Here is a 98,786-nt window from a genome sequence, read left to right on the forward strand (position 1 = left end):
GCGAGAAGCGAGAAGCGAGAAGCGAGAAGCGAGAAGCGAGAAGCGAGAAGCGAGAAGCGAGAAGCGAGAAGCGAGAAGCGAGAAGCGAGAAGCGAGAAGCGAGAAGCGAGAAGCGAGAAGCGAGAAGCGAGAAGCGAGAAGCGAGAAGCGAGAAGCGAGACATTTTTGGTGCTCTGCGCTTTGTGTCAAATTTATATTTTATTTACTCAGTGAAAAACTATGTTTAATTTTGCCAATTTTTACCAACTCATTGCCCAAGATACGCGCCTGCAACCTTGGTTGAATGTTTTGCCACAACAACTGACCGATTGGCAGAATGCCGAACATGGCGACTTTGATCGCTGGTTGCGCGCACTGAATAAAATCCCAGCGGGTACGCCAGACAATATCGATATCACCGAGTCTGTTACGATCTCGGATAACGAGCCAATGCACACTGGCGAGCTGAAAAAACTAGAGAACTTGCTGCGCACATTCCACCCATGGCGTAAAGGCCCGTACCATGTACACGGCATTCACATTGATACTGAATGGCGTAGTGACTGGAAGTGGGATCGCGTATTGCCACACATCAGCCCACTGAAAAATCGTAACGTGCTTGATGTTGGCTGTGGAAACGGTTACCACATGTGGCGCATGCTTGGTGCGGGTGCACGTTTGTGTGTCGGTATCGACCCATCACACCTATTCCTCATTCAGTTCGAAGCGATTCGCAAAATGATGGGCGACGATCAACGCGCTCACCTGCTGCCACTAGGCATTGAACAATTACCAAAGCTGGAAGCGTTTGATACTGTATTTAGTATGGGTGTGCTTTATCACCGCCGTTCACCGCTGGATCATCTGATTCAACTTAAAGACCAATTAGTCTCAGGTGGTGAGTTAGTACTGGAAACCTTGGTGATTGAAGGTGACGAAACGTCTGTTCTTGTTCCTGTTGACCGCTATGCGCAAATGCGCAATGTCTACTTCTTCCCGTCAGCAAAAGCGCTCAAAGTATGGTTAGAGCAAGTAGGCTTTGTTGACGTACGCATTGTCGATGAGAATGTCACTTCGGTGGGTGAACAGCGCACGACAGATTGGATGACGCATAATTCACTGCCAGATTATCTTGATCCAAACGATTCAAGCAAGACGGTTGAAGGTCATCCTGCGCCACGTAGAGCAGTATTGGTCGCAACTAAACCATAGATTTATTAAGCAAAAACGTCGCACACTTATCATTTCTTGACATAGATTTAACTCAGAGTAGATCTCATATCAGTAACCTTAGACAAAACGGTATAAGGATGCATAATGCATCCTTACTTTTTTATACTGCTTTAGGGTTACTTTCTCTCCTTGTGAGAACTTTTTGATCTTCCTCTATGAGGTTTCCCAAACCTTGGGCTAAAATCAAAATGTTAGTTAACTCATATCATTATCAGCAATCGTACTCAGCCAGTTCTGATTGTTGATAACAAACACAATGTACCGTAGGCGTTTTAATGTTCATCCGTATCACTCCAGTTATCGTTGTTGCACTCTTGTCAGGTTGCACACTGACTAAAGGCGAACAGTATCATCAGCAAACTCTTGCTACCCTTCACGACGTTGAAACTAATCTAAGCACGCAGATTGAATCTCTCCATTCACAAGTTTTACTCCAATCTGATCAAATTGCTGGCTTAGAAGAGCAAATTACCCGACTTCATCAGAGTTCGCAGGAATTGCAGCAAGAAACTCTCGCAAAAATCAGCGAAATCTCGGTTCAACAAAGCAAAAGTGTTGATCCCATTGTTGTTCCAACCGCGACCAATCCAACCCACGGTGTCGTGCTTGGTGAAATCGAACGTGTAACGATTGACTCTATCAAGCAAACTTTCGATGCCCGTGTTGATACTGGCGCGGCCACTTCTTCGCTTAACGCCGTCGATATCGAACAATTTGAACGTAACGGTAAGAAATGGGTTCGCTTCCACCTTTCTGATGATAAAACCCCAATGAATGACGAAAACTGGATTGAAGCACCAGTGCTGAAATTCGTTAAAATTCGCCAGTCAACCAACGAAGAAGTTGAGCGTCGTGCAGTTGTTGAGCTATGGGTTAAAGTTGGGAAAATCCATGAAAAAGCGCAGTTTACCTTGGCAGACCGCTCGCAAATGAGCCATCCTGTACTGCTGGGGCGTGAATTTATTAAAGATATCGCCGTCGTGGACGTAAGTAAGAAATACGTTCAGTCTGAAAAAGAATAAACCACAAAGGCCTTTTATGACTTCAAAAGTCCCTTTTTACATTTTCGTCAGCTTGCTGGTTATTGCCGGTATTGCACTAAGTATCTTTAGACACCAAAGCTATGGCGTACCATGGACACCGGGCGAAACACGTCAGGTTTGGGACATAGAAGCACGAGTGCAGTTTGATGCCGAAAACAAACCCGTTAAAGCATCATTAGCCGTGCCTGATACGCAAACGGGCTTTACGCTTGTTAGTGAGTCTTCCTCATCGCCAGGCTATGGTGTTTCTTACGTTAAAACCGATTCTGGCCGTCGCGCAGAATGGTCAATTCGCCAAGCTTCTGGGGCGGAAACTATCTACTATAAAGCACAGTTTTTAGTCGACCCTCAAGCCAAGGTTGCACCGATTGCACCTGACGCAGAAATCACCGCGCCAACTTTTGATGGCCCTACTGAAGCAGCGGCTATCGCGCTTATTGAACGTGCGAATAAACGCTCTGCTGATGATGTAACCTTCACTCGCGAACTGATCAAACAACTGAATGATAATGACAGCCAAAACGCGGCATTAATTCTCAATAAGATGTCGAAGGTAGAAGCGGTCTACAAAATTCTCTCTTTCAGCAAGATTGAAAGCAAAATTGTCGGCGTCATTGAACTGGAAGATGGCCGTCGTCGTCAAACCATTCAACACATGAACCAAGTATGGGACGGAAGCCAATGGCAACTGTTTAACCCTGAAACTGCAAGCCAAACCATCTCCCCCAATATTTTGGTGTGGGATGAATCTAACGTTTCTTTGCTTGATTTAGTCGGCGGTCAGAACAGCCAAGTACACTTCTCGATGATTGCTCAAGAAGTTTCGCCACAGCAGGCGACGGCAGATAAAGTAGAAGCGGACGGCTTACTCAACCTATCGATCCACAGCTTACCGCTAGAAGAGCAAGCGATGTTTAAAACCATCATGCTGATCCCAATTGGTGCGCTAATCGTGGTCTTCCTGCGTGTGATCATTGGTTTGAAAACCTCAGGTACCTTTATGCCTGTGCTGATTGCGGTAGCCTTCGTGCAGACTCAGCTTGTCACCGGCATTGTTGGCTTCCTTTTGATTGTCGGTACGGGTTTGGTGATCCGTAGTTACCTTTCAAGGCTTAACTTGTTGCTCGTCGCTCGGATCTCTGCGGTGATCATCACCGTAATCATGATTATTTCTGTATTTACCGTCGTGGCTTTTAAAGTGGGTCTGACTGAAGGTCTATCGATTACTTTCTTCCCAATGATCATCTTGTCATGGACTATCGAACGTATGTCGATTCTATGGGAAGAGGAAGGGCCGAAAGAAGTAGTACTGCAAGGTGGTGGCTCATTGATGACCGCGGTTCTTGTTTATCTAGCGATGACAAATGCCTATGTTCAGCACCTTACTTTTAACTTTATCGGCCTACAGCTAGTCGTATTGGCTTGTATTCTATTACTCGGTACTTACACAGGTTACCGCCTAACTGAACTGCGTCGCTTTAAGCCATTAGTTGAGGATTAAGCCTATGTTTCTTTCTCGCTTAGCTTCGCGCTTTACTTCGCCGTTCAAGTTGCGACATAAAGGTATTATGGGCATGAACCAACGTAACCACAGTTACATTGGTCGCTACAATGATCGCTCAAAATACCCTTTGGTGGATGATAAGTTAAAAACTAAAATTATCGCCCAAGAAGCTGGGGCGACGGTGCCGAAGCTGATTGGAGTGATCCGCCATCAAGCCGATGTGGGCAAGATTCATAATATGGTCAAGGACTGGCCTGGCTTTGTCATTAAGCCAGCTCAAGGAAGTGGCGGTAAAGGTATTTTGGTGGTTATTTCGCATAAAGATGGTGTTTACACCAAACCGTCTGGTGCAACCATCAACCAAGAAGATGTTGAACGTCACATCAGTAACGCGCTTGCTGGATTGTTCTCGCTTGGCGGTAAAAACGATGTCGCAGTGGTCGAAAACCTTATCAAGTTTGACGACTGCTTCGAGGGCTTCAGTTACGAAGGTGTACCCGACGTGCGTATTATCGTGTTCAAGGGCTATCCCGTAATGGCGATGATGCGCTGTTCAACTTCTGCCTCTGATGGTAAAGCAAACTTACACCAAGGTGCTGTTGGCGTTGGATTAGATATCGCCACTGGCCGCGCTATTCGTGCGGTACAGTTTGACCAACCTATCAGCCTTCATCCCGATACCGATAAAGATCTGATGACACTGCAAGTGCCGCATTGGGAAAAACTTCTCGTGCTTGCTTCAAGTGCATGGGAGATGACCGGACTTGGCTACATGGGGACCGACATGGTTCTCGATAAAGAAGAAGGCCCAATGGTATTGGAGCTCAATGCGCGTCCGGGCTTGGCGATTCAAATCGCCAACGGTGCTGGTTTATTGCCTCGTCTACGTCATATTGAAAACCTTGGCATACCTGCAGACTATCCAAAACCTGAAGAACGCGTTGCCTATGCGGTGAAACACTTCGCTACACCGCTCAAATAATTGGACGTAATTCCCTGATTTTAAAAGCTGCCTTGGGCAGCTTTTTTATTGTCCTCACCCATCACACCATGAAAAAAGGCTACCCGAAGGTAGCCTTTCAATCTCTGTGCTGTCAGTTTACAACTCTTCGATCAACTGCTGTGCATCACTCTTTGGTTGCTCTGTTTGACCAAAGCCGCGTAGACCCACCACGTGTACATGTTCGTGGTCTTTAAACACCTTACGCACCAGTTTGTAGGTTGTACCTTTTTCTGGGCTGATGTTTTCAGGTGCCGCGATAAGAAGCTGCATATCCAAACGGTCACATAATTCAAATAGAGTCGAGATAGACTTGGTATCCAAACGAGCCGCTTCATCAAGGAACAATAAACGACATGGAATAATGTCTTTACTGCGTAGACGACGCGATTCTTCTTCCCAGCTCTGTACTACCATCAATAGAATTGACTGACCAGTACCGATCGCCTCACCAGTTGAAAGTGCACCCGACTCTGCTTGTAACCAACCATCTGCACCACGGCAAACTTCAACGCTTAGCTCTAGGTAGTTACGGTAATCCAACAGTTCTTCACCCAAGACTTGTGGCGAGCGTTGACCCATGTCGATATGTGGGTTAACGCGTTGGAACAGCTTGGCCATCGCTTCTGAGAAGGTAAAGCGTGGGCTTTCAAACAGATCTTTGTGTTGCTCTTGTTGAGTCGCAAGACCTTGGAGTAACACCTCATGGCTTTCGCGCACCTTAACATTCAAACGCACGCCTTTCACTTGTCCAAAACCAATGTTAGATAGGCCTTGGTTCAGCATACGAATGCGATTTTGTTCACGTTGAATGGTCTTCTTAATGATGCTCGCTACCGAGTCAGAGCTAATCGCCAAACGGTTCTCACGCTGAGTTAGCTCTTCTGTTAGACGTGCTAGCTCCACTTCCATCTCTTCAATCGCTTCAACCGGATCATCGGTGCGAATGATATCTTGGCGGATACGCTCACGCAGATGTTGGTAAACCGCGATATAGAACAGCACTTTACGCTCTGGGTAAGCGGTATCTTCAGAAAGACGTAATGAATCACGTAGATCATCATTGTCAGAGACTGCTAAGCGCAATGCACCCAACGATTTATCCGACATTGAGCGTAGCTCAGCCGCAGACATGTAGGCTAATTCACGCTTATGCAAACGACGCTCTACGTCATTCGCACGTGCAAGACGCAGCACTGAACACCAACCTGCTTTCGCTAACACCACAAAAGTGCGCAGCTCAGTGTATTCCTTCTGCACTTTCTTCATACGCTTAGCCAGCGTCTTCATTTCAAGTTCAGTTGATGTAATCGTGCGCTCATGCTCACTCTTACGGCTACGAGAGGTATGTAGACGCTCTTGCAGTTCATCACGACGACGCTGGGCACGTTCTGCCGCGCCTTCGTCTGCGGTTACACCAAACTCTTGTAGCTCTTGCTTAAATTCTTGAACCGTTTCCAACTTCGCATGATGAGAACTCTTTAATGAGGCCAATACTTGGTTGTACTGGTTCATCTGCTCGCGAGTCTGTTTTAGCTCATCTCTGCTGCGAGTACGCATACGCTCAGCTTGTACCAGTTTCGCTTTAAGTTGCTCGCTCAGTTCACTGCTCTTACTGAGTAGCGCCACAGAGTCGGAATAAGCGAAGTAATGACGACGTTCAACCAAATCTGATAGAGCAAAGATTTGTGTCTTTAGAGTCTGCAGTTGCCCATCCGCAGCTTGGTAATCCGCTTCAAGCGCATCAAACTGCTCAGGGTCAACATCCAACGCACTGATCACGCTTTCCAGTTCACTCACCGCTTTCGCATGCAGTGATAAGAAGCCTTTTGCTTGTGAGACTTGCGCCAGTTTTTCTTCCACTTCAGCAAAGCGCGCTTCTAGCGTTTCGTCTTCGATAAAACGCATGATTGGAGCTAACTTATCAAGCAATGAAACCGCTTGTTTGCTCGCCAATAGCTGACTGCGTTGCTGCTGCTCTTTGCTATCAAGATCAGAGAGAATACGGGCTGCTTGGCTACGTTTTTCACGTACCGCCAATAGCGCTTTTTCTGGGTCAGCTTGGAAAGCAACTTGAATATGCTTAGCCACAAAGTTGTTGAAGGCTTGATATAGACGCTGAAGCTTTTGTGAATCGAACGCTGCCTTAGCATGGTGCTCGACTACTTCTTCACGTTCTTCACGTAACAACTCCAAACGTTGTTCACGCGCGGCGCGACCAAACAGTGGGATCTCAGGCAAGCGCGAATAACGTAGTTGTCGCTCATTCAAACGAACACATACCGCGCCTTCAAGCTCTTCCGCATCAAATGAGCTGTCATCGAACGCGTCAATGTCACCTTCGATGATGTACAGGTCTTCTGGACAGTCATCCAGTTCGACCAGTTTTTCTTCGATGCCCGCAAGATCAGAGACCACAATCGCATGACGCGCAGGGCCGTACATCGCACTGAAATAAGGTGCATCACTCAAGGTAATGTCATCGTAAATTTCAGACAGCAGTACACCGCCAAGTGTATCAGCGAGGCCTTTTACGCGCGGATCGTTTGAACCACCCGGAGACGCTAAACGCTCAATTTCACTATCAAGGAAGCTGCGACGCTCTGCCAACTTATCTTTAGCGATCGACTGCTGTTTCTCTTCCTCAAGCACCAATTGCATTTGCGTCATGACCGCTTGGCTATCAAACAGCTCTGCGCCACTTTGCTCTTTTAGGCTCTCAAGGGCGTCATTTGCAGCAATCCAAGCCGGGGCAATCGCTTCAAGTTTGCTGATTTCAGCTTGTGCATCTTGTTCTACGCGACGTTGCTCACTGCGTTGTTCACGCAAATCTTCTTGCGCGTACTCTAGCGATTCAATTTGCGCAGCATGACGCTCACGCTCTTGCTCGAAACTCAGCTCATCAATCAGCTCAACGTTGTGCTGCTTATGGTAATCTTGGCCCAACTCGCGCGCTTGGCGCTGTTGGTTCAAGCTGCCCTCAAGATCGCGATGTTGCGCGCGCCATTGCGCTTCGTTCTCACTGACTTGCTTGGCTTCACGAGCTTGATTAATCACTAGCTTGGCTTGGGCTGCTGCTTGCTCACGAGGCACATCACCTTGAATGCTACGTACTAAACGCAATGCAGTTTCAAACTGCTTAACCGCCGCTGAAGACATATCTAATTTATGTTTCAGTGCTAATAGCGTGGTGGTATTTTCGGTTTCGCGATGTTTTAACTCTGAAACTAACGCTTGTGCCGTCTCGGCCGTTAAAGAGTTATCCGCCAACAATTGTTGTGCTTTACCTAACGCTTCAACCGCTTGTTGATATTGCAATGCACGAGTTTGCTGCATGTCCAACGCTTGCTGGTAATCAGCCAACTGCGTTTTCAGGCTATCGACTTCTTCTTCTGCAACGGTCGCCTGCTCTTCAGACATCAACACGCGTTCTTGCGCTTCTTCCACTACCATCGCTTGCTCTTCAAGACGCTCGCTGAGCTCTTCAAGATCTTCTTGATAACGGGCAATTTTTTCTTGCTGACGCAGAGCGTTTTGTACTAATTGCAGATGGTCTGATGCCGCTTGGTGATCTTGCTCTAGTGCCGCTTCACCTTCAATCAGCAGTTCTAACTCTTCTTGCACGCGATTTAGCAGGTTGTTTTGCTCAATCAAGCTTTGACGCGAACCAAACAATTCACCACGCAATGACATAGTTTGTTCAATTTTGTTACGGCGCTCATTGGCATGGCGCATGTAATCAGCCGCCACGTAATTAGTCGATTCGGTAATCAAATGTTTGAACAAGTCACGATCAGCTTGGGTGGTTTTGATCGCTTCGAGCGTCATGCGGTTTTCACGCAGTGCCGATTCCATATCTTGGAAGGCTTTCTTCACCCCGCCGTTTTGTGGCAGTAAGTAGTCACGCAGTGAACGAGTGATCGCACTTGAGATACCACCGTAAAGAGAGGCTTCAATCAGGCGATAGAATTTTGAACGGTCTGCTGAGTTACGCAGTTTTTTCGGGATAACTCCGTACTCAAACATTTGCGCATGGTAATCAACAATCGATGGGAACGCTTTGAATTGCACACCTTCGTACTGCGCAACGCTCTCTTTCACTTCATTAATTTGACGCACACGAGCTTGTGTTTCAGATACGCTTTCAATCAGTAGGTCGGTTGGTTTTACATGGCTTGGTAAGCCTTGGATCACAAACGGTTTGATATCTACTTTCTTATCACGACCCGCAACTTGCTGTAGCTTCACAGCAAATAATAAACGTTGATTACGAGAGTTAACTACGTCTAGCGCAGCATAACAGGCGCCAGGCTGCAATTTACCGTAAAGACCTTTATCACGAGAAGCTTGGCTACTGCCCGCTTCTGTGGTGTTACGGAAGTGCAATAGTGTTTGGTCAGGAATAAGGGCTGTGATGAATGCCGCCATCGTGGTCGACTTACCTGCGCCGTTACCGCCTGATAGCGTGGTAACGAGACCATCAATATCAAAAGTACGAGCAAAAAAGCCGTTCCAGTTGATCATGGTCAGTGATTGATATTTACCGCGTTGAATCATGCTTCACCCTCTAATTCTTCTTGTTCTTGGTGATCATCGTCATTTAGCAAGCTACCTTGGCTTGGCTCTTGGGTATGAATTACCGCCTCACCATCACGGATCAGACGCAATTGCGCTTCACGCATATCATCACCCACACGAACGTCCGCACCAAAGCGGAACACGGCTTCACTGATGCGGAATTTACCGGTTTCACCGATATTGATGATCATGCCAAGACGACGAAGACGACGCAAAGAGGTACGTACTTTATCAAATAGCTTCTCTTTATCGAGATCGGTTCCTGTTGCACGGTTGGTCACTAACTTCATTAACTTATTTTCATCAGTTAATTGCAGCAGTTCGTCGTACAACTCTTGGTTGGTAAAGATGCCTTCATGAGCCAAACGTTCAGGGCTCAGGTAGAGGAAGCACAGTACTTTGCCCACCAGCATATCAAGCTCAGATAACACACTACGGCTGATCAATGAGGTTGAACGTGGACGCAAGTAGAAGAAGCCTTCTGGTGCTTTTACAAGTTCAGTGTTGTAACGCTGATAAAATAGCGCTAATTCGGTTTCGAAATCTGACAACAAAGCATGGTTATCTAGATCTTCACTTGAAATATGACGCCCGGCACGCAACACGCTATCGAGTGCTGGGAACAGAGGGTTGGAAATCGCTTTTGCCAGTTTTTCTGGCATGTATTCATTAGTATCGGTCGATGACATTTGCTTGTACCTTTGCACCAAATTCGTTGATCGCTTGCCAGTCTGGCTGAACCGCTTGGTAATCCGCTTCGGAATAACCCATTCTGACGGCTTGGTCGACCACTATTCGGGCTAAATCAAAATGATGAGTGCGAGGATGTTGAGCCAAATAATCGCGCAACACCGTACCTAAATCGATTGGCATGCCACGCTCTTTATGCGCTTTAAGCATCTCACCAATGCGCTCAGAAAGCTCATCATTGACTTGTTTAAACTCTTCGTATTCTACTTCTAGTGGCACTTGACCGGTCACTTCATCGTCACGCAGCACAAGGGCTTCATCACGTAAGTCGCTCAGACGCTCAGCGTCGGCATAGGTTAAAAACCAAGGCATATCGAAGTAGTCTTTCATTGATTGGCGCAGACGCGTACTAAAGGCACGGTTTTTATCCATATCGATCGCGGTACGAATAAATTTATGCACGTGACGGTCGTAACCAATCCAGAGGTCGATCGCTTGCTGACCCCAACGTGTGATTCGATCAAGCTTCATCTGGAGGCCAAACAAAGTCTCTTCGACAAACTCAAGCTCTTCATCACCGTAGATGATTTCTTGGATATCTAAAATTTGCGTTTGCAGTTCATCACCCGCCGCCTGCAAGGTATCTTGCAACTCACGCAGAGTGGTTGAGGTTTCAGACAATAAAGCTTCACAGTTGTTGATCGCTTCACGCCAATCTTTATTGAGCAGTTCGGCAATTTGCAGTTTAACCGACTGCTGTTGCTCATCCATCACACGCTGGTTGAGATCAATTTGATCAAAGATTTCGCCTACTGAGTATTTTAGAACCCCATAAACATTCTTCTTCCAGTGACCGGCCGTGCCGCCTTTTTGCGCCGCTTCAATCGCTTTTGCCATCTCATCGGCCACCATCGACAACTGAATCGATAGCTTAAGACGAGAGAATTCACGGTGACGCACATAGTAATCGGTAATACCAATCGCCAAAGGCGACAAGCGATAAATACTGACACCATCATTGATTTCGCTGGTAAAACGGCTAATTAGACGCTGCTTTACCATTTCATTGATGGCATTGTTCGCACGAAACGCAGAGGCTTCGCCCGTATCTTCAAATAATCGAGTGACGATAGTGAACGCATCATGGAGTTCACCTTCACCCAATTCTTCATCAAACCGTTCGTTACTCAATACAGAGATCGCGATAAGAAAAGCCAATCTTTCGCTACTTAGGTTCAATGAGAAATCGTGTTGCTTAACCCAGCCGACCAATTCATCAATCGGCTGCTCAGCAACATTGAGAGTCATCTCACTCATTGTTCTTCCTGTTTATCTTTCTTCTTCGCCCATACATGAATGTATCGACCTAGTGAGAGGTAAGGCTCTTGTCGGCACAATTTTTCTTCTAGCGCCAACACATCTTCATACTGGAACTCGCCCATATTTTGGCGATTACCGATGTAATCACTGAAACAGCGAATGCCAGATTTACCACAGATTTCAAAACCCGCCTCTTCGATCCATTGATAGACCTCTTCAGGAATCAAGCCTTTCTGCGGCTGGAGTTTAAATCGTTTACGGTGTGGCATGCCATCTAGCACGTGCGGAATGTTGCCACATACGACATTTTTATAGACCAAACCATGATGGTTATAAAACATCACCGAAGCGATACCATCGGTTTTGACTTGTTCAAGCAATGTTTGCAACGCTGTTTTTGGATCGACCAACCACTCCATCACGGCGTGGAACATCACCAAATCCACTTGGTTATCCATATGCTGAGCAATCTGCTGCACAGGAGAATGGATCAAGCGGTAGCGGTCGAGTAGACCATTGCGTTCTATTTCTTGTTTTGCTAATTGCAGCATCTCAGAAGATAGATCACACAGCGCCACTTGATGTCCGAGCTTGGCAATCTTTTGCGACATTTGCGCAAGGCCTCCGCCTGCGTCGAGCACTTGCAGGGTTTGAGTCTCGGCGCCCAGTTTGGCGAGCGCTTGCTCAAGATCTTGCCAGACAATGACTTGGCGAATCTCGCCTTTGTCAGAGCCGTATATGTTTTTTGCAAATTTGTGGGCAATATCGTCGAAATTACGGTCTTCAGTCACAGCAGCTTGGGTTATCATGTCTAATCGTCCTGCTATTCTGTCACAAGAAGGGCAGATATAAAGAGGGATTCTCTTAAATTCTCATCAACTGGTGTTTTTTCGGACTATTTAAGTATGTTTGAGCTGAAAAAAGTCGTCTCGTCTTTACTTATGCCTTTACCAGCAATGCTGATCATTGGCTTTATCGGCTTAATGCTGATCATGTTTACAAGAAAGCAGAAAACAGGCTGCCTGATTGTTCTCTTCTCATTTATTGGAATGTTTTTGATCTCATTCCAACCTGTTGCCTCTCGTTTATTGATGCCGATTGAGCGTCAATTTAGCGTTTTTTTACCCGTCGATAAGTCGATCGATTACGTCATGGTGCTAGGCAGTGGTCATGTGGTGGATGATTCCATCCCACCTACCTCTGAATTAAGTCGCACTGGTTTAATGCGTTTGGCCGAAGGCATCCGTATTATGCGTATCTATCCGGGCTCCAAGCTGATTCTATCAGGTTATGCTGGCGGTTCTGATGTCAGTAATGCACGCATGATGGCCAAAGTCGCTTTGGCTTTAGGTGTCGCTAAATCTGATATTATTTTGCTGGAAACAGCGAAGGACACTTGGGAAGAAGCGCGCCAGGCGGCCGCATTTGTCAAACGCAAAGAAGTGGTCTTAGTGACTTCGGCAAGCCACATGCAACGTGCATTGAATGAGTTTCATTCTGCAGGATTAAACCCATACCCTGCGCCAACCAATTATTTGGCTCAAGATGAAATTCATCAGTTCTGGAGTAAGTACACGCCAAAAGCGATTTACTTGGAACAAACTGAGCGTTACTGGCATGAAACGCTTGGTCGTATCTGGCAGAGCTTGCGTGACTGGGCCTCCGATTACGAAGAGCAAAGTATTGAAGCATCACAGAGCAATCTTTAACGTTCACTCAAGTGCTCAAAATGACTGACTGATGCAGTCACCACATAGAAAAAGAAAACCGAAGCCTAGGCTTCGGTTTTTTTATTGTTGGGTTGTTTCAAAGACGATTAATCGCCAGCGAACATATAACCTTCACCGTGAACCGTGACAAAGATTTGCGGGTTCTTAGGGTCGAACTCCATCTTAGCGCGCATACGACGAATCAGTACGTCGATAGTACGGTCGTTAGGCGCATCAACGCGGTGACTGATCATATTAAGAATGCGTTCGCGACTTAGCACTTGGTTAGGGTAAGTTGAAAGCGCAACCAAAAGCTCGTATTCCGCTTTAGTCAGTTTTACTGGCTCGCCGTTACGGCTAAGCGCACGGCGTTGAACGTCAAACATCCACTCACCAAAACGAACTAAATTTGAATCGTTTTTCTGATCAACAACACTACCTGCATTACGCGCTGACGAAATACGCCACAGTAGGTTTTTCACTCGAACTAACAGTTCGCGAAGCTCAAACGGTTTTGTTACATAATCGTCGGCACCCATTTCTAAACCAACGATCTTATCAATGCTATCCGTGCGTCCTGTTACCAGGATAATTCCAATGTCAGACTGACTGCGTAGTTCACGCGTTAACATCAAGCCATCTTCACCAGGAAGATTGATGTCTAGCATGACTAAATCAATCGCATGATTTTGTAGTGTGTCGCGCATCTGCTCGCCGCTTTCTGCTTCACTGACGGTGTAACCTTCATTTTGAAAGTAGCCAACCAGCTTGCTGCGAGTTACTGCGTCATCTTCTACAACTAGTACGTGATAGCTCATCTAAACCACTTAATTTGCATTGGGAATTGTTTACGACCTACATTCTATTCATATATCGTAACATTTCTAGTATTTGTTACATTAAAATCAAGAAAGATGATTTTTTATTGATTCAAAACAAAACTAGCCCAAGCATTAACATTTTGCCATTTTTGCACTTATTTTGACGCATTGTGTGTTATCCCTATTCATTTTTCTTCGCTAGAATAGTAGGAGAATGAAAATAGGAGCATTGTTTGATGCAAGAGTTAAAAGCGTTTAACGAAAAGCGTGCAGAAATTTACTGGTGGTTCTCTAGCTTATTTGCCAAAGAGCTAACTGAAGCGGATCTAGAGCAATATCAAAGCCCTGAGATTCGTAGCTTTTTATCTGGCCTTGGTGAAAACCCAAGCCTAAAACCAGCCATTGATGATGTAGTGGATGCACTTAACCGTCAGCTTGACCGCGAAGATGGCCAACTAGAGTTAGCGGCTGACTTTTGTGACTTGTTTTTAAAGTCTGATAAAGAATCTGCACTGCCTTATGCTTCTATGTACATCGGCACAACAGGTCTACTGCATGATAAACCAGCGAACGAAATGGACGCATTGCTTCAAAAGTACGGTGTTGCGGTTGAACAAGGCTTGAACGAGCCTGCGGATCATATTGCGATTGAACTTGATCTGCTCGGTAACATCATTATTCGTTCAAACGAGCTTGAGCAAGAGCGTCATTTTGAAGAAAGTTTCGTTGAACAAGAAGCCTTTATCCGTCAACACATTCTAAGCTGGGTGGCTAAATTTGCTACCAAATGCAAAGGCTTAGATAAGTTTGGTTTCTACTCTGCCGTTGCGGCGCTGCTGGTTGCATTTTTAGAGCTTGATTGCCAATACTTGACGGGTGAATGACGCTTACTACCTGCCCAATAGGTGTTTGATGCGTTGATGCTGAGTAAATTCGCGAATAACGGCTTTTTCTAGGGTTGGTGTGGTGTAATAAAAGTCACGAGTTACACCTCATCTACACCTTGTTTTAAGTGATTTTTATTCGGCAGATGCCTAATCACTCACCTATCATGGTGGGCATAACAGTATGGGGGGCGGGATTTTTATTTGCCCCCAAACGAGATGCGGTCTAGAATCGACAGCGCAAACGATAAAAAAATAATGAATTAAATACAAACCGCTGTAATCAAGCGGTTTTTGTGTTTTTAATACTTTCTGCCAAATTATTCTGATATGTGAATACCGCCGTGGCAGCTAAAGATAGGACAACCCCTTATGGCCACTATTAAAGACGTTGCTCGCCTTGCTGGCGTATCAACCACTACTGTTTCACACGTGATCAATAAAACTCGCTTTGTCGCAGAGACAACGCAAGAGCGCGTGATGGAAGCAGTGAAAGAGCTAAACTATGCACCAAGTGCCGTTGCTCGTAGCCTAAAATGCAATACGACTCGTACCATTGGTATGCTAGTAACTCAATCTACTAACCTATTCTTCTCTGAAGTAATTGATGGCGTCGAGAGCTACTGTTACCGCCAAGGCTACACACTGATCCTATGTAACACTGGTGGTATCTACGAGAAACAACGCGACTACATTCGCATGCTCGCAGAAAAACGCGTTGATGGTATTTTGGTGATGTGTTCTGACTTAACAGAAGAACTGAGCGAAATGCTCAACAACCACAAAGACATTCCTAAAGTTGTGATGGATTGGGGCCCTGAGACCTCTCAAGCGGACAATATCATCGACAACTCAGAAGAAGGCGGCTACCTAGCAACGAAATTCTTGATCGACCACGGTCACAAAGACATCGCTTGCCTAAGCGGTCACTTTGAAAAAGCGGTTTGCCAAGAGCGTATCCAAGGCTTTAAACGTGCGATGAACCAAGCACAACTAGAAGTTAACGAAGATTGGATTCTTGAAGGTAACTTTGAGTGTGACACGGCCGTATTGGCAGCCGACCAACTCGTTGCGATGGACAAACGCCCGACAGCTGTATTCTGCTTCAATGACACCATGGCATTAGGCCTAATGAGCCGTCTACAACAAAAAGGCATTCGCGTGCCAGAAGACATCTCAGTGATCGGTTACGACAACATCGAATTGGCTGAGTACTTCTCTCCACCACTGACGACGGTTCACCAACCAAAACGTCGTGTTGGTAAAAACGCATTCGAAATTCTGCTAGAGCGCATCAAAGATAAAGAACACGAAAAACGCGTGTTTGAGATGCATCCAGAAATCGTTGAGCGTAGCACCGTTGCAAGAATCGACTAAGTTAATGATTCAATAACGATTAGCCGAGGGGCAATCCTTCGGCTAAAGCCTCATAAATGAAAGTTATTCTTGCATAAAGATCACAATTATCCCATATTAATAGACTACTTCCTGACAGAAGTAATTTAATCTTTAGCAGAGCAAATTAAGTCACGCACAGGGCAAACCAAACTGAAAAGTTGGGACGCAAAGCCACCGGCCTAAACATTGTAATGATGTACGGCAGCGGGGTTACCGATGGTAGAAATGCAACACGTTAACTGATTACTCTCCAGAAATCTGCATTGACTGCTATTCTCTCGGACCTGATTTGGTGGCGTATATACACATACACCGAGAAAGTACTGAATGGATAAACCAATACTTAAAGACTCTATGAGGCTTTTTGAGCCCTTAGGTCGGATTAAATCTCGCTCTATGTTTGGTGGGTTCGGCATTTTTGCAGACGACACAATGTTTGCATTGGTTGTACACGACAAGCTTCATATTCGTGCCGACGATGCCCTTACTGAGCAGTTTAAGCAACAAGGATTAGAACCGTACGTGTATCACAAGCGAGGCTTCCCTGTTGTTACTAAATATTTTGCTTTAAGTGAAGAGTGGTACCAAGACAGTGCAAAAACACTGCAAACGGCTACCGATGCACTCTCTCTCGCTAAGCAAGAAAAGAGCACTCAAGCGAAAACAAAACCAACTCGTATTAAAGATCTACCAAACTTGCGTCTTGCAACTGAACGTATGCTGAAAAAAGCCGGTATCGAATCAGTTGAGAATTTAGAACAAGTGGGTTCAGTTCAAGCATACAAAGCCATTCAAGCCTCACATGATACCCAGGTGAGTTTAGAGTTGCTTTGGGCACTTGAAGGCGCAATTAAAGGCACGCATTGGTCCGTCGTTCCTCAAGCTCGCCGCCAAGAACTGATGTCTAGCCTTGAGCATTGATTTAGAAAATGAATAAATTGAATTAAGCCAGCCATTGTTGCTGGCTTTTTTTTTGAAATTTTTTGCGTGCTTTGAAGTTCCTATATAAAACAACGAGCAAAGAACCGTATTCATGACTGAACGATGCAACAATACGATCGTAAGATGCGTATCTAAGATAGTGAAATTATCGCGCTATAAAATAGATATCTACCAGAGATAAGTGAGAACCAAGATGAATAAAAAACTGATTTTCGGCCTATTGCTGATTGCCATCATAGCGCTACTTATCACCCAATTTGGCGATCAACTCACCCTCGAAAATGCCAAAACACAACAGGCAGAGTTAGCCTTGTATATTGAGCAGAACTTTGTTCTAGCGGCGGCTGTTTACTTTTTGGCTTATCTTGCGATTACTGCCTTTTCGATTCCTGGCGCGGCCGTCGTCACTCTGCTTGGCGCAGCATTATTTGGCTTTTGGGCCAGCTTAATCTTAGTCTCTTTTGCCAGCACGCTTGGCGCGACACTGGCTTTTCTTAGCAGCCGATTCTTGCTACGCGATTGGGTACAAAGCAAATTTGGTGACAAACTCTCCGCCATTAATCTAGGGGTGGAAAAAGATGGCGCGTTTTATCTTTTCTCACTGCGCTTAATTCCGGTCTTCCCATTCTTCTTAATTAACCTACTTATGGGCTTAACCCCGATTTCTACCGCGCGTTTCTATTTGGTGAGTCAAATCGGTATGCTACCGGGCACTGCGGTGTATCTCAATGCGGGGACACAATTAGCACAAATTGATTCACTTTCAGGTATTGTTTCACCTTCGGTATTAGCATCATTTGCATTGCTTGGGCTGTTCCCGATTGTCGCTAAATGGGTCATGGCGAAAATAAAACAGAGCGACAAAACCTCGAGCAAGGCGTCTAACGGAGAGGCTTAGTGAAAATATTTAGCGCAAATAATCCACCACAAGCTCACATTATCTGTGAGCTTTTGCGTACCAATAATATTGATTGTGAAGTTCGTGGCGAAGGGATTTTCGGCCTACAAGGTGAATTGCCCTTTGGTGAAGCAAGTGAACCTTACGTGTGGCTACTCGATAGCAGCCAACAAAAGAAAGCATACGACGTTATTACACAGTTTGAGCAGCCACTATCGGCGCCGCCTTGGCATTGTTCAAATTGTGGTGAAGAAAATGAAGGCCAATTTGCTTTATGTTGGCAATGCGGAACATCCCACAATACCTAGCGTATTTGTCATAAATTTAAATAAGAGTAAACGATAACCGATAAGAGCCAAGTAAAAGGCCCTTATCTGGTGTAACAGATTACTTCGCCACAATTTGCTGACGAATAAACTCAATCGAATGCTGATTAAACTCGTCTGGTCGTTCGATATTACATACATGCCCACAGTTTGCGATTTCACGTAACTGGCTGGAACGGTGCACGGCCACCATCTCTTTGACCGGTTGAATAAACATATAATCACGATCGCCCATCAAATAAAGCGTCGGGATTGGCAACTCTTTCTCTTTAAAGTATCGCATGAGCGGATTGACATCTGCCGCCAAAATAAACCAGCGTTTAAACTCTTTTTGGCACAGCTTCTTTGCTTCACGAATAAATAGATGCCGTGACTGTTTTTGCGTACGCTGTGGCATCACAATATAAGCGAATAAGCGATACAGCCACATGTAAGGCACGATGTGCTTGCAATAGTTGCCTAGCCTTACCAAAAGCTGTGAACGCGTATTCAAGCGTGTTACAGCGCCTCCTAGCACCATCGACTTAACTCGGTCAGAGGCCAGTTCAGCCAAATTGCGCACGATGATGGTGCCAAGTGACATACCAACAAAGTGGGCTGACTGAATTTTCAAATGATCGAGCACTTGTAAGATATCCAAGGTCACCGTCTTAAAGGTGTAGCGATTGGTCATGAGATCTTTGAGCAACTGACTCGACTTACCATGACCGCGAAGATCGACCAATAACAAGTTGAAATGGGCTTTGTAAGCTTTGATTTGTTTAAACCATATCGATGAACTGCCTCCAGCACCATGGATGAAGACCACCCACTCTTTACTCGTTGGGTGAGGATAGGTTTTATGAAACAGCAGAGTATTGCTCATCTATGAGAATTGATTTGGTTTCTATTAGGGATTGGCAGACTACCATAAAGTCATGAAATCTTAATTCAGCTTCGGTCAATTTATGAGGGGTTACGACGAGAAAAGTGTAAAAAAAGGCGTCACTAGACGCCTTTTTAGTCAACCACGTTCAAGCTTTAATGCAAAAGTTAACGAAATGAATCACCCTTCCGTTTAGTTTTACTCAGCTTAACGCCGCGTAATAGAGCGATAGATATTCATCCGCAGCTTGTTTCCAACAAAATTTTTGCTCCATCGCATACAGCTGCACTCGTCTCATCTCTGCTGGGTTTTGCGTGTACAGCAGTAATGAACGTTGCATGATGCTCAGCAATTCCAACGGTTCTGGTTGTTCAAAAACGAAACCCGTCGCTTGATCTGGTGCGCTATCGTAGTCAATCACGCTATCTTTCAAGCCCCCTACTGCACGCACAATCGGCAACGTACCGTAAGCCATGCTGTAGATCTGATTTAATCCGCAAGGTTCAAATTCAGAAGGCATCAAGAAGAAATCGGCCCCAGCTTCAACCCAGTGAGCCAGCTCATTGTCGTACGCTTCAACAAAGGCGAACTTTTCATTGTAGCGTTCTGCAATCGCTTTGAGTTGATAAGCGAGTTTAGGATCGCCCGTACCGACAATCACTACCTGCACGTCAAGTTTCAAAAATCGCTCAAGAATCGGGATCAAATACTGCACCCCTTTCTGATTGGTCAAACGACAAACCATGCCATACATCGCGATGTCATTTTCAGGCAAACCAACACGTTGCTGAAGCGCGTTTTTACTCGCTTTTTTGCCTTTCAACATGCTCTGCTTGTTGGCTTTGAAATTCACCGGCAAATAATGATCCGTCTCCGGACTCCATGCACTGTAATCACAACCATTTAGGATCCCCACCAAGTCGGCAGAACGCGCTTGAAACTCCTTGGCCATACCATGGCTGCCAAGTTCCGTTTGCAGCTCTTGCGCATAGGTCGGACTGACGGCATTGATTTTATCTGCCGTCATCACCCCGGCTTTCAACATCGTAATATGGCTATTACTCACTGCTGCATCAGGAGCGTAATGCACTTGCATCTCAGGTAAAGAATGGACTTCTTCATAACTGAACACACCTTTAAATACCGCATTATGAATTGAAATAATGCTCTTAGTATTGGCAAAGTATGGGCATTCAGCATAACGATGCTTGAGCAAATATGGCACAAAGCCAGTATGCCAGTCATTGGCATGGACGATATCTGGTTGAAAACTGAGCTTGGCCAACATATCCAAACTCGCGGCACTAAAAAAGGCAAATCGCTCACCGTTATCTGGATAGGCTTGGTTGTACTCTGAGTACATTTCATCACGACTAAAATACTGATCGCACTCGATGGCATATACGGGAGTTTCACCAACCGACAACTGGCGCACTTTATAAGGCGTATGAGGCCAATACTCTAACTGCGTTTCCAATAAAATTGGCGCTTGGTCGACATCGGCGATTTTGCGATACGCGGGTATCGCAACTCGAATATCTTGCCCCATTGAACGCAAAGCTTCAGGCAGTGCCTTGGCGACATCCGCCAAGCCACCACTTTTGATCAAACCATCAATTTCTGATGCAACAAAAAGAATCGACAATTGCTTAGTAGCCAACTTTGACTCCTTTCGGGATCACCACAATGCCTTCGTCCGAGACATGAAAGTGCTTACGGTCTTCTTTAAGATTCACGCCCACTTGTGTACCCGGTGCAATATCAACATCTTTATCAATGATCACGCGGCGTAACACACAACCTTCACCGATTTTGACATCGCCAAGTAGAATACTTTCACTGATGTCACACGCAGACGCGATATTGCTGCGGAAACCCAACACGGATTTTTCTATTCTTGAACCACGCACCAAACTGCCATTACAAACCAAACTATCGATAATTTGTACACGGCCGTTATCACAGTCAGTAAATGTGGCAGGTGGTAATGGCGGGTAGTACGTGTGCAGCGGCCATTTACGGTTATACAGCGAGAATGGGGCATCTTTGTGCAACAGGTCCATGTGCGCTTCCCAGTACGCATGGATGGTACCAACATCACGCCAGTAAACTTCTTCTTTTTCACCGGTAATTTGGTTAGTACTGAAATCGTAAACGAATACATCGCCACGCGGGAACATCTTTGGAATGATGTCTTTGCCAAAGTCGTGTGACGAATCAGGATTGTCCGCATCTTCAATCAATTCAGCGAACAGTGTTGATGCTTCAAAGACGTAGTTACCCATCGAAACCAGTGCAAAGCCAGGATCACCAGGAATTGACTTAGGATTTTGCGGTTTTTCTTCAAAACCGACCATGCGCCCTTCTGTATCTACTTCAATCACTCCAAATTGCGAGGCTTGATCGAGTGGCATACGCAGTGCGGAAACCGTTAGTGCTGCCTCTTTCTTTTGGTGGAAATCAAGCATCTGCTTGATGTCCATCTTGTAGATATGATCAGAACCAAAAATACACACTTGATCTGGTTCAGCCAGTTCCATGAAGCGTAAGTTTTGGTAGATAGCATCTGCCGTGCCTTCATACCAACGTTTCCCCGTACGCATTTGCGCAGGGATAGGATCGATAAAACGGTCAGTGATGCCGTTAATATTCCATCCTTTTTTTAAGTGGTGAAACAACGATTGAGATTTGAACTGAGTTAACACATAAATGCGCATAAGATCAGCATTGATAAAATTGTTCAGCGCGAAATCAATAAGGCGGTAACTACCACCGAAAGGAACCGAAGGTTTACTCCGAGACTCAGTTAAAGGACGCAGTCTTGAGCCCTCACCACCAGCAAGGATCATTCCTAATACACCAGCCATTCGTTATTCTCCATATTATTTTTTATCGTTCGATGCCTAATCTTGGCACCTTTATTCCTTAGTTTGAGCAGCTATTAAAATTCGTTCGGTGTTACGCGGTGTCGCTCCCCCTTATTGATGTGCAAGTTATTGGTTATAAATTATCGTATCTGACAAAGATTACAATTTTAAATACGCTATACCGGCAAATGCTCACAGGTTACTTAATCACCACCTGACACAGCTCACACATTTGGTAACATTTATCAGAACAATTAACATCTTGAAAACAAGAATGTGATTTGCCTCGCAGGCTACTGACCAATTTAACAATAACCATCTCGCTTTGGGTTATCTGCCGAACAACCACACTCTTTTCTTACACACGGTTTTAACAAACCAATATAGCCGGCATAAAAAAAGCAGCGATTACTCGCTGCTTTTTCAATTCAATCTAATGATTACTTTTTCTTACGCTTATCGGTAATTTCCCACTTTCCATCAACGAAAAGTGCTGTGTAGCCTGACGGCTTACCATCCACTTCTGAGCGTACATAGTTCTCTTTAGACTTACGGCTAAAACGAACGACCATTGGCAGGCCATCTGGATCTTTCTCTGGTGCGTCCGCTAGGTAGTGGAACTTAGCTGAGATACGATCTTTAAAGCGTTTCAACTCTTCCACCAAAGGCGCACGTGTTTCACGCGATTTAGGGAAAGTGCTCGCCGCTAGGAACAAGCCTGACGCGCCATCACGTAGAACAAAGTAAGCTTCTGAATTTTCACATGGAAGTTCAGGTAGGTGTACTGGGTCTTCTTTTGGCGGTGCCACTTCACCATTTTTCAGGATCTTACGCGTGTTCTTACATGTCTCGCTAGTACAGTCCATGTATTTGCCAAAACGACCGTTCTTAAGCACCATGTCACTGCCACACTTGTCACATTCAACCAGTGGACCTTCATAGCCTTTAACTTTGTATTCACCAAACTCAACAACGTAGCCTTCACAGTTCGGGTTATTACCACAAACATGAAGCTTACGCTTATCATCAATCAGATAAGCGTCCATTGCTGTTTCACAGATTGGACAACGTTTCTTCGCACGCAGTGCTGCCGTTTCAACGTCTTCTTCAAGTACGTTAATAATGCCTTCTTCGTCACCCAAGTTGATGGTGGTCTTGCAACGCTCTTTTGGCGGCAATGCATAACCAGAACAACCCAAGAACACGCCTGTAGACGCAGTACGAATACCCATCTCGCGTGAACAGGTTGGACACTCAATATCGGTGTAAACGATATGGTTAGGCTTCATGCCACCCACATCTTCATCCAGTTCCGCTTTCTCAAGGTCACCGGTAAAATCAGTAAAGAAGTTATCTAGAACTGATTTCCAGTTGGCATCACCGACTGCAACTTGGTCAAGCTTCTGTTCCATTTTTGAGGTGAACTCGTAGTTCATCAACTCATGGAAGCTGCCATCAAGACGGTCGGTTACGATCTCACCCATCTTCTCTGCGTAGAAACGACGTTGTTCCACTTTCACATAGCCGCGATCTTGAATCGTCGAGATGATCGATGCGTACGTTGAAGGACGACCAATACCACGTTTTTCAAGTTCTTTAACCAATGCCGCTTCGGTAAAGCGTGCTGGTGGCTTAGTAAAGTGCTGCTTCGGTTCAAGATCAACCAAGTCAATTTTATCACCCACTTGAACTGCAGGTAGAATTTGGTCTTCGTTCTTGCCCATTGGACGCTGTACACGAGTCCAACCATCAAATTTTAGAATACGACCTTTCGCTTTAAGCGTGTACTCAGCCGCTTTGACGCTCACAGTGGTTGAGTCGTACTGTGCTGGTGTCATTTGACAAGCAACAAACTGGTTCCAAATCAGGCTGTACAGTTTATGTGCATCTGCTTCCATAGACACAAGATCTTCGGTTTTCACCGTTACATCTGATGGACGAATCGCTTCGTGCGCTTCTTGAGCGCCTTCTTTGCTGCCGTAAACCAGTTTACTCGCTGGCAAATAGGCATCGCCATACTCGCTAGCAATGTATTCGCGTAGCGTCTCTACCGCTTCTGAACTCAAGTTAGTTGAGTCAGTACGCATATAAGTGATGTAACCCGCCTCATACAAGCGCTGAGCCAGCATCATGGTCTTTTTAACGCCGTAGCCTAGACGAGTACTTGCTGCTTGCTGTAGCGTTGAAGTAATAAATGGCGCAGACGGCTTACTTGACGTAGGGCGGTCTTCACGTTTACAGACTTCAAACGCTGCATTTTCAAGTACCGAAACCGCTGCCATTGTGTCAGTTTGATTGGTCGGCTTAAATGCCACACCATCTTTTTGAGCCACTTGTAGACGGAAGTCTGTTTTGTTCTGCGTTTTGGTATTAGCGTGGATATCCCAGAACTCTTCAGGGATAAACGCTTTGATTTCGCGCTCACGCTCAACCAATAGTTTCACTGCCACAGACTGAACACGACCTGCAGACAGGCCACGAGCCACTTTTTTCCACAACAGTGGCGAAACCATAAAGCCTACAACGCGATCCATGAAACGGCGCGCTTGTTGGGCATTAACGCCATCCATGCTCAATTCGCCCGGTTTTTCGAACGCTTGCTGGATAGCATTTTTAGTAATTTCGTTAAACACTACACGTTTGTATCGCTCTTCATCGCCACCGATGATCTCACGAAGGTGCCATGCGATAGCTTCTCCTTCGCGGTCCAAATCGGTTGCGAGATAAACGCAATCTGCGTCTTCAGCGAGTTTCTGCAGTTCCGCAACTACTTTCTCTTTACCCGGTAGTATTTGGTAATTCGCTTCCCAGCCATTAAATGGATCTATACCCATTTTTTTGATCAGCGATTTACGATCTTTCTCATGTTTAACACGAGCTTTCTCTTCAGGGCTCAAACCTTTGGTCGATACCGCTGCCGCTTTCTGGCCGGTGCTTTGTCCCGCTGTAGGTAGATCACGTACGTGACCCACACTAGACTTTACGATGAAGTCCTTACCGAGATATTTATTGATGGTTTTAGCCTTAGCAGGCGATTCCACAATAACGAGTGACTTACCCATAACTGACTCTAGTGTCCTTTAGTGACTGATGACGCGAGCTTATCGCACAACATACTTAAAATATTGCTTCTTTTTTTACTATCGAGCGAGATGACCAGAAGATCAATATCTTTTTTTAAAATCACTTTTGACTGCTCGACAAATGCGCGATCTCACTCAAGACGTTAAGTGTGTTTATAAAACCAATTCAATGGCTAGTTCGGTTACGCAATCAATGCCTTACCTTATGAAGTGCCACATACTAAACGTGTGGTTTATATCTCCGCCAACAAAGTAAGCAGATTTATGTAGCCCGTCACAAAACATTTCCACTCAGCACCATGGCTAAAAATGTTATAGGTCATTGGAAAATGCCATTAACTGCACGTACAATCCCTGCCATATCCCGTCAAACCCTCTATTTAAAGGTAATCGTGATGAGCGAAAAGAAAACCATCTCCCAATTTGATCTCCTGCTGATCGCTAACCAAATTATTCAAGCCCACGATGATTACATCGAAGGGATGCGTGCTGATAGCGTAGAAGAAAAAGAAGAAGTTTTGGTCTTTAAAGGCAACTATTTCTTAGATGATAATGGTATCCCAACCGCAAACACGACTGCGGTATTCAACATGTTCAAATACCTTGCACATCATCTATCAAAAGAGTTTACGTTAGAAAAATAGTCAATCGAGAATCGAGAATCGAGAATCGAAAGCGTAACATGCGCTTTTGCTTCGAGTAACAGAAAAGGCTGACACGGTGTCAGCCTTTGTTATTTTGAGATTCCCGACTCGGTCGTGCCTCCCTCTCGAGAATGACAAACTGACCTTTTACCGCTATTTAGCTATGTCATTCCTTAACTAGATCATTCCATAGAGCACGTTAGCACGAGTAGGAAACCTCTCTTTTCTTTATGGTCGAAGCCAAGCTCGAAATCCAGTGTTCTCGCTTAGCTTAGCAGCTCAAACCTGCCAATTTATCGAAATAATCAGGGAAGGTCTTCGAGGTACACTTGGGATCATTAATCGTTACAGGCGTGTCGCTCAGCGCAACTAGCGAGAAACACATCGCCATGCGATGATCATCATAAGTATCAATCGATGCGTGTGTCAGAGCCTCTGGCGGCGTAACAATGATGTAATCCTCACCCTCTTCCACAACAGCCCCCACTTTACGCAGTTCTGTCGCCATCGCAGCCAGACGATCGGTCTCTTTTACGCGCCAGTTGTAGACATTGCGAATGGCTGTCGTACCTTGAGCAAACAGAGCTGTCGTTGCAATGGTCATCGCCGCATCGGGGATGTGGTTAAAGTCCATGTCCACGGCAGTAAGCTTACCGACACGCGAAATCACATAATCCTCACCCCATTCAATCTCAGCGCCCATTTTTTCTAACGCGTCAGCAAATTGAATATCGCCTTGAATGCTGTTTTTACCAATGCCGGTTACTTTGATCGCCCCACCTTTGATCGCCGCTGCTGCGAGGAAATATGACGCAGAAGAAGCATCACCTTCGACTAAAAAGTCACCTGGAGAAACGTATTGTTGACCCGCTTTAATGGCGAATTGTTGATAATTGCGGTTTTCAACTTCAATACCAAACTGAGCCATGATATGCAAGGTAATATCGATATAAGGTTTCGACACCAAATCACCGACAATGTTGATAACAACATCGTCTTTGGCCAGTGGTGCTGACATCAAAAACGCAGTGAGAAACTGGCTTGAAATTGAACCATCAATTTCAACGCTGCCGCCATTTAAACCGCAGCCAACAATCTTGATGGGTGGGTAATTTTCGTTCTCAAGATAGCTAATTTCAGCGCCGGCTTGGCGCAACGCATCGACTAAGTGGCCGATTGGACGCTCTTTCATGCGTGGCTCGCCAGTCAGTACATACTCACCAGAGCCCAAACAAAGGGCGGCCGCGAGTGGACGCATCGCTGTACCGGCATTGCCTAAGAAAAGCTCTAACGCTTGGGTAGCGTTATCCCTTGCTCCTGTAAACGCACCGCCCAGACCATCGACTTCACACACCGTTTTATCGTCGGATAAACGATAGTTAACCCCTAACGAAGTTAACGCATTGAGCATGTGGCGAATATCATCGCTGTCTAGCAAATTCGTTAAACGAGTGGTTCCCTGCGCAAGAGCCGCAAGCAGTAAAGCGCGATTTGAAACACTTTTAGAACCTGGTAAGTTGACCTCACCATCGACTTTATTGATTGGTTGTAATGTAAGGCTTTCCATTTGAGACTACTATTCCTTGCTCACCCAGCATCCTTAGGGTGATGAAAAATTCTTCGTACTGGCAGCCTAACGAAAAACCGCGGTTAAAACCAGAGTAAATCCCGTTTTAACCGCAGGAAAAATCATCCGTTTATGCCGCTCAGGTTCAATTAATTAGAACTCTTTATCCACTCTGACGCCATCATTGAAGTAAAGAATCCTAACTGGATCGTTACGTTGAAAAATCATTGAACTATCGACATCTTGAATCACGTTAATCAGCCGTTTATCGTCGGTCAAAATAAGCAATTCCACCAAACGATATTCGATGCTGTAGCTCTGATTTGCACGGTTACGCGCGACACTTGCCCCAGCGACCGCCCCCACAGCCGTCGCGACTTCTTTGCCTGAACCGCCACCAAATTGGTTACCGACCAACCCGCCGACCACGGCACCTAATAGTGTTTCCCAACCATTACTTTTTGACTCAACAATCTCTTGTTGAGTGATATAGCGGACGGAATCTATTTTACCGAAAACGACCTCATTCACCGGACGAGCCACATTCCTTTGATATGCGGCATTGGCAAACAGAGGAAAAATCAATAATATCCATACCCACTTCTTCATCATACTGAACACCTCTTGATGGCTATTTATCTGACAGAACTCGACCCTAACGACTTGAGCTTCCCGTCGCCATTTGACGCATTGGATGATCCCAACGGCTTATTGGCATTTGGCGGTGATCTGTCGGCCGCTCGCTTATTAACAGCTTACCACAATGGTATCTTTCCATGGTATGGCCCGGATGAGCCGATTTTATGGTGGAGCCCTTCCCCACGAGCGGTGTTCAAGCCTGATATTTTTAAACCCTCGAAAAGTTTAAAAAAATTTCAGCGTAAGCATCAATATCGCGTCAGTATCAATCATGCGACAGAGCAAGTGATAGACCAATGCGCGGCAATGAGAAGCGCTGAAGAGACTTGGCTCAATGAAGATATGCGTCGAGCCTATAAGCAATTAGCACAACAAGGCCGATGCCACTCTGTCGAGGTATGGCAAGAGAACCGTTTGATTGGGGGCTTGTATGGCCTTTCTATTGGCCAGCTATTTTGTGGCGAATCGATGTTTAGCCTCGAGAGCAATGCATCAAAAATCGCCTTGTGGTATTTCTGCTCCCATTTCTACCAACACGGTGGGCAATTAATTGATTGCCAAGTTTTGAACGAGCACACTCAATCTTTGGGCGCATTTGAATTAGAACGCGAAAGCTTTATTCAAAGCCTGCTATCCTTAAGATATCAAGCTCTTGACGAGCATTGCTTTCAACCACAATGGCTTCATTTACCCGCTGAGATATGAGATGAGTTCTGACTTGCAGCAAATTCGTATTGGTCTGACCGATAACCACCCATGTAGCTACTTACCTAATCGACAGGAGCGCGTTGCTGTAGCGCTAGAACCGGCATTGCATAGTTCATCGAACTACGAAGTTTTACTCGCGAATGGATTTCGTCGCAGCGGCGATACCATTTATAAACCGCACTGTGAATTATGCTCAGCCTGCCAACCTATTCGTATCTCAGTACCGAATTTTGAACCATCGCGCAGTCAAAAGCGGTTATTGGCGAAAGCCAAAACCATCACTTATCAATTGAAAGAAGAACTGGACAATGAGTGGTTCGAACTCTACAACCGATACATTGAAGTTCGTCATCGTAACGGCAGTATGTATCCAGCGAATCGTGATAGCTTCGCTCAGTTCTCTCATTGCACTTGGCTGAACACTCAGTATCTACACATCTATGATAATGGTCGGTTGATTGGCATTGCAGTGACCGACATTCTCAGTAACAGCGCCAGCGCGTTCTATACTTTTTTTGACCCACACTGCGAAATTTCACTGGGTACTTTGGGAGTATTATTGCAAATTGATTATTGTCGTAACCAAGGAAAACAGTGGCTTTATCTGGGGTATCAAATCGATGAATGCCCGGCCATGAATTACAAAGTCCGCTTTCAACCTCATCAAAGGCTAGTAAATCAGACTTGGCAGGGGTAGAATACGCCCCAACTTTACTTAATTCATTTTTATCGGTACGACTAAGCCGGTTGAAATTGTCCATTTGAAAAAGAGGAATAAATGGCTAAAGAAGACGTAATTGAGTTGCAAGGTACAGTCCTTGATACTCTTCCAAACACAATGTTCCGTGTTGAGTTAGAAAACGGTCACGTAGTTACTGCTCACATCTCTGGTAAAATGCGTAAGAACTACATCCGTATTCTTACTGGTGACAAAGTAACTGTAGAGATGACTCCATACGACCTATCTAAAGGCCGCATCGTCTTCCGTGCTCGTTAATCTTTAGATTTACGAATACAACAAAAAACGGAGCCAGTGGCTCCGTTTTTTGTTTTTGTGCGAAAAGATCTTACTGACCTAATGCTTCTTTATAGTGCTGACGGCAAACCGAAACATAACGGTCATTACCACCAATCGCCACTTGATCACCTTGAGCAATCGCGTTGCCATGCTCATCTGTACGAATCACCATGTTTGCTTTACGACCACAATGACAAATAGTTTTAAGCTCTACCAGCTTATCTGCCCACGATAGTAGATACTTACTACCTTCAAATAGCTCACCCAAAAAATCAGTACGCAGGCCGTAGCATAAAACAGGAATATGCAGTTTATCGACCACTTCCGTTAGCTGATATACCTGCTCTTTCGATAAGAACTGACATTCATCAATCAAAATACAGTGACGTTTTTCTTCGCTATTAAGCGTTTCAATCGCCTTAAACAAATCCGTTTCTGGTTTGAATAAAAAAGCATCTGACTGCAAACCAATGCGCGAACTCACCTTACCAATACCGTAACGATCATCTAATGCCGCAGTAAAAATCACCGGGTTCATGCCACGCTCTTGGTAATTAAATGAAGATTGAAGAAGCGTCGTAGATTTACCCGCATTCATTGCCGAGTAATAGAAGTACATCTGAGCCACGAAAAATATCCTATAGAATAGACAAATCGGATAGAAAAAAGGGCTGACAGCTCAGCCCCTTAAAATTATTTATACACCCACTCACTAAATTGAAGTGGATATTATTTACGACGCCAGGTTGTGCCCTCTGCGCCATCTTCCAACTCAATACCCATCTCGTTAAGCTTATCACGCGCTAAATCCGCGTTAGCCCAATCTTTCGATGCGCGTGAGTCGTTACGTAGCTTGATCAATGCTTCAATTTCAGCCACTTCATCATCGTTACCCGCATCACCTTTTAGGAAAGCTTCTGCATCTTGATGGAGAATACCAATCACTTCCGCCATTTGGCGCATAACAACGCCTAGAGCGCTTGCTTGCTCAATGTTTTCTGCTTTAAGACGGTTGATTTCACGCGCGATATCAAACAGTACTGAGTAAGCTTCTGGTGTGTTGAAGTCATCGTTCATCGCGTCATTAAAGCGTGCTTGGTACTCATCACCACCCGCCGCTTCAACTGACAAATCGAGACCACGTAATGAGGTGTATAGACGCTCAAGTGAAGCACGTGCTTGATTGAGGTTTTCTTCGCTATAGTTTAGCTGGCTACGGTAGTGACCTGACATCAAGAAGTAACGCACGGTTTCTGCGTCGTAATGACCAAGCACATCACGAATAGTGAAGAAGTTGCCTAGCGATTTAGACATTTTCTCTTTATCAACCATCACCATGCCGCTGTGCATCCAAGTATTCACATACTGGGTGTTATGTGCGCAGCACGATTGAGCGATTTCATTTTCGTGGTGTGGGAACTGTAGATCAGAGCCACCACCGTGAATGTCGAAATGGTTACCTAGAATCGCCGAGTTCATTGCTGAACATTCGATGTGCCAACCCGGACGACCTGCGCCCCATGGTGATTCCCATGTCGGCTCACCAGGCTTAGACATTTTCCATAGCACGAAGTCTAGCGGGCTACGTTTAGCTGATTCGATATCAACACGCGCACCAGCTTGCAGCTGATCAAGATCTTGCTTAGATAGCTTGCCGTACTCATCGAACTTGCTCACTTCAAACATCACGTCGCCGTTACTTGCCACATAAGCAAAACCGCGTTCGATCAGCTTCTCAACCAATGCAATGATTTCTGGAATAAATTCTGTTGCACGCGGCTCAATATCTGGACGCTTCATATTCAGCGCGTCAAAGTCTGCGTGCATTTCACCGATTAAACGCTCAGTCAGTGACTCACAGCTTTCGCCATTTTCATTTGCGCGCTTGATGATCTTGTCATCGATATCCGTGATATTACGAACGAAAGTCAAATCGTAACCAAGGTAACGCAAGTAGCGTGAAACCACGTCAAATGAAACGAACGTGCGGCCATGACCGATATGACAGAGATCGTAAATGGTTACCCCACAGACATACATGCCGATTTTGCCAGCATTGATTGGTTTGAATTCCTCTTTCTGTCTTGTGAGTGTGTTATATATTTTTAACATGATCTCTATGCTTTATCTGGGTGAAACAAAATAGTGGTTCAGTATATCAATTCACACTTGATTAGGTAATCCCTCAAACGGTTAAAAAGCCATCATTAGCGCCTATACTGATGTGTGAACCCCTTCTTTTCACGTATTAATGTCTGAAAAGTTAAGATAGAATCTTCAGCTCAAATCAAAAAACATCGGTTAAGGATACAATCATGATCACCCTTCACACTAATTTTGGTGACATCAAAGTTAAGCTAGACACTGAGAACGCTCCAGAAACAAGCGCAAACTTCCTACAGTACTGCCGTGATGGTTTTTACGACAACACGCTATTCCACCGTGTTATCGATGGTTTCATGATTCAAGGTGGTGGCATGGAGTCTGGCCTACGCGAAAAGGCGACTCGTGCAACAATCAAAAACGAAGCTAACAACGGCCTAAGCAACAAAGTAGGTACGCTAGCGATGGCTCGTACCATGGAACCGCATTCAGCAAGCTCTCAGTTCTTCATCAACGTGAGCAACAACACTTTCCTAGATTTCCGTAGCGAAAGCCTAGACGGTTGGGGTTACTGTGTATTTGCTGAAGTAGTAGAAGGCATGGACGTAGTAGACCAAATCAAAGGTGTGAGCACTGGCTCTTACGGTATGCACCAAGATGTACCACTAGAAGACGTGGTTATCACTGGCACGACTATCGAAGCATAATCGTCAATAAAGGGCGCTTTGGCGCCCTTTTTATTCAGCTCTATAGGTATCATGACTACTCTCTTTATCTCCGATCTACATCTATCGCCAAACACGACCGAGATCAATCACTGTTTTACCCAGTTTATGCGTAACGAAGCCATTCATGCTGATGCGCTGTATGTGTTGGGGGATCTGTTTGATTTTTGGATAGGTGATGATGACTGCAGTGAGTTTGCTCAGCAAATTCGCGCTGAATTCAAACAGCTCACCAATCACGGCGTGCCTTGCTTTTTTGTCAAAGGTAATCGTGACTTTCTTGTCGGTCAGCGCTTTGCCAAGCAAACGGGTGTTACGTTACTGGGTGATGAAACGGTGATCGATCTGTACGGGCGAAAAGCGGTGATTTTGCACGGTGATACGCTCTGTACCGAAGATACCCAATACTTGGCATTTCGTGCCAAAGTGAATCAACCTTGGCTGCAGTGGGTATTCAACCGTCTTCCTATGGCGCTAAAACGTAAAATCGTCGGTAAAATTCAACAAGGCGCACGTGATACCAAGAAGTCAAAATCACTGACTATCATGGATGTCACCCAAAGCGAAGTGGAAGATGTCATGATCGCACATGGTGTCGATTTGATGATTCACGGCCACACCCATCGCCCAAATACGCATCACTTTACGAGCAGCAATAACCAATCGATGACTCGCATTGTACTGGGTGATTGGTACGAACAAGGTTCAATTTTGTGCTGTGACACGGAAAATTTGATATTAGAAACGCGCCCTTTTCTCAATAAAGAGTGTTAGTTTGAACTAGTTCATAGCAAAAACCGCACGACATCCCTAATATTGACGCAAACAGAAATTAGGTTGATGTCTCTCTTGAAGTATTCTTATTTTGCACGCCAACCGATATTAGATAAGGAAAAACAAACCATCGGTTACGAGCTATTGTTCCGAGATGGTCCAAGCAACACTTTCCCTAATATCGATCCCGAACTGGCGACCAGTCGTTTATTGTCTGATCATATGCTGACCACCCATAATGAAACTTTGGGTGACAAACTCGGCTTTATCAATTTTCCCTATGCCAGTTTAATCAAGCAGCTACCTAGCCTGTTCTCCGCCGAGAATATGGTGATTGAAATCCTTGAAGATTGCCAGCCAACACCCGAGTTGTTGGCGGCAGTACGTTCGCTACATCAACAAGGCTATACCCTAGCGTTGGATGATTTTATTCCCAATAAAGAATGGCGCGAGTTTCTGCCTTACATCTCAATAATCAAATTCGATATTCGATCAGTGCCGATTGAAAAAGCCAAGATCTATATTGATAGCTTAAATAAGTACAACATCGAATTTCTCGCTGAAAAAATCGAAACACACCAAGAATACCAACAAGCAGTGCAAGCGGGCTTTGTTTACTTTCAAGGTTACTTTTTTGCCAAGCCTGAAATGGTACAAAAAAAAGCTTTAGAGCCATCGTTTATGACGGTGATTGAACTGATCACTGAAATATCTAAAGATCAGCTGGATTTCAAAGTGTTGGAGCATTTGGTTTCCAAAGACGTCACCTTATCGTACAAATTGCTGCGCTACGTCAACGCGTCGGCCATGGTCAGCAACAAGATCCACTCCTTCAAGCAAGCGCTGATTTACCTCGGTGAAGACCGACTGCGCAAATTTATCTCTCTCGTCGCCCTTTCGGCCACGCAAGAAGGTAAACCGGATCATCTTTATACCTTGTCAATTCAGCGCGCGAAATTTTGTCAACTGTTAAGCCAGCAAATGCGGTTGAGTAAGACACCTAAGAAGAGCCATGCGTTTTTAACCGGCATGTTTTCACTACTCGATTCATTACTCGATCGCCCGTTAGAAGATATTCTTAATGACGTGCCGATCGACGATGCGATCTTTCAAGCACTGATCGAAAAACGCGGCGTGTTAGGCGGGCTATTAATGTTGGTCAGTGCTTACGAAAAAGCGCAATGGGATAAAGCCACCAGCATTAGTTTTAAACTCAAACTCAGTGACCAAGCCGTTGCCAAAGCTTATCAAGAATCAATACGCTGGACAGCAGAACTGGTTGAAGTGCAGTAGCGCTTTACTCTCAGCGAGTGGCTCAATACACTAGCGCCAATTTCAGCTTAACTAATGGTGCTCGTATGAGTCATTGTCCTTGCGGTAACCCAACGAATTACGAACAGTGTTGCCAACCTGTTCACCTTGATCATCACCAAGCTAAAACGCCAGAGCAACTGATGCGCGCTCGTTACAGTGCACACGTAAAAGGTTTGGTTGATTTTGTCGTCGCAACCTATCACCCAAGTTGCGAAGCCGAAGCACAGCGTGACGCCATCGCAGACTCAGTAAACAGCAACTGGCTCTCACTCGATGTACTTGGCAGTGAAGATGGTCAAAATCGCGACGAAGGTTTTGTTACATTCCAAGCTTATTTTGAACAAGAAGACGACGAGTTTTGCCTTGAGGAACGTTCACGCTTTGTACGTGAAAACGATCTTTGGTACTACATTGATGGGGAATATGCCGAACAAGCTGCCGAGCCACAAGATGAAAGATTGTCACAACCAATCAAAAGTCTCAAAGTGGGGCGAAATGATCCATGCATTTGTGGCAGCGGTAAAAAATTTAAGAAGTGCTGCGGATAATTAAACAAAAAAGGTAGATGATTGTGCATCTACCTTTTTATTATCGACAACTTGACGTTATTCACTGTCATTAGGGTTAACACGAACAATATCGGATTGTTGTTTTTGAAATTGCTTTTTCAACTCCGTTTTGGATTTAAAGCTAATTTCCCCCCCCTGAGCAACCGTCATATGCTGAGCTTCTTCATTGTGCTTAGCTTGATAGAGCATGACGGCTTGCATACACGAATCACGTTGTTGTTGAGAAAGTACGGTTCCTTCTGGCCACTTGCCTGTCTCAACGGCAAAAAGTAAGCGTTGGTAAGCATCAGGCGTTATGGCATTGACTAACTGCTCTGCGTCCATGAGTTATCCTTCTTATCATCGTTATGAGCAAAACATAACTGGCTCGCTATATGAGTCAAGACAAGAACCCAGAATAAGCGTATCTGATCACAAGCATTAAAATTATGAATAGACTCAAGTTGGCAACCACCATTGGCTTAGGTTTTCTCCTCAGCGGATGTTTTGAAGGACGAAAAAATACCGAGCAACTTTGTGCAGAAAACCCTGCACTCCGCTGTGAACTACTCAACATGGATGATGGGCAATGTCGTGTACCACGTACTGACTTAGTTTGGCATCGCTTTGAAGTACTTAAAGACCCCTCGGATATCAACAAAATTCGCGAGTATCATATTCTCGCCGAATATGAAAAATGCCTAACCTTAGCGGCACAGATCCAACCGATCGATCAAAACAATCGCAAAGAGAAACGCTTTACTTCGCAGATGCACGTCAATGACGAACAAGCGCGAGTGGTAAGCGAATTGAAGCTATCTACCTCACCTCAAGCGCTCTATTTCCTTTGGAGCCAAGAAGGTGATGAACAGGCACGACGTGGATTCTTACAAATGGAAGGTTCTCAAGCATTAGAAAGTGCCGAGATGCAATATGCTCTAGCAACCTTCTATACCAGCCGCGATGCAGAAAAAACACTGTATTTACTCAATCGTTCTCTTGAACTCGCCGACGGCAAGAAAACCAATATCGACGCGGTGAAATCACTCGCCAGTATTAACTTTCAGCAAAATCGCAAAGAGTTAGCTTATATATGGGCACAAGTCGCTAACCAGTTCGATGTCCAAACCGCATCAGTGAGCAATCGACAGCTTATGTATGGGTTCAGTGCAGAGAAATATGAACAGTTGGATAACATCGCAGAGAGTGTCTACGATGCAATCGGCGATGGCGCATATCGCACCACTCTTATCCCACAATTTTAGTTTCATTAATGGCACTGGATACGATTCGCCATTAATCCTACCTGAAAGATTCAAACAAACCGCGGTGATTTAATCACCGCTTTTTTGTTGATTGTTGAAAATTAACGACACAGAATTAACACAGAAGCGCTCTCCTGTCGTTGGTGGACCATCGGGAAAAACGTGACCTAAATGACTATCGCAACGGGCGCAGCGGATCTCAGAACGAACCATTCCGTGACTCAAGTCTTGTAAATAACGGATCGCTTGGTCGTCAATCGGGGCATCAAAACTTGGCCAACCACATCCTGAGTCGAACTTATTATCCGATTGAAAGAGTGGCGCTTGGCAACACGTGCAGAAATAAACCCCACTTTCTCGGTTGTGTAACAACTTGCCACTAAAAGGGGCTTCAGTCCCCTGCTCTCGACAAACTCGAAACTCCTCATCAGACAAGCGATCGCGCCAGTATTCATCTGGCTTTGAAACCTTTTCAATTTCTCTTTTCATTCGCTTACTCCTTTGTTTAGTAATCTAATTTTACCTAGATTATCGCTAAAAATTTACCTTTACAGACCTTTTGTAGCACATACTTTCTCACCGTGATAGAGTAGTCCAACAGCTGGCTAAGATTTAGTCATGCGACCATTTTATGTCAACTGGCAGCTGAAAAAAGTAAATATCCGTATAAAAGATAACCATTTGCGACTAATTGTGAAAAAAAGCGTCGCTTTTTTTTGACATTAAACAAGTTAAGTCCGATTATCTCTTGCAGACATTTACTGGATTCTGTAATTTTACTACCAGTTATCTTTAATCAGAAATTAAGTTGTGGAGCAGCTATAATGACTATCAAAGTAGGTATTAACGGTTTTGGCCGTATCGGTCGATTCGTATTCCGTGCAGCGCAAGAGCGCAACGACATCGAAGTTGTAGGTATTAACGACCTTATCGACGTAGAATACATGGCATACATGCTGAAATACGACTCAACTCACGGCCGTTTCAACGGTACTGTTGAAGTTGTAGACGGTAACCTAATCGTTAACGGTAAAACTGTACGTGTAACTGCAGAGCGCAACCCTGAAGATCTAAAATGGGATGCAATCGGTGTTGACGTAGTAGCAGAAGCTACTGGTCTATTCCTAGACGACGCAACAGCACGTAAGCACATCACAGCTGGCGCGAAGAAAGTTGTTCTTACTGGTCCATCTAAAGACGCAACTCCAATGTTCGTTATGGGCGTAAACGATTCAACTTACGCAGGCCAAGACATCGTTTCTAACGCTTCTTGTACTACTAACTGTCTAGCGCCTATCGCTAAAGTTCTAAACGACAACTTCGGTATCGTTTCAGGTCTTATGACAACTGTACACGCTACTACAGCAACTCAAAAAACTGTAGACGGTCCTTCAGCTAAAGACTGGCGCGGTGGTCGTGGTGCTTCTCAGAACATCATCCCATCATCAACTGGTGCTGCTAAAGCAGTAGGCGTTGTTCTTCCTGAGCTAAACGGCAAACTAACTGGTATGGCTTTCCGCGTACCAACTGCTAACGTTTCTGTAGTTGACCTAACTGTTAACCTAGAGAAAGGCGCATCTTACGAAACTATCTGTGCAGCAATGAAAGCAGCATCAGAAGGCGAACTAAAAGGCGTTCTAGGCTACACTGAAGACCAAGTTGTTTCTCAAGACTTCATTGGCGAAGTTCAAACTTCAGTATTCGATGCTAAAGCTGGTATCGCTCTAACTGATAACTTCGTTAAAGTTGTATCTTGGTACGACAACGAAATCGGTTACTCAAACAAAGTTCTAGACCTAATTGCACACATCTCTAAGTAATTTCTTAGATAGCAATTAGCGAACTTTTCTTTGAGAAAATCGTGAAAAAAGGCGGCTCTTGAGTCGCCTTTTTAGTATCTAAAAAGTAGTAAATTTCATTTAAAACACTGACTTTTATCGAAATTATGTCCTATTGGCTTTTCATCTCTCATCGCTTTACACCACAATGGCCAACAGAATCTAATTTTCAAATTCGAGGACTCATTTATGAACTTGTCTCAATTGCCTGCAATCGCAGTTCTCTCTGACAACGTCACTATCGTTCAGCATGGCGAAGTAAAAATTGTGCGTGTCATGCATGACAAAGCCGTGGCTGGTATCTCACTACTGGGCGGTCATGTCGTGTCTTATCAACCAATGGGTCAAGAAGATCTTATTTGGATGAGCAAAGCGGCAATTTTTGATGGCGAAAAGGCACTGCGTGGCGGTATTCCAGTCTGCTGGCCTTGGTTTGGTCGTATTGCTAACCCTGCTCATGGTTTTGCGCGTAGCAAAGAGTGGGAATTAGTCGAACACCGTGAGAATGAGCATGGTGTGATTGTTGAGTTGGCGTTATTCCCAAGCGAAGACACTCTCAGCATTTGGCCTCACCTATTCGATTTACGTTTAGTGATGGAAGTAGGCGATGAGCTCAAAGTGACGCTTAAAGTACGTAACATCGACGATCACGCTTGGACCTTCTCAGGTGCGTTACATACTTACCTTAACATCAGCGAAATCACGCAAATGCAAGCGACAGGTATGGGTGCTGAATACATTGATGGCCTACAAGACAACAAAGTGTGCCAAGGTGGCGACACACTCGAGCTGACTGCGGGTATTGACCGCGTTTACACCCAACCTGAAGCCGTCATCAACGTCGAAGATAAGGTGCTTGACCGCACTTTGCATATTACCAATAGCGGTCATAACTCGGCGGTATTATGGAATCCGTGGATTGAAGTGGCGACCGATATGGCAGATATGGAAAACGATGGCTACAAAACTATGTTCTGTGTTGAATCGACTATTCACGCACCGACCATTGACGATGGCATCACACTCCAGCCGAACGAAACACACGAGCTAAGCACCATCATCTCAGCTTAAACGTCTCCCTGCCCTCAGGCAATACAGTGTCATTTTCCAAGAGCCAGCGATCATGCTGGCTCTTTTGTTCTATTGGCAAAAAATCCCGTTGGCCAAAGCTTTTGCCTGCGACGCTTTCTTGCTAGACTCTGCCGCCTAACTTCATCTGTTGAGCTCTATATGTCTTATCAATGTCCTCTCTGCCACCTACCGCTTGCTTTTGCTGAACGAACTTACCGTTGTGCTAACAACCACGGTTTTGATCTTGCCAAAGAAGGTTATGTCAATTTGATGCCCGTGCAGCACAAACGCTCGAAAGATCCAGGCGACAATAAAGAGATGATGCAAGCGCGCCGCCGTTTCTTAGAAAAAGACTATTACCAACCGATGAAGCAAGCTGTTGCACAACTGTGCGCACAGTATCTTGTGGATAGCGAACATCAACTGCTGGATATCGGTTGTGGTGAAGGTTACTACACCGATGAAGTCGCTACGGCACTCAAAACACAATCGAATGATGCTAATGTTTTTGGTTTGGATATTTCAAAAATCGCGATTCGTTTTGCGGCAAAACGCTACCCGAACTGTCAGTTCACTGTCGCTTCAAGTCATCGCCTTCCTTTTGCCGATGAGAGCTTAAATGCGATTTTGCGCATCTATGCGCCATGCAAAGCCGAAGAAATGGCTCGCACTCTAAAAGAAAATGGCGTCGTGATTACGGTAACCCCTGCTGGCCGTCACCTCTACCAGTTACGCGAACACATCTATCAAGAGATCCGTCTGCACAACGAAGAGCCAGAGCAATTGGAAGGCTTCACGCTTGAGCATGAACAAAAGCTCAACTATGTGATGAACTTAGCTCAAGGTGATGGCTTTGATTTGTTGCAAATGACACCGTTTGCGTGGAAAGCCAGCGACGAATTGCGCGAGTTACTGAAAACCGCACCGCACTTTGATTGTGAAGCGGACTTTATGATCCGTGTTTATCGTAAAGCAGTCTCACAATAAGCGGCTCAAAATCATAGAGGGATACGTCTCTTCTAAGCCTTACTTGGGTCTCATATCGGACCTAGTCGGGCTTAGAATTCTCTTAATCAGCTACTCTTAAACATCATTCTCTTATACATAGTTCTCATATACATTGTTCTATTACACATAGTCCTCTTGCCAAAATAGCGTTCCACAGTACATATTGATATCTACAAATGCCTACACCACAGGCACAACTAAGTTGGCGCGTTTTTTGCTCACAAAAAAGTTATCGCTCCGACGAATATTTCCCACAAGTTTTATTCATCTTGGTCGATATAATGATTGAGGACTGTGATAGGAGACATTTATGACACCGGTAGGCATGGAGCCAGCAAAGCTGACACCAACCCAGCAAGTCAAACCTCAAGCGAAAACGGCAGATGTGACCACCAGTTCTGCACCACTAAAAGTAGAACAAAATAAAGTCACGCTTTCCGATGAAGGTAAAGCCCTGTTAGCGGCATTAAAAGAGATTGAAAAAGAGAGTGCTCCAGAGAAAACCGTAGGCGATAAAGTCGAATCTTTTGCCGCTGGTGCTCTTGGTATGGATCACCCAGATACCATCAAAGAAGAAGACGATGACTCCTATTCTGCGGGGCAATTTCTTTCCGCTGCGGCAACAGTAGGTGGTTTACTTCTAATGCTCGCTTAAACAAACTAAAAACAGATATTCACCTAGATTGATATCATTTGGTCGTAACGGTAAAAATTTGTAATTTGTCAGTATGCAACAGTCCCCTCCATAATGGTTTTACTACAGACCTTTATGGACGAAGCATACTGTGAAACCTGACTTTTCTCTTATTGATAAGCCAACCTTCTTCGGCGCTATCACTTTGCTACTCATGATTGTTATTCCTTTGATTTTGTTTCCGGAACAAGGAGCAGATTGGATAGCAATCGCTAAGACCTTTATGACCGATAAACTCGGTTTTCTTTATCTCGCCCTCGGACTCGGGGCATTCTTCTTCATGGTTTACGTTATTTTTAGTGACATGGGGCAGATAAAGCTTGGGGACGCTGACGAAAAACCCGAATTCTCCACCATGTCTTGGGCAGCGATGTTATTTTGTGGTGGTATCGGTGCCAGTATTCTTTACTGGGGCTGTATTGAATGGGCTTATTACTACCAATCTCCCCCTTTCCAACTTGAACCAGGCAGCGAAGAAGCAGTGCGTTGGGCGGCCACTTACGGCATATTCCATTGGGGACCGATTGCATGGGCCATTTATATGATTCCAGCCCTACCTATTGCTTACTTCTTCTATGTGCGCAAGCAACCTGTTCTTAAAGTTTCAAGTGCTCTCATGCCTGTTCTTGGCGAAGAGCGCAGTAAAGGCCCTATGGGTAAAATTGTCGATGTGTTGTTCATCTTCGGTTTGCTTGGAGGAGCTGCGACCAGCTTAGGTCTTGCTGCACCATTGATTGGTGAAGGTCTGCACTATTTGTTCGGCGTTCCCAAAAATACCCTAAGCCAAGTCCTCGTACTGCTGGTGTGTACCGCTATTTTTGCCTACTCATCTTACGCGGGTTTAGAAAAAGGGATTAAATTCCTCAGTAACGTGAATTTTTGGGGAGCGATGGGCCTATTGGCCTTTGTACTCGTTGCTGGCCCAACGATTTTCATGTTGGAAACCGGTCTCGACTCTCTTGGTCGTATGCTATCTAACTTCTTTGTGATGGCGACTTGGGCAGAGCCATTCGGTGGCTACGGCTCGTTTGAAGATACTCATTTCCCGCAAGATTGGACTATCTTCTACTGGGCATGGTGGCTTGTTTTTGCACCAAGTATGGGGCTATTTGTCGCCCGTATTTCGCGAGGACGAACAATCAAAGAAATGGTGTCAGGCGCTATTTTCTTTGGCTCTTTAGGCTGCTTCCTATTCTTTATGATTTTAGGTAACTACGGCTTATCGCTACAACTTTCTGGTGAACTGGATATCGTTGGCATCCTCAATACCGAAGGCGCAACCAAAGCGATCTTCTCCATGCTAGAGATGCTGCCAATGGGTACGTTGGTCATTGCTGTATTCACCTTGTTGTGTATTATTTTTACCGCCACGACTTTTGACTCGATCTCTTACATCTTAGCCTCGGTGGTGCAAAACAATGTCACTGAAGAACCCATGCGTTGGAACCGTATGTTCTGGGCATTTACCCTCTCATTCCTCCCAACGGTACTGATGTTTATGGGTGGTCTAAGCACCTTACAAACAGCCGCGATCGTGGGGGGGTTACCGCTACTAGGTATATCGGTGATGTTGATGGTTTCTGCTGTACGTGCGACTAAACTCGATCTGCGTCATCAAGAAGACTACGTGGAATCCACCATTAATATTGAAGAGCTGCCAGATGTCGATCCATGGTCTTCAGAAGGTATGGCACTAGCTCGTTTCGAAAAGGCGCGTGATACTGCGCAAGAAGCGGCAGAAGCTGAGCGCCTTGCCATGACTCAACTGATGCATGTGCGTAAACGCATTCGCGCCTTTGCTTTAGAGCATAGTCTGGATGAAAACTACGCCGACCATAACTTGCCACAAGAGCTGCAAGATGATCTGCAACACGCATTAGATAATATCGCCAAAGCGAAAGAGTATAAGCAGCAAGCTTCTGAGTTATCACAACAAGCTCGAATCGACTTCAATAACGTCATTCCAAGCGCGTAACGACCCGATTCTCCTTCCCTAATATCAAAGCCCACTCTGTGGGCTTTTTTTATACTCGTGTCATCGATTAAGATTTAAGTCGCCATGATCTTGCTGGTAATCACCTGCATACTGCCGCTAAACATGCTGCATGAAACATTAATGAAGATTTTACTTCAGCCACAAAAGTGCAATATCAGCATGATTAAGTAGCTCGGTCTCAATAAGGGTATTATTTATAAGGAATAAAAATGAAGTACTTACTGACACCGACTGTTACAACTGCGCTCATTGCATCTTCACTTTCTTTTAATACAACTGCCGCAGAAATCAAAAATGTAATTTTAATGATTGGTGATGGCATGGGGCCGCAACAAGTTGGTCTGCTTGAAACCTATGCAACGCAAGCACCGAACTCTATTTATCAAAATAGAACTACTGCACTATTCAAACTTGCTGATGAAGGTGTTATCGGCTCCTCGCTAACCCACCCACAAGATGCGATCGTGGTAGATTCAGCGTGCTCAGCAACGATGCTCGCGACGGGGCAATTCACCGCTTCAGAAGTCATTGGTGTTAATGCACAAGGCAACCATATTGAAACCATTCTCGAAAAAGCGAAAAAACTCGGTAAAGCGACAGGCCTTGTTTCCGACACCCGCCTAACGCACGCGACGCCAGCCGCATTCGCTGCACACCAACCACACCGCTCATTAGAAAATGATATCGCAACGGATATGTTAGCGAATGACGTTGATGTAATGCTTTCAGGCGGACTACGTCATTGGATCCCACAATCGGTCAACGATAAAGGCACCACTTATAATGATTTAATGACACTCACTCAAGGTGATATTCATTTAAAGTCGAAACGTAAGGATGAACGTAATCTAGTGCTCGAAGCTCAGCAATCTGGCTATAACCTCGCCTTTAACCGAAAAATGCTTGAACAAGCACAAGGCAATAAATTACTCGGCCTTTTTGCTTACTCAGGTATGAATGATGGTATCACCTCCAGCCAAAGTAAAAATGATCCTCAACGCAGCCAACCGACGCTAGCAGAAATGACGGAAAAAGCCTTAGATGTACTATCCAAAGAAGACGATGGTTTTTTCTTGATGGTTGAAGGTGGACAAATCGACTGGGCGGGTCATAGCAATGATGCAGGTACAATGCTTCATGAAATGATCAAATTTGATTCCGCCGTTAATGCGGTTTATCAATGGGCCAAAGGCCGCGATGATACACTAATCATCGTCACCGCTGACCATGAGACAGGCTCATTTGGCTTTAGCTACTCATCTGCAAATCTACCAAAACCAGAAAAGCGCAGCGGAAAAGCCTTCGAAAATCGCGATTACGCACCGAACTTCAACTTTGGACAATTTGAAATACTCGATGGGCTTTATCAACAAAAACAAAGCTACTATGGCATGATCAGTGAGTTTCAAGCTCTAGATAAAGCACAACAAACACCACAAAGGCTGGCCGATATCGTCAACGCAAACAGTGCATTCCCTATCACTGCAAAACAAGCAGCAAATGTACTGAAAAGCAAACCCAACCCATATCGCCTAGCCAACCACAAATATCTTGCCGATGAAAAGATCCCAGCGATTAACGATTTTGATGCTTTCTATCCCTACAATGACCGCACCAATTTACTCGCTCGCGAACAAGCTACACTGCAAAACACCGTTTGGGGTACAGGTACTCACACTCATACTCCGGTGAATATTTTCGCTTGGGGACCTGCCGAGGTAATTCTTCCTGTGTCTAAAATCATGCATCATTCTGAATTGGGTGACTATCTAAAGACACAAATCAAATAACGGCTAATATTAATAAGCGCCTCTGATGCCTGATCAGGGCGCTTCTTTTTACCATCAAATAGTCTTTTCGCAAAAGAGCTTTAGCGGCAAGATTTTTCCGTTCAACATATTTACGTGTCTTTTTTCTCAACCATATGCAGATGCACATCTTGTTGTGGGAAAGGAATCGAGAGACCTTCACGATCAAAACGCAGTTTTACTTCTTTAGTCACATCCCAATATACATCCCAATAGTCTTCGGTTTTTACCCAAGGACGAACAATAAAATCGATGGATGAGGTATTAAGGGTATGCACTTTGATCATCGGCTCTGGCGCTCGCAACACCATCGGATGTGAAGTGACGATGTCATTTAATACCGACTCTGCATGCAGTAAGTCATCGCTATAACCAATACCAAACACCATATCGACACGACGGATCCGTTCATGAGTGACGTTTTTAATCACGTCGCCCCAAATCTTACTGTTTGGCACAATGATGATTTGGTTATCAAAGGTACGAATGGTGGTATTAACCAAGCTCATGTGGCTCACCTTACCATCCACGCCACCTGCATAAACAAAATCCCCCACGTCAAATGGGCGATAAATCAACAGCATCATACCAGCAGCGAAGTTAGATAGCGTATCTTGCAAAGCAAAACCAATGATCACACCTGCGATACCAAAACCGGTCAAGATCGGTGCAAGATTAAGCCCAATCTGCGACAAACCGACCATGATACCGATCACCCAGACCGCCTTACCGGACATCGAAACAAAGAAATCCTGCATCAACTGCGACATTTTTAGATTTTTCGATGATACCGTACGAGTCACCAATTTACGCGCAACCCCAGCAAGCCCCTTGGCAATCAACAAAATCAGCGCAAACACCATTAATTGGAAGAGGTGTTGCGGCGCGTTATCGACCAACCAATCAAATGCATTGCTTGACCAGTTAGTAATGATCGCCAAAATTACCTGGGTATTGAGTAAGTCGTGAGTGATGCTACCCGTCACCTCAAACGCCAAACGCTTATATTCAGAAGTTTCAATGCCGAGATGATCACCGATAGTAATCAGATCACGCATACTCGTGGTGGCGATATCTAAGCGTTGCTTGATGATCAATTGACTAAGTTGAATTGAGGACTTTTCGGATTCAGGACTGGTTGCCAACTGTGCGGTAGTAAATTCATGTTGCTGGTTAAAATACTCCACCGATGCTGAGAGCAAACGCAAGCGAGTGCTGGTAGCTTCACGCAGAGACTCTTCCAACTTTGGATCGGGTTTACCAAGTTTTTTCAGCCAAGAAATATTTTGCCAACTCGCCTGATAAACCGAATCTAAGTAATGTTGTAGTTCACGATAGTGGTTGAGCAACGCCAGTTTATCTTCTGGTTTCGCACTATCAATCTGCTCATTAATTAACTTTATCTTGTTATCCAGATAGGCCGTTGCACCTTTGGCATACTGTTTTTGAATATTGACTTGCTTTAAAAGCTCAGCTTCATCAAGGCTTCCACTACTAACAGCCGCGGCCAGCTTGGCTCTTAGCTCTTCATTTTTTTGAAATAGTTGCAGTTGAATAGCGTCACGCTCGTCCCCTGAGGCTGACTCTAAACTATGGGAAAGGTCGACGATATCTTGGTTGATTGATCGAATCGCCAACTCTGTTTTAGAAAATTGGGGCTCTTCGACAGCTTGTTCGGCAAATACCGAGAAAGAGAAGAAACTAATAAACACAGCAAGAAAAATTTTCTTACTCAAATGGAATGACATATATACCTCACTTACGAACGCTAGCCACAAAAGCCTAGCAGAATCCCTTTCTTACCGTATCAATCTACGGTTAAACGTAAGTGTAGTTGGATTGTTAAATCAGAACAGTGACTAAAGAATAAAAACCGCTCTCTTGCGGAAAAAGTCGCCATATCATAGAGACAAAAAAGGCTTACCGAGGTAAGCCTTTTCAAGCAAAAAACAATATTTGTGTTCAAGCCACAATACTTAGTGCTTCATTATACTTTTTTCGCTGCCCAATCCGGCAAGTTTTGAATATGGTTTTGCCAATCAACCACTTCAATCTCATACACCACTTTGTTGCGTACGCTTGCGCCGGCTTTATGCATAGCGGCTTTGGAACCGGTGATCAATGGGTGCCATTCTGGCAACGGTTCATTACGTGCCAATAAACGGTAAGCACACGTGTGCGGTAGCCACTCGAAGTCTTCGATATCTTCACGAGTCAACTTGGTGCAATCTTCATCAGAGCTAAAACGATTCGCGTAATCTTTACATGAACACGTTTTGGTATTTAACCAACTACACGCCACATTGGTGTAGTAGATTTCATCGGTATCTTCATCCATGAGTTTATGTAGACAACACTTGCCGCAACCATCACAAAGCGCTTCCCACTCTTGATCGCTCATTTGCTCTAGTTTTTTTGTTTGCCAAAATTGTTCGCTCATAGACCCATACTTCGATTCAAAACAGGGTGCGATTTATACCGCTCTCATTCGATAAGTGCAAGCCCTCGGCTAAAATAAGCGCTTTACTCAGTCTGTTCTATCCTTAATACGTCATAGACACACGAATTAAGGAGAACTCATGGGTATTATTTCGTGGATCATTCTAGGCTTAATTGCTGGTGCATTGGCAAAATGGTTAATGCCCGGTGACGATGGCGGCGGTTGGATTGCGACCATGGTGCTCGGTATTGCTGGCGCATTTGTCGGTGGCTTCCTTGGCGGACTGCTTGGCTTTGGTGGAGCGGATGGCGTTAATATCGGCAGTATTCTTACCGCAACGCTAGGCGCTTTCGTCTTACTCTTCGTTTATAACCGTTTTATGCGAGGATAACGACGCCGCTTCATCGCTACGCTAAACAGCCCCTTAATCGGGGCTTTTTCGTTGGCCGCGTCTTTCCTTGGCTATCCGCACATTCGAGTAGCGCTGGAAACTCATGCAACGATGGACTAGAATCGCCCCCTATTTTGTCGCCGCTGACAAACTTTTGTGATTTTCTTTGGTATTAAACATGTCTGACAATCTTATCGCCGTTTCTGATTGGTTCCCGTGCGTTTCAGCATCTGGCAAAGGTTGTGGCGCATGCTGTATTGCACCATCAATTAGCTCACCAATTCCAGGCATGCCAGATGGCAAGCCGGCCGGTGTTCGCTGCGTTCAACTCGATGACAACAATCTGTGTAAAATTTTTGGCCACCCCGATAGACCCAAAGTATGCCTTGCCTTTAGTAGTGACGAAGTAATTTGTTACGACGGCGCAGAACAAGCGCTCACGATTTTATTAGATTTAGAAGGGGCCACTAGCTCATTAAGCTAAGCCATTGATGACATGAGTCCCTTGTAAAACGTCTGCGCACGGATACTCAAGATTAATCATCCAGCCCCGAGAGCCGGTTGTCTCGCGACTGGATTTTCAGCATTCATTACGCCAGCAATTATTGTAGTTGCCACTTCGCAACAATCTCTTCTGCACGCTTCAAAAGCTCTACGCTCGAGGCCGATTGTACAAAGGCCGCGTTATCTCGCACTTGCTGCGATGTATGAGCCCCCGCAATCACCGGACCAACCTCATCCTGAGCCACTAACCAATGAATCGCTAGATGAGCGAGAGGAATATTGGCCTCTTTCGCTAATACTTTGAGTTCTTCCACACAGTTAAAGTAGGGTTCAAATGCTTCACCGTTCAATTTTGGGTTATTGCGACGATCATCGTTTTCATCCCAGTTACCGCTGCGCATCAACGTACCGGTTAGCAACCCCTGCATCAGCGGCGAGTAGGGTAAATACTTCATATCGTGTTGTTGGCAAAATGGCAATGCTTCCTCACGAGCACGGTATTGCAGCGGAATATTATGGTAATGGTCGGGGTTTTGCTCCAGTAGGTTATACAAACCTTGGAAAGTTGCGACCTCAACACCCGCCATCATTTCACGGCACATATTAAGTGAATAGTTAGACACACCGACATGACGAATTTTGCCTTGCTGCTTCAATTCCGCCAATGCCTCGGCCGTTTCAAATATTGGCGTATTAGGATCTGGCCAATGCACTTGATAGAGATCGATATAGTCAGTCTGCAGACGCATTAATGAATCATCAATCTCTTTAAAGATGCTCTGTTTTGACAGGTCTTTGCGGGTTTTCTTACGCTCATCTTGTGACCATGGCAAGCCACACTTGGTCGCAATAATGACTGAGTCGCGTTGTTCGCTTTGCAGTGCCCTACCCAGTATGGTTTCGGCGTGGCCTTTGCCATAAACTGGGGCAACATCGAAAAAATTAATACCGGTGTCAATCGCGGTTTTGATGGCGCGGATTGACTCATCATCAGCGACATTATTCCATGTTCCGCCAATCGCCCAGCAGCCAAAGCCGACCGCAGACGCATGCATCTCTTTGATCTGTTTAAACATCATACTAATTGTTTATCTCCGTTATTTCCTTTCACTGCGAGCTTTGCTTTGAGTAAATCGCGAATTTTTAGCGTTAAAATGATACTTGCCAGCATCAATGTCACCGCATTAGCAATAATCACCGGCCAATCCTGTACCGACACGCCATAGACAAACCACAAGAAAACACCCAATACGAAGATGCTGTACATCGCTAAAGAGATTGAGCGTGTATCTTTCGATTTTAGGATATGAAAGACTTGAGGAATAAAAGAGCAAGTGGTGCAAACTGCCGCAATATAGCCGATGACTGTCGCATCAAAGATCATGGTTAACTCCTGAAAAAAATGCCCTGCTAAGCAGGGCATTGGTAACTCAACGAGACTATTTCATTTCCACCCAAAACTCTTTGTTGGCTTCGAGTAGGTCTTCTAGAATATCTTTCGCGACACTGGCGCTTGGAATCGTTGCAGATAGTGTGAGTGCTTGCCATAAGCGTTGTTTCGATTGCTCAACGTGCGCCTTAACCACCAGCTTTTCTACCGATACTTGTTGGCTCATCATCCCTTTTTGGAACTCAGGGATTTCACCAATTTGCAGTGGTTTAGCACCGGTATTGTCAACAATACATGGGATCTCCACCATCGCGGTTGGGTCAAAGTTACTGATTGCACCGTTGTTAGGCACAATCAGCAGCATGCGCTCTTTGGTATTGAAGGCAATCGCCGTAGCAAGGTCAACGATGTACGATGCATGCTCTTCCACTTCGATCGTGGTATCACTGGCAGTACCGTTGGCAATAATACGATGGCACTCAGTAAACACCTCTGCCTCACGGCCTTCCATCACTTCATTAGCACGAGTGAACTCTTTGTTTGAGTGCTCAACCACATAGTCTGGGTACATGTAGTATTTTAGGTATGTATTTGGAATGGTATCTGGGTCCAATGCATACACATCACGTACTTTGATAAAGGTTTCTTTCCATGATTCATCAGTATGCTGAGCACCGCTCAACACGCTTGGTGGCAGGTAACCGTTGTCTTTGATGTACTCTTTAATGCGTGGCATTAGATCTTCACCCGTTTTCGCATCTTTAAACTCTTTCCACCAGCCAAAGTGGTTCAAGCCGTAGTACATGATGTCGAACTGTTTACGATCTTCGTAACCCAAAATTTCAGCGATGCGAGTTTCGATACCAATCGGCATATCACAGATGTTAAGCACTTTTGAGTTTGGACGCATCACACGGCACGCTTCTGCCACAATCGCTGCAGGGTTTGAGTAGTTTAGCATCCATGCATTTGGCGAGTATTTTTCCATGTAATCAATCATTTCAATCACAGCAGGGATAGAACGAAGGCCATAAGCCATACCGCCCGCACCACAAGTTTCTTGACCGACGCAACCATGACGTAGTGGAATTTTCTCATCTTGCTCACGCATTGCGTATAGGCCAGCACGAATATGAGCCATGCAGAAGTCAACGTCAGTAAAGGCTTCTTCAGGATCGGTGGTATACGAGAATTCAATGTGCGGAGCACGCTCTTTAAGTAGGATCTTACATGCTTCTGCAATCGTTTCCTGACGAGAGGCAAAGTTGTCATAAAACTTCAATTTACGGATAGGGAAACGATCTTGGTTTTCAAGCAGCATCATAACGATACCAGGAGTAAAAGTTGAACCGCCGCCAGCAATAACTACTGAGAATTCTGTTTTCATAATAAGCCTCGTTTAATGTGGGCGGTGTTGTTCCGCCCGGATAAATTAGTGTTTGAATCGTGATGTAAATAAAATGTCTGTATCTCTAAATCTCGTTTTAAGCCTTGATGTTTCTATATAGCCATGCGGTCATTGCTAGCTCGCCGTACTGAGTGTTAGCGCTTCTGCATCCGCTTTTTGTTCTTTATAGGCACTAACGATCTGTTCACACTCTTCACGAAGCTGAGGAACACTTAGGCCAATAATCACCTGCACCGCCTTACCGTTTTTCACCAAGTTAACCGCGCCCGTACTCATGAAGTAATCTGCTGACTGGACTTTATCTGGGTTAAAAACAGTGACGCGTAAGCGGGTCGCACAGTTGCTTAAATCTTCTAGGTTTTCGACACCACCAAGCCCTTCAATTGTTTCAACTGCTTGGATGTGTAATGGATTAACACCTTGCTCCCCTTTACCGGTAATGCCGTGCTTTTTATTAAAATCTTCTTTACTGTGCAGCTTCATTTCAGCGTCACCGCGACCAGCAATTGGCACATTAAATTTGACGATGAGGTACTTAAAAGTGACGTAGTAAATCGCCGTAAAACAAAGACCAATTGAAATTTGCGTCACCACCATGCTGGTATGGTTACCCAGCAGAGGAATCCAGTTACCGGTGACAAATTCAATCAGACCACCACCCATATTGCCGACCACACCGAAGTGATACATCACCATTGCCATCGTGCCAGCCAGTACCGCGTGAATCGCAAATAGCCAAGGCGCAATAAATAGGAAGGTAAACTCAAGTGGCTCTGTAATACCGACCAATACCGCGGTAAACGTTGCAGGAATCAGCAAAGCAGCCACTTTCTTACGATTTTCCGGTTTCGCGGTGTGGTACATCGCAAGCGCAATACCAATACAACCAAAGACTTTCGAGTTACCATGTAAAGAGAAGCCACCAGCCGGGAACAGCTCTTTCATGCTTTGACTTGATTGAGTAAACGCTTCTAAGTTAGTGAACCAATCCACAGTAATGCCGTTAGGTGTCACAACATTGCCAAATTGGAACGGGGTATAAATAAAGTGATGCAGACCTGTTGGAATAAGAATGCGCTCAAGGAAAGTGAACAACCACACACCAAATGCACCTGATTCAACAAAAAAGGTTTGTAACCCTAAGATGCCATGCTGAATCGAAGGCCATACATAGAGTGTTAACCACGCCGCTGGCAGCATGGCAAAGAAAGAAATCATCGCAACGTATGAAGCACCTTGGAAAATGCCTAAGTAAGAAGGAAGTTGCTTCTCAAACGTGCGGTTATGAATCCAAGTCACCAGACCTGAAATAATGATCGCGCCGAAAATACCAGTATCAATAGTCTTGATACCTGCAATTTCAGTTAAACCCGACGTTCCGCCAATAGGTTGAGAGAAGTCCACATTAAAGAACCCACCCCAGAAACCACCCATCGCTCCAACAAAATAGTTAAAGGTTAAATAAGAAACCATCACTACCATCACCGCTCGTGCATGCGCGGTTTTCGCTAGGCCGATTGGTAAGCCAACCGCAAATAGAAGCGCCATGTTGCGGAAGATAGTCCAGCCACCCTCTTCAATGACTTGTAACACTTGATAATACAGTCCGTTTTTATCAGCCAAATCGCCAACAAATATCGGGTTTTTAAGAACAATGGTTAAGCCAACTAATATCCCTACAAATGGGAACAGCAAAACTGGGGTAAACATTGCTCCGCCTAATCGTTGTATCGCACTCAACATGGCAGGATCCTTAAATTTGTTATTAATATGTTCCAGAGTGTTCCGTCTTTCGACAAGGTTTAAACTACTACTGAAAATTAAATAGAACAAATAGATGATAAGCAATTCGTGATCAGGTACAAATTAAGGATGTATAATGAGATTTAGCTCACCAAATAGGACATATCGATAACCTTTATTCGTAATAGAAAATATGATTTCGACCAAGATCAACAAAAGGTCATTGATTTGTTCTATTTTGAATGATAATTTTGCGTCATCATCACACTATTCTTGGGCTTGCTTTAAAAAGTAAATTGCAGCGTCTGCTGTGTGATTACGAAAAATGAAGTGAAATGATTGGTATCAGTGGGGCCACTCAATGGTGAACGTACCATTAAACAATAAGAGTGGGCTCAGAGAGGTTAATTATGTTGTATAAGAAAGTTATGCTTGAGCTGAAAAGCCGCATTGATTCAAATGAATTTACTATTGGCGACACGCTACCAACTGAAAAAGAGTTGATGGCACATTACTCCGTTAGCCGCATAACCATTCGCAAAGCCATTGAAGAACTCGTCAAATTAGGCATGGTGGAAAAACGTCAAGGCGCAGGTTCCACCATCATTGGCAAAACCATGGTTGGATCGATGCTCAGTCTAAAAAGTACCAGTGAATATCTCATTGATACCGGAGCAAAGATTGAATACAAAATTTGCGAATTTACCTTGATGGATGCTGACGATGAACTTGCAGAAATTCTTGAAATCACTCCGGGCGAAAAGGTCTACTTTATTCGACGCTTTAAGTTGATCAATGGCGCACCATCGGTTTACGAAGATTCGTACATGCCGATGTCGATGTACCCAAAAATGAATGTCATGTCGATGGAAGGCTCAAAGTACCACTACCTTGAAAATGAACTTGGTTTCGAAATCGACGGCGCATTTCAAGACTTTAACGCGATTCTTCCCGATAAACACATGTGTGAAATTCTCGGCGTCAGCCAAAGAAAACCGCTAATCCAGTTATTATCGGTGGGTAAATTAGTTGATGGGCGTATCTTTGAGTACACCAAAATTGTCTCTAAACCAGAAACCATTACCTACAAACATTACCTCAAACGTTAAGCAGCAAAACCTAATTCTGGGGAGTCTCTTGACTCGGTTTAGACCTTAGACTCCCTTTGAAGCCCCTCCCTTTAGCATCGAGTCCAACAGGTGCAATTAGCATTTTCTGCGCTTAAAACTACGCAAAACCTCAAATTATTAACTATGTTCAGCGGGTACTCTCAATCGAGGATTTTGCCGTTATGAACAAATTACTCGCCGAAGGCTTTGGCACATTTTGGTTAGTATTAGGCGGCTGTGGTAGCGCCGTTTTAGCCGCAGGTTTTCCCCAATTAGGCATTGGATTTGTCGGTGTCGCGCTGGCATTCGGTTTAACCGTGGTCACCATGGCCTATGCCATCGGCCATATTTCCGGTTGTCACTTAAACCCCGCAATCACCATCGGCTTATGGGTTGGTGGCCGGTTTGAAGCAAAATGTGTTTTACCATACATCATCGCTCAAGTGATTGGTGGCATTGTCGCCGGTGGGATTTTGTACATTATCGCCAGCGGTCAAGCCGGCTTTGATCTCGCCGCTTCCGGCTTTGCCGCCAATGGCTATGGTGATCATTCTCCCGGAAAATATTCACTGACTGCTGCACTTGTATGTGAAATTGTCATGACCATGATGTTTTTACTGGTGATCATGGGTTCCACCGATTCACGCGCACCACAAGGCTTCGCTCCCCTCGCGATAGGTCTATGTTTAACCCTGATACACTTAATCTCGATTCCGGTCACTAACACCTCGGTTAATCCCGCACGAAGCACCGGGGTGGCAGTGTACGTTGGTGATTGGGCCATCAGTCAATTATGGCTATTTTGGCTTGCTCCTATTGTAGGCGCGGTGATCGGCGCGCTGCTCTATAAAGTGATTGCCGGACAGAAAGAGAGCGAGAATAGCTGAGATTCGAGAACGAGCTTCGCTCTAAAGAACGCTTCGCTGCTAGATTCGAAAGATTCCCGACTGCGCTCCTTCGTCGCTTTCGGGAATGACGTAATTTAAGCTATCGAACTTTGGGAATACACACATTTAATAATGTCGAACCGAATATCGTCATCCTCAAGAGCGAGGCACGAGCGAGTTGGGGATCTCTCTATTCTCAACTCCCGCATCTCGAAGCGAAGCGTTCTCTAATCGCTTTTCACTTGCTCTGAAAACAAAAAAAGCCGCTAAAGCGGCTTTTCATCATCAAGGAAAACTAGATTTTATGTCGACCCAGCAATGAGTGTGACAGTGTCGTACCATCGACCAACTCAAGCTCTCCACCGACAGGGACACCATGAGCAATGCGGCTTGCATCCACTTGGTGTTCTCGGCATAGCTCAGCAATATAGTGAGCAGTAGCCTCCCCTTCAACCGTTGGGTTAGTGGCAAGAATCACTTCACTCACATCACCACGGCGTAGACGGTAATCCAGTACATCTAAGCCAATATCACTTGGACCAATCCCATCGAGCGGAGAAAGGTGTCCCATTAGGACAAAGTAACGACCAGAAAACTGGCCTGTGGCTTCGACTGCAGCGATATCCGCAGGGCTTTCCACCACACACATTTGACCATTTACCTGACGTTTCGGGTTGGTACAAATATGGCAGACGTCTTCCTCGGTAAAGGTGCGGCATTCATTGCAATGACCAATTTCTGTCATGGCATGGCTAAGCGATTCCGCTAGCTGTAAACCACCTTTTCGATCTCGCTGTAACAAATGAAAGGCCATACGTTGAGCCGACTTGGGGCCAACCCCAGGCAGACAACGTAAGGCCTCCATCAATTGCTCCAGCATATGACTGGTGCGCATTAACTAACCTTGTCGATTAGAATGGCATTTTCATGCCTGGTGGTAGTTGCATACCGCCAGTCACTTGAGCCATTTTTTCTTTTTGAGTTTCTTCAACACGACGAGCTGCATCGTTAAATGCCGCTGCGATTAGATCTTCAAGCATCTCTTTGTCGTCTTGCATCAAGCTTTCGTCAATATCAACACGGCGCACGCTGTGGCTACCGGTGATAGTGATCTTCACTAGGCCAGCACCTGATTCGCCAGTCACTTCCATGATTGCGATTTCTTCTTGAAGCTTTTGCATGCGATCTTGCATTTGCTGGGCTTGCTTCATCAGATTGCCCATACCGCCTTTACCAAACATAGTTATCTCTCTGATTATGTTTACTCATATCCCCTACTCGTAGGGGGTAAAGTATTAGCTTGTGGTTACATTATTAGATGGGGTCAAAAGTAGTAACTTCAACCCTAATCTCGCTCGACATACGTTTAATTCACTTCTCCAAATCATCACATCCAATGGAGGCGATTAAATCGGTCTTACACTGTCTTTATCTAGCACAGCAGCAAAACGCGCTTCAATAAATTGTACATGAGGATCGGTGTCTAAACTGTCAAATGCTTGTTGTAATTTGCCTTGATAGAGCGCTTCACGCAGTTCCAAAGGCGTTTGACCTTTGCTACCAATTTCAACACTCAAATGGCACTCCTCACCTAGCACGCTATTCAATGCAGCCAACAACTCTGCTTGTGCGCGGTCGGAGTTTAAATGTGCTTGTTCTGGACGCAATGTTAACGAGATGGTCGAATCATTCTTCTCATAATATGAGTTGAGCGCGAGCTGCTCAGTTAACTTTGCTGTTTCCAGCTTCGCGATAAGGGCTGACCAAGCATTTTGCTCGATCGACTCATCCGCCAACTTTTGCACCATTTCAGGTGTTTTTTCATGCTCTAACGCCTGCTTAATTTGCGTTGGCGTTAGCTCTTTTTTCTCTTGTTTTATCTGTTGAGGCGACGTCGGCTTCCACCGATAGGCTTCATCCTTTTGTTCCTCTACGGGAACCGAAGGTAAACCATTTTCGAGCGACGACACCTGCGCGGAACCTGCGTGTTTTTGAGCAACACGATCAAGTACCGATTCTTTCTTGGCTGCAGATGTCGCACTAGCCTTTTTTGGCTCACCGCCTGGATTGCTCGCGCTCGAACGCTGAGAGCGCAGTTGATGACGCAACCCCCCTAACGAAGGACGAGTTGCTGGCGCTTCTTGCGATGCTGGTGCTGATGTTGGCTCAGAAGGCACAGGTGCAGAGTTCGGCGCTTGATGTGCCATTGGTGCTGGCGAGGCATCATAACCATCATAATAAGCTTCTGGCGGCGCTATATCGTACTCTGGCGCCATTGGCATCGCTTCTGGCATGCCACTCGCTGACATCGGTGGTGCACTGTACTGCGGAGCCGATTGCGGTTGCACTTGTGGTTCAACAGGAGCTGGCGTTTGCATTGAGGCAACTGGCGCTTGGGACGGCATAGATGCAGCGGCTACTTGCGGCGCCGAGGCTGGCGCGGATTGCACTGAGCGAACCTCTGTCGAGATCATATTCGCGGCAGATTGCACAGGGCGGAAAGCCATCATACGCAACACAACCATTTCAAGCCCAATACGCTCAGAAGGTGAAAATGGCAGATCTTGGCGACCTTTCAATGCGATTTGATAGTAAAGCTGTACATCTTGTGGTGACAACGCACGAGCCAATAACTCAACTTTTTCCGCGTCGGGCTGTGCTTTATCAAGTGTAGACGGCAGTGCTTGGTACAATGCGATACGATGTAACTGCGCAGCAAGCTGATTGAGTAAACCGTCCCATTCAACCCCGTTCTGGGCCAAATTGCTGAGGCTATCCATCGCTTGCTGAGGCTGTTTTGAACTGATCGCATCAAGCAAATGCAAGGCTTGATCAGTATCGAGCGTACCCAGCATGTGACGAACTAACTCCGACTTCACTTGACCATTACCAAGCGCAATCGCTTGATCTGTCAAACTCAGCGCATCACGCATACTGCCATCTGCAGCATGAGCAATCATACCGAGCGCGCGCGGTTCAAACTCCAACTTTTCTTGGCTAAGAACATGCTCTAGCTGCTGATGAATATCATCCACACTGATTGGTTTGAGATGAAATTGCAGACAGCGCGATAAAATCGTGACAGGCAGCTTTTGCGGATCGGTCGTCGCTAAGAGAAATTTCACATACTCTGGTGGCTCTTCCAGCGTTTTAAGTAACGCGTTAAAGCTATGACGAGAGAGCATGTGAACTTCATCGATGAGATAGACTTTAAATCGACCACGTGCCGGTTTGTATTGCACGTTATCGAGCAGTTCACGGGTATCTTCTACCTTGGTGCGCGACGCCGCATCGATTTCAAGCAGATCAACAAAACGCCCTTCATCGATTTCTCGGCAAGTATCACACTCACCACAAGGGGTAGAGGTAATTCCCGTTTCACAGTTTAAACCTTTAGCAAACAAACGACCTATGGTGGTTTTACCCACACCGCGCGTACCGCTAAACAAGTAAGCATGGTGAAGACGATTTTGTGCTAAAGCATTTTCTAAAGCTGTTAATACGTGGGCTTGACCAACCACTTCGTTAAATTTAGTTGGTCGCCATTTTCGCGCTAAGGCAAGATAACTCATGTACCGTTCCGATTAGTGACCGTCAAACTCGCAGATGCTGTAAATATTCAGACCTAGTTTCTCTAGGCGCTTATCACCACCGATCTCTGGTAGGTTGATAACGAATGCTGCGTGCTCAACTTCACCGCCAAGTTGGCGAATTAGCTTAGTGGTTGCTTCAATAGTGCCGCCAGTCGCTAGTAGATCATCAACCACTAACACCTTGTCACCTGCATTGATAGCATCAACGTGAATTTCAAGCGTATCTGTACCGTACTCAAGCTCATAAGTTTGCGCGACAGTTTCACGTGGTAACTTACCCGGTTTACGTACTGGAACAAAACCCAAGCCTAGCTCTAACGCAAGCGGAGCACCAAACAAAAAGCCACGCGCCTCTGTACCCACCACTTTGGTGAAGCCCATGTCTTTGTATTTATCGACAAGAAGCTGGATGGTTGCTTGGTATGCTTGAGCATCTTCTAATAGGCTAGTTACATCGCGAAATAGAATGCCTGGTTTTGGGTAATCAGCGATGCTTTTGATGCTCGCTTTGATCAATGAGATAGTTTCAGTCGTCATAACTCTTTACTTAAAATTGGCTACGCCGTCGTAATCATTTTAGCTTACGGCGGGCGAAAACTGATTATTCCAGCCCTCTATCGAGAAAAAATCGTAGGGGTGAAAAAACAAACGCCCACCAAAAAATGTGGGCACACTTCTCGCCAATCTTAGTGATTTTCTTCTTTATCAGCAAGGTGCTCTATCACAGGTAAGCGAATAAACCAGCTAAGCAAAGCCAACAGCATGATTAGCAGCGCAATCTTTAGCCAATCATGCGGCACGATATAGATCGAAAAGCTAAAACTGGCGAGCATCACCAATGCCCCGCGCCTTTTTACTTTTTGAGAAACCGCCCGATGTTGATGCCAATTGCTAATAATTGGACCGAAAGTGTCATGCTCGCTCAGCCATCGATGAAAACGTGGGCTGCTGCGCATAAAGCATGCACTTGAAAGGAGGATAAATGGTGTCGTAGGAAGAATAGGAAGGAAAATGCCTAAGATACCTAGGCACAGACTTAAGCCACCAATCAGGTTTAAGAAAAAACGACGAATAGCGATGGCTTTACTCCAAATTTAATTGAAAACCGCATAGCCATTAAATACGCGAATCCAAGTCAATGTTGCTGGAAGCGTCGGGATTAAAAGCACTGCGATAAATCCAAAAAAGTAATAAATATTATAAGGTTCTTTAAAATCTTTGTCTGCCATTGCTCACACTCTATTTTGTAAAAGAAAGCCTACCCCTAATCATCGCCACGCAAAACGCTCGGTTGCAAATTGGATACCAGCTCGTTTCATTGTTGTTAAATTAAATTATAGCGTAATGTGTTTGGCACAAACACCGACTAACCTTGTGGGTATTATTGATAGGCCCAAAACGACCAAAGCAGCACTAAGGCTGCTTTGGTCATGGGAGAGTTTTGAGATGTGACGTTATAATTTAGTCGTCACTTTTTTCTCGATAAATCTAACGAGAAGCTACTTGCACCTAAGCGACTCAAACTAATCGAACAACGCTCATCAATATAAAGCTCTGTAGTGGTGAAGTTTTTCACGCATTTATCGCCTAAACGCGCACCCGCTTCAATTTGCTGACTACGAGAACCACTGCGATAACTCGCTTCTAACCCAGCAGGTAATAGGCGAATCGTCCCTTCTGCGACATCAGCGACGCCAAACATCGCTCGGATGGGCATGGTACAATCCGTACACTTAATCCCTTTTTCCAATAAATCAGCCAGATCCTTCAAATCTGCATTAAAGGATTTTAAGTTACGTAGATAATCGTGGAACAACGCGCGCACCAATAACGTGCTCGCTGCGCCACGGCCATACTCACTATCTGAATCAACCAGATAGAAAATAAACTGGCCATTCATTAACCATGCGTAATCGAACACTAATGGCATAATATCGGCTGACTGCAAGAGCCTATAACTGCACTTCCAATCGCCTTGCGAAGTATCTTTTTCTGGTAATAGCGCATGCAATAAATCTTTCGCCGCGCTCGGATTATCTTCTAGGTGGCCTAAATGCCAATGAAGCTCTTGTTCTTCGGGCATGTCACCACTATCAACGCGAAACCATTGGCTAGAGAAGTCACGAGAATCACCGACATGACAATCTGAGTCTTCCAATGTATTTTCAATCGCATCAATTAAATTGCTGGGATCGCTGATTGGTTTGGCAAGAAAATCCTTAATACCAAAGCGCAGCGCTTTCGCCACATCTGACATCTCTTCTGTCGCAGAAACAACGATCATAGGCAAAGAGGGATATTCTAAGCTCACCTCTTCAACAAACTCGATTCCATTGAGTACCGGCATCGCCAGATCACATAAAATCAAATCGGGTTCAAACGAACGAAGTTGTCGCAATCCTTCTAATCCATTCTCCGCTTCCAACACTTGATAGCCTTGGGCGCACAGAATCGACGTCGTAATACGGCGAAAAATAGGGTCGTCATCAACCAATAATACGCGTTTTTTTTGCGCTCCGGCGTGGTCTGACGGCAAGACCTGAGCCTCTGATATCTTATGCATGGAAATGCCTCACACAACTTCTTAAATGTAATAATTATGACTTATTGTTATATTTATAAGTAGAATGATCGAACTTCTTAAAAATAGTCGTGAACCTATATTTATACAAATATGCTGATCTCTCACTTTATTGCATACAAGATGTATGAAATGATAAAGATCGCATTACTTGTTGATGTGTCTCAATCTTTATGCGAGATGTTCAATATAAATTAACCCAATTCGTAAAAAAATGTGTCCAGATGATGAAATTAGACGATCTAAACCTGTTTCGACTGGTAGTCGAAAATGGGAGCTATACTGCAACATCACGAAAAACCATGATTCCGGTTGCAACCATTACGCGACGCATCCAAGCACTCGAAGATGCTTTGAACCTAAGGTTGCTTAATCGCCACGCGCGTAAGCTATCACTTACAGAAGCTGGTGAACGCTTCTACGGTGAATGTTCACCTTTATTACAGCGTTTGTCTTTCGTCACCGAAGAGATTTCCGACGACTGTCGCGGTGCGGCAGGAAAAATTCGAATTTCATCTCCATCAAATCTGACTAAACGCATGATGATGCCGATGTTCAATGCCTTCATGCAGCAATACCCAGACATCAGCATTGAGTTGAACACCAGCAATCATGCCGATCAACTCGACCCAACCGAATGGGATGTTATTTTCCGTGTCGGCCCGCAGCGTGATTCAAGCCTAATCGCACGAAAAATCAGTGCCGTAAAAGATATCCTAGTTGCAAGCCCTGAATATTTACGCGCTCATCACGCCCCTGTTCATGCTGAAGAACTGCATAATCACTCGCTATTAAAAGGCGACCCACTGAAGAAGTGGCAACTTATCAATGAAAGTGGTGAGACTGTTATCAATAATGACAATGGTCGCTTCCAAGCCAATGCGCTCAATGTTGTGCGCAGTGCTTGTTCAGACGGCCTTGGCATTACGCTGATGCCTGATGTGATGATCCGTGAATTTATTGAAGATGGTAGCTTGGTGCAAGTGCTGCAAGATTGGAGTGCTAACCCACGTGATATCTACATGCTTTATAACCACAAAGATCATTTACCAGAGAAAGTGCGTCTATTTATCGATTTTGTGATTGCTTACAACATCCACTAATACTTCCACGTTCGAAGTAAACAAAAAGAGCTTGGCCATGCCAAGCTCTTTTCTATTTAATCCAGCCTCAATATCGACATAACCCGTTCGACTAGAGAAACTCAACAAATTTTGCCAAATCACGCTCTGGTACTTTCATTGGCGTGCAACCCGGCGTGCCAAGGTAGAGAAAACCAACGATCTGATCGTCTCCACTCACACCAAACGCATCGCGTACCACATCATGGAACATCCACTTACCTGAACGCCAAAAACCTTGAAACCCTTGAGCGACCGAGGCCATCTGCATCGCCTGCGCAGCGCACCCTGCCGACAAATGCTGTTCAAATGCAGGCACTTTTTCATGCTCAGTCACTTTGGCGATGACCGTAATCACCATTGGCGCACGAAACGGCGCTTGGCTGACTTTATCCATCACCGCTTGATCGCTGTTTTCTGCCGTTGCAGCACTGATTAATATATCCGCGAGCTTTTGCAGCCCTTCTCCTTGAGCGATGACAAAACGCCAAGGTGTTAAACCGCCATGATCTGGCGCGCGCAAACCAGCACGAATAATATTCTCTAATGCTTTACCTTCTGGTGCCGGCGCTGACAGTCGGGCAATCGAGCGACGGTTAAGCAACAAATCTAGAGCATCCATAGTATCCCTTTATGTGACGGTATTTTCTTTAATCATAACGGTGTTCATGCAGAATCTGCAATTTCTTGTGTCACGAATAACCATAAAAAAGCGAGCTTCACGCTCGCTTTTGACCTTATGATGCACAGACATCGTTCGACTAAATTCTAATCATAAAATGGCGCATTTAAGCTGGCTCTCGTCAGCAGACCATCGCACGGGGCAAAACGTTCACCATATTTCGCCGCATGTTCATTCATGATCTCTACCAGCTTAACGATACCAATCTGATCCATATAGCGGAACGGGCCACCTAAGAATGGTGGGAAGCCAATGCCAAAGATTGCGCCGATATCACCATCTCTCGGTGAGCGGATAATCCCTTCATCCAAACAGCGTACCGCCTCATTAAGCATCGGTAGCAAACAGCGCATCGCCATCTCTTGGCTAGCCATTTTTGACTCAGGAGTAAGATTAAGTAACTTATAGACACTTTTATCTACCTGCTTATCTTTCCCTTTATAGGTGTAAAAGCCTTTGCCGCTTTTACGCCCTTTACGGCCATCCTTGAGTAAGGTGTCAAACACCGCAGGGCCTTGGAAGCGAGGGCCTAGCTCATTGACTAATATCGGCATGATCTTAGCACCAATATCCACCCCCACCTCATCCAATAACGTGATTGGCCCAACAGGGAAACCCGCATCGAGTAGCGCGCCATCAAGTTGTTCAATCGGCTCGCCGGTGAGCAAAATATGCGCCGCTTCATTCATGTAGGGTGCTAATATGCGGTTAACATAAAACCCAGCGCAGTCTTTCACTACAATTGGGGTTTTCCCTTGTTTGCGTGCCAACTCAACTACAGTGGAGATGGTTTGAGCCGAGGTCGTTTGGTGTGGAATGACTTCCACCAGCGGCATCTTTTCTACCGGGCTAAAGTAATGCAAGCCAATCACGTTTTCAGGACGTGCAGCTTGTTCGGCAATCTGATGAATCGGCAGTGAAGAAGTATTGGTCGCAAAGATCGTATCTGGCTTGGCGTTTTGCTCGATATCCGCCACCATCTGTTGCTTAAGGGCTAAATCTTCAAACACGGCTTCTATCACGACATCGGTATGATTAAAGCTGATGAAATCGATACCTCCAGAGAGCTGCTGCATTTTGCTTTGCAATTGTGCCTTGCTCAAGATTCGGCGTTTACGCTGCTTTTCAAACAACTTAAAGTTGTAATTAAGCGCGTTCAATACCCCATCATTACTGACATCTTTGATCCGCACCGGCACCTTAGCTTTCGCTACCGTAACATGACTGATCCCCGCCCCCATAAGACCGCCACCGAGCACAGCAATCCGCTTAACGGAGGATGGCTCTGCGTCGCTACCATGTTCTTTTTTCATCTCAGTGGTCGCAAAAAAGATCGAACGCAGTGCTTTAGATTCATTGCTCATCACCAACTCACCAAAGCGCTCAGCTTCATACGCTAGCCCTTTAGTGAAACCATGTTCTAAGCCGTAGCGAATCACCTCTAAAATGGCCTCGGTGGCTGGATAGTTGCCACGGGTTTTTTGTTGCGTTTTCTTCGCTGCTTGTTCAAAAATCACTTTGCGACCAAAGCCCGTTTGCGCCATTAATTTCTCTTTGGTGCTCACCTTATGTTTGGCTTTGTCTTTGCCTTCAACAAACTGTTTTGCCACTTCCAATAAGATCGTCGGCGCAACGCAGGCATCAACGACACCGAGCTTTTTCGCTTTTTTTGCCCGCAATTGTTTACCGGTTAGAATCAAATCCAACGACGGTAATAGCCCAATCAAGCGTGGCAAGCGTTGAGTACCGCCCGACCCCGGCAACAGACCTAATTGCACTTCAGGTAAACCAAGACGCGTTTTATCATCATCGCTACACACACGGTAATCACACGCCAGTGCCAACTCTAAACCCCCACCGAGACATGGGCCGTGGATCGCCGCAACAACGGGAAAGCTCAGCTTAGAGAGTTTTTCAAACATCTCTTGCCCTTTCGTTGCGAGCGCCTGTGCTTCTTGAGCGCTCTGACAAGCATCCAGCATACGAACATCGGCACCCGCGACAAAATTGTCCGGCTTACCCGAGTGAATGATTAACCCTTTTAGGGCGCTTTTATGCTGTTCAAGTTCAGCGAACACCGACTCCATTTCATCGGCAAAAGCCGCTTGAAGCGTGTTCATTTTTTCATTCGGCACATCGATACACAGCCATGCAATGTTCTGCTCATCGATGGTGAGATTAAAGGCTTTAAGCTCCGTCATTATTCAACCTCCAGAATCATCGCTGCACCCAGACCACCCGCAGCACAAGCGGTGTTTAATGCCAAGCCACCGCCACGTCGTTTTAGCTCGCGCAGAGTTTGCGTCATCATACGAGCCCCCGTAGCGGCAAATGGGTGACCGTAAGCAATCGAACCGCCCAACACGTTAAATTTATCCATATCAATTTCGCCAATCGCTTTGCTTCGCCCCAAATTCTCTTGAGCGAACTTATCGCTAGCGAACATTTTGACGTTAGACAGAGCCTGAGCGGCAAAGGCTTCATGCATATCAATTAAGGTTAGGTCGTTAAGCGTTATCCCTGCCCGATCGAGCGCCATTGGCGTGGCGTACGATGGCCCCATCAACATATCTTGCTCAACACCGATGGCTGAGAACGCATACGAGCGAATGTAGCCTAAAATCTCTAAGCCCAACTCTTTCGCTTTGCCTTCACGCATCAACATCACAGCCGCAGCGCCATCAGTTAATGGCGTACTGTTGGCGGCGGTCACACTGCCATACTGACGGTCAAACGCTGGGCGCAATTTTGCGTAGCTCTCCAGGGTGGAGTCATGGCGAATATTGTTGTCTTCAGCCAACCACTTTTTATAAGGAGCAGGAAAAGCCGTCATCACTTCGCCCGCAATCTTACCCTCCTGCCATGCTAACGAAGCGAGCGTATGCGAACGGTGCGCCAGTGCATCTTGTTCTGCACGGCTAATACCATGACTTTTCGCCATTTGCTCAGCAGTTTGCCCCATTGACAAACCCGTCGAGTATTCAGCGACCGCAGGTGGGACTGGCATCAGATCTTTTAGCGAGAAGGATTTTAGAATATGGAGTTTTTGCGCCATCGTTTTGGTTTTACTCAGCGCAAGCAGGTTGGCTGCCATTTTTTTCGACACCCCAATAGGCAAGACAGAAGACGAATCCGCCCCACCAGCAATACCCACATCAATGGTGCCCGCCATAATACTTTCGGCCACATTTACGGCCGCTTGAAAGCTAGTTGCACAAGCACGTGTGACACTATAAGCGTCGGTATGTATGTTCATCCCTGTGCCGAGCACAATTTCTCGGGCGATATTTGGCGCTTCAGGCATCTGTACCACCTGACCAAACACCACTTGCTCAATCAGTTTGGCATCAATATCGCTACGAGCGAGCATTTCACTCACCACCATCTTGCCTAAATCAATGGCAGGGACTTGGCTAAACTCGGTGCTTTGACGCGCGAACGGCGTTCGTAGCCCGGCAACTATCGCGACTCGCTCGCCGCTGCGAGTGGTTACTTCCTGCTTACCCATTGTTTCTCCTTACAATAAGTGCCAACCAAAACAAGCTTGTTATCTATGACTTATTTTAGTTCATTTAGAGGTCTGACCAGAATTATTGTAATGGGTTTGTTAAATCAATCAAACACCTGTTTAAATAAACGTGATTTACGAAGCGAGAGAATTGCTAACTAAATGAAAAATAAGAGTTGTCGCCAAGTAAAATTTGGCTATATTTAGGGCGATAGGTTTGTGAAGTCGCTAAATTTAGGCAAAAAAAAACCACACAAAACTGTGTGGTCGGAATGTATAAAGCAATTAACTCACGCCAATTGAAATAATCAGTTTCCTGATTAGGAGAAAGTAAAGTCAGCCTTCAAAAGGAAGTGTCATCTTGCTCAACTCGTTAGTGAAACACTAACTAGATGACAAGATGTACTATAACCGCTGGATTGTTATGGTTTTTGAATTAGATCAATTTTTGATGCGATTTTTGACCATATCGTCAGCTAATTGACATTAACTCGCGCAAAATGGCTTGTTTTTCTCAATCCCCTCCTTTGAAGTCATCTCGACCTAACCCCAAACCCCTTTTTGGAGGCTTTTGTGGCAATTTTAGAAATTTTTGGGAAGAAAAAGGCAAAAAGTCCGGTCGACTCTGATATGGACAGACAAAGAAAATACGAAGCGCTGGTACGCGCCTATCACCGTGACTTGTATCGTTACGCCTATTGGTTGTGTAAAGATCCAACCATTGCCGAAGATTTGGTACAGGAAACCTGCCTGCGGGCATGGAAGTCACTCGATAGCTTACAAGATGAAAAAGCAGCTAAATCTTGGCTGATCACCATCTTGCGCCGCGAAAATGCCCGCCGCTTCGAACGTAAACAATTTGATTTGGTTGATATTGACGATCACAGTAATGACGCCAAAGTGAGTGACGATGCGCACCATCAAACAGAATGGATCCATGCGCAAATCATGAAGCTTGAGGTTGATTACCGCGAGCCACTGTTTTTACAAGTGGTTGGGGGTTTTAGTGGCGATGAAATTGGTCAAATCTTAGAGCTAAATAAAAATACCGTGATGACTCGCCTCTTTAGAGCACGTAATCAACTCAAAGAGATGATGGAGTCAGCAGAGAATCATAAAGGAGCGCACAATGGATGAGTTAGAATTCCGCCGTCGAATCATGTCCGATCCTAAACATAGGAGCAGTGACATCGTCGATGCGATGCGAGCCAACGAAAGCCATAGCAAATTTGTTGATGACATCAATGAACTTGACGCACAAATCGCGAAAGCGATGAATGTCGATGTGCCTGATGATCTTGCTGATCGCATTATCTTTCATCAAAGCTCACAACAGCCGACTAACGTCATCAGACCTAACTTTATTAAACGTAGCATGGCAATGGCCGCTTCAGTTGCCTTTGCTTTTGGTTTACTGGTTGGGCAAATTAACTGGGGAAATGTACTGGTCACGCCTGCACAAGCCAGTTTAGCCGACACGGCGATTGAACATGTGATTGCCGAGAAGCCGTTTGTTGATCATTTAGATGAACAGGTCAGTTCAGCGCAAATCAATGCCAAGATGCAGCCATTTGATCAACAATTAGACAAGTCGTTCCCTTATCATGTCTATTACCTTAACCATTGTGGTTTTGGTGATGCCAATGCTCTGCACATGGTGTTTGCCGGTGAACATGGCAAGGTCACGCTCTTTATTACCAACATCTCCAGCACCAGCGTGCAAGACTTCACGCAACAAGGGATGTCGGGGGTCGTTGAACCGGTTGGTGACAGCAGTTTGATTGTGGTGGGCGAAAAAGACGAAGATGTCACCGCGATTGCCAAAAGCATCATGAACATCATCAAACCTATGGCAATTTAAGCCAACTTTGCGACATTAAAGCCTGAATTTCTCATTCAGGCTTTTTTTATGCCCGAATGTGCATGCTATTGAGTAAAATCACCAGTAAAAAATAGAGTACAAACTCTAAAATGACGATTTTCACAGCATTTTCCCGTCTGTTACCCATCATTTCCATAATTTTATCATCATATTAGCCAATGGTCGGATTTCTATATTCTATACTTCAGACTAATATCAGCCCCAACTGAGCATTTGCTCAAAAAACAGCGCCCGTATAAGAGGCGACTAAAAAGGAAAAGCACCATGAACAACTCGCGTCTGTTTAAAAAGACACTGTTAGCAGTGACAATCGCAACAACCTCAATCGCCTCTCAGCAAGCTATGGCTGCTGGTTTCCAACTTAACGCACAATCAGCAACCGGTATCGGCCGCGCATTTGCTGGTGACGCTGTTATTGCCGATAACGCATCTGTAATGGCACGTAACCCAGCAGCAATGGCGCTGTTTGATAAAATGGAACTGTCTCTTGGTTTTGAAACCATCATTACTGATATCGAAGTAAAAGATGCTGAATACAAAAGTGCTGCTGGCACAACAGCAGCTTCAAACTACGATAATGCTGGAGCAACATCTGTAGCACCGAACATTCATTTAATCGTTCCAGTAAACGATCAATTTGCTTGGGGGGCTAACGCCTACTCTAACTTTGGTACTCGTACTGATTTTGATAGTGATTTTGTCGGTGCTGAATACGGTGGCGAGACAGAAATCATGAGCATCAACTTCGGTCTAGCGGGTTCATACCGCCTGAACCAACAGTGGAGTTTTGGTGCAGGTCTAGACCTGATCTATGGCCAAGGTACGTTAAAGCGTAATGTCAGCGATAGCTTTTACAAAGGCCCAACTAACAACCCTCTGGGTGCATTTTTAGCGTCAAAAAATGGTGCCGAAATCCTAAACATCGACAAGGCTGATGGTTGGGGTGTTGGTTTTAATGTTGGTACCGTATTCGAGCTTAACGAAAACAACCGTTTTGGTCTGTCTTACCGCTATAGCCCAGATATCACAGCAAAAGATGGCTCACAAGAAATCACACTGCCACTACCTGACATGGCTGAATTCTCCGGTTACCACAAAATCGAAGACACCAAATTCGCTGTTCACTACTCGATTCAGTACATCGGTTGGGGTGATTTTGACAAGATTGAATTCAAAAATGCCGGTATTACTGAAAAAGAATACGGTTGGCAAGATGGTTGGCACTACGCAATTGGTGGTACTTACTACCTAAACAACGATTGGACACTACGTGCTGGTTACATGTACGACACTAGCGCACAGGATGAGATCACATCAATTTCAGTACCAGACTCTGATCGTCAATGGTTCTCAACCGGTTTCACTTACCAGTTAGATTCTTCATCTAACGTAGACTTTGGTTTCACTTACCTAGTAGGTGAAGACGTAAAAGTCTCTGAAGCTAATGCAGGCGTATCAAGTATCACTGGTACTACCCGCGCTAACGCAATCCTAGTCGGCCTACAATACAGCCGCAGCTTTTAATCGCAGACGCTATCCTCACTATTTGAAGGGCTGGTTATCCAGCCCTTTTTGTTACCTGCCGTATTGCCTATCTCTGATCAATAAATCCCTTCAACATTTTCAGCGTACAACATTGCGAGTTTTTTAAGCGCACACTTGTGCATCAAAACACAAATTTAACAACACAGTCGTTCGCTGAAAAAAGAAGTGGTCGAACCACTTTTCTGGTTTTTTATGCTTTAAAACTTGTGTTTATTTATTTTTTATCCTGAATTTACCGTTTACAGTGTTTTCTATTTTTAAAGCAAAAGCTCTAAAACTACCATCTTGCGACGAATTAACAACATATTCAGCGAACATAACAATGAAAACAAATAAGTCTCTTCTATCACTTGCAGTAGCATGTGGTCTAATGTCAGTAGCAACCACCGCAAACGCCGCAGGTTTCCAGCTAGCAGAATACTCAGCAACAGGTCTTGGCCGTGCATACGCAGGTGAAGCTGCAATGGCTGACAATGCAAGCTCACAATGGCGTAACCCTGCGTTGCTAATGCAACTAGAAGGCACTCAAGTTTCTGTTGGCGCAATCTATGTTGATCCAAATATTGATATCGAAGGTACTTCTACTCACCGTGGCACACCATATTCAGCTCGTTCTGATGACTTTGCTCATGATGCGGTGATTCCAAATTTCTATCTGTCACATAAGTACAACGACAAGTTTGCACTTGGCTTTGCGCTAGGCACCAACTACGGTATGGAAACTGACTTAGGTAAAGACTTTGCAGCAGCGAACCACGGCAACCAAGCCAGTGTTATTACCAAAGAAGCCAACCTAAATGCCGCATACCAACTAACCCCAGCAGTCAGCATCGGTGGTGGTATTCGCTATGTAATCGCAGAAGGTAGCTTTGGTGCAGTTGTTTCTGAACACGGTGGTATTGCTTTTGGTCCTACTGTTATCGTTGCTCCAAACGAAACTTTAAAGTACATGGAAGGCGACGATAAGGCTTGGGGTTGGCAACTAGGTTCGGTATGGCAAGTCAACGATGCGAACCGCATTGGTTTTACCTACAAATCAGAAGTAAATCTGACTCTAACTGGTCATGCAGAAGGCTTAGGTTTTGATAAAGTTGCAGGAGCTGCAAAACAAGCTAAATATTCAGGATCGATGGATCTTGCCTTACCTGCGACGGCTGAAATTGCCACTTTCCACCAAGTAACCGACAAAGTTGCTTTACATACCAGCATCAACTGGACTGATTGGAGCAGCTTCAAAACACTTGAAGCGAATATCCCTGAATTTGGTGCCGAAAGCTCTCAGCTAATCAAACACGAAAACTGGGAAGACAACTACCGCTTTGCGATTGGTTCAACTTACCAATACAACAATAAGCTGCAACTGCGTACTGGTGTGGCGTACGATACATCAGCGGTAAGTGAAGAGCACCGCACAGCGACCATTCCAGAGACTGACCGTCTATGGCTAAGCATTGGTGCGGGTTACCAATGGTCTGAGCAACTATCGCTTGATGCTGGTTTCACTTACATCATGGCTAAAGACGCTAAGATGCATGAAACAGACCCAGGCCTAGGTGCTGACGCATTTGGAGGCAGCTTTGAAGGCGAAGTAACTGGTAGCATCTGGCTAGTTGGTGTGCAAGCGAACTACACGTTCTAGTTTGCCGTAAACGCTTTAGATAGTTAAAAAGAAAGGCTTGGGATTCCCAAGCCTTTTTTGTTGCTGTTCAATTGAGTCACAAAGACAAAGCGAACTACAGATCGTCAAGGTACTCATCGAGGTAAGCTTCTTCATCATGATCGATCTCTTGTTGCTGAGTTTCGATCTCTGCTTTGAAGTCTTGGTGCTGAATATACACTTCACGTGTGAGTGCGTATGGATCCGGTGAATTTTCTAGCATCGATTCTTGTGTGACTAATGATGCGCGAGTCTCCATCCCTTCAAATGCCCATTTACCCAGCCCAGCCCAGAAATTAAGCAGCGACAAAGGTAAGTACGCACTATCAGCAAAACTCGCGGTTTCCCGCACGGTCCACGGGCCATAACCCGGCACCATCACATACGGGCCATTACCTACGCCCCAGTGACCAATCGCGTCACCGAGCGCTTTTTCATTGTGATCGGTAATGCCTGCATCAGAGGCGATATCAATTAAGCCCAACAAACCAAAAGTGCTGTTTATCCAAAATCGGTTAAAGTGATCGAGGGCTTTGCCGCCATTCCCCATCAGCAAGTTGTTGACCATACTCGAAGGCTCATCAAGGTTGCTCAGGAAGTTAGAGATACCAATACGCACTGGGCGCGGCGTGTAATTAACGTAAGTCAGTGAAACTGGGCGCACGATATAAGGGTCTAGATAATCGTAGTTCAATGCCCACATACTGCGGTTGAATCCTTCGATAGGGTCGCTCACATTAGACGCTGCCGCTTCTTGCTCTTCAGGCGCAGTCGCGCACCCCGCAAGCAATGCAACAGAAAGCAACGATGTCCATACCTTAGGCTGAAGGCTCTTCATTGATATTTTTTCCATAAAAAAAGGCCGGTAAGTTACCGGCCTAAGTTTACGCATTAATCGCTATTATTGGTACTGTCGATCCACAATAACTGCTACTGATTCACCCATTTTAGCGGGCTGGCTCTCACCAAACCAATCGCCTTGAGAGGTGGCTACGTTGCCATCTTCATCAATTCGCACGCGAACCATGTAATCTTCAAGTTCAGACAGCTTACGCCCTTGCATCATGCTGTTACTATCATCGAGCACTACTGAGCGAGGGAATGAGCCCAGAGGATAACGTGCTGCTGCCACCGGCATTGGTGCACCATCAGCGGTGTGTACCGATACAATCAGTGATGCATCAGGGTTCGCTTTTACAGTCTCGCCCAACGAGATTGCGACAGAAACCGATGCGCCAACCGCCGCTTTGTCACCCATCTGCTTTTTGGCATTGGCAATGCTGCGATCCAGCATTTGGTAACGCTCATCTTGTGGGCCAATCATCTGCTGCATGATACTCCAGTAGCGAATGGCTGCTGCAAAGTCCTTACGCTCATAAGCATCAAAGGCGAGCAATGAGAACACACGGACATCCATGTAATTCTTCTGCACTAATTTACCTAAGATTGAACGCGCTTTATCTTGATCAACGTCGTCTTGCGACAGCATCAGCGCTTGAGCGTAACCTAACATGACATCAGGGTTATCTGACTCAAGCTTATACGCTTTGTTCATTGCACCAATGGCGGTATCAACATCACGATTCGCCAGACCAATACGCCCAAGTAGCAACCAGCCGGTCGCATCTTTTGGTTTATTGTGTAAACGGGTACGTAATGCGAGGGTTAAATCGCGCATTTCATCTTCGCTTAATGCCGCCCCTTCCGGTGACATCAGCTTTTTCGATAGCGCTGGCAAGTTGTCGTTCACTTGTTGCCATTCCATCACATCATCAGCGGCACCAAACTTAAAGTACAGCCCGTAAGACATAATCACTGTCAGCAACATCGATGGCACAATCACTAACCATGGGTTAATGCTGCTTTCGACCTTAGTTTGCGCTTCGGTGGGAATATCATCCAGCAGCGACTGTTTAAGATCCGCAATCAGCTCTTGCTGATCGTCCATCAAACCTTCTTCCGCTTCAACTTCCAGTTCAGTCAGGCGGTCTTTATACAGTGCTTTATTGAGTTCATCACGCAGCGCTTCGTCGGTATTCTCTTTGCGATTGATAAATGGCAACGCAATCAAAACACCACTCAACGCGACAAGAATGATTGATGCAATCCAAAATAATGTCATTACTGCTTGTCTCCATCATTCTCTTCATCGAGCAGAGCTTTTAACCGTTGCTCTTTGTTCTCGTCCCATTTGTCATCAGCAACCTGAGGTTGCTTTGACTTGCGACTGCGTAGCACGATCACACCAAAGCCAATCACCACTACCGACAGTGGACCTAACCACAAAATCGACGTCGCTAAGGTAAACGGCGGATTGTAGGTAACGAAGTTACCGTAACGAGCGATCATGTAATCGACGATCTCACCTTTTGACTTACCGTCTTTGGTCATTTCATACACTTTATGACGCAAGTCTTGCGCAAGTTCAGCATTAGAATCCGCAATGGTATTGTTCTGACATTTAGGACAACGCAGCGTATTACCAAGGTCCTTGAACTGCTGTTCCTGCTCCAAAGTATCAAATTCGTACACTTCAATCGTCGCATGCGCGACCATTGAAAATGTCAGGGCGACAAATAACGCGATACACCATTTTTTCATTATTTTGCCTCCTCAACCAATTGTTGATACATAGGCTGCAAAGTCTCTTTCCAGTTGCGAGCATTCACATCACCGACATGGCGGTAGCGAATAACGCCGTTGGCATCAATCAGGAAAGTTTCAGGTGCGCCATACACGCCCAGATCAAGCCCCAACATGCCATTGCCATCAAATAGACTGATCAAGTATGGGTTGCCCAAATCATTTAACCAGGTCACCGCTTTATCACGCTGATCTTTGTAGTTCAGACCAATAATCTTTACACCGTCACCCGCTAACTCGTTGAGGTAGTGGTGCTCGGCGTAACACGTTGGGCACCACGTTGCCCATACGTTCAATAGTAAAGGCTCACCTTTAAAGATGCTTTGATCGTATAGCTTCCCCGGCTCAGCCAAGTCTTCTAGGCGGAACTCAGGTACGTGCTTACCAACTAAAACCGATTCTAGTTTGGTTGGGTCATCCCCTTCTGAGTTACGCACTAACTGAGTGGTAAATACGGCCACTAGTGCTAAAAAAGCAAACAGTGGAATAAATAACAGTTTCTTGTTCATTTTATGCCTCCTGCTTTTTTGCTGGCTTGCGGAAACGGTAGCGTCGATCGCTGATTGCGACACAACCACCAAGCGCCATAAAGACAGAGCCTGCCCAAATCCAGTTTACAAATGGTTTGTAGTACAAACGCACTGCCCATGACTTACCGTCATCCAAGCGGTCGCCTAGAGCCACATAAAGATCACGACTTACGCTGCGATCAATCGCCGCTTCTGTCATCATCGAACGTGCGGTTTTATAGAAACGTTTTTCCGCATGCAGCGTATTGATGTACTTACCATCTTGCGTCACTTCGAAGTCTGCGATATAGCCATCGTAGTTCGGGCCGTCATGATCACGAACACCAGAGAAATGGAAGTTGTAGCCTTTCAGCTGGAAGTTATCTCCCGGCGATAGACGTACATCACGTTCAATACTGTGTGTCTGTACCATTGCGATACCAATAATAGTGACCGCAAGACCAATGTGACCCAACATCATCGCCCAATGGCTGCGTTGTAATTTGCGCACACCAACAACAAAGCTATGGCGGTGCGTTGCACGCTGGTGCAATTCAAAACCGTGCAGCAATACAATCCACATCGCCATCAACCAACCAAGGTAGGTCATGAAGACGAAGTAATCAGAGAACATCCAGTTGAACAGTGCAGCTAACAGTACAGCACCGATACCGCTGATGATCATCGGTTTTGCTAGTGAGCTCAGATCGTCACGTTTCCAGCGGATCAGCGGACCGATACCCAATACGAACGAGAATGGGATCATTAGCCATGCAAACAACATATCGAAGAATGGTGCGCCGATCGAGACTGAACCAAGACCAAGCTGTTTATGCACCAACGGTAGAAGTGTACCGACTAACACCACCATCAAAGCGGCCATTAGTAGTACGTTGTTAGCTAACAGTGCATTTTCACGTGAAGCCAGTTCAAAGTTACCACGAACACGAACCGCCGCGCCTTTAACAGCGAACAACAGCAACGAACCGCCAATCACAAACACCAAGAAGCCAAGAATGAACATACCACGTGATGGATCAGAGGCGAATGCATGTACTGATACAAGAATGCCTGAACGTACTAGGAAGGTGCCTAGCAAGCTCAATGAGAACGCTGAAATCGCCAGCAGAACAGTCCATGCCTTAAAGGTACCGCGTTTTTCCGTTACCGCTAAAGAGTGCATTAATGCCGTACCCGCAAGCCATGGCATAAATGACGCGTTTTCGACTGGATCCCAGAACCACCAACCGCCCCAGCCAAGTTCGTAGTATGCCCACCATGAACCTAGTGAGATACCCAACGTGAGGAATAGCCATGCTGCAGTCGTCCAAGGACGAGACCAACGAGCCCATGCCGTATCTAGACGACCAGTCATTAGTGACGCAATTGCAAAAGAGAAAGCAACGGAGAAACCGACATAGCCCATGTACAGCATCGGCGGGTGAATAATCAAACCCGGATCTTGCAGCAATGGGTTAAGGTCGCGACCATCAACAGGGAAGAATGGCAGTGTGCGTAAGAACGGGTTCGAAGTTAGAATGATGAACAGTAAGAAGCCAACGCTAATCATCCCCATCACCGCCAGAACACGAGCCACTGACTCTTGTGGCATGCCACGGCTAAAAGTCGCTACCGCCACAGTCCAACCCGCTTGGATCAATACCCAGAGCAATAGTGAACCTTCGTGTGCGCCCCAAACCGCCGTTAAACGGTAGTACCAAGGCAGCAAGGTATTTGAGTTACTCGCGACATACGTCAGTGTGAAATCATTGCTATAAAAAGCCCACAGCAAAATCGCAAATGAGAGCGATAATAGCAGGAACATTGCCCATGACAATGGACGAGCAGAGTTCATTAATAAGGTGTTATTACGCGATGCACCGACCAATGGTAGGATGCTTAACAGCACTGCCATGGCAAGCGACAAAATCAGCGCAAAATGACCAATTTCAGCAATCATTGACCGCTTCCTTGTTTTTGTGATTCTGTGTATTTAAGCGGTTGGTGGGTTTTTTCCATCGCTTCTGCAACTTCTGGCGGCATGTATTCTTCATCATGCTTCGCCAACACTTCATGCGCTTCAATTGTCGTGGCATCGACTAACACGCCTTGCGCCACGATGCCCTGACCTTCGCGAAATAGATCCGGCAAGATACCGTCATACACAACCGTAACCATTGGACCAACATCATGCAAATCGAACGACACTCGTAGTGAGTCCGGATCGCGTTTCACCGAACCAACAGCAACCATGCCGCCAATGCGTAAGCGCTGACCAACAGTGGGTTTGCTACCGTCTGGTTTACCTTGTACCAATTCCGTTGGGGTATAAAACAGATCCATATTCTGATTTAAAGCATAAAGCATTAGGCCCACGGTTGAACCAATGCCAAGAACGATGGCTAGAACAATAGCGAGCCGCTTTTTACGTCTTGGGTTCATAGAGTGTTCTCCAAATTCTTAGCTGCATCAATACGAGCTTGTCGCTCGATTTTTGCCTGAACTTCATTAAGTAGGTTTGTGTGTCGACGAGCACTGCTGATCAGCAGAATGATCATCGACGCGAATGTGATACCAAACGCGCTCCATACGTAGCCGGCATAGCCACCCATGGCAAGAAAATCACTAAAAGAGTCAAAATGCATGATTAGTTTCCTTGCTTGTCTGCGTGAGAAGATAAACGTGAGGACAATGCAACAACCCAAGGACGATGGCTCTCTTTACTGATGATCTCATTACGTAAACGGATCATAGTGACGGTGCCAAAGAAGAAAGCAAAGCCGGCAATATTGAGCAACAGTGGCCAAAGCATATCATTAGAAATCGATGGTTTGTCAAACTTGGTGATTGTTGCGCCTTGGTGCAGCGTGTTCCACCACTCAACCGAGAAATGAATGATTGGTAAATTGATTACCCCCACAATCGCCAAAATACCTGCGGCTTTGGCTGCCGTTTTTTGGTCATCAAACGCGTGGTAAAGTGCAATTACACCTAGGTAGAGGAAAAGCAGAATCAGTTCTGAAGTTAAGCGAGCATCCCATACCCACCAAGCGCCCCACATTGGCTTACCCCAAATCGCACCAGTCAATAGTGCAATAAAGGTAAATAATGCACCGATGGGAGCCATTGCGAGTGCCGCCATGTCAGACATACGCACTTGCCACACCAAACCGATAAACGCCGCGATCGCCATGGACATGTAAGCCCCCATCGACCAAATCGCCGAAGGCACATGTATGTAGATAATCCTAAAACTGTCACCTTGCTGATAATCAGAAGGGGCAAATGCAAGCCCCCATCCAGTGCCGATCACCAAACAAGACACAGCTAGGACGGCAAACCATGGCAGTAACTTACCACACAATCGGTAAGTCGCTTCAGGCTTAGCGTACGGATGAAGCCATTTCCACATCGTCATTCTCACTCTATTACTTCATTTTTCGACTAGGCATCATTTGCACCTAGCTATTAATAGTTTTGTAATTTATATACTGGGGAATTTTCGTGCTTGATCAAAAACAATTAATTTACACTTACACGCAATGCGGCACTAATCGCGAACGGTGTTAACGTTAATGCCCCCATAAACATTGCGCCTAATACCGCTAATTGCCCGTTGTAAGCCATTCCAAGTGATGCGGCATCAATCGCTGATGTCGCAAAAATCAACACTGGTATATACAAAGGCAAAATCAATAAACTGAGTAACACGCCGCCTTTTTGCAGCCCAACGGTTAATGCCACCCCAATAGCACCGATAAAACTCAATGTTGGCGTACCCACCAATAGGGTTAAGACGACCGCAAGCCAGGTATTAAAATCAAGCGATAACAGAATGGCCAGCAGAGGACTAATCAAGATAAGAGGTAATCCGGTCAGCACCCAGTGCGCAATCACTTTCGAGATCACCATTAATGGCAAAGGCACCGGCATCAGCATCATTTGCTCAAGCGCACCATCTTGAAAATCGTCACGCAGCAATCGCTCTAATGACAACAACGCCGATAACAACGCCGCAACCCAAACAATGCCTGCGGCAATGCGCGCCAATAAGTTCGGCTCTGGGCCAATACTTAATGGGAACAAGGTGATCACTATGATGAAAAACCATAGTGGGTTAAACACGTCCGCTTGGCGACGAAACGCAATCAATAGCTCACGTCGAATAATTGAATTCATTATGCCTAGCACGGTTAACCACCCAACTTGATTTTTCGTAATTTTGGATTGTCCGCAAACATATCTTGGTGTGTGGTTAACACCACTATGCCACCCTGCTCAGCATGTTTGAGAAACAACGCTTCCAATACTTTAACGCCCTGCTTATCGATCGCGGTCAACGGCTCATCTAATATCCACAGTTTATGGTCACTCAACCACAAGCGAGCCAACGCAACACGACGTTGTTGCCCTGCCGATAGCTGTGCGACGGGAACGTCTTCGCGCCCGGCAAGGCCCACTTTCACCAGTGCATTATAGATCGTCTCTTTATCAGCTGGTTTTTTACTATGGATCGAAATGTAAAATCTGAGATTTTCGTAAGCGGTTAGCTCACGTTTTATTCCCGTTTGATGGCCTAGAAACAGCAAATCTTGATGGTATGCATCTCGGTTTGATTCAATCGATTCATTGTTCCAGAAGATCTCACCGTCATCACGATCACCTAACCCTGTCACAATACGCAGCAAAGTGGTTTTACCGGTGCCGTTTCGACCCTCTATCTGAACGAGTTCGCCGCCCTCTATGGTAAAAGACAGAGATTCAAACAAAACTCTTTCATCACGAATCGCAGTTAATTGTTTTACTTCAAGCATGTGCTGCCACTAAAAGAATTGAAGTAGGTATCTTACCACAGCCACTTTTTGACAACATAGTGCTAGAGCTTTACGAATCACGAAACTAAGTAAGAAGTTATTAATATTTATCTATAATCTGACGCAACTGTCATTATTTAGTTACAACCGTTCACGCATCGGCCCTTCGGTATTTTTTACCAACAAAAAAGGATGCCATAGGGCATCCTTTTTATTTTATTTCATCTGCATCCGTCGGCGTTTCTGCAACGACTGGTCAGGCATCCCCTCAAGCGGTGGAATTTTTTCTCGACCTGACAATTTGTTTTGCAAAGACATCATCAACTCAGCCTCTGCTTTTGGCAGCTCGCATTCTTCTATCAACTCATTTAAATCGGCGCCAAGCTGAACCATCTTCGTCGCTCGTGAATACATGCGACCATCACCATCAGCTTGCTCTAGTTCTTTAATTCGCTGTAGAAGATGTTGAATAATATCTTCTTGCTCACTCACTTTTTGGCCTAAACCAATCACAACTGAACGAACCTCTAAAAGCTGTTTATTGGCTTTTTGCAGTTCTCTTTCAAGGTGACGCTGCTGTTGTCGGCTTTGCTCGGTCGCAAGTCGCTGGTTACGTTTCAATCGTAGTACACTAAATAGCAATACCAATAATATGAACGAGATCACTCCTGCTGTAATAGCAGGAGCTTGGTTAAACCAGCCAGTATCAATATTCATTACAGATGAGCCATCTCATCCCATTCTTCGTCAGAAAGCAGTTTATTCAGATCAACGAGGATCAGTAGCTTACCTTCACGGTTGCTTACGCCTTGAATAAACTTAGCACTTTCATCCGTACCAACGCTTGGCGTGGTATCAATTTCAGAAGAACGTAGGTAAACCACTTCGGCTACGCTGTCGACTAAGATGCCGATAACTTGATGCTCGGATTCGATAACGATAATACGTGTGTTATCGGTGATTTCGCCTTCCATCAAACCAAAGCGAGAACGTGTATCGATAACAGTTACCACGTTGCCACGAAGGTTGATGATACCTAGAACATAGTCTGGAGCACCTGGTACTGGAGCAATTTCCGTGTAACGTAGAACTTCACGTACTTGCATTACATTAATGCCGTACGTTTCTTCTTCTAGCTGAAACGTAACCCATTGAAGTACTTCGTCATTTGACTGATCTTTTCTTACTTCAAGTTCGCTAGTTTGAGACATACCTTAACCTCTCTAAGCCCTTATTGGCGTACTTTTCTAATTGTCTAATGCTTTTACATCAAGTCCAGCATTTAGCATAGTGATCAATGCTTCAACATGGATCAAAGCGCACATTTTTTCTTTCACCATGCCTGCTAGCCATGGTCGTTTACCCGCGGTTTCTCGCCAGCGAACCTTTTCAGTATTGAGGAGCTCTGTCCCCATTAACTGTGTCGAGGCTAAGCCCCAAAGACTCGCACCGAGCATCACAATATACTTGTACTGTTCTTTATATTCATCATCGAGCAGCTTATCTGGCATCACCCATTTTGCCGTATCGACAACATCGAACTGAGCATCACGTGTTGATTGTAAACCAAGATACCATGTTGGACGACCAATCAAGTGACTCAGCGTTGACAGCTGATGAATACCACCAAGTTCGTCAAGCGGAACAGCAAATGTCACGCCATTCACATCAAAATAGAGCACCTGAAAATCTTGCTCACGCTGGGTACTTTGCCAAGTACCACTCAGTAAGCCACCCGCTTGGGTTTCTGGAATACTTTGAATGTCGGTCGTAAGCTCGGGTTCAGCTTCACTCATTGTTGGTTGAGAGAAAACCAGTTCTGCTACTTGCTCTTGAGCAACATCAAACGTTGCTAATTCGAGTTCAACCTCTGGAACTTCTTCAACATAAGGATCAACATCCCATTCTTGAATTTCGTCAACCAGTTGTTTAGCTTGAACTTCTTGCGCGATCTGGACGGTATTCTGATCCATCACCTGATCCAGCTCAAGCTCTTCAACAGGATTTGAGGCTTCGAGCTGTTTCAGCAACCGTTCAACATCTTCAAGGTTAGGGACTTCAATCTCTGCCGTCACCGGATGATAGAAGTAGGTCTCTTGCGACGTTTGAATCATCGGCTCAAGTGTATAGTCATTGGCTTCTGGCTCTGGCTCTGGCTCTGGCTCTGGCTCTGGCTCTGGCTCTGGCTCTGGCTCTGGCTCTGGCTCTGGCTCTGGCTCTGGCTCTGGCTCTGCAAGCACTGTATCGTCTAAATCGGGCGTCACAAGTGCTTGTAACTCTTCGTCTTCAAAAAGCAGTGAAGTAAAGTAGTCGTCTAGCGCTTGCTCACTCGAAAGTAGTGTCTCTTCACTCATTAATTGCCAGCCTCTCTAGATGCAGCAGCAATTGTTTGTAAGCAAAGACACCTCGACTGCCGGAGGCAAAGTGAGAAACCGGTAGATGCTTAATACTTGCATCTCTAAATTTGGTATCAATCGGCACTGCCGACGACCAAACTTGATTTGGATAATCTTTCTTTAACTGCTGCAACGTTTGCAATGACGCTCGAGTTCGCTTGTCATACATAGTTGGGATGATGGTGACTTTAAACGGTTTATTGCGCGACTTCTGCATAATAGCCAAGGTTCGCACCATGCGCTCTAGCCCTTTCATCGCCAAAAATTCTGTTTGTACCGGGATCAAAATACGATCACTAGCTGCCAAGGCGTTGACCATCATGACACCCAAAATCGGCGGGCAATCAATCAACACGTAGTCATAGTGATTCTTCACCGCTGCCAAAGCACGTTTCAGAATTAATCCCATGCCACTGCGGTTGCCCATCACACGATCAAGGGTCGCCAAAGACATGTGCGCTGGAATAATATCGATACCTTGAATATCGCTATCCATCACCAGCGGCATCACACTATGTTCGGTAAACTCTTTTAGCTGAAACAGATCGAACAAGCTAGAAGGCACGTTATCAGAGTCATAACCCAAATAAGTTGTCAGCGAGCCATGTGGATCGGTATCCACGAGTAATACTCGCTTACCTTGTTTGCTTAACAAACCAGCCAACGTAATGGTGGTCGTGGTTTTACCCACCCCACCTTTCTGGTTTGCAATACTCCAAACGATCATTGCCTTACCTCTAAGCTAGGCCGACTTCGACCAGCATACGCTCTGCAATGCGGTCGAGCGGAAGATCTTCAGTAGAGATACCCGCTTTAGCCACTGCTTGAGGCATACCGTACACAACACAGCTTTCTTCATCTTGTGCCCAAATGGTTGCACCCGCTGTTTTCAGCATACGCGCACCTTCACGGCCATCTGCACCCATACCCGTAAGTACCATCGATAGTACTTTGTCGCCGTAGACTTTTGCCGCACTGCCAAATGTCACATCAACGCATGGCTTGTAGTTCATGCGCTCACCACCATCGATAATGCGCAATTTAGCACTACCCGGGCGGCCTTCAATCATCATCTGTTTGCCACCAGGAGCAAGGTAAGCCACACCCGGTCTTAGCGCATCACCATCGGCAGCTTCTTTTACTTCAATCTTGCACAGCGAGTTCAAACGGCTGGCAAAAGCGGCAGTAAATGTCGCAGGCATATGCTGGATCAGCACAATCGGATGCGGATAGTTCACTGGTAACTTGGTCAAAATTTTCTGCAAAGCCACTGGCCCACCTGTCGAGGTGCCAATTGCGGTCAGTTGATATTTTTTACCACTCGCCTTAAATCTTGCAGCCGGTGACAACGTACGTGCAGCCGGAGCTGCTGTCGGAGCACTACGTAGAGATGACGTGGTCGTCGCTCGCGTCGCCGCAGTAGCAGCGGTCGTAACTGGACGTGGCGCAGCAGGACGACGCATAAAGTTGCGGCGCGCTGCGATTTGAATGACACGTTGTTGCAGTAAGCTCACCGCTTCGTCACGGTTACGAGCAATATCTTCAAACTTTTTCGGTAAGAAATCGAGAGCGCCTGCATCCAGTGCATCTAACGTGGCTTTAGCGCCATCGTGAGTCAGTGATGAAAACATCAAAATTGGAATCGGATTAGAGGCCATGATTTCACGGACGGCTGTGATACCGTCCATCACTGGCATTTCAATATCCATCGTAATAACGTCAGGTTTAAGCTGCAGCGCTTTCTCTACTGCTTCTTTTCCGTTGGTCGCCACGTCTAAAACCTCTAGACGTGCGTCGGAATTAATAATCTCACTGACTCTACGACGAAAGAAACTTGAATCGTCGACGACTAAAACTCTTATTGCCATGATTTTCCTTTAATTGTTCAACGATTAATTAGATTCGAGAAGCTGATGCGTAACGCTTTAGTAAATCTGGCACATCTAAAATCAAGGCAATATGACCATCACTTGTGATCGTCGCACCCGCCATACCTGGCGTACCTTGAAGCAAATTATCTAGTGGCTTAATCACCACCTCTTCTTGACCAATCAGGGTATCAACAACAAAGCCAACGCGCTGACTGCCCAATTGCACAATCACTACATGCCCATGGCCTTTACGCTGTTCAACAAAGCCAGCACGTGGCGCGAGCCAGTTTTGTAAATAGAACAATGGAATCGATTTGTCGCGAACGATAATCGTCAACTGCCCATCAACCACGTTGGTACGGCTAAGATCAAGGTGGAAGATCTCATTCACACTTGCCAATGGTAAAGCAAATGGGTGGCCTGCAACGCCAACCATCAAGGTTGGTAGAATCGCAAGGGTCAACGGCACTTTGATGGTAATTTGGGTGCCTTTACCCATTTCAGAATCAATGTCGATTGAACCATTTAGTGTGTTAATCGCCGTTTTCACGACATCCATACCCACACCACGACCTGAGATATCAGAAATTTTCTCTTTACTCGAGAAGCCCGGCATAAAGATCAGGTTGAAACACTCTTTATCAGTCAAGCGTGAAGCGGCATCTTCATCCATCATCCCGCGTTTAACCGCAATACCACGTAGTACGTCAGGGTTCATACCGCCACCATCATCGACGATGGCCAACTGAATATGATCCCCTTCTTGTGCCGCAGAAAGGATGACTTTACCAGTGCGTGATTTACCCGCTTTTACGCGGTCTTCTGGCATTTCGATACCATGGTCAACTGAGTTTCGCACCAAGTGAATCAATGGATCCGCAAGGGCTTCTACTAAGTTTTTATCCAAATCAGTATCTTCACCACGCATTTCCAGCGTGATGTCTTTGTTTAGGCTACGAGCAAGATCTCGAACAACACGAGGGAAGCGACCAAATACTTTCTTAATTGGCTGCATGCGTGTTTTCATCACCGCACCTTGCAAATCGGCAGTCACGACATCAAGGTTTGATACCGCCTTCGACATTTCTTCGTCAGCACTATTTAAGCCTAGGCTCAATAATCGGTTACGAACCAATACCAATTCACCAACCATGTTCATGATGATATCGAGTGTCGATGTATCGACACGAACGGTAGCTTCTGCTTGTGTTTTCTTCGCCGGTACTGGCGCTTCTTTTTTTGCTGGCACGGCTTCAGGCGCGCTAGCAACTGGAGCTGGCATCACCGGTGGTGGTGCAATCGCCTCTGGCGCAGCCGCTTGAGGTGCTTCAACTTGTGCTGCTGGTTTGGTGGCAACTTCAAGCTCTTCAGGGCTTGGGCCTTTACCTTGTCCGTGCAATTCGTCGAGTAATTTTTCAAACTCGGCGTCTGTCATTAGATCTTCATCACCTGAACTCATGGTAGGTGCTGGAGCTGCCGGCGCTGGAGGTGCACTCGCAACAACGTTCTCTTCTTTACCAGGGCCCTTACCTAGACCATGAAGTTCATCTAATAACTTTTCAAATTCATCATCAGTGATATCGCCACTAGCAGCCATCGCTGGCTCTGGTGCTTTAGGGGCAGGTGCTGGCGCTGAACCAGGAGCAGCCCCTGAACCATGTAACTCATCCAATAACTTCTCAAACTCATCCTGCGTGATTTCATCGATCGAACTTGCCGATGATGCTGCAGGCGCGGCAACTGGCGTTTCTACGATTGGGGCAGGCGCTTCGATAACGGGTTCAGCGACAGGTGCAGCTACGACAGCTTCTTCCGCTGAAGCTGGTTTGCTTAGACGATGTAATTCATCAAGAAGAGATTGTTCAGAAGGAGGAAGAGGTTCGCCATCTTGCACCGCTTGGAACTGCACGTTAACGGCATCCAATGCACGAAGCATCGTATCCATAAGATCTGCCGTTACTTTACGCTGACCATTACGCAGAATATCAAACACGTTTTCTGCGCCGTGACAGGTATCAACCAGTTCCGTTAGCGCCAAGAAGCCTGCACCGCCTTTTACCGTGTGGAAACCACGGAAAATCGCATTAAGCAGATCTTTATCATCCGGGTTATTTTCAAGCTCTACCAACTGCTCTGAAAGCAGTTCGAGAATTTCACCCGCCTCAACTAAAAAGTCCTGAAGAATATCTTCGTCTAAATCGTAGCTCATAAGTTACCTCTAAAACCCAAGACTTGAGAGTAAGTCATCGACTTCGTCTTGTGATGAAACCGCATCCGCCCTCTCATGAGGGTTTAATATTGGCCCCTCAGGGTCAGTTGATGCTTTTTTCTTGTTGTTAGTCGCGTCGGATTCTTGTTTATCGTCACCGAACGCCGTAAGAATATCACCGAGGCGGAGTTCAACCTCGTGCACTAACTCAATAACACGACGGATGATTTGTCCGGTTAAGTCTTGGAAATCCTGAGCCATAAGAATATCGGTCAACAGGCTATGTAGTTCACTACTATTCCCTTCAACTTGCCCTAACAGTTCGTCAATACGGTGGCAGAGAGCTTTAAATTCCGTAAGCTCAATCTTGCCATGCATCAACTCATTCCATTGTGGACGTACCTTGAGTAAGCCATCGTGAAGGCTGTCGGCAATCGGCATACATCGATCCACCGCATCCATCGTTTTGTTCGCTGCAACTTCTGTTTTTTCAATGACGTATTGGAGGCGTTCCCTTGCATCAGGAATTTCGTCATTGGTAAGTTCAGCGATACGGTCATCAAGGCGAAATTGCCTAATCGACTCTTGTAGCTCACGAGTCAATTCGCCGATTTCCTGCAACATAGGTTCGCTAGTCGCATCGTTGATATTTTTTACAAGAGCATCTGCTTCCTGCTGCTGACCACTTTCTAACAGTTCAACGAGTTGTTTTGCCTGTTCTAATGAAATCATTACTAATTGGCCTTTGTCGCCGAATAGCTAATGTCAAATAATTGACTATAAGCGCTCAAAAATTTTGTCTAACTTTTCTTTCAATGTTGCTGCTGTAAACGGTTTTACAATGTAACCATTTACGCCGGCTTGAGCGGCTTCAATGATCTGTTCACGTTTCGCTTCTGCGGTGATCATAAGTACAGGCAAGTGCTTAAGCTCTGCATCTGCACGAACATGTTTCAGCAAGTCGATGCCTTGCATTCCTGGCATGTTCCAGTCAGTCACGACAAAATCGAAATCGCCCTTCTTGAGCATAGGCAATGCAGTTAAGCCATCGTCCGCTTCTTGGGTATTATTGAAACCCAAATCACGAAGTAGGTTTTTAACGATGCGGCGCATTGTTGAAAAATCATCAACAATAAGGATTTTCATATTTTTATTCAAAATTGCCTCCACTGAGTATGATGTCAGTGATTTCTAGTCATTATCTGTCCACGCACTTAATTTAGTACGCAGACGTTGCATTGATTGGCTCAGGATTTGGCTAACGCGTGATTCGCTAACTCCAATCACTTCACCGATTTCTTTTAGGTTCAACTCTTCGTCGTAGTAAAGAGATAGCACTAAAGCTTCACGCTCCGGTAAAGATTTTATCGATTCTACCAGAGCTTTACGAAAAGATTCATCCGCAACACCTTGAAACGGTGAATTTTCTTCCGAGTCATCATCCGATTTGATGACATCGTCAGATACGCCCAAGTCTTCGATCCCTACTAAGCGAGAACAATTTATATCTGCCAATACGCTGTGGTATTGATTCAGACTCATCCCAACAAAATTTGCCACTTCGGCATCTGTTGGGTCTCGATTTAGTTGTCCTTCTAAAGTTGCAATGGCTTGGTTAAACTCACGACTGTGTTTATGCACTGATCGTGGTACCCAGTCTCCACGACGAATGTCGTCTAGCATAGCGCCACGAATACGGATTCCAGCATAGGTCTCAAAACTCGCCCCTTTGCTGCCATCATAATTCTTTTGCGCTTCAAGAAGGCCAATCATTCCCGCTTGGATAAGATCCTCAACCTGGACACTTGGTGGCAGACGGCCAAGCAAGTGGTGAGCAATACGTTTCACCAACACCGAGTATTTTTCTAAAAATGCTCGTTGACTGTTGTGATTGCCGTATTGGTCATAGGTCAATGCCTTATTCACCAAATGGTTCCTCTAATGGTTCTGGTCGATTTAGTAATCGTTCAACGAAAAATTCCAAATGTCCGCTTGGAGTTTTCGGAATTGGCCATGTTAACGCTTTGTTCGCTAATGAACTGAGTGCTAATGCAGCAGGTGAACGCGGAAACGCATCCACAACAATTTTTTGCTTTTTAACCGCTTGTCGCACTTTATCATCTAGTGGGATACATGCGACTAGCTCAAGGCTCACATTCAAGAATCTCTCTGTGACTAAGGTCAACTTTGCAAACAATTCTCGGCCTTCGCGGTAGCTTCTGACCATATTTGCAACGATTTTGAAGCGTTGGACCTGATGTTCTTTACTTAGGAGTTTGATCAATGCGTAGGCATCGGTGATCGATGTTGGTTCATCACACACCACCACAACCACATCTTGAGCCGCGCGTGAAAAACTGATCACCATGTCTGAAATACCCGCGGCTGTATCAATCAGCAGCACGTCCATTTCATCTTCTAAGCTACCAAAAGCACGAATTAGCCCAACGTGTTGCGCGTGGCTTAACTCAGTCATCGCCTGCGCTCCCGAAGTGGCAGGGATGATTTTGATACCGTGAGGGCCTTCAACAATGGCATCTGCTAGTTCACACTCACCCGCAAGAACGTGGCCAAGGTTGCGCTTCGCTCTAATACCCAACATCACATCAACGTTGGCTAGACCTAAGTCCGCATCTAAAACCGTGACCTTTTTGCCTTGGCGAGCCATGCAAATAGCAAGGCCGAGAGTAACATTTGATTTACCCACCCCACCTTTACCGCCGGTGACCGAAATAACCTTGGTTAATGATGGTTGTGTTAGGCGGCGTAATCCGCTTGCTTGGTCTTGAATCATATTCTCTATCATAATCGTCGCCGCCTAGAACCTTTCTACTTCACTATTCCAATAGTGAGGTTCATCGTCCGCCGATTTCTCTAATAAATCATTCGCTTTTGCCACCATGTACTTGGGCTGAGCTATGACGATATCTTCTGGTACGCGTTGTCCGTTCGCGATATATGCTACAGGCAATGCATTTTGTACTACGACACTGACAAACTCACCTAAGCTAAGTGACTCATCGAGCTTGGTTAAAATACAGCCTGAAAGTGGTATACGCTTAAAATGGTCGATGGTTTCTTGTAATACTTTGCGCTGTGCCGTGGCGGGTAAAACAAGATAGCTGTGAATGACTTCATCGCTATTTTGCATCAAGGTATCCAGTTGTTCAGATAATCGAACATCTCGCTGTCCCATCCCTGCCGTATCCACCAGAATTAAGCGACGATGGCGTAACTGATATATTACATCGGCTAACTCGTTGGAATCTTTAGCGACTTTTACTGGACAACCCATTATTCTGCCATAAATGGCGAGCTGCTCATGCGCACCAATACGGTAGGTGTCGGTTGTAACCAGTGCGACGTTGTCAGAACCGAACTCCATTGCAGCACGGGCGGCCAGTTTTGCTACCGTGGTGGTTTTACCCACCCCCGTTGGCCCTAACAGTGCCACTACTCCACCGCGTTTTAGAATATCTTGTTTGGAAATAGGCACTTGATCGGCCACTAAGCCTAGTAGTGCTTTCCACGCCTTTTTCGGCGGGGTGTCTTCCGGGATATAGCAAGCCAGCTGGTCAGCCAACTCAGACGATAAGCCCATACGCTCTAATCGTTTGATCAGCATGGCGCGCAATGGTTCGCGACGCTCCACTTCTTGCCACATCAAACCGGACACTTGATGCTCTAATAAACGCCGAATTGAAGTCATCTCTTCGCGCATATCAGTCAATTCTTCGTTTGATACCGCTTGCTCACGCGGTTGACCACGCTCATAACGAGAGGGATCTAACTTTGGTGCCGGGCGCTCAATACGACGATCTTCCGCAATCAGACGTGCGAGAGGTGAATCTTCTTTTAGTTTGATATCGCTCGCGGAGGTTTGATTGCGTAGCGAGTGTTGTCGCTTAAGCAGTGCCGTTAGTGAATCTTCACCGGGTGACGCTTCTGGCTCTTCATAACCGCCTTTGCTGTTGCTGTATTGCTTGAGCATGCTAGCAAAGCGCTTGGTCATCGAGCGGCCGTTCTCGGCGCTTGCATTCAAGCTAACACGGTCGTCATCTAACTGGCGAGATTCCTCGCGCATGGCCAAACTTGGCGAGATTTGGGTTTGCGTTTGCGCTTGAGCAGCTCGTGGTCTTGAGCCGTAGCTACTGCTCGACTTGGCAGCTGCGGTATCGCCATCAACTGCAGCGACAATCTCTACCCCACCAGCGACTTTTTTATTCGACATGATCACCGCATCGACACCAAGTTCGTCTTTCACTTGGAGTAATGCCGTTCTCATATCCTTGGCAAAAAATCGTTTAATCTTCAAAGTCGATATCCATTATTGGTCGTAACAGAACTAATTACCTACCGCTTGTACGATGCGAATCTGTTTCTCATCAGGGATCTCTTGATAAGAGAGTACGCGCAATGTCGGTATTGTATTCTTGACGAATTTCGCGAGAGTCGAACGTAATACGCCCGAAGTCAGCAGCACAGCTGCCTCCCCTTTTAGCTCTTGCTCTTGCGTTGCTTGGCTCAGTGACATTTGCAAACGCTCAGCAAGACCTGGCTCAATACCGGCAGACTCTCCTCCGGATGCTTGCATGGTTTGATGCAAGATTTGTTCCAGCTCAGGAATTAAAGTAATCACCGGCAACTCTGGCTCTATGCCATTGATTTCCTGAACAATTAGTCGCTTAAGCGATATGCGCACAGCTGCAGTAAGAATGTCAGCTTCTTGACTCTTAGCTGAGTATTCCGACAAAGTCTGAACAATAGTGCGGATATCACGAATGGGAACCCCTTCATTAAGCAAGTTTTGCAGCACTTTTACCACAACACCGAGCGGCAATTGATCCGGCACGAAGTTTTCGACTAACTTCGGCGTACTGCGGCCAAGCATTTCCAATAGGTTTTGGACTTCTTCGTGACCAAGTAGCTGTGATGCGTTATTGGTGAGGAGTTGGCTTAAATGGGTTGCCAGCACGGTGGATGAATCCACGACGGTGTACCCGAGCGCTTGCGCATGTTCGCGGTAATCTTCTCGGATCCACGTCGCTTCCAAGCCAAATGCAGGGTCGATGGTTACTTCACCTTCAATCATGCCGTAAACTTGACCCGGGTTAATCGCAAGCTCTTGATCGGGGCGAATTTCCGCTTCACCCACGGCGACACCCATTAGCGTAATACGGTAACTATTTGGCGTTAACTCAAGGTTGTCGCGAATGTGTACCGCGGGGATCAAAAAGCCAAAATCTTGTGAGAGTTTCTTTCGCACCCCTTTGACACGTTCCAGCAGTTCGCCACCTTGATCTCTATCAACCAAGGGAATCAAGCGATAACCGACTTCTAGACCGATAATATCGACTGGCTGTACATCTTCCCATGACAGCTCTCTTGGTGTTGACGGTTCCGCTTCTTGCAAGGCTGGAGGGTTGGCTTTTTCCTCGCTCTTTTTCTGTTGTTTGCGATACATCCAGTAAGCACCACCACCCGACATTGCCGCTAACAGCAAGAAGGCAAAATGTGGCATACCCGGCACGATCCCCATGATAAACATGATGATCGCAGTAACCGTCAGTGCTTTCGGATTATCAAACAGCTGGAAGACAAGCACTTCACCCATGTCTTCATCAGTATTCTGACGCGTCACCATGATCGCGGCGCCAATAGAAAGAAGTAAAGAAGGGATCTGCGCAACCAAACCATCACCGATGGTTAGTAGCGTGTAGATTTTCATCGCTTCACCAAAGCCCAGTCCATACTGCGCCATACCAATAGCGAGGCCACCGATAATGTTGATGAAGAGGATCAAAATACCCGCGATGGCATCGCCTTTAACAAACTTTGACGCACCATCCATCGAACCATAAAAGTCAGCTTCTTTGGTCACTTCTTGACGACGAGTACGTGCTTGATCTTGATCGATAAGACCGGCATTCAAATCCGCATCGATTGCCATCTGTTTACCAGGCAACGCATCCAAGGTAAAGCGAGCGCTTACTTCCGAAATACGTCCCGCACCTTTGGTAACAACCATGAAGTTGATGATCATCAAAATGATGAAGACCACGAGGCCTACGGCGTAGTTACCACCGATAACAACATTACCAAACGCTTCAATAACGTTACCCGCCGCACCTGGCCCTTCGTGACCATAGAGTAAAACCACACGGGTTGAGGCCACGTTCAGCGCCAAACGTAATAGTGTTGCAATCAGCAGTACGGTAGGGAAAGCAGCAAAATCGAGTGGACGTCGGGTGTAAACCGTTACCAGTAGTACCACCATCGACAGTGCGATGTTGAAGGTAAAAAACAAGTCGAGCAAAAAAGCCGGGATGGGTAGAACCACCATCGCCAAAGTCGACAACACCATAACAGGTGCGCCAATGGCCGGTAATGCGCGTTGGGGTAACGGAGGTAACTTATCCGCAAATGGCAAAGAAAACTTCATAGACTCGTGGCTATTTCGACTAAAATTAGTGGCTTACGTTTATAGTAAGCCACTCATGCAAATTTTAGTCCACCGAAAATGTCAAAATTATGGCACTGCGATGGAGCTTGGCGGTTAAGGATTGATGTTCCAAACTAAACGACCGCGACCCGCATCAAGATCATACTCAATGCACACTACCCCAGAGGTTGGGAACATAGGGGGAGCGATGTCTGTGACAAAATCCGCCGTCAAGTAACCGACTAACGGAAGATGCGATACCAACAATACCGACTGTAATTGCTCTACCTCGGCAAGTGCACGGATATATTCAACAACGGTCGCAGAGTCACCATACGGCGTAATATCATCGCACTCTTCAACGTGTTTGGCTGCAAACAGCGGCGCAATCTCTTGCCACGTTTGTTGGGCGCGTAAGTAAGGGCTAACGAGCACCCTGTCAAACTGCTGAACACCTTGAGCAACACAACGCTGGGCAACCGAATAAGAGGCTGTTCGACCATGAGTCGTTAATGAACGATCTTCATCACTCGAAGCAAAGTGTTCTGCTTCACCGTGGCGCATTATCACGATTTTCATATTATTTCCTGTGGTGTGAGATCGTAGGCCTTCTCACAACATCTCTTGGGCATGAGTAATAAAATTAATTATATCAAGTAACTTGCCAAAGACTCGGACTTTCTTAACAATCTTAAGGGTAAGCTCGAGGTTTTTGTTTCAATCGCTGTGTGAGCAGCGATGTCCGTGTTGTTATAGCACATCTTTGGCACCGCAATTTGCACATAGATGAGCGAACTCATTGACTCGGAAATTGGAAAACTGGCAGCGTTTTAAAACGCGTACATACTTACTGTCTACGTTAACGCATGGAGAATGATTGTGCATGTAAGCCCAAATGATACAAATCAATACCGATACTGCACTCTAAGTAATGGCTTAAGGGCGTTATTAATTCACGATGTACATGCGCAGAAATCGGCGGCTGCGCTCGCCGTTAACGTCGGTCATTTCGATGATCCGATCGATCGCCAAGGTATGGCGCACTATCTAGAGCATATGTTATTTCTTGGTACCGAGAAATACCCAAAGGTTGGTGAGTTCCAAAGCTACACCAGTCAACATGGTGGTACAAACAATGCTTGGACTGGTACTGAACATACCTGCTTTTTCTTCGATTGTGACCCGAACGCATTCGAAAATAGCCTTGACCGTTTTAGTCAGTTTTTTAGTGCTCCGCTATTTAATGCCGAAGCGCTAGATAAAGAACGCCAAGCCGTCGACTCTGAATATAAGATGAAACTCAATGACGATTCTCGCCGCTTATATCAAGTCAACAAAGAGATCATCAACCCAGAGCACCCATTTGCTAAATTCTCGGTTGGTAATCACGAGACATTAGGCGATCGTGACGGAAAATCGATTCGCGATGAGATCATTGCCTTCCATCAACAGCACTACTCAGCCGATTTAATGACGCTCGCACTCGTCGGACCGCAAACACTCGATGAACTCGAAGCGTGGGCGAATGAAAAGTTTGCGACCATCACTAACTTAAATCTCGCCAGCAAGCAAATCGATGTGCCATACACCGACCTACGCTCCACCAGCATTTGGGTTAACGTTGAGCCTGTCAAAGAGATTCGTAAGCTAATCTTAACCTTCCCAATGCCAAGCATGGAAGGCTATTACCGCAGTAAACCTCTCTCTTATTTTGCCCATCTGCTCGGCTATGAAGGAGAAGGCAGTTTAATGCTGGCGCTAAAAGATGCTGGTTGGATCACCTCGCTCTCTGCCGGCGGAGGCGCTAGCGGCAGCAATTATCGTGAATTCACTATTAGCTGCACATTAACCGAGCACGGTTTAGAGCATACCGACAACATTATTCAAGCCATCTTTAATTATATTGCAGTGATCAAAGCACGTGGTTTTGATGACTGGCGCTACTATGAGAAACAAGCGGTTTTGGAATCGGCATTTCGCTTTCAAGAACCGACACGCGCGATGGATTTGGTTAGCCACCTAGTAATTAACATGCAGCATTACGCCAGTGAAGACACAATTTATGGCGACTTCATGATGCAAGAGTACCAACCTGATCATCTACGAGCGTTAGCGCAAAACTTTACCGTTGATAACCTTCGTGTCACGCTGATCGCCAAAGATCTCGATTACGATGAGCAAGCTAAGTGGTACTTTACCCCCTACTCAGTCGTGCCTCTAAGTCAACAACAACGTGAGTTTTATCAGCAACCTTGCGGGCTCAAAATGGCGTTGCCAAGTCGCAACCCTTTTATTTGCTATGACCTCACGCCAAAAGAGTTAGAGACGGAATCCGACGTCCCAACACTATTACAAGATTTGCCCGGTTTTAAGCTGTGGCATCTGCAAGACAACGAGTTCCGCGTGCCCAAAGGCGTGATGTACATTGCTATCGATAGTCCACATGCCGTGGCAAACCCGGTCAACATCGTTAAGACTCGCTTATGTGTTGAGATGTTCCTTGATGCGTTAGCCACTGAAACCTATCAAGCTGAAATTGCCGGCATGGGTTACAATCTCTATGCGCACCAAGGCGGCGTGACATTGACCATTTCTGGCTTTAGTGAAAAACAGCCCGAACTGCTCAAAATGATCCTTAAACGCTTTGCGAATCGTGAATTTAGCAAAAAGCGCTTTGATACCATCAAAACGCAGCTATTACGTAATTGGCGAAATTCAGCACAAGATCGCCCAATTTCTCAGCTATTCAATGCCATGACTGGTATTTTGCAACCCAACAATCCACCTTACGCAGCCTTGGTAGAAGCACTTGAAAGTATCGAAGTCGAGTCACTATCGAACTTCGTACAAGCTATTTTGGCAGAGCTGCACGTAGAAATGTTTGTCTATGGAGATTGGACTCAGAGTGATGCTTTAGCACTAGGCGAAACGCTTAAAGAAGCCATGCGCGTACAAGATCAGCAGTATGAAGAAGCGCTGCGTCCGCTGGTTATGCTTGGTAAAAACGGTACTTTCCAGCGAGAGGTGGTTTGTAATCAGGAAGATTCCGCTATCGTTGTATATTACCAATGTGATGATACTAAGGCGAAGAGTATTGCGCTTTACTCACTGGCTAATCATCTCATGTCTGCCACCTTCTTCCATGAAATACGCACCAAGCAGCAGCTCGGCTATATGGTCGGTACTGGCAATATGCCGCTAAACCGACATCCCGGTATCGTGCTTTATGTGCAATCACCAAATGCAGCACCCAATGAGCTAATCAGCTCCATCGATGAGTTCCTAAATGCCTTTTACATGGTGTTGTTAGAACTCAATGAATATCAGTGGCACAGCAGTAAACGTGGGCTTTGGAATCAAATCGCCACGCCGGATACCACCTTACGTGGTCGAGCGCAGCGACTATGGGTTGGTATTGGTAACAAGGATGAAGATTTTAATCAACGCCAACGCGTATTAGCTGAACTCAAAAAATTGTCTCGCAGTGATATGATCCGCTTTGTGGTGAATGAACTGAAGCCACGTACCGCGAACCGATTGATCATGCATACCCAAGGCAATGCACATCAGACTGGTGCACCATTAAGCCTTGGGCAGGAAATCGGTTCAATTGACGAATTTCAACTACGAGCGAAAGACGTTGAATTAGGTTAATTTCACATCCCTATCAAGCTTGATTAATCTTGCTCTGACGCCACAATAGCCTTCAACGTATGCGGGTGAAGCTTAATGCACACCCCGTCATACTTAAAGGCTACCGTCGGATTATTCAAGCGTTCTCCCTCGCCTTTCGGGCTGGAGAGTTTTACTTTAACCCCCAAGTCCGCTAACTGTTCAAAACGTTCGGCAAATACCGGCAATTGACGTAGCAAATCAGCCAAATAGTCTTCTGCGGTTTGTGCCATTGAAGGGATCACAAACTCAATGTGTTCCCAACTTTCATTTGGGTAACTTTTACCTGGTGCAGGATAAGGTAATTCAAGGCACTCGATATGCCAGCCATTACTGTTTAATGGGCGGTCAAACGCAATCACCACGATAGGACGTCCGTTAATTTCCGCTAACGAAATGACCTCGCCATACGCTGACCATGCTTGATGTGCTTGCACAGCAATCTCAGTATCGTTGATACGCAATGCGATATGATCGGCTTGTGCTGCCGAGAAATCCAAGCCAATACGTTCCGCCAATGCTTGTATCTTAGCGGTAAACAGATCTAGATCTTGCAGCATTTGTTGCGGTGTTAAGCGTTTAACTTCCAATTGTGCTGTCATTTCTGTTCTCATTTTTATGCCGAAATGGGGTTGGCTATAGTAATCGCAAACATTGTCAATTTCTATTGGCTATAAAAAGTCTAAATTTCATCTTATCCTCTCTATATGGCAAGCAATAAAATTGTTATCATTAGCGCCATTTTTGTGAACTCCAACAGAACTCAGCCATAATCATGTTGAGTTCTTCGTCCTTGAAATGAAGGAAACGCGTGTGAATATCCAAGCACTGATTAATGACAAAGTATCTCAGGCTCTCGAAGCCGCTGGCGCACCTGCAGGCAGCCCTGCTGTGGTTCGTCAATCTGCAAAAGCACAGTTTGGTGACTACCAAGCAAATGGTGTAATGGGCGTTGCTAAGCAACTTGGCACTAACCCTCGAGAATTTGCGCAAAAAGTACTGGATGTTCTAGACCTAGACGGTATCGCGAGCAAAACAGAAATCGCCGGCCCAGGTTTCATCAACATCTTCCTATCTGAAGAGTTTCTAGCAAAACAAGCAGAAGCAGCACTAAACGACGCTCGTTTAGGCGTAACGGCTGAAGAAGCAAAAACCATCGTAGCTGATTACTCAGCGCCAAACGTTGCAAAAGAGATGCACGTTGGCCACCTACGTTCTACCATCATTGGTGACGCAGTGGTTCGTACTCTTGAGTTCTTAGGCCACAACGTAATCCGTGCTAACCACATCGGTGACTGGGGTACTCAGTTCGGTATGCTGATTGCAAACCTTGAGCGTGTACAGCAAGAGTCTGGCGAAGTATCGATGGAACTTTCAGACCTTGAAGCCTTCTACCGTGAATCGAAGAAACTGTACGATGAAGACGAAGAGTTTGCAGCTAAAGCACGTGCGTACGTGGTAAAACTGCAAGGTGGTGATGAGTTCTGCGCAGAAATGTGGAAGAAACTGGTTGATGTTACGATGATCCAAAACCAGCGTAACTACGATCGCCTAAACGTTTCACTGACTCGCGATGACGTAATGGGTGAAAGTAAGTACAACGACATGCTGCCTAAAATCGTTGCGGATCTACAAGCGCAAGGCCTTGCGGTTGAAAGTGAAGGCGCGCAAGTTGTCTTCCTAGACGAATACAAAAACAAAGATGGCGAAGCGATGGGCGTTATCGTGCAAAAACGCGATGGCGGCTTCCTATACACCACCACAGACATTGCCTGTGCAAAATACCGTTACGAACAGCTAGGTGCTGATCGCGTGCTTTACTTTATCGACTCACGCCAACACCAGCACCTAATGCAAGCGTGGACTATCGTTCGCAAAGCTGGCTACGTTCCAGAATCAGTCTCTCTTGAGCACCACGCATTTGGCATGATGCTAGGTAAAGATGGTCGTCCATTTAAGACTCGTGCCGGTGGTACGGTTCGCCTAGCGGATCTATTGGATGAAGCAGAAGAGCGCGCTGCGCAGCTAATCGAATCGAAAAACCCAACACTAACAGCCGAAGAAAAGGCGACAATCGCAAATACGGTTGCAATGGCAGCGGTAAAATATGCAGACCTTTCTAAACACCGCACCACTGACTACGTGTTCGATTGGGATAACATGCTGGCGTTCGAAGGTAACACGGCGCCATACATGCAATACGCATACACTCGTGTCGCATCAATTTTCGCCAAAGCAGGTGTATCGATGGATGAGCTGCAAGGCGACATCGTTATCACTGACGAAAAAGAAAAAGCACTTGTGGCTAAACTGCTTCAGTTTGAAGAGGCTGTACAGTCTGTTGCTCGTGAAGGCCAGCCACACATCATGTGTGCTTACCTATTCGAACTAGCAGGTCAGTTCTCTAGCTTCTACGAAGCATGCCCAATCTTGGTTGCTGAAGATGCCGCTGTTAAACAAAGCCGTCTGAAAATGGCTGCACTAACAGCAAAAACCATCAAGCAAGGTTTGTCTCTTCTTGGTATCGATACGCTAGAGCGTATGTAAGCGAGAAGCGAGAAGCGAGAAGCGAGAAGCGAGAAGCGAGAAGCGAGAAGCGAGAAGCGAGAAGCGAGAAGCGAGAAGCGAGAAGCGAGAAGCGAGAAGCGAATAATTGTGGGGGTTGACGTGAGAGCGTCAACCCTTTCTTTTTTAAGGATAGAGAAAGATAGAGAGTCGAGAACGAGCTTCGCTCTATGGAAAGCTTTGCTTTTAGAATCGAGAGATAGCCTTGCTAGGTCTGCTTGCAAAATAGATCCCCAACTCGCTCGTCCCTCGCTCTTGAGGATGACAAAGTTTAATGCTGTCGCTGCTTTTTTCTGCGGAGAGCAAACCTTCGTCTATCATTCCTGCCAATCGGAAAACCTAAATTCGTCATTCCCTACAGTGA

Annotated in this window: 92 protein-coding genes and 1 riboswitch; of the genes, 37 read left to right on the plus strand and 55 right to left on the minus strand. The window is 45.6% G+C overall.

From position 1 onward, the window contains the following. The 5 genes from RH86_RS20670 to RH86_RS03200 form a co-directional block, all read left to right on the plus strand. Window positions 1–227 (plus strand): hypothetical protein (locus RH86_RS20670; protein WP_009384960.1); only part of this gene is annotated, 227 nt, incomplete at its 5' end. After that, complete coding sequence (gene cmoB, locus RH86_RS03185) at window positions 220–1,191, plus strand: tRNA 5-methoxyuridine(34)/uridine 5-oxyacetic acid(34) synthase CmoB (protein ID WP_005600109.1); 972 nt, start codon at window positions 220–222, stop codon at window positions 1,189–1,191. The genes RH86_RS20670 and cmoB, both read left to right, overlap by 8 nt. Window positions 1,192–1,487: 296 nt before the next feature. Then, window positions 1,488–2,234, plus strand: a complete 747-nt coding sequence (locus tag RH86_RS03190) for an ATP-dependent zinc protease (protein ID WP_009384962.1) — start codon at window positions 1,488–1,490, stop codon at window positions 2,232–2,234. 16 nt (window positions 2,235–2,250) lie between these two features. Further along, window positions 2,251–3,756, plus strand: a complete 1,506-nt coding sequence (locus RH86_RS03195; protein WP_005600113.1) for an inactive transglutaminase family protein — start codon at window positions 2,251–2,253, stop codon at window positions 3,754–3,756. A 4-nt stretch (window positions 3,757–3,760) separates the two neighbouring features. Next, the gene (locus RH86_RS03200; RefSeq protein WP_009384964.1) at window positions 3,761–4,741 is read left to right on the plus strand and encodes an alpha-L-glutamate ligase-like protein; all 981 of its coding nucleotides are present in this window, start codon (window positions 3,761–3,763) and stop codon (window positions 4,739–4,741) included. A 117-nt stretch (window positions 4,742–4,858) separates the two neighbouring features. On the opposite strand, the gene mukB is transcribed toward RH86_RS03200, so the two are convergent. The 4 genes from mukB to cmoM are packed head-to-tail and all read right to left on the minus strand — an operon-like array spanning window position 4,859 to window position 12,138. Beyond that, the gene (mukB, locus tag RH86_RS03205; protein WP_009384965.1) at window positions 4,859–9,316 is read right to left on the minus strand and encodes a chromosome partition protein MukB; all 4,458 of its coding nucleotides are present in this window, start codon (window positions 9,314–9,316) and stop codon (window positions 4,859–4,861) included. Next, entirely contained in the window at window positions 9,313–10,026 is a 714-nt protein-coding gene (mukE, locus tag RH86_RS03210; RefSeq protein ID WP_005600126.1) for a chromosome partition protein MukE, read from the minus strand. The genes mukB and mukE overlap by 4 nt, the downstream gene beginning before the upstream one ends. Then, on the minus strand, window positions 10,007–11,344 hold the full coding sequence (gene mukF, locus RH86_RS03215; RefSeq protein ID WP_009384966.1) for a chromosome partition protein MukF: 1,338 nt from the start codon (window positions 11,342–11,344) through the stop codon (window positions 10,007–10,009). Before mukF ends, mukE begins: the two co-directional genes overlap by 20 nt. After that, window positions 11,341–12,138 carry a tRNA uridine 5-oxyacetic acid(34) methyltransferase CmoM gene (cmoM, locus tag RH86_RS03220; protein ID WP_086026425.1) on the minus strand — a complete coding sequence of 266 codons (798 nt, stop codon included), beginning with the start codon at window positions 12,136–12,138 and terminating at the stop codon, window positions 11,341–11,343. The genes mukF and cmoM overlap by 4 nt, the downstream gene beginning before the upstream one ends. 114 nt (window positions 12,139–12,252) lie before the next feature. Here cmoM and elyC point away from each other — a divergent pair, with 114 nt between their 5' ends. After that, complete coding sequence (gene elyC / locus RH86_RS03225) at window positions 12,253–13,056, plus strand: envelope biogenesis factor ElyC (RefSeq protein WP_005600130.1); 804 nt, start codon at window positions 12,253–12,255, stop codon at window positions 13,054–13,056. 107 nt (window positions 13,057–13,163) lie between these two features. Here elyC and torR read toward each other — a convergent pair whose 3' ends face one another. Continuing rightward, on the minus strand, window positions 13,164–13,874 hold the full coding sequence (gene torR, locus RH86_RS03230) for a two-component system response regulator TorR (RefSeq protein WP_005600132.1): 711 nt from the start codon (window positions 13,872–13,874) through the stop codon (window positions 13,164–13,166). A gap of 239 nt (window positions 13,875–14,113) precedes the next feature. On the opposite strand from torR, the gene torD reads away from it, so the two are divergent. The 5 genes from torD to RH86_RS03255 all read left to right on the plus strand — a co-directional run bounded on the left by torD (window position 14,114) and on the right by RH86_RS03255 (window position 18,307). After that, window positions 14,114–14,761, plus strand: a complete 648-nt coding sequence (torD, locus tag RH86_RS03235; protein ID WP_005600134.1) for a molecular chaperone TorD — start codon at window positions 14,114–14,116, stop codon at window positions 14,759–14,761. A gap of 372 nt (window positions 14,762–15,133) precedes the next feature. Further along, window positions 15,134–16,138, plus strand: coding sequence for an HTH-type transcriptional repressor PurR (gene purR, locus RH86_RS03240; RefSeq protein ID WP_005600135.1), 1,005 nt, complete (start codon window positions 15,134–15,136; stop codon window positions 16,136–16,138). 150 nt (window positions 16,139–16,288) lie between these two features. Then, a riboswitch (cyclic di-GMP riboswitch) is annotated at window positions 16,289–16,377 on the plus strand. A gap of 109 nt (window positions 16,378–16,486) precedes the next feature. Next, a complete protein-coding gene (locus RH86_RS03245) occupies window positions 16,487–17,080 on the plus strand; it encodes a TfoX/Sxy family DNA transformation protein (protein WP_009384968.1) in 594 nt (197 codons plus the stop codon). A 214-nt stretch (window positions 17,081–17,294) separates the two neighbouring features. Beyond that, a complete protein-coding gene (locus tag RH86_RS03250) occupies window positions 17,295–17,999 on the plus strand; it encodes a TVP38/TMEM64 family protein (protein ID WP_009384969.1) in 705 nt (234 codons plus the stop codon). Next, window positions 17,999–18,307, plus strand: coding sequence for a putative signal transducing protein (locus RH86_RS03255; protein WP_009384970.1), 309 nt, complete (start codon window positions 17,999–18,001; stop codon window positions 18,305–18,307). Before RH86_RS03250 ends, RH86_RS03255 begins: the two co-directional genes overlap by 1 nt. A gap of 79 nt (window positions 18,308–18,386) precedes the next feature. Here RH86_RS03255 and RH86_RS03260 read toward each other — a convergent pair whose 3' ends face one another. From RH86_RS03260 to topA, 4 genes are all read right to left on the minus strand, one after another. Continuing rightward, window positions 18,387–19,190, minus strand: coding sequence for an alpha/beta fold hydrolase (locus RH86_RS03260; protein ID WP_005600141.1), 804 nt, complete (start codon window positions 19,188–19,190; stop codon window positions 18,387–18,389). A 202-nt stretch (window positions 19,191–19,392) separates the two neighbouring features. Then, window positions 19,393–20,850, minus strand: coding sequence for a glycogen synthase GlgA (gene glgA / locus RH86_RS03265; protein WP_009384971.1), 1,458 nt, complete (start codon window positions 20,848–20,850; stop codon window positions 19,393–19,395). After that, window positions 20,840–22,057 carry a glucose-1-phosphate adenylyltransferase gene (gene glgC / locus RH86_RS03270; protein WP_009384972.1) on the minus strand — a complete coding sequence of 406 codons (1,218 nt, stop codon included), beginning with the start codon at window positions 22,055–22,057 and terminating at the stop codon, window positions 20,840–20,842. The genes glgA and glgC overlap by 11 nt, the downstream gene beginning before the upstream one ends. 440 nt (window positions 22,058–22,497) lie before the next feature. Continuing rightward, window positions 22,498–25,119, minus strand: coding sequence for a type I DNA topoisomerase (topA, locus tag RH86_RS03275; RefSeq protein ID WP_009384973.1), 2,622 nt, complete (start codon window positions 25,117–25,119; stop codon window positions 22,498–22,500). A 416-nt stretch (window positions 25,120–25,535) separates the two neighbouring features. On the opposite strand from topA, the gene RH86_RS03280 reads away from it, so the two are divergent. Next, window positions 25,536–25,784: a YciN family protein gene (locus tag RH86_RS03280; protein WP_005600149.1), complete on the plus strand. Its 249-nt coding sequence runs from the start codon at window positions 25,536–25,538 to the stop codon at window positions 25,782–25,784. 271 nt (window positions 25,785–26,055) lie between these two features. Here the strand turns inward: RH86_RS03280 and aroA are convergent, their stop codons facing one another. After that, window positions 26,056–27,351, minus strand: coding sequence for a 3-phosphoshikimate 1-carboxyvinyltransferase (gene aroA / locus RH86_RS03285; protein ID WP_009384974.1), 1,296 nt, complete (start codon window positions 27,349–27,351; stop codon window positions 26,056–26,058). 153 nt (window positions 27,352–27,504) lie between these two features. After that, window positions 27,505–27,960: a glycine zipper 2TM domain-containing protein gene (locus RH86_RS03290; RefSeq protein ID WP_038219187.1), complete on the minus strand. Its 456-nt coding sequence runs from the start codon at window positions 27,958–27,960 to the stop codon at window positions 27,505–27,507. Window positions 27,961–27,978: 18 nt separating this feature from the next. Between RH86_RS03290 and aat the strand changes: the two genes are divergently transcribed. The 3 genes from aat (at window position 27,979) to infA (ending at window position 29,695) form a co-directional block, all read left to right on the plus strand. Further along, a complete protein-coding gene (aat, locus tag RH86_RS03295; protein ID WP_009384976.1) occupies window positions 27,979–28,695 on the plus strand; it encodes a leucyl/phenylalanyl-tRNA--protein transferase in 717 nt (238 codons plus the stop codon). 1 nt (window position 28,696) lies between these two features. After that, window positions 28,697–29,395 carry an arginyltransferase gene (locus RH86_RS03300; protein WP_009384977.1) on the plus strand — a complete coding sequence of 233 codons (699 nt, stop codon included), beginning with the start codon at window positions 28,697–28,699 and terminating at the stop codon, window positions 29,393–29,395. A gap of 81 nt (window positions 29,396–29,476) precedes the next feature. Then, entirely contained in the window at window positions 29,477–29,695 is a 219-nt protein-coding gene (infA, locus tag RH86_RS03305) for a translation initiation factor IF-1 (protein WP_005600159.1), read from the plus strand. A gap of 70 nt (window positions 29,696–29,765) precedes the next feature. Here infA and RH86_RS03310 read toward each other — a convergent pair whose 3' ends face one another. Both RH86_RS03310 and cysS read right to left on the minus strand, forming a co-directional pair. Then, complete coding sequence (locus RH86_RS03310) at window positions 29,766–30,344, minus strand: thymidine kinase (protein WP_005600161.1); 579 nt, start codon at window positions 30,342–30,344, stop codon at window positions 29,766–29,768. Window positions 30,345–30,445: 101 nt separating this feature from the next. After that, a complete protein-coding gene (gene cysS / locus RH86_RS03315) occupies window positions 30,446–31,828 on the minus strand; it encodes a cysteine--tRNA ligase (RefSeq protein ID WP_009384978.1) in 1,383 nt (460 codons plus the stop codon). A gap of 203 nt (window positions 31,829–32,031) precedes the next feature. On the opposite strand from cysS, the gene RH86_RS03320 reads away from it, so the two are divergent. The 4 genes from RH86_RS03320 (at window position 32,032) to RH86_RS03335 (ending at window position 35,180) form a co-directional block, all read left to right on the plus strand. After that, entirely contained in the window at window positions 32,032–32,526 is a 495-nt protein-coding gene (locus tag RH86_RS03320) for a peptidylprolyl isomerase (protein ID WP_005600165.1), read from the plus strand. Between the two features lie 51 nt (window positions 32,527–32,577). After that, window positions 32,578–33,318 carry a UDP-2,3-diacylglucosamine diphosphatase gene (lpxH, locus tag RH86_RS03325; protein WP_009384979.1) on the plus strand — a complete coding sequence of 247 codons (741 nt, stop codon included), beginning with the start codon at window positions 32,578–32,580 and terminating at the stop codon, window positions 33,316–33,318. A 75-nt stretch (window positions 33,319–33,393) separates the two neighbouring features. Next, entirely contained in the window at window positions 33,394–34,611 is a 1,218-nt protein-coding gene (locus RH86_RS03330) for an EAL and HDOD domain-containing protein (RefSeq protein WP_009384980.1), read from the plus strand. 65 nt (window positions 34,612–34,676) lie between these two features. Further along, window positions 34,677–35,180, plus strand: coding sequence for a YchJ family protein (locus tag RH86_RS03335; protein ID WP_009384981.1), 504 nt, complete (start codon window positions 34,677–34,679; stop codon window positions 35,178–35,180). Between the two features lie 57 nt (window positions 35,181–35,237). On the opposite strand, the gene RH86_RS03340 is transcribed toward RH86_RS03335, so the two are convergent. Then, window positions 35,238–35,525, minus strand: a complete 288-nt coding sequence (locus RH86_RS03340) for a YeaC family protein (protein WP_005600171.1) — start codon at window positions 35,523–35,525, stop codon at window positions 35,238–35,240. 104 nt (window positions 35,526–35,629) lie between these two features. Between RH86_RS03340 and RH86_RS03345 the strand changes: the two genes are divergently transcribed. Beyond that, a complete protein-coding gene (locus RH86_RS03345; RefSeq protein WP_009384982.1) occupies window positions 35,630–36,445 on the plus strand; it encodes a DUF2989 domain-containing protein in 816 nt (271 codons plus the stop codon). A gap of 69 nt (window positions 36,446–36,514) precedes the next feature. On the opposite strand, the gene msrB is transcribed toward RH86_RS03345, so the two are convergent. Further along, complete coding sequence (msrB, locus tag RH86_RS03350) at window positions 36,515–36,934, minus strand: peptide-methionine (R)-S-oxide reductase MsrB (protein ID WP_009384983.1); 420 nt, start codon at window positions 36,932–36,934, stop codon at window positions 36,515–36,517. Window positions 36,935–37,269: 335 nt separating this feature from the next. On the opposite strand from msrB, the gene gap reads away from it, so the two are divergent. The 6 genes from gap to RH86_RS03380 all read left to right on the plus strand — a co-directional run bounded on the left by gap (window position 37,270) and on the right by RH86_RS03380 (window position 44,842). Then, window positions 37,270–38,265: a type I glyceraldehyde-3-phosphate dehydrogenase gene (gene gap / locus RH86_RS03355; protein WP_005600177.1), complete on the plus strand. Its 996-nt coding sequence runs from the start codon at window positions 37,270–37,272 to the stop codon at window positions 38,263–38,265. 207 nt (window positions 38,266–38,472) lie between these two features. Beyond that, entirely contained in the window at window positions 38,473–39,354 is an 882-nt protein-coding gene (locus RH86_RS03360; RefSeq protein ID WP_009384984.1) for a D-hexose-6-phosphate mutarotase, read from the plus strand. Window positions 39,355–39,513: 159 nt separating this feature from the next. After that, a complete protein-coding gene (rlmA, locus tag RH86_RS03365) occupies window positions 39,514–40,341 on the plus strand; it encodes a 23S rRNA (guanine(745)-N(1))-methyltransferase (protein WP_009384985.1) in 828 nt (275 codons plus the stop codon). Between the two features lie 331 nt (window positions 40,342–40,672). Continuing rightward, window positions 40,673–41,017 (plus strand): hypothetical protein, encoded by a 345-nt coding sequence (locus RH86_RS03370; protein WP_009384986.1) that lies wholly within the window; start codon window positions 40,673–40,675, stop codon window positions 41,015–41,017. A gap of 130 nt (window positions 41,018–41,147) precedes the next feature. Further along, window positions 41,148–43,031 (plus strand): BCCT family transporter, encoded by a 1,884-nt coding sequence (locus tag RH86_RS03375; protein WP_009384987.1) that lies wholly within the window; start codon window positions 41,148–41,150, stop codon window positions 43,029–43,031. Window positions 43,032–43,261: 230 nt separating this feature from the next. Continuing rightward, window positions 43,262–44,842, plus strand: a complete 1,581-nt coding sequence (locus RH86_RS03380; RefSeq protein WP_009384988.1) for an alkaline phosphatase — start codon at window positions 43,262–43,264, stop codon at window positions 44,840–44,842. Window positions 44,843–44,952: 110 nt separating this feature from the next. Here the strand turns inward: RH86_RS03380 and RH86_RS03385 are convergent, their stop codons facing one another. Further along, complete coding sequence (locus tag RH86_RS03385) at window positions 44,953–46,608, minus strand: mechanosensitive ion channel family protein (protein WP_009384989.1); 1,656 nt, start codon at window positions 46,606–46,608, stop codon at window positions 44,953–44,955. Window positions 46,609–46,847: 239 nt separating this feature from the next. After that, complete coding sequence (locus RH86_RS03390) at window positions 46,848–47,300, minus strand: YcgN family cysteine cluster protein (protein WP_009384990.1); 453 nt, start codon at window positions 47,298–47,300, stop codon at window positions 46,848–46,850. 139 nt (window positions 47,301–47,439) lie between these two features. Between RH86_RS03390 and RH86_RS03395 the strand changes: the two genes are divergently transcribed. Together RH86_RS03395 and RH86_RS03400 are read left to right on the plus strand one after the other, a co-directional pair. Continuing rightward, window positions 47,440–47,691, plus strand: a complete 252-nt coding sequence (locus RH86_RS03395) for a GlsB/YeaQ/YmgE family stress response membrane protein (protein WP_005600190.1) — start codon at window positions 47,440–47,442, stop codon at window positions 47,689–47,691. Between the two features lie 178 nt (window positions 47,692–47,869). Beyond that, window positions 47,870–48,175 (plus strand): YkgJ family cysteine cluster protein, encoded by a 306-nt coding sequence (locus RH86_RS03400; protein ID WP_009384991.1) that lies wholly within the window; start codon window positions 47,870–47,872, stop codon window positions 48,173–48,175. Window positions 48,176–48,293: 118 nt separating this feature from the next. On the opposite strand, the gene RH86_RS03405 is transcribed toward RH86_RS03400, so the two are convergent. From RH86_RS03405 to RH86_RS03420, 4 genes are all read right to left on the minus strand, one after another. Continuing rightward, window positions 48,294–49,274 carry an aldo/keto reductase gene (locus RH86_RS03405; RefSeq protein ID WP_009384992.1) on the minus strand — a complete coding sequence of 327 codons (981 nt, stop codon included), beginning with the start codon at window positions 49,272–49,274 and terminating at the stop codon, window positions 48,294–48,296. Next, window positions 49,271–49,579, minus strand: coding sequence for a SemiSWEET transporter (locus tag RH86_RS03410; RefSeq protein WP_005600196.1), 309 nt, complete (start codon window positions 49,577–49,579; stop codon window positions 49,271–49,273). The genes RH86_RS03405 and RH86_RS03410 overlap by 4 nt, the downstream gene beginning before the upstream one ends. A gap of 55 nt (window positions 49,580–49,634) precedes the next feature. Next, window positions 49,635–50,972 carry a 6-phospho-alpha-glucosidase gene (locus RH86_RS03415; RefSeq protein ID WP_005600198.1) on the minus strand — a complete coding sequence of 446 codons (1,338 nt, stop codon included), beginning with the start codon at window positions 50,970–50,972 and terminating at the stop codon, window positions 49,635–49,637. A gap of 135 nt (window positions 50,973–51,107) precedes the next feature. Then, a complete protein-coding gene (locus RH86_RS03420) occupies window positions 51,108–52,736 on the minus strand; it encodes an alpha-glucoside-specific PTS transporter subunit IIBC (RefSeq protein ID WP_005600200.1) in 1,629 nt (542 codons plus the stop codon). Window positions 52,737–53,146: 410 nt separating this feature from the next. On the opposite strand from RH86_RS03420, the gene RH86_RS03425 reads away from it, so the two are divergent. Beyond that, complete coding sequence (locus RH86_RS03425) at window positions 53,147–53,845, plus strand: GntR family transcriptional regulator (protein WP_009384993.1); 699 nt, start codon at window positions 53,147–53,149, stop codon at window positions 53,843–53,845. Between the two features lie 182 nt (window positions 53,846–54,027). After that, window positions 54,028–54,732, plus strand: coding sequence for an aquaporin Z (gene aqpZ, locus RH86_RS03430; protein ID WP_009384994.1), 705 nt, complete (start codon window positions 54,028–54,030; stop codon window positions 54,730–54,732). 295 nt (window positions 54,733–55,027) lie between these two features. Here the strand turns inward: aqpZ and recR are convergent, their stop codons facing one another. The 7 genes from recR to RH86_RS03465 form a co-directional block, all read right to left on the minus strand. Next, a complete protein-coding gene (gene recR / locus RH86_RS03435; RefSeq protein ID WP_005600206.1) occupies window positions 55,028–55,627 on the minus strand; it encodes a recombination mediator RecR in 600 nt (199 codons plus the stop codon). Between the two features lie 16 nt (window positions 55,628–55,643). After that, window positions 55,644–55,973, minus strand: a complete 330-nt coding sequence (locus RH86_RS03440; RefSeq protein WP_005600207.1) for a YbaB/EbfC family nucleoid-associated protein — start codon at window positions 55,971–55,973, stop codon at window positions 55,644–55,646. Between the two features lie 165 nt (window positions 55,974–56,138). Continuing rightward, on the minus strand, window positions 56,139–58,304 hold the full coding sequence (dnaX, locus tag RH86_RS03445; RefSeq protein WP_009384995.1) for a DNA polymerase III subunit gamma/tau: 2,166 nt from the start codon (window positions 58,302–58,304) through the stop codon (window positions 56,139–56,141). Window positions 58,305–58,316: 12 nt separating this feature from the next. Next, a complete protein-coding gene (gene apt, locus RH86_RS03450) occupies window positions 58,317–58,862 on the minus strand; it encodes an adenine phosphoribosyltransferase (RefSeq protein ID WP_005600209.1) in 546 nt (181 codons plus the stop codon). Between the two features lie 149 nt (window positions 58,863–59,011). Continuing rightward, window positions 59,012–59,404 (minus strand): YbaN family protein, encoded by a 393-nt coding sequence (locus RH86_RS03455; RefSeq protein WP_038219181.1) that lies wholly within the window; start codon window positions 59,402–59,404, stop codon window positions 59,012–59,014. A 15-nt stretch (window positions 59,405–59,419) separates the two neighbouring features. Next, window positions 59,420–59,554: a hypothetical protein gene (locus tag RH86_RS20770; protein WP_009384997.1), complete on the minus strand. Its 135-nt coding sequence runs from the start codon at window positions 59,552–59,554 to the stop codon at window positions 59,420–59,422. 239 nt (window positions 59,555–59,793) lie between these two features. After that, window positions 59,794–60,888 (minus strand): response regulator, encoded by a 1,095-nt coding sequence (locus tag RH86_RS03465; protein ID WP_009384998.1) that lies wholly within the window; start codon window positions 60,886–60,888, stop codon window positions 59,794–59,796. A 245-nt stretch (window positions 60,889–61,133) separates the two neighbouring features. Between RH86_RS03465 and RH86_RS03470 the strand changes: the two genes are divergently transcribed. Beyond that, window positions 61,134–62,009, plus strand: a complete 876-nt coding sequence (locus RH86_RS03470) for a LysR family transcriptional regulator (RefSeq protein ID WP_005600213.1) — start codon at window positions 61,134–61,136, stop codon at window positions 62,007–62,009. Between the two features lie 91 nt (window positions 62,010–62,100). On the opposite strand, the gene RH86_RS03475 is transcribed toward RH86_RS03470, so the two are convergent. The 3 genes from RH86_RS03475 to fadI all read right to left on the minus strand — a co-directional run bounded on the left by RH86_RS03475 (window position 62,101) and on the right by fadI (window position 66,217). Then, a complete protein-coding gene (locus tag RH86_RS03475) occupies window positions 62,101–62,649 on the minus strand; it encodes an NAD(P)H nitroreductase (protein ID WP_009384999.1) in 549 nt (182 codons plus the stop codon). A gap of 146 nt (window positions 62,650–62,795) precedes the next feature. Next, window positions 62,796–64,910 (minus strand): fatty acid oxidation complex subunit alpha FadJ, encoded by a 2,115-nt coding sequence (gene fadJ / locus RH86_RS03480; protein ID WP_009385000.1) that lies wholly within the window; start codon window positions 64,908–64,910, stop codon window positions 62,796–62,798. Continuing rightward, on the minus strand, window positions 64,910–66,217 hold the full coding sequence (gene fadI, locus RH86_RS03485; RefSeq protein ID WP_009385001.1) for an acetyl-CoA C-acyltransferase FadI: 1,308 nt from the start codon (window positions 66,215–66,217) through the stop codon (window positions 64,910–64,912). Before fadI ends, fadJ begins: the two co-directional genes overlap by 1 nt. A gap of 588 nt (window positions 66,218–66,805) precedes the next feature. On the opposite strand from fadI, the gene RH86_RS03490 reads away from it, so the two are divergent. The 4 genes from RH86_RS03490 (at window position 66,806) to RH86_RS03505 (ending at window position 71,283) form a co-directional block, all read left to right on the plus strand. Then, window positions 66,806–67,354 (plus strand): sigma-70 family RNA polymerase sigma factor, encoded by a 549-nt coding sequence (locus tag RH86_RS03490; RefSeq protein WP_175422478.1) that lies wholly within the window; start codon window positions 66,806–66,808, stop codon window positions 67,352–67,354. After that, window positions 67,347–68,078, plus strand: a complete 732-nt coding sequence (locus tag RH86_RS03495) for a DUF3379 domain-containing protein (protein WP_009385003.1) — start codon at window positions 67,347–67,349, stop codon at window positions 68,076–68,078. The genes RH86_RS03490 and RH86_RS03495 overlap by 8 nt, the downstream gene beginning before the upstream one ends. A 285-nt stretch (window positions 68,079–68,363) precedes the next feature. Further along, a complete protein-coding gene (locus RH86_RS03500) occupies window positions 68,364–69,623 on the plus strand; it encodes an outer membrane protein transport protein (protein ID WP_009385004.1) in 1,260 nt (419 codons plus the stop codon). Window positions 69,624–69,966: 343 nt separating this feature from the next. After that, on the plus strand, window positions 69,967–71,283 hold the full coding sequence (locus RH86_RS03505; protein WP_009385006.1) for an outer membrane protein transport protein: 1,317 nt from the start codon (window positions 69,967–69,969) through the stop codon (window positions 71,281–71,283). A 94-nt stretch (window positions 71,284–71,377) separates the two neighbouring features. Here RH86_RS03505 and RH86_RS03510 read toward each other — a convergent pair whose 3' ends face one another. The 23 genes from RH86_RS03510 to sixA all read right to left on the minus strand — a co-directional run bounded on the left by RH86_RS03510 (window position 71,378) and on the right by sixA (window position 92,764). Continuing rightward, complete coding sequence (locus RH86_RS03510) at window positions 71,378–72,139, minus strand: VacJ family lipoprotein (RefSeq protein WP_005600225.1); 762 nt, start codon at window positions 72,137–72,139, stop codon at window positions 71,378–71,380. Between the two features lie 63 nt (window positions 72,140–72,202). Continuing rightward, window positions 72,203–73,423: a c-type cytochrome biogenesis protein CcmI gene (gene ccmI, locus RH86_RS03515; RefSeq protein ID WP_009385008.1), complete on the minus strand. Its 1,221-nt coding sequence runs from the start codon at window positions 73,421–73,423 to the stop codon at window positions 72,203–72,205. Continuing rightward, window positions 73,423–73,902, minus strand: coding sequence for a cytochrome c-type biogenesis protein (locus tag RH86_RS03520; RefSeq protein WP_005600230.1), 480 nt, complete (start codon window positions 73,900–73,902; stop codon window positions 73,423–73,425). Before RH86_RS03520 ends, ccmI begins: the two co-directional genes overlap by 1 nt. Further along, window positions 73,902–74,453 (minus strand): DsbE family thiol:disulfide interchange protein, encoded by a 552-nt coding sequence (locus RH86_RS03525; RefSeq protein ID WP_005600232.1) that lies wholly within the window; start codon window positions 74,451–74,453, stop codon window positions 73,902–73,904. The genes RH86_RS03520 and RH86_RS03525 overlap by 1 nt, the downstream gene beginning before the upstream one ends. 1 nt (window position 74,454) lies before the next feature. Continuing rightward, window positions 74,455–76,413, minus strand: a complete 1,959-nt coding sequence (locus RH86_RS03530; RefSeq protein ID WP_005600234.1) for a heme lyase CcmF/NrfE family subunit — start codon at window positions 76,411–76,413, stop codon at window positions 74,455–74,457. Then, a complete protein-coding gene (gene ccmE / locus RH86_RS03535; RefSeq protein WP_005600236.1) occupies window positions 76,410–76,895 on the minus strand; it encodes a cytochrome c maturation protein CcmE in 486 nt (161 codons plus the stop codon). Before ccmE ends, RH86_RS03530 begins: the two co-directional genes overlap by 4 nt. Continuing rightward, window positions 76,892–77,098, minus strand: coding sequence for a heme exporter protein CcmD (ccmD, locus tag RH86_RS03540; RefSeq protein ID WP_009385011.1), 207 nt, complete (start codon window positions 77,096–77,098; stop codon window positions 76,892–76,894). Before ccmD ends, ccmE begins: the two co-directional genes overlap by 4 nt. 2 nt (window positions 77,099–77,100) lie before the next feature. Then, complete coding sequence (locus RH86_RS03545) at window positions 77,101–77,865, minus strand: heme ABC transporter permease (protein ID WP_038219192.1); 765 nt, start codon at window positions 77,863–77,865, stop codon at window positions 77,101–77,103. A 110-nt stretch (window positions 77,866–77,975) separates the two neighbouring features. Then, on the minus strand, window positions 77,976–78,632 hold the full coding sequence (ccmB, locus tag RH86_RS03550) for a heme exporter protein CcmB (RefSeq protein WP_009385015.1): 657 nt from the start codon (window positions 78,630–78,632) through the stop codon (window positions 77,976–77,978). Between the two features lie 14 nt (window positions 78,633–78,646). Next, on the minus strand, window positions 78,647–79,267 hold the full coding sequence (gene ccmA, locus RH86_RS03555) for a cytochrome c biogenesis heme-transporting ATPase CcmA (protein ID WP_005600242.1): 621 nt from the start codon (window positions 79,265–79,267) through the stop codon (window positions 78,647–78,649). 216 nt (window positions 79,268–79,483) lie between these two features. Continuing rightward, window positions 79,484–79,984, minus strand: a complete 501-nt coding sequence (locus RH86_RS03560; RefSeq protein ID WP_009385017.1) for a DUF2802 domain-containing protein — start codon at window positions 79,982–79,984, stop codon at window positions 79,484–79,486. Then, a complete protein-coding gene (locus tag RH86_RS03565) occupies window positions 79,984–80,478 on the minus strand; it encodes a chemotaxis protein CheW (protein ID WP_009385020.1) in 495 nt (164 codons plus the stop codon). Before RH86_RS03565 ends, RH86_RS03560 begins: the two co-directional genes overlap by 1 nt. 36 nt (window positions 80,479–80,514) lie before the next feature. Then, window positions 80,515–81,621 (minus strand): chemotaxis protein CheW, encoded by a 1,107-nt coding sequence (locus RH86_RS03570; RefSeq protein WP_009385022.1) that lies wholly within the window; start codon window positions 81,619–81,621, stop codon window positions 80,515–80,517. Further along, the gene (locus tag RH86_RS03575) at window positions 81,614–82,390 is read right to left on the minus strand and encodes a ParA family protein (RefSeq protein ID WP_005600250.1); all 777 of its coding nucleotides are present in this window, start codon (window positions 82,388–82,390) and stop codon (window positions 81,614–81,616) included. The genes RH86_RS03570 and RH86_RS03575 overlap by 8 nt, the downstream gene beginning before the upstream one ends. Before the next feature lie 10 nt (window positions 82,391–82,400). Next, on the minus strand, window positions 82,401–83,531 hold the full coding sequence (locus RH86_RS03580; protein ID WP_009385024.1) for a chemotaxis response regulator protein-glutamate methylesterase: 1,131 nt from the start codon (window positions 83,529–83,531) through the stop codon (window positions 82,401–82,403). A 28-nt stretch (window positions 83,532–83,559) separates the two neighbouring features. Continuing rightward, entirely contained in the window at window positions 83,560–85,743 is a 2,184-nt protein-coding gene (locus RH86_RS03585) for a chemotaxis protein CheA (protein WP_009385026.1), read from the minus strand. A 9-nt stretch (window positions 85,744–85,752) separates the two neighbouring features. Continuing rightward, a complete protein-coding gene (locus tag RH86_RS03590; RefSeq protein WP_009385028.1) occupies window positions 85,753–86,475 on the minus strand; it encodes a protein phosphatase CheZ in 723 nt (240 codons plus the stop codon). A gap of 45 nt (window positions 86,476–86,520) precedes the next feature. Next, complete coding sequence (gene cheY, locus RH86_RS03595) at window positions 86,521–86,889, minus strand: chemotaxis response regulator CheY (RefSeq protein ID WP_005600258.1); 369 nt, start codon at window positions 86,887–86,889, stop codon at window positions 86,521–86,523. A gap of 45 nt (window positions 86,890–86,934) precedes the next feature. Continuing rightward, entirely contained in the window at window positions 86,935–87,669 is a 735-nt protein-coding gene (locus tag RH86_RS03600; RefSeq protein ID WP_009385032.1) for an RNA polymerase sigma factor FliA, read from the minus strand. Continuing rightward, window positions 87,662–88,549, minus strand: coding sequence for a MinD/ParA family protein (locus RH86_RS03605; RefSeq protein WP_005600261.1), 888 nt, complete (start codon window positions 88,547–88,549; stop codon window positions 87,662–87,664). Before RH86_RS03605 ends, RH86_RS03600 begins: the two co-directional genes overlap by 8 nt. Before the next feature lie 12 nt (window positions 88,550–88,561). Then, the gene (flhF, locus tag RH86_RS03610; RefSeq protein ID WP_009385035.1) at window positions 88,562–90,058 is read right to left on the minus strand and encodes a flagellar biosynthesis protein FlhF; all 1,497 of its coding nucleotides are present in this window, start codon (window positions 90,056–90,058) and stop codon (window positions 88,562–88,564) included. A 30-nt stretch (window positions 90,059–90,088) separates the two neighbouring features. After that, window positions 90,089–92,185 carry a flagellar biosynthesis protein FlhA gene (flhA, locus tag RH86_RS03615; RefSeq protein ID WP_005600263.1) on the minus strand — a complete coding sequence of 699 codons (2,097 nt, stop codon included), beginning with the start codon at window positions 92,183–92,185 and terminating at the stop codon, window positions 90,089–90,091. 114 nt (window positions 92,186–92,299) lie between these two features. Next, complete coding sequence (sixA, locus tag RH86_RS03625; protein WP_009385039.1) at window positions 92,300–92,764, minus strand: phosphohistidine phosphatase SixA; 465 nt, start codon at window positions 92,762–92,764, stop codon at window positions 92,300–92,302. 300 nt (window positions 92,765–93,064) lie between these two features. On the opposite strand from sixA, the gene RH86_RS03630 reads away from it, so the two are divergent. Then, complete coding sequence (locus tag RH86_RS03630) at window positions 93,065–95,839, plus strand: insulinase family protein (protein WP_009385041.1); 2,775 nt, start codon at window positions 93,065–93,067, stop codon at window positions 95,837–95,839. A 23-nt stretch (window positions 95,840–95,862) separates the two neighbouring features. Here the strand turns inward: RH86_RS03630 and RH86_RS03635 are convergent, their stop codons facing one another. Then, window positions 95,863–96,459 carry a VOC family protein gene (locus tag RH86_RS03635; RefSeq protein WP_009385043.1) on the minus strand — a complete coding sequence of 199 codons (597 nt, stop codon included), beginning with the start codon at window positions 96,457–96,459 and terminating at the stop codon, window positions 95,863–95,865. Between the two features lie 211 nt (window positions 96,460–96,670). Here RH86_RS03635 and argS point away from each other — a divergent pair, with 211 nt between their 5' ends. Then, a complete protein-coding gene (argS, locus tag RH86_RS03640; protein ID WP_009385045.1) occupies window positions 96,671–98,404 on the plus strand; it encodes an arginine--tRNA ligase in 1,734 nt (577 codons plus the stop codon). The last annotated feature ends 382 nt before the right edge of the window (window positions 98,405–98,786 follow it).

Origin of the sequence: Vibrio sp. N418 (assembly GCF_000222565.1) — a bacterium.
In the GTDB taxonomy this organism is placed as follows: Bacteria; Pseudomonadota; Gammaproteobacteria; order Enterobacterales; family Vibrionaceae; genus Vibrio; species Vibrio scophthalmi.

Excerpts from the sequence above, each read along its gene's own strand:
- RH86_RS03190 (WP_009384962.1), top strand. The coding sequence starts at position 1,488 with ATGTTCATCCGTATCACTCCAGTTATCGTTGTTGCACTCTTGTCAGGT.
- RH86_RS03585 (WP_009385026.1), bottom strand. The coding sequence starts at position 85,743 with ATGAGCTACGATTTAGACGAAGATATTCTTCAGGACTTTTTAGTTGAG.
- RH86_RS03425 (WP_009384993.1), top strand. The coding sequence starts at position 53,147 with ATGTTGTATAAGAAAGTTATGCTTGAGCTGAAAAGCCGCATTGATTCA.
- torR (WP_005600132.1), bottom strand. The coding sequence starts at position 13,874 with ATGAGCTATCACGTACTAGTTGTAGAAGATGACGCAGTAACTCGCAGC.
- RH86_RS03320 (WP_005600165.1), top strand. The coding sequence starts at position 32,032 with ATGATCACCCTTCACACTAATTTTGGTGACATCAAAGTTAAGCTAGAC.
- RH86_RS03560 (WP_009385017.1), bottom strand. The coding sequence starts at position 79,984 with ATGAATATTGATACTGGCTGGTTTAACCAAGCTCCTGCTATTACAGCA.
- ccmE (WP_005600236.1), bottom strand. The coding sequence starts at position 76,895 with ATGAACCCAAGACGTAAAAAGCGGCTCGCTATTGTTCTAGCCATCGTT.
- RH86_RS03495 (WP_009385003.1), top strand. The coding sequence starts at position 67,347 with ATGGATGAGTTAGAATTCCGCCGTCGAATCATGTCCGATCCTAAACAT.
- rlmA (WP_009384985.1), top strand. The coding sequence starts at position 39,514 with ATGTCTTATCAATGTCCTCTCTGCCACCTACCGCTTGCTTTTGCTGAA.
- RH86_RS03605 (WP_005600261.1), bottom strand. The coding sequence starts at position 88,549 with ATGATAGAGAATATGATTCAAGACCAAGCAAGCGGATTACGCCGCCTA.
- aat (WP_009384976.1), top strand. The coding sequence starts at position 27,979 with ATGGCTATTTATCTGACAGAACTCGACCCTAACGACTTGAGCTTCCCG.
- torD (WP_005600134.1), top strand. The coding sequence starts at position 14,114 with ATGCAAGAGTTAAAAGCGTTTAACGAAAAGCGTGCAGAAATTTACTGG.
- RH86_RS03545 (WP_038219192.1), bottom strand. The coding sequence starts at position 77,865 with ATGTGGAAATGGCTTCATCCGTACGCTAAGCCTGAAGCGACTTACCGA.
- RH86_RS03300 (WP_009384977.1), top strand. The coding sequence starts at position 28,697 with ATGAGTTCTGACTTGCAGCAAATTCGTATTGGTCTGACCGATAACCAC.
- RH86_RS03400 (WP_009384991.1), top strand. The coding sequence starts at position 47,870 with ATGTCTGACAATCTTATCGCCGTTTCTGATTGGTTCCCGTGCGTTTCA.
- fadI (WP_009385001.1), bottom strand. The coding sequence starts at position 66,217 with ATGGGTAAGCAGGAAGTAACCACTCGCAGCGGCGAGCGAGTCGCGATA.
- ccmD (WP_009385011.1), bottom strand. The coding sequence starts at position 77,098 with ATGCATTTTGACTCTTTTAGTGATTTTCTTGCCATGGGTGGCTATGCC.
- fadJ (WP_009385000.1), bottom strand. The coding sequence starts at position 64,910 with ATGACGGAGCTTAAAGCCTTTAATCTCACCATCGATGAGCAGAACATT.
- RH86_RS03405 (WP_009384992.1), bottom strand. The coding sequence starts at position 49,274 with ATGATGTTTAAACAGATCAAAGAGATGCATGCGTCTGCGGTCGGCTTT.
- ccmI (WP_009385008.1), bottom strand. The coding sequence starts at position 73,423 with ATGACATTATTTTGGATTGCATCAATCATTCTTGTCGCGTTGAGTGGT.
- mukB (WP_009384965.1), bottom strand. The coding sequence starts at position 9,316 with ATGATTCAACGCGGTAAATATCAATCACTGACCATGATCAACTGGAAC.
- RH86_RS03580 (WP_009385024.1), bottom strand. The coding sequence starts at position 83,531 with ATGGCAATAAGAGTTTTAGTCGTCGACGATTCAAGTTTCTTTCGTCGT.
- flhA (WP_005600263.1), bottom strand. The coding sequence starts at position 92,185 with ATGAAGTTTTCTTTGCCATTTGCGGATAAGTTACCTCCGTTACCCCAA.
- RH86_RS03200 (WP_009384964.1), top strand. The coding sequence starts at position 3,761 with ATGTTTCTTTCTCGCTTAGCTTCGCGCTTTACTTCGCCGTTCAAGTTG.
- ccmA (WP_005600242.1), bottom strand. The coding sequence starts at position 79,267 with ATGCTTGAAGTAAAACAATTAACTGCGATTCGTGATGAAAGAGTTTTG.
- RH86_RS03525 (WP_005600232.1), bottom strand. The coding sequence starts at position 74,453 with ATGAACAAGAAACTGTTATTTATTCCACTGTTTGCTTTTTTAGCACTA.
- apt (WP_005600209.1), bottom strand. The coding sequence starts at position 58,862 with ATGACGACTGAAACTATCTCATTGATCAAAGCGAGCATCAAAAGCATC.
- RH86_RS03575 (WP_005600250.1), bottom strand. The coding sequence starts at position 82,390 with ATGATCGTTTGGAGTATTGCAAACCAGAAAGGTGGGGTGGGTAAAACC.
- RH86_RS03465 (WP_009384998.1), bottom strand. The coding sequence starts at position 60,888 with ATGCATAAGATATCAGAGGCTCAGGTCTTGCCGTCAGACCACGCCGGA.
- msrB (WP_009384983.1), bottom strand. The coding sequence starts at position 36,934 with ATGAAAAGAGAAATTGAAAAGGTTTCAAAGCCAGATGAATACTGGCGC.
- RH86_RS03500 (WP_009385004.1), top strand. The coding sequence starts at position 68,364 with ATGAACAACTCGCGTCTGTTTAAAAAGACACTGTTAGCAGTGACAATC.
- cysS (WP_009384978.1), bottom strand. The coding sequence starts at position 31,828 with ATGTTAAAAATATATAACACACTCACAAGACAGAAAGAGGAATTCAAA.
- lpxH (WP_009384979.1), top strand. The coding sequence starts at position 32,578 with ATGACTACTCTCTTTATCTCCGATCTACATCTATCGCCAAACACGACC.
- RH86_RS03380 (WP_009384988.1), top strand. The coding sequence starts at position 43,262 with ATGAAGTACTTACTGACACCGACTGTTACAACTGCGCTCATTGCATCT.
- mukF (WP_009384966.1), bottom strand. The coding sequence starts at position 11,344 with ATGAGTGAGATGACTCTCAATGTTGCTGAGCAGCCGATTGATGAATTG.
- RH86_RS03245 (WP_009384968.1), top strand. The coding sequence starts at position 16,487 with ATGGATAAACCAATACTTAAAGACTCTATGAGGCTTTTTGAGCCCTTA.
- RH86_RS03475 (WP_009384999.1), bottom strand. The coding sequence starts at position 62,649 with ATGGATGCTCTAGATTTGTTGCTTAACCGTCGCTCGATTGCCCGACTG.
- RH86_RS03440 (WP_005600207.1), bottom strand. The coding sequence starts at position 55,973 with ATGTTTGGTAAAGGCGGTATGGGCAATCTGATGAAGCAAGCCCAGCAA.
- mukE (WP_005600126.1), bottom strand. The coding sequence starts at position 10,026 with ATGTCATCGACCGATACTAATGAATACATGCCAGAAAAACTGGCAAAA.
- RH86_RS03340 (WP_005600171.1), bottom strand. The coding sequence starts at position 35,525 with ATGGACGCAGAGCAGTTAGTCAATGCCATAACGCCTGATGCTTACCAA.
- RH86_RS03505 (WP_009385006.1), top strand. The coding sequence starts at position 69,967 with ATGAAAACAAATAAGTCTCTTCTATCACTTGCAGTAGCATGTGGTCTA.
- RH86_RS03370 (WP_009384986.1), top strand. The coding sequence starts at position 40,673 with ATGACACCGGTAGGCATGGAGCCAGCAAAGCTGACACCAACCCAGCAA.
- RH86_RS03420 (WP_005600200.1), bottom strand. The coding sequence starts at position 52,736 with ATGTTGAGTGCGATACAACGATTAGGCGGAGCAATGTTTACCCCAGTT.
- RH86_RS03260 (WP_005600141.1), bottom strand. The coding sequence starts at position 19,190 with ATGAGCAATACTCTGCTGTTTCATAAAACCTATCCTCACCCAACGAGT.
- RH86_RS03635 (WP_009385043.1), bottom strand. The coding sequence starts at position 96,459 with ATGACAGCACAATTGGAAGTTAAACGCTTAACACCGCAACAAATGCTG.
- RH86_RS03385 (WP_009384989.1), bottom strand. The coding sequence starts at position 46,608 with ATGTCATTCCATTTGAGTAAGAAAATTTTTCTTGCTGTGTTTATTAGT.
- RH86_RS03345 (WP_009384982.1), top strand. The coding sequence starts at position 35,630 with ATGAATAGACTCAAGTTGGCAACCACCATTGGCTTAGGTTTTCTCCTC.
- glgC (WP_009384972.1), bottom strand. The coding sequence starts at position 22,057 with ATGGCTGGTGTATTAGGAATGATCCTTGCTGGTGGTGAGGGCTCAAGA.
- dnaX (WP_009384995.1), bottom strand. The coding sequence starts at position 58,304 with ATGAGTTATCTTGCCTTAGCGCGAAAATGGCGACCAACTAAATTTAAC.
- elyC (WP_005600130.1), top strand. The coding sequence starts at position 12,253 with ATGTTTGAGCTGAAAAAAGTCGTCTCGTCTTTACTTATGCCTTTACCA.
- RH86_RS03415 (WP_005600198.1), bottom strand. The coding sequence starts at position 50,972 with ATGAAAACAGAATTCTCAGTAGTTATTGCTGGCGGCGGTTCAACTTTT.
- RH86_RS03395 (WP_005600190.1), top strand. The coding sequence starts at position 47,440 with ATGGGTATTATTTCGTGGATCATTCTAGGCTTAATTGCTGGTGCATTG.
- RH86_RS03530 (WP_005600234.1), bottom strand. The coding sequence starts at position 76,413 with ATGATTGCTGAAATTGGTCATTTTGCGCTGATTTTGTCGCTTGCCATG.
- RH86_RS03250 (WP_009384969.1), top strand. The coding sequence starts at position 17,295 with ATGAATAAAAAACTGATTTTCGGCCTATTGCTGATTGCCATCATAGCG.
- RH86_RS03510 (WP_005600225.1), bottom strand. The coding sequence starts at position 72,139 with ATGAAGAGCCTTCAGCCTAAGGTATGGACATCGTTGCTTTCTGTTGCA.
- cmoB (WP_005600109.1), top strand. The coding sequence starts at position 220 with ATGTTTAATTTTGCCAATTTTTACCAACTCATTGCCCAAGATACGCGC.
- RH86_RS03195 (WP_005600113.1), top strand. The coding sequence starts at position 2,251 with ATGACTTCAAAAGTCCCTTTTTACATTTTCGTCAGCTTGCTGGTTATT.
- sixA (WP_009385039.1), bottom strand. The coding sequence starts at position 92,764 with ATGAAAATCGTGATAATGCGCCACGGTGAAGCAGAACACTTTGCTTCG.
- RH86_RS03290 (WP_038219187.1), bottom strand. The coding sequence starts at position 27,960 with ATGAAGAAGTGGGTATGGATATTATTGATTTTTCCTCTGTTTGCCAAT.
- purR (WP_005600135.1), top strand. The coding sequence starts at position 15,134 with ATGGCCACTATTAAAGACGTTGCTCGCCTTGCTGGCGTATCAACCACT.
- RH86_RS03280 (WP_005600149.1), top strand. The coding sequence starts at position 25,536 with ATGAGCGAAAAGAAAACCATCTCCCAATTTGATCTCCTGCTGATCGCT.
- RH86_RS03565 (WP_009385020.1), bottom strand. The coding sequence starts at position 80,478 with ATGTCTCAAACTAGCGAACTTGAAGTAAGAAAAGATCAGTCAAATGAC.
- RH86_RS03410 (WP_005600196.1), bottom strand. The coding sequence starts at position 49,579 with ATGATCTTTGATGCGACAGTCATCGGCTATATTGCGGCAGTTTGCACC.
- RH86_RS03335 (WP_009384981.1), top strand. The coding sequence starts at position 34,677 with ATGAGTCATTGTCCTTGCGGTAACCCAACGAATTACGAACAGTGTTGC.
- RH86_RS03570 (WP_009385022.1), bottom strand. The coding sequence starts at position 81,621 with ATGAGTGAAGAGACACTACTTTCGAGTGAGCAAGCGCTAGACGACTAC.
- cheY (WP_005600258.1), bottom strand. The coding sequence starts at position 86,889 with ATGAAAATCCTTATTGTTGATGATTTTTCAACAATGCGCCGCATCGTT.
- aqpZ (WP_009384994.1), top strand. The coding sequence starts at position 54,028 with ATGAACAAATTACTCGCCGAAGGCTTTGGCACATTTTGGTTAGTATTA.
- infA (WP_005600159.1), top strand. The coding sequence starts at position 29,477 with ATGGCTAAAGAAGACGTAATTGAGTTGCAAGGTACAGTCCTTGATACT.
- recR (WP_005600206.1), bottom strand. The coding sequence starts at position 55,627 with ATGCGCACCAGTCATATGCTGGAGCAATTGATGGAGGCCTTACGTTGT.
- gap (WP_005600177.1), top strand. The coding sequence starts at position 37,270 with ATGACTATCAAAGTAGGTATTAACGGTTTTGGCCGTATCGGTCGATTC.
- RH86_RS03360 (WP_009384984.1), top strand. The coding sequence starts at position 38,473 with ATGAACTTGTCTCAATTGCCTGCAATCGCAGTTCTCTCTGACAACGTC.
- RH86_RS03470 (WP_005600213.1), top strand. The coding sequence starts at position 61,134 with ATGAAATTAGACGATCTAAACCTGTTTCGACTGGTAGTCGAAAATGGG.
- aroA (WP_009384974.1), bottom strand. The coding sequence starts at position 27,351 with ATGGAAAGCCTTACATTACAACCAATCAATAAAGTCGATGGTGAGGTC.
- RH86_RS03590 (WP_009385028.1), bottom strand. The coding sequence starts at position 86,475 with ATGATTTCATTAGAACAGGCAAAACAACTCGTTGAACTGTTAGAAAGT.
- RH86_RS03520 (WP_005600230.1), bottom strand. The coding sequence starts at position 73,902 with ATGAAAAAATGGTGTATCGCGTTATTTGTCGCCCTGACATTTTCAATG.
- RH86_RS20770 (WP_009384997.1), bottom strand. The coding sequence starts at position 59,554 with ATGGCAGACAAAGATTTTAAAGAACCTTATAATATTTATTACTTTTTT.
- RH86_RS03390 (WP_009384990.1), bottom strand. The coding sequence starts at position 47,300 with ATGAGCGAACAATTTTGGCAAACAAAAAAACTAGAGCAAATGAGCGAT.
- topA (WP_009384973.1), bottom strand. The coding sequence starts at position 25,119 with ATGGGTAAGTCACTCGTTATTGTGGAATCGCCTGCTAAGGCTAAAACC.
- ccmB (WP_009385015.1), bottom strand. The coding sequence starts at position 78,632 with ATGAATTCAATTATTCGACGTGAGCTATTGATTGCGTTTCGTCGCCAA.